Annotated in this window: 71 protein-coding genes and 1 pseudogene (2 of these 72 cut by a window edge); 36 read left to right on the top strand and 36 right to left on the bottom strand. The window is 70.4% G+C overall.

Annotated features, from left to right (window positions below):
• A protein-coding gene (locus tag WME79_RS38320) for an alpha/beta hydrolase family esterase (RefSeq protein WP_437525350.1) crosses the window boundary here: on the bottom strand, nucleotides 1–550 show its 5' portion. 491 nt of this gene lie to the left of the window's left edge; the window shows 550 of its 1,041 coding nt (coding positions 1–550); the start codon lies at nucleotides 548–550; the stop codon falls past the left edge of the window.
• Between the two features lie 146 nt (nucleotides 551–696).
• A complete protein-coding gene (locus WME79_RS38315; RefSeq protein ID WP_437525349.1) occupies nucleotides 697–1,284 on the bottom strand; it encodes a hypothetical protein in 588 nt (195 codons plus the stop codon).
• A gap of 144 nt (nucleotides 1,285–1,428) precedes the next feature.
• Here WME79_RS38315 and WME79_RS38310 point away from each other — a divergent pair, with 144 nt between their 5' ends.
• The 4 genes from WME79_RS38310 (at nucleotide 1,429) to WME79_RS38295 (ending at nucleotide 6,160) form a co-directional block, all read left to right on the top strand.
• A complete protein-coding gene (locus WME79_RS38310) occupies nucleotides 1,429–2,061 on the top strand; it encodes an RNA polymerase sigma factor (RefSeq protein WP_437525347.1) in 633 nt (210 codons plus the stop codon).
• Complete coding sequence (locus WME79_RS38305; RefSeq protein WP_437525345.1) at nucleotides 2,052–3,353, top strand: FecR domain-containing protein; 1,302 nt, start codon at nucleotides 2,052–2,054, stop codon at nucleotides 3,351–3,353. The genes WME79_RS38310 and WME79_RS38305 overlap by 10 nt, the downstream gene beginning before the upstream one ends.
• Nucleotides 3,354–3,451: 98 nt before the next feature.
• Entirely contained in the window at nucleotides 3,452–4,495 is a 1,044-nt protein-coding gene (locus WME79_RS38300; protein WP_437525343.1) for a hypothetical protein, read from the top strand.
• A gap of 111 nt (nucleotides 4,496–4,606) precedes the next feature.
• Nucleotides 4,607–6,160 (top strand): hypothetical protein, encoded by a 1,554-nt coding sequence (locus tag WME79_RS38295; protein WP_437525341.1) that lies wholly within the window; start codon nucleotides 4,607–4,609, stop codon nucleotides 6,158–6,160.
• A gap of 29 nt (nucleotides 6,161–6,189) precedes the next feature.
• Here WME79_RS38295 and WME79_RS38290 read toward each other — a convergent pair whose 3' ends face one another.
• The gene (locus tag WME79_RS38290; protein ID WP_437525339.1) at nucleotides 6,190–7,182 is read right to left on the bottom strand and encodes an amidohydrolase family protein; all 993 of its coding nucleotides are present in this window, start codon (nucleotides 7,180–7,182) and stop codon (nucleotides 6,190–6,192) included.
• Nucleotides 7,183–7,537: 355 nt separating this feature from the next.
• Between WME79_RS38290 and WME79_RS38285 the strand changes: the two genes are divergently transcribed.
• The 4 genes from WME79_RS38285 (at nucleotide 7,538) to WME79_RS38270 (ending at nucleotide 11,399) form a co-directional block, all read left to right on the top strand.
• On the top strand, nucleotides 7,538–8,206 hold the full coding sequence (locus tag WME79_RS38285; RefSeq protein ID WP_437525337.1) for a hypothetical protein: 669 nt from the start codon (nucleotides 7,538–7,540) through the stop codon (nucleotides 8,204–8,206).
• A 65-nt stretch (nucleotides 8,207–8,271) separates the two neighbouring features.
• Nucleotides 8,272–8,583, top strand: a complete 312-nt coding sequence (locus tag WME79_RS38280; RefSeq protein WP_437525335.1) for a hypothetical protein — start codon at nucleotides 8,272–8,274, stop codon at nucleotides 8,581–8,583.
• 22 nt (nucleotides 8,584–8,605) lie between these two features.
• A complete protein-coding gene (locus WME79_RS38275) occupies nucleotides 8,606–9,031 on the top strand; it encodes a VOC family protein (RefSeq protein WP_437525333.1) in 426 nt (141 codons plus the stop codon).
• 385 nt (nucleotides 9,032–9,416) lie between these two features.
• The gene (locus WME79_RS38270; protein WP_437525331.1) at nucleotides 9,417–11,399 is read left to right on the top strand and encodes a carbamoyltransferase family protein; all 1,983 of its coding nucleotides are present in this window, start codon (nucleotides 9,417–9,419) and stop codon (nucleotides 11,397–11,399) included.
• A gap of 55 nt (nucleotides 11,400–11,454) precedes the next feature.
• Here WME79_RS38270 and WME79_RS38265 read toward each other — a convergent pair whose 3' ends face one another.
• From WME79_RS38265 to WME79_RS38230, 8 genes are all read right to left on the bottom strand, one after another.
• Entirely contained in the window at nucleotides 11,455–12,282 is an 828-nt protein-coding gene (locus WME79_RS38265; protein ID WP_437525329.1) for an FkbM family methyltransferase, read from the bottom strand.
• Between the two features lie 64 nt (nucleotides 12,283–12,346).
• The gene (locus WME79_RS38260; RefSeq protein WP_437525327.1) at nucleotides 12,347–20,821 is read right to left on the bottom strand and encodes an amino acid adenylation domain-containing protein; all 8,475 of its coding nucleotides are present in this window, start codon (nucleotides 20,819–20,821) and stop codon (nucleotides 12,347–12,349) included.
• A 38-nt stretch (nucleotides 20,822–20,859) separates the two neighbouring features.
• Nucleotides 20,860–26,271 carry an SDR family NAD(P)-dependent oxidoreductase gene (locus WME79_RS38255; protein WP_437525325.1) on the bottom strand — a complete coding sequence of 1,804 codons (5,412 nt, stop codon included), beginning with the start codon at nucleotides 26,269–26,271 and terminating at the stop codon, nucleotides 20,860–20,862.
• Between the two features lie 3 nt (nucleotides 26,272–26,274).
• The gene (locus tag WME79_RS38250) at nucleotides 26,275–32,637 is read right to left on the bottom strand and encodes an amino acid adenylation domain-containing protein (RefSeq protein WP_437525323.1); all 6,363 of its coding nucleotides are present in this window, start codon (nucleotides 32,635–32,637) and stop codon (nucleotides 26,275–26,277) included.
• 590 nt (nucleotides 32,638–33,227) lie between these two features.
• The gene (locus tag WME79_RS38245) at nucleotides 33,228–33,878 is read right to left on the bottom strand and encodes a LolA family protein (protein ID WP_437525322.1); all 651 of its coding nucleotides are present in this window, start codon (nucleotides 33,876–33,878) and stop codon (nucleotides 33,228–33,230) included.
• A gap of 40 nt (nucleotides 33,879–33,918) precedes the next feature.
• On the bottom strand, nucleotides 33,919–36,444 hold the full coding sequence (locus tag WME79_RS38240) for a cytochrome c peroxidase (RefSeq protein WP_437525320.1): 2,526 nt from the start codon (nucleotides 36,442–36,444) through the stop codon (nucleotides 33,919–33,921).
• Nucleotides 36,445–36,830: 386 nt separating this feature from the next.
• The gene (locus WME79_RS38235; RefSeq protein WP_437525318.1) at nucleotides 36,831–38,291 is read right to left on the bottom strand and encodes a C45 family autoproteolytic acyltransferase/hydolase; all 1,461 of its coding nucleotides are present in this window, start codon (nucleotides 38,289–38,291) and stop codon (nucleotides 36,831–36,833) included.
• Between the two features lies 1 nt (nucleotide 38,292).
• On the bottom strand, nucleotides 38,293–39,117 hold the full coding sequence (locus WME79_RS38230; RefSeq protein WP_437525316.1) for a glycosyltransferase family 2 protein: 825 nt from the start codon (nucleotides 39,115–39,117) through the stop codon (nucleotides 38,293–38,295).
• A gap of 12 nt (nucleotides 39,118–39,129) precedes the next feature.
• Between WME79_RS38230 and WME79_RS38225 the strand changes: the two genes are divergently transcribed.
• The 3 genes from WME79_RS38225 (at nucleotide 39,130) to WME79_RS38215 (ending at nucleotide 42,622) form a co-directional block, all read left to right on the top strand.
• Nucleotides 39,130–40,449, top strand: coding sequence for an MFS transporter (locus WME79_RS38225; RefSeq protein ID WP_437525314.1), 1,320 nt, complete (start codon nucleotides 39,130–39,132; stop codon nucleotides 40,447–40,449).
• A 23-nt stretch (nucleotides 40,450–40,472) separates the two neighbouring features.
• A complete protein-coding gene (locus WME79_RS38220) occupies nucleotides 40,473–41,444 on the top strand; it encodes a phosphotransferase enzyme family protein (protein ID WP_437525312.1) in 972 nt (323 codons plus the stop codon).
• 368 nt (nucleotides 41,445–41,812) lie between these two features.
• Entirely contained in the window at nucleotides 41,813–42,622 is an 810-nt protein-coding gene (locus WME79_RS38215; RefSeq protein WP_437525310.1) for a class I SAM-dependent methyltransferase, read from the top strand.
• Between the two features lie 108 nt (nucleotides 42,623–42,730).
• On the opposite strand, the gene WME79_RS38210 is transcribed toward WME79_RS38215, so the two are convergent.
• Nucleotides 42,731–44,425, bottom strand: a complete 1,695-nt coding sequence (locus tag WME79_RS38210) for an adenylate/guanylate cyclase domain-containing protein (protein WP_437525308.1) — start codon at nucleotides 44,423–44,425, stop codon at nucleotides 42,731–42,733.
• Between the two features lie 396 nt (nucleotides 44,426–44,821).
• Here WME79_RS38210 and WME79_RS38205 point away from each other — a divergent pair, with 396 nt between their 5' ends.
• On the top strand, nucleotides 44,822–45,079 hold the full coding sequence (locus tag WME79_RS38205; RefSeq protein WP_437525306.1) for a hypothetical protein: 258 nt from the start codon (nucleotides 44,822–44,824) through the stop codon (nucleotides 45,077–45,079).
• Nucleotides 45,080–45,397: 318 nt separating this feature from the next.
• Here the strand turns inward: WME79_RS38205 and WME79_RS38200 are convergent, their stop codons facing one another.
• Nucleotides 45,398–47,764, bottom strand: a complete 2,367-nt coding sequence (locus WME79_RS38200; protein WP_437525304.1) for an FG-GAP repeat domain-containing protein — start codon at nucleotides 47,762–47,764, stop codon at nucleotides 45,398–45,400.
• A 452-nt stretch (nucleotides 47,765–48,216) separates the two neighbouring features.
• On the bottom strand, nucleotides 48,217–49,698 hold the full coding sequence (locus tag WME79_RS38195) for a PEGA domain-containing protein (protein ID WP_437525302.1): 1,482 nt from the start codon (nucleotides 49,696–49,698) through the stop codon (nucleotides 48,217–48,219).
• A gap of 260 nt (nucleotides 49,699–49,958) precedes the next feature.
• Here WME79_RS38195 and WME79_RS38190 point away from each other — a divergent pair, with 260 nt between their 5' ends.
• The 5 genes from WME79_RS38190 to WME79_RS38170 all read left to right on the top strand — a co-directional run bounded on the left by WME79_RS38190 (nucleotide 49,959) and on the right by WME79_RS38170 (nucleotide 59,285).
• Nucleotides 49,959–51,950 (top strand): CHAT domain-containing protein, encoded by a 1,992-nt coding sequence (locus WME79_RS38190; protein WP_437525300.1) that lies wholly within the window; start codon nucleotides 49,959–49,961, stop codon nucleotides 51,948–51,950.
• A complete protein-coding gene (locus WME79_RS38185) occupies nucleotides 51,947–55,693 on the top strand; it encodes an nSTAND1 domain-containing NTPase (RefSeq protein WP_437525298.1) in 3,747 nt (1,248 codons plus the stop codon). The genes WME79_RS38190 and WME79_RS38185 overlap by 4 nt, the downstream gene beginning before the upstream one ends.
• Nucleotides 55,690–56,178, top strand: coding sequence for a hypothetical protein (locus WME79_RS38180; RefSeq protein WP_437525296.1), 489 nt, complete (start codon nucleotides 55,690–55,692; stop codon nucleotides 56,176–56,178). Before WME79_RS38185 ends, WME79_RS38180 begins: the two co-directional genes overlap by 4 nt.
• A 249-nt stretch (nucleotides 56,179–56,427) precedes the next feature.
• A complete protein-coding gene (locus WME79_RS38175; RefSeq protein ID WP_437525294.1) occupies nucleotides 56,428–57,675 on the top strand; it encodes a PEGA domain-containing protein in 1,248 nt (415 codons plus the stop codon).
• Nucleotides 57,675–59,285 carry an FG-GAP repeat domain-containing protein gene (locus WME79_RS38170; RefSeq protein ID WP_437525292.1) on the top strand — a complete coding sequence of 537 codons (1,611 nt, stop codon included), beginning with the start codon at nucleotides 57,675–57,677 and terminating at the stop codon, nucleotides 59,283–59,285. The genes WME79_RS38175 and WME79_RS38170 overlap by 1 nt, the downstream gene beginning before the upstream one ends.
• A 583-nt stretch (nucleotides 59,286–59,868) precedes the next feature.
• Here WME79_RS38170 and WME79_RS38165 read toward each other — a convergent pair.
• Nucleotides 59,869–60,681 (bottom strand): hypothetical protein, encoded by an 813-nt coding sequence (locus tag WME79_RS38165; RefSeq protein WP_437525289.1) that lies wholly within the window; start codon nucleotides 60,679–60,681, stop codon nucleotides 59,869–59,871.
• Between the two features lie 347 nt (nucleotides 60,682–61,028).
• On the opposite strand from WME79_RS38165, the gene WME79_RS38160 reads away from it, so the two are divergent.
• The 6 genes and pseudogenes from WME79_RS38160 to WME79_RS38135 form a co-directional block, all read left to right on the top strand.
• On the top strand, nucleotides 61,029–71,615 hold the full coding sequence (locus tag WME79_RS38160) for a SpvB/TcaC N-terminal domain-containing protein (RefSeq protein ID WP_437525287.1): 10,587 nt from the start codon (nucleotides 61,029–61,031) through the stop codon (nucleotides 71,613–71,615).
• Complete coding sequence (locus WME79_RS38155) at nucleotides 71,596–72,072, top strand: hypothetical protein (protein ID WP_437525285.1); 477 nt, start codon at nucleotides 71,596–71,598, stop codon at nucleotides 72,070–72,072. Before WME79_RS38160 ends, WME79_RS38155 begins: the two co-directional genes overlap by 20 nt.
• Before the next feature lie 281 nt (nucleotides 72,073–72,353).
• Nucleotides 72,354–73,628, top strand: coding sequence for a hypothetical protein (locus WME79_RS38150; protein ID WP_437525283.1), 1,275 nt, complete (start codon nucleotides 72,354–72,356; stop codon nucleotides 73,626–73,628).
• Between the two features lie 18 nt (nucleotides 73,629–73,646).
• On the top strand, nucleotides 73,647–73,817 hold the full coding sequence (locus WME79_RS38145; RefSeq protein ID WP_437525281.1) for an RHS repeat-associated core domain-containing protein: 171 nt from the start codon (nucleotides 73,647–73,649) through the stop codon (nucleotides 73,815–73,817).
• A gap of 509 nt (nucleotides 73,818–74,326) precedes the next feature.
• Nucleotides 74,327–74,803: a hypothetical protein gene (locus WME79_RS38140; protein WP_437525279.1), complete on the top strand. Its 477-nt coding sequence runs from the start codon at nucleotides 74,327–74,329 to the stop codon at nucleotides 74,801–74,803.
• Nucleotides 74,800–75,018, top strand: a pseudogene (locus WME79_RS38135) (RHS repeat-associated core domain-containing protein); the annotation flags it as partial. The gene WME79_RS38140 and the pseudogene WME79_RS38135, both read left to right, overlap by 4 nt.
• Before the next feature lie 53 nt (nucleotides 75,019–75,071).
• Here the strand turns inward: WME79_RS38135 and WME79_RS38130 are convergent.
• On the bottom strand, nucleotides 75,072–76,952 hold the full coding sequence (locus tag WME79_RS38130) for a DUF885 domain-containing protein (protein ID WP_437525277.1): 1,881 nt from the start codon (nucleotides 76,950–76,952) through the stop codon (nucleotides 75,072–75,074).
• A 345-nt stretch (nucleotides 76,953–77,297) separates the two neighbouring features.
• On the opposite strand from WME79_RS38130, the gene WME79_RS38125 reads away from it, so the two are divergent.
• A complete protein-coding gene (locus WME79_RS38125; protein ID WP_437525275.1) occupies nucleotides 77,298–78,527 on the top strand; it encodes an alkaline phosphatase family protein in 1,230 nt (409 codons plus the stop codon).
• A 129-nt stretch (nucleotides 78,528–78,656) separates the two neighbouring features.
• Here the strand turns inward: WME79_RS38125 and mscL are convergent, their stop codons facing one another.
• The gene (gene mscL / locus WME79_RS38120; RefSeq protein WP_437525273.1) at nucleotides 78,657–79,106 is read right to left on the bottom strand and encodes a large conductance mechanosensitive channel protein MscL; all 450 of its coding nucleotides are present in this window, start codon (nucleotides 79,104–79,106) and stop codon (nucleotides 78,657–78,659) included.
• A gap of 444 nt (nucleotides 79,107–79,550) precedes the next feature.
• Between mscL and WME79_RS38115 the strand changes: the two genes are divergently transcribed.
• Both WME79_RS38115 and WME79_RS38110 read left to right on the top strand, forming a co-directional pair.
• Nucleotides 79,551–80,156: a 5-formyltetrahydrofolate cyclo-ligase gene (locus WME79_RS38115; RefSeq protein ID WP_437525271.1), complete on the top strand. Its 606-nt coding sequence runs from the start codon at nucleotides 79,551–79,553 to the stop codon at nucleotides 80,154–80,156.
• Nucleotides 80,157–80,172: 16 nt separating this feature from the next.
• Entirely contained in the window at nucleotides 80,173–82,737 is a 2,565-nt protein-coding gene (locus WME79_RS38110; protein ID WP_437525269.1) for a hypothetical protein, read from the top strand.
• Between the two features lie 427 nt (nucleotides 82,738–83,164).
• On the opposite strand, the gene WME79_RS38105 is transcribed toward WME79_RS38110, so the two are convergent.
• Nucleotides 83,165–83,494 (bottom strand): PilZ domain-containing protein, encoded by a 330-nt coding sequence (locus tag WME79_RS38105; protein ID WP_437525268.1) that lies wholly within the window; start codon nucleotides 83,492–83,494, stop codon nucleotides 83,165–83,167.
• 167 nt (nucleotides 83,495–83,661) lie between these two features.
• Between WME79_RS38105 and WME79_RS38100 the strand changes: the two genes are divergently transcribed.
• Together WME79_RS38100 and WME79_RS38095 are read left to right on the top strand one after the other, a co-directional pair.
• The gene (locus tag WME79_RS38100; protein ID WP_157907138.1) at nucleotides 83,662–83,838 is read left to right on the top strand and encodes a hypothetical protein; all 177 of its coding nucleotides are present in this window, start codon (nucleotides 83,662–83,664) and stop codon (nucleotides 83,836–83,838) included.
• A gap of 743 nt (nucleotides 83,839–84,581) precedes the next feature.
• Nucleotides 84,582–86,498 carry a hypothetical protein gene (locus WME79_RS38095; RefSeq protein WP_437525266.1) on the top strand — a complete coding sequence of 639 codons (1,917 nt, stop codon included), beginning with the start codon at nucleotides 84,582–84,584 and terminating at the stop codon, nucleotides 86,496–86,498.
• 348 nt (nucleotides 86,499–86,846) lie between these two features.
• Here WME79_RS38095 and WME79_RS38090 read toward each other — a convergent pair whose 3' ends face one another.
• From WME79_RS38090 to WME79_RS38080, 3 genes are all read right to left on the bottom strand, one after another.
• The gene (locus WME79_RS38090) at nucleotides 86,847–88,901 is read right to left on the bottom strand and encodes a M3 family metallopeptidase (protein ID WP_437525264.1); all 2,055 of its coding nucleotides are present in this window, start codon (nucleotides 88,899–88,901) and stop codon (nucleotides 86,847–86,849) included.
• Between the two features lie 227 nt (nucleotides 88,902–89,128).
• Nucleotides 89,129–90,268 (bottom strand): acyl-CoA dehydrogenase family protein, encoded by a 1,140-nt coding sequence (locus WME79_RS38085; RefSeq protein ID WP_437525262.1) that lies wholly within the window; start codon nucleotides 90,266–90,268, stop codon nucleotides 89,129–89,131.
• A gap of 72 nt (nucleotides 90,269–90,340) precedes the next feature.
• Nucleotides 90,341–90,898 carry a CAP domain-containing protein gene (locus tag WME79_RS38080; RefSeq protein WP_437525260.1) on the bottom strand — a complete coding sequence of 186 codons (558 nt, stop codon included), beginning with the start codon at nucleotides 90,896–90,898 and terminating at the stop codon, nucleotides 90,341–90,343.
• Between the two features lie 413 nt (nucleotides 90,899–91,311).
• On the opposite strand from WME79_RS38080, the gene WME79_RS38075 reads away from it, so the two are divergent.
• A complete protein-coding gene (locus tag WME79_RS38075) occupies nucleotides 91,312–92,502 on the top strand; it encodes a hypothetical protein (protein WP_437525258.1) in 1,191 nt (396 codons plus the stop codon).
• 94 nt (nucleotides 92,503–92,596) lie between these two features.
• Here the strand turns inward: WME79_RS38075 and WME79_RS38070 are convergent, their stop codons facing one another.
• Nucleotides 92,597–93,640: an AraC family transcriptional regulator gene (locus WME79_RS38070; RefSeq protein ID WP_437525256.1), complete on the bottom strand. Its 1,044-nt coding sequence runs from the start codon at nucleotides 93,638–93,640 to the stop codon at nucleotides 92,597–92,599.
• Between the two features lie 77 nt (nucleotides 93,641–93,717).
• Between WME79_RS38070 and WME79_RS38065 the strand changes: the two genes are divergently transcribed.
• The gene (locus WME79_RS38065; RefSeq protein ID WP_437525254.1) at nucleotides 93,718–94,743 is read left to right on the top strand and encodes a Rieske 2Fe-2S domain-containing protein; all 1,026 of its coding nucleotides are present in this window, start codon (nucleotides 93,718–93,720) and stop codon (nucleotides 94,741–94,743) included.
• 304 nt (nucleotides 94,744–95,047) lie between these two features.
• Here the strand turns inward: WME79_RS38065 and WME79_RS38060 are convergent, their stop codons facing one another.
• The 6 genes from WME79_RS38060 to WME79_RS38035 all read right to left on the bottom strand — a co-directional run bounded on the left by WME79_RS38060 (nucleotide 95,048) and on the right by WME79_RS38035 (nucleotide 100,581).
• Nucleotides 95,048–95,518 carry a response regulator gene (locus tag WME79_RS38060; protein WP_437525252.1) on the bottom strand — a complete coding sequence of 157 codons (471 nt, stop codon included), beginning with the start codon at nucleotides 95,516–95,518 and terminating at the stop codon, nucleotides 95,048–95,050.
• Between the two features lie 312 nt (nucleotides 95,519–95,830).
• Nucleotides 95,831–97,213 (bottom strand): sigma-54-dependent transcriptional regulator, encoded by a 1,383-nt coding sequence (locus tag WME79_RS38055; protein ID WP_437525251.1) that lies wholly within the window; start codon nucleotides 97,211–97,213, stop codon nucleotides 95,831–95,833.
• 2 nt (nucleotides 97,214–97,215) lie between these two features.
• Complete coding sequence (locus WME79_RS38050; protein ID WP_437525249.1) at nucleotides 97,216–97,353, bottom strand: hypothetical protein; 138 nt, start codon at nucleotides 97,351–97,353, stop codon at nucleotides 97,216–97,218.
• A complete protein-coding gene (locus WME79_RS38045; RefSeq protein WP_437525247.1) occupies nucleotides 97,350–98,822 on the bottom strand; it encodes a sensor histidine kinase in 1,473 nt (490 codons plus the stop codon). Before WME79_RS38045 ends, WME79_RS38050 begins: the two co-directional genes overlap by 4 nt.
• 137 nt (nucleotides 98,823–98,959) lie before the next feature.
• Complete coding sequence (locus WME79_RS38040; protein ID WP_437525245.1) at nucleotides 98,960–99,961, bottom strand: flavin-nucleotide-binding protein; 1,002 nt, start codon at nucleotides 99,959–99,961, stop codon at nucleotides 98,960–98,962.
• Nucleotides 99,958–100,581 (bottom strand): glutathione S-transferase family protein, encoded by a 624-nt coding sequence (locus WME79_RS38035; protein WP_437525243.1) that lies wholly within the window; start codon nucleotides 100,579–100,581, stop codon nucleotides 99,958–99,960. The genes WME79_RS38040 and WME79_RS38035 overlap by 4 nt, the downstream gene beginning before the upstream one ends.
• A gap of 148 nt (nucleotides 100,582–100,729) precedes the next feature.
• Between WME79_RS38035 and WME79_RS38030 the strand changes: the two genes are divergently transcribed.
• The gene (locus tag WME79_RS38030; RefSeq protein WP_437525241.1) at nucleotides 100,730–101,632 is read left to right on the top strand and encodes a LysR family transcriptional regulator; all 903 of its coding nucleotides are present in this window, start codon (nucleotides 100,730–100,732) and stop codon (nucleotides 101,630–101,632) included.
• Nucleotides 101,633–101,660: 28 nt separating this feature from the next.
• On the opposite strand, the gene ahpF is transcribed toward WME79_RS38030, so the two are convergent.
• Both ahpF and ahpC read right to left on the bottom strand, forming a co-directional pair.
• Nucleotides 101,661–103,238 (bottom strand): alkyl hydroperoxide reductase subunit F, encoded by a 1,578-nt coding sequence (gene ahpF / locus WME79_RS38025; protein ID WP_437525239.1) that lies wholly within the window; start codon nucleotides 103,236–103,238, stop codon nucleotides 101,661–101,663.
• 85 nt (nucleotides 103,239–103,323) lie between these two features.
• Complete coding sequence (ahpC, locus tag WME79_RS38020; RefSeq protein WP_437525237.1) at nucleotides 103,324–103,887, bottom strand: alkyl hydroperoxide reductase subunit C; 564 nt, start codon at nucleotides 103,885–103,887, stop codon at nucleotides 103,324–103,326.
• A 132-nt stretch (nucleotides 103,888–104,019) separates the two neighbouring features.
• Here ahpC and WME79_RS38015 point away from each other — a divergent pair, with 132 nt between their 5' ends.
• Nucleotides 104,020–104,985, top strand: coding sequence for a hydrogen peroxide-inducible genes activator (locus WME79_RS38015; protein ID WP_437525235.1), 966 nt, complete (start codon nucleotides 104,020–104,022; stop codon nucleotides 104,983–104,985).
• A gap of 172 nt (nucleotides 104,986–105,157) precedes the next feature.
• The gene (locus WME79_RS38010; RefSeq protein ID WP_437525233.1) at nucleotides 105,158–105,988 is read left to right on the top strand and encodes an EI24 domain-containing protein; all 831 of its coding nucleotides are present in this window, start codon (nucleotides 105,158–105,160) and stop codon (nucleotides 105,986–105,988) included.
• Nucleotides 105,989–106,039: 51 nt separating this feature from the next.
• Here WME79_RS38010 and WME79_RS38005 read toward each other — a convergent pair whose 3' ends face one another.
• The 3 genes from WME79_RS38005 to WME79_RS37995 form a co-directional block, all read right to left on the bottom strand.
• On the bottom strand, nucleotides 106,040–106,630 hold the full coding sequence (locus WME79_RS38005; protein ID WP_437525231.1) for a Uma2 family endonuclease: 591 nt from the start codon (nucleotides 106,628–106,630) through the stop codon (nucleotides 106,040–106,042).
• A 139-nt stretch (nucleotides 106,631–106,769) separates the two neighbouring features.
• The gene (locus tag WME79_RS38000) at nucleotides 106,770–108,425 is read right to left on the bottom strand and encodes a hypothetical protein (protein WP_437525229.1); all 1,656 of its coding nucleotides are present in this window, start codon (nucleotides 108,423–108,425) and stop codon (nucleotides 106,770–106,772) included.
• A gap of 133 nt (nucleotides 108,426–108,558) precedes the next feature.
• Complete coding sequence (locus tag WME79_RS37995; RefSeq protein WP_437525227.1) at nucleotides 108,559–109,065, bottom strand: hypothetical protein; 507 nt, start codon at nucleotides 109,063–109,065, stop codon at nucleotides 108,559–108,561.
• 139 nt (nucleotides 109,066–109,204) lie between these two features.
• Here WME79_RS37995 and WME79_RS37990 point away from each other — a divergent pair, with 139 nt between their 5' ends.
• A complete protein-coding gene (locus WME79_RS37990) occupies nucleotides 109,205–109,837 on the top strand; it encodes a hypothetical protein (protein ID WP_437525225.1) in 633 nt (210 codons plus the stop codon).
• Nucleotides 109,838–110,166: 329 nt separating this feature from the next.
• Here WME79_RS37990 and WME79_RS37985 read toward each other — a convergent pair whose 3' ends face one another.
• The gene (locus tag WME79_RS37985) at nucleotides 110,167–110,730 is read right to left on the bottom strand and encodes a hypothetical protein (RefSeq protein ID WP_437525223.1); all 564 of its coding nucleotides are present in this window, start codon (nucleotides 110,728–110,730) and stop codon (nucleotides 110,167–110,169) included.
• 863 nt (nucleotides 110,731–111,593) lie between these two features.
• On the opposite strand from WME79_RS37985, the gene WME79_RS37980 reads away from it, so the two are divergent.
• Together WME79_RS37980 and WME79_RS37975 are read left to right on the top strand one after the other, a co-directional pair.
• Nucleotides 111,594–112,661 (top strand): IS630 family transposase, encoded by a 1,068-nt coding sequence (locus tag WME79_RS37980; RefSeq protein ID WP_437523247.1) that lies wholly within the window; start codon nucleotides 111,594–111,596, stop codon nucleotides 112,659–112,661.
• A gap of 16 nt (nucleotides 112,662–112,677) precedes the next feature.
• On the top strand, nucleotides 112,678–112,974 hold the full coding sequence (locus WME79_RS37975; RefSeq protein ID WP_437524905.1) for a hypothetical protein: 297 nt from the start codon (nucleotides 112,678–112,680) through the stop codon (nucleotides 112,972–112,974).
• A 294-nt stretch (nucleotides 112,975–113,268) separates the two neighbouring features.
• Here WME79_RS37975 and WME79_RS37970 read toward each other — a convergent pair whose 3' ends face one another.
• Together WME79_RS37970 and WME79_RS37965 are read right to left on the bottom strand one after the other, a co-directional pair.
• On the bottom strand, nucleotides 113,269–114,411 hold the full coding sequence (locus tag WME79_RS37970) for a prohibitin family protein (protein WP_437525221.1): 1,143 nt from the start codon (nucleotides 114,409–114,411) through the stop codon (nucleotides 113,269–113,271).
• Between the two features lie 66 nt (nucleotides 114,412–114,477).
• On the bottom strand, nucleotides 114,478–115,343 hold the end of the coding sequence (locus WME79_RS37965; protein ID WP_437525219.1) for a PAS domain-containing protein. The gene runs 1,042 nt beyond the window's last position; the window shows 866 of its 1,908 coding nt (coding positions 1,043–1,908); its start codon lies off the right edge, out of view — the gene reads right to left on this strand; its stop codon occupies nucleotides 114,478–114,480.

Genomic DNA, 115,343 nt, shown 5'->3' with positions numbered 1-115,343 from the left:
CGTCGGAGACGCCGGCGCCGCGCACCAGGATCGCGTCGTCGCCGGTCACGTTCTGCATCGGGACGTTATTCGTCGCGCTCGAGCAGCCGTGAAACATGAAGACGACGGGATAGGCGCGCGTCGGCTCGTAGTTCTCGGGCAGCCGCACCCACCAATGCCGCTCGACCGACGCGATGGTCTTCGCGGGCTGCTCGACCCACTCGTTCAACGCCTGGCTCGGCGCGCTTCCGCAGCCCGCGCTCGGCATCGTGCTCGCGCCGCCGCCGCCGCCGCCGCCGCCAGCGCCCCCGCCGCCGCCAGCGCCCCCGCCGCCAGCAGCGCCTGAGCTGGCAGCCGTCACGCCCGACGAGCTGGCGCTGCCAGCGCCGCCGCCGCTCGTCACACCGCTGCTGCCCGAGCCGCTGGCCGAAGCACCCCCGCTGCCGGCGCCGCCGCCTGCTCCAGACACCCCGCTCGGCGAGCTCGGCGAGTCTTCACCCTCACAGGCCACGGCGCTCGCCGCGGCGAACGCCACGGCGAAAAGCGCACTCCACGTGCTTCGGCTGATCATCGAGCTCGGCTCCTTCCCTGTCGCCCCGGACCGGCGGCGAGCGCTCCGAAGATAGCCGACTCAACACGATCGAAACCCGATCCATCCTGCCTCGGCGGGCTTGGTCCCAGCCTGCGACCTCGCCTCACACGCGGCCTCCAGGAGGTTTACTTCATCGCTCTCCCCGCGCTCCGCAATGCGCGGCCCCGCGCCGAGAGTCGGTAGCCGACCTCGAGGCTCTCCGTGAGCCCGAGCTCCTTCAGCTTCCTCACATTCCGCTTGAAGACGAGGAGCTCCTGCCCGAGCAGCGGAGCCAGGTCACCCGCTCGAATCGCGGGCTTCCGCTCGATCAATTCCAGGACCGCCCATGTCCAGGGCCCGCGCGTGCTCGCCGAGTCCAATCGCTCCAGGCGTCGTCGAAGGAGCGCGAGGTCGTCGGGCGCCAGCGCGTCCTGGCCGCGAAGCAGGACGCGTGGATCCTCGCCTGCCAGGCTGAACTCGATGCGATAAAGCCCGGCCTCGCCGTCGCCGCGCAGCGCTTCGAGCAAGCCCTCTCGCGACGGGAACCCGGCTCTCCTGGCGTCGGATTCGCCGATCTGGCCCTCCTCGATGCGCGAGACCTCCCCGATCGACAGCACGCCGATCGGCGTCTTCAGCGTGCCACCGGCCTTCACCGTCGGGCGCCGCCAGCGGCGAAAGGCGAGGGTGACCTGACCCGCGGCGATCTTCGTCAGAAACTCCTGCTTGAAGAGCATGTCACCCTTCCTTCGGGGATGGCGGGCGCCCTCGCCTCGCGCGCCAGCGCTCACGCGTCCGCTCGTCGAGCGGGGGCGCAGGGCGACGCCGCTCGTCCGATCTGAGCCGTTACGGCGGGGGCCGGCCATCTTAGAGGCGACCCGATGTCCGTGCACCTCCGCGTCGTTGGAAAGCCCCGTCCGCCGGACCGCCCTGCCGGCGCGCAGCTCACCTCATCTGACATCCTGCGCGGCCTGCACGCTCGAAACCCCGCCGCGGAGCGCCGCCTGCTCGACGCTTACGCGGGCCTCGTCGAGCGGATGCTGTTTCGCATTCTGGGCGACGTCCGGAGCCTGGAGGATCTGGTCCAGGACGTGTTCGCCCGGGTGTTCTCCCGCATCGACGACGTGCGCGAGCCCGAGGCGCTGAAGCCCTTCATCACCAGCGTCACCGTGTTCGTCGCGCGCGAGGCGCTCCGCAAGAAGCGCAGGCACCGCTGGCTCGCGTTCTTCGCGAGCGACGAGCTGCCGGAGGTCGCGGCCAGCGCCGATCCGGAGGCCCGGCAGGGCGTGCGCGCCTTCTACCGCGCCCTGGAGACGCTCGACGCCGACGATCGGCTGGCCTTCACGCTGCGCATCGTCGAGGGCCAGGAGCTCACCGAGGTGGCCGCTGCGTGCAAGGTGTCGCTCGCCACCGTCAAGCGCCGGATCCAGCGCGCGGAGCTCGCGTTCGTCGAGCGCTGCAAGAAGGACGAAGTTCTCTCTACCTGGCTCGCGGAGGGCGACCGATGGACGTGAGGACCAAAGACGTCGCGGCCGTGGGGCGCCGGGTCGCCGCGCACCAGGATGCCGCGCTCGAGCGGCTGGTGCGGCCGTCGACCACGGATCGACTCCAGGCGATTTACCGCAAGGAGGCCGCGCTCTCGCTGCGCGCCGGGGCGGCTCCCCTCTCGCGGCGGCTCGGCGTCGCGCTCGCTGCGGCGTGCGTCGCCGCTTCGGTCCTCTGGTTCGTGCTGTTCCGGCCGGGCGACCCGTTGACCTACCGGGTCGCAGGGGCGCCGGGCGCCATCGGCCGGTGGGTGGCGGCGGACGCGTCGCAGGTCCAGCTCGACTTCTCGGACGGGTCGCGCGTGGACCTCGCGCCCGGGACGCGCGCCCGCGTGACCGAGGTCGGCCCCCGGGGCGCGAGCGTCCTCCTCGAGCGCGGCTCGCTGCACGTGCGTGTCGTGCATCGCGACGACACCCGGTGGGTGGTGGCCGGGGGGCCTTTCGAGGTCCACGTGATCGGCACCGAGTTCGACATCACGTGGAACACGGAAGCCGAGGAGCTCACGGTCTCGATGATCACCGGCCTCGTGCGCATCCTGGGCCCATGCGTCGACCCATCGGGGCGCGCCGTCGCCGCCCCCGACGCGACGCGGCTCACGTGCGCGGCTCCTCGATCCGTTGCGCCGCAGGTGTCGTCGCCAGCGACGGAGCCGGAGGCAATCCCATCCGCTCAGCCTCCCGCGCTCCTCCCGAGCTCGAGCGCCGCCGCATCCGCGCCCGCGCCCGCGCCCGCGATACCCTCCCTGGGCTCGCCGCAGCCCCGCGCAGGCGCGCCCCTGGCCGACTCCCCCTCCGAGCGCTGGCGCGCGCTCCTCGCCGCGGGAAAGCTCGGCGAGGCGCTCGCGGACGTGGAGCTCCTGGGCATCGACACGGTGCTCGGGCGCGCCGGCGGCGCGGAGCTCGTCGATCTCGGCTCCGCGGCGCGGCTTTCGCGCAAGCCGAGCGTCGCGGCCAGGTTCTACGAGGCGGCGCGCCAGCGGTTTGCCGGGAGCGACGCCGCGGCCGCAGCGGCGTACCACCTCGGTCGCATGGCGTTCGATGGGCGCGGCGCCTGGGCGGAGGCCGAGCGCTGGTTCGCCGTGTACCTCGCGGAGAGGCCGCGCGGCGCGCTCGCGCCGGAGGCGCTCGGCCGCTCGATAGAGTGCGCGAGGAACCTCCAGCTCAGCGCGCGCGCCCGCGAGCTCGCCGCGCGCTACCTCGCGGCGTACCCGAACGGCGCCCACGCCGGGCTTGCGGCGGCGCTCGCGCATGGGGCCGATTGAGGTCTCCGTCCGGCAGCCTGCATGCTGGATTGAGCCTGCGCCCGCCGAGGTCGCGGCCGCCACGCCGGCGCCGCCTGCGCTCGCCGGGAGCGCGCGCCGTGGCGCGCTCGATCGGCTGCGCGCTCGTCGCTTTGCTGGCGTTCGCGGCGTTCGCGGCGCCCTGCTCCGCCGACGAGGCGCCGCCGATCACGGTCGTCGCCGGCGCGCGCGGGGCGCTGGCGTACCGGCTCTCGCAGGAGCTCGAAGCGGCGGGCCTGCAGGTCCAGGTCCAAGCGAGCCCGGCGGCGGCTGGTTCCGGCGGGCTGCTCATCGTCATCCCCGACGGCGAGGAGGGAGCCATCGAGATCTGGTCGGACTCGAGCGGGCGCGCGGACCTGGTCGCGAGCGTGGCGCCCGACGGCCCGCTCGACACCCGGGTGCTCCGCGCGGCGGAGCTGGTGCGGGCGCTCCGGTCGACGGCCGGAGCCCCCGCCGGAGCCGCCGGACCCAAGCCGCCGGCCGTCGCGCCGGCTCCGGTCCAGCCCTCTCCCGTCGCGCCGCCTGCCGCGTCGCCCGGTGAGGTGTGGCGGAGCCCGCCGCTCCGCGCCTGGGCGCCTCCCTCGCCGCCGTTCGCGGTGCCCGCGGCGCCCAGGGCCCCGCTCGTCGAGGTCGGCTTCGCGATCGCCGTGGGATGGCAGGCGCCTGGCGCCTCGATGGCGCTCGATGCCTCGCTCCGGATCTGGCCCTCGGCCCGGATCGGCGCCGGGCTCCTGGCGGACCTGTCGGTCATCGGTCCGGACATCGAGGCGGCGGAAGGCAAGGTTCGCTTTCGCCGCTCGCTCTTCGGCGCCGAGCTCGCCCTCGCGCCCATCGAGCGGAGCCGTCGGCTCGGACTTGTCCTCTCCCCCGGCGTGGGCCTCAGTTACGTGAGCGCGTCGGGCGATGCGAGACCGCCCTATATCGACAGCGACGAGTCCACCTTCACCGCCTTCGTTTATGGGCGAGGCGAGGCGCGTTTCCGGCTCGTCGACTCCGTGGTTCTCACGGCGAGCGCGCTCGGCGGCGCGGCGATCCCGCCTGTCGACATCCGGTTCACAGGACGGGTGATCTCGACGTTCAGCCCGCTCGCGTCGTTCTCGCTCGGGGTCGCCGTCCAGCGGTGAGCCGCCGCCACGACAGGCGGCCATTCATAGGAGCAAGCCACGCGCTCTTCCTCAATCGAGATCGGAGAGACCTCCTTGAAACAGCTCCTCGTACCTGGATGCACCGTGCTCATGACGCTTGTCGCCGCATGCGACAGAATCCCGCTCGATCCCATACGCGATGAAGGCGCCGGAGGTGGCGCGACGGGAGCGGGCGGGGCCGGAGGCGGCGCCGTCGGCAGCGGCAGCGGCGGCGCAGGCGGCAGCGGTGGGGCCGGCGGCAGCGGCGGCGCAGGCGGCAGCGACGCCGCCGTCGGCAGTGGCGGCGCAGGTGCCGGCGGCGCCGTCGGCAGCGGCGATTCTCTGTGGAGCCGGCACTTCGCCGCGGACCGAGGCCAACCCCTCGTCTGGACGGGCAGCCGCATCGCCGTGGACGAAGCCGGCAACCTCGTCGTCGCGACGGCGGTCGCCGATGGCGTCGACTTCGGCGACGGTCCGCTTTCGACCGGGGGCAATCTGGTCTTCTCGCTCGCGAGATTCGACGACGAAGGAGAACACCTCTGGCACAAGGAATTCCCCGGTTCCGCCTACCCGCGTGACGTCGCGGTCAACCAGGCGGGGCTCATTGCCACGGCGGGGACGTATTACGGGGCCGGCGTCGACTTCGGAGGTGGTTTGCTTGTGGGGCAGGAGTCGGATAGCGACGCCTTCGTGGCCGTCTTCACGCCAGACGGAGATCACGTCTGGTCGGCTCGAATCGGCGTCGATGGGGATCAATGGGTGGACAGCCTCGCCATGGATGCAGCCGGGAACGTCGTCGCGGCAGGGACGTTCATGGGCCAGATCAGCGTCTGCGGCGCCTCGCTGACCAGCGTCGGTGAGATCGACTCGTTCATCGCGAAATTCGACCCTGCGGGGAGTTGCCTCTGGAGCAAGCAGCTCGGCTACACGGAGATCCACGACGTCGCTCTCGACGCGTCGGGCAGCGTCGTCCTCGCCGGCAGCTTCGGCGACTATTTCGCCGAGGCGATCGACCTCGGCGGCGGGCCGCTGACCACCGTGGGCAGCGAGGATATCTTCGTGGCGAAGCTCGATGCTGCCGGTGAGCACGTCTGGAGCAAACGGTTCGGCGACGAGGCGCTCCAGCGGGCGTACGGCGTCGCGGTCGACGGCGCTGGAAACGTCGTCATCAGCGGCACGTTCCTCGGGAGCGTGGATTTCGGCGCAGGTCCGCTGGTGAGCGCAGGAGGGTACGGTCCTCTTGAGCCCAGCTCTGTCACGTGGGGCGGCAACGCCTTTGTGACCAAGCTGAACCCGGCAGGTGAGCTCCTCTGGGCCAAGCGCCTCGGGCAGTATGGGCCACAGTCGGCGCTGGACGTCGCGACGACCGTGGACGGCGATATCGCGATCACCGGCTTGATCTACGGCGACGTCGACTTCGGCACGGGCCTGATGGACTGCACCTACGGCGATGCCTTCGTCGCGAAGCTCGATGCCACGGGCACGGTCCGCTGGGTGAAGCACACCGGCGGCAGGGGGCAACAGTACGGCTTTTCCACGGCCATGGCCGCGACCGGCGACGTGTACGCCGCCGGGCCGTTCCTCGGCACCATCGATTTTGGCACGGGGCCGCTGGTGGCTCCGACGTCTACCCGGGCGATCTTCCTCGCGAAGTTCGGCCCCTGAGGCCCCGACGGCCGTCCGCGAGATGGCCCTCAGCGCAGGCAGGCGCCGAGCCATCGCGCGGCGTTCTGCCCGAGGGCGGGGCCCAGGAGCTCGGGGGGCAGGTGAAGGCCCTGATAGGTGCCGATGGTGCGGGCCGACTGATCGGCGGTTTGACGAAAGAAGCGAAACTTGTCCTCTTTCAAGAGACCCATGTTCGACTCCACCTGCAGGTCCCACAGCTCCATGGACATGGGGTCCAGCCCGCTGGTCACCAGGTCGGTCCCGAACAGGAAGCGCTCGGGCCAGCGAGAGAACAGCCTGAGGAGCTGGGCGCGCTCCCGCTCGAGGCTCGCGAACCCCTCTGTCGCCGGGCCGGCAGAGCCATGGCTCGTATCGACGAGGAGGCGTGGAAACGCCTGCATCAGGGACTCCATGCGCGCGAGGTCGGTGCGGCTGCCGCAGAGATGCGCGCACACGAGCTGCAAGTCCGGGAAGGCGCGCAGGACCGCCTCGAGCTCGCTCCTGTAACGGACGGTGTTGGCATGAAGGAGAACCGGAAGCGCCTGATCCGCGAGCGCCTGCCACATCGCCTGGTGCGAGGGGTCGTCGAGGGGACGCTCGTGGAAGAGGTTGTGCCCCTGGTAAAGCTTCACGCCACAGGCGCCTCGGCGGCGCAGATCGGCGAGGTACGTGAGGTCGTCGTGACCCAGATCCAGGGTGACGAAGGGGATGAGCTTTCCATGGTGAGCCGCCGCGGCGTCAAGGACGAGCTCGTTGCCTGCGCGGTAGCCGGAGAGGCCAGAGCCGCCGCGGCCGCTCGTCAGGTCCGGGCTCGCCAGGATGACGGCGCGATCGACGTGATGCTTGGCCATGTGCGCGAGCAATGGTGCCACCGCGTTGGCCTCCGTCAGGTGCACATGGATGTCGATGACCTCCTGACGGGCCGGCGGAGGCGGCGACGAACGGCACCCCAGGGCGGCGGCGAGCGCAGCGCCCCACGCGATGTTCCGGAAGCGAGCACCGCGATCGGCGCGCGCGTTCATCGAATGAGGGCGATGAGGACGCCGGCGGCCACGAGAGCGATGAACGACGATTGAACGATGCGGATCCATCGCCGACAAGGATACGCCGTGGCAGGGATGGCGCCATGAGAAAGGAGGGAGTCATGAAAATATGAAAAATGATGTGAACTGATGGTTCGCTTCTGAGCCTGCTTTGTGCGAACGCTCGATGTTTGCGCCTCGAGAGCGAAGTTTCGCCCTGGAGGTCATTGTCCATCTGTGCCCAGTGGAGTTATTTATGTCGCTCATTCGTAGCTCGGTTCGTCTCATGGGGTTCGCAGCGCTCTACGCATCTTTGCTTGGAACGACGTCTTGCACGCGCTGGCTGGACGATGGCGTGAGCTCAGGCGCCGAAGGAGGCGGCGGCAGCGATGCCAGCGGCAGCGGCGGTACCGGCGTCAGCGGTAGCGCCATCAGCGGTAGCGGTGGTAGCGGCGGCAGCGGTGGCGCCATCAGCGGCAGCGGTGGCAGCGGCATGGGTGGGGCTGGTGGTGGCGGGGCCGCGACCGGGAGCGGCGGAGCGTCTGTTTGCGCAGACGACGCCTACGAGGCGAACGACGCGTCCACCTCTGCGGCTCCGCTCGCCTATGACCATACCGACGACAGCCTTGGTTCCAGCGCGTGGTTTTCGAAGATCGATCTGGTCCTCTGCCAGGGCAACGAGGACTGGTACCTGCTCGACACCACCTCTCTCGGGATCGAGGAGGTGAATTGGAGCCTTCGCGTCCTGGCCTCCGGGGCAGGGCTGTGCGGCGCGGGTTGTGAGCAGTATACTCCGCCCCCCGGTCCAGAGAACACGTTGATCGTGGAGGTCTACAGCGCTGCCACGATGGAGCTCCTCGGGGCCGAGGAGAGCGATCATGGACGGGTATGGCTCGATGGAGGGGGCGCGGATTCGGCGAACGATCTGCTGCTCCGCATCTATGGGCCGCCCGAGGCGAGCTACCCGTACGACATGAGCTTCGTCGCCAAGTCCTATGAAGGGGAGGACGAGTGCGAGTGCTGATGTTCGCCTAGCGCCGCGACCCCCGCGCGCTGGACGACCCCCATCTTGGGCGCGAGTTCTTCAGCGTGCCGGTGGAGGTGGACGAGGCGGTGACGCGCCGGGCCGCGGCCGAGGGCTGCCCCGTGTGCGACGGGCCGCTGCACCGGAGCGGCCACGACCGCAAGCCGCGTGGGGCCCTGGTCGCGCCGGCGGGCGAGGCGTTCGCCCGCCGGTTCAGCTTGTGCTGCGGGCGCGAGGGCTGTCGGAAGCGTGCGACGCCGCCGTCGGTGAGCTTCCTCACCAGGTTCTTCCTTGCCGCCGAGGTTCTGTTCCCGGCGTCTGGCGTGCCCATGGAGCTGCCGGAGCAGGGCGCGACGATTTTTTCGAGCGACCGATGATTTCTCCGCGGACGGGGGGTCCATGAAGGAAAAGGAGGACAACCTCATGTCCCACAAGCTCTTCGTCAGCCTGCCCATCAAGAACGTCGAGCGCACCGTGGCGTTCTTCAAGTCCCTCGGCTTCACGTTCAACCCGAAGGTCACGGGCGAGCAGGCCGCCTGCATGTTCATCGGCGAGCACGCCTACGCGATGCTGCTCGTCGAGCCGTTCTTCAAGACGTTCACCAAGAAGGAGATCTGCGACACCGCGACGCACGTGGAGGGGGCCTTCGGGCTCTCGTGCGAGACCCGCGCCGAGGTGGACGCGATGGTGGCGAAGGCGCTTGCGGGCGGCGGCAAGGAGGCTGGGCCGCCGGAGGACCACGGGTTCATGTACACCCGGAGCTTCGAGGACCTCGACGGGCACCACTGGGAGGTGGTGTGGATGGATCCACAGGCCGCGCAGTAAGCTGCAAGGATCTCCGGCCCCGAGGTCATCTCGAGGCTGCGCACGTGCTTCGCGACCTCCTCGGCCCGCGGCAGCGCGGCCAGCGTGATCCCGTCCGCCTGGCTCGGGATCGACCATCGAACTCAGCTCCTTCTCGTCGCCCCTGACCCGCGGCGAGCAGCCCGAAGAGTGCCGAATCGAAACGACCGAACGTCGAACCATCATGGTTCGGCGACATCGACGCCAGTCCACGACCTCGTCAACCAGATTGCTTCCTACAAAATGAAAGCAGCCCCGTTCGGCGCGTCGAATGTGCCGCTCGAATCTCGCGTGGATCGCCCTGTCAGCGCGTCAATTTGCCGGTGAGCGAGCTTTACTTATCGCATTCGAAAGCTACCCTCCATTCATGCGAATCCTTGGAATCAGCGGAGGCCACGAGCCGGATCATCTGGGTTATCCGAGACCAGCATTCAATGCGACGACGTCGCATGACGGCGCCGCCGTTCTCCTCGAGGACGGAGAGGTCGTCGCGGCGATCGAGCAGGAGCGGCTGAACCGCCTCAAGCACTCGAACAAGGCCCCGTTCCAGGCGGCCCGCTTCTGCCTGGAGAGCCGGGGGCTCCGCGTCGACGAGGTCGACTACCTCTGCTTTTACATCAGCGAAGACTGGTGCAACGCCCAGGTGAAGCGCGGGCTCTTCTCTGCCGACCCCGAGCTGCGCACCGCGAACGACGTGATGAGGCGCCTCGTGCTCGCCGAGTTCGGCGTCGACGTGGGGCCCGCGCGCATCCAGTTCGTCAAGCATCACACGGCCCACGCGATGAGCGCCCTGATCGGCTCGGGGTACGAGAGCAGCCTGGTCCTGACGCTCGACGGCTGCGGCGACGGCGAGTCGGGGTCCGTCTCTGTCGGCTCCGGCGGAGAGCTTCACTCGTTGAGAGACATCCCGGAGCGGGACTCGCTGGGCAATTTCTACGTCCAGGTGATACGGTTCCTCGGGTTCTCGCTGTTTGACGAGTACAAGGTCATGGGGCTCGCCCCCTACGGCGATCCGCGCAGGTACCGGGCGCTGTTCCAGGCGATGGTCACGCTGCTCCCGGAGGGCGCCTGGGCCATCGACTTCGACAAGATCGTCGATCTCCACGGCGCGATCCGGCCGCGCGCGCCGCGGGAGCCGGTCACGCAGGACCACAAGGATATCGCTGCATCGCTCCAGGAGGCGCTCGAGACCATCGTCTTCCATTGCCTGCGGCACTTCCAGCGCGAGACCCGGCAGGTGAGCCTCTGCTTCGCGGGCGGCGTCGCGCACAACTGCACCTTGAACGGGAAGATCCTCCGCTCCGGGCTGTTTGAGCGGGTGTTCGTCCAGCCGGCCGCGCACGACGCCGGCTGTGCGCTTGGCTCCGCCATGGCCGTGCACGCGCGAAAGGCCCCTACGCGGCGGCCGCCCGCGATGAACCACCTGTACTGGGGGAGGCACATCGGCGAGCGGGGCGAGGTCCGGAGAGCGCTCGACGCGTGGCGCGATTTCATCCGCGTGGAGGAGCTCGCCGACGCGCCGAAGGCTGCCGCCGAGCTGCTCGCGGCGGGCAGCGTGATCGGGTGGGCGCAGGGCCGGTCCGAGTTCGGCCCCCGCGCGCTCGGCAACCGCAGCATCCTGGCGGATCCCAGGCCGGCGGCGAACAAGGACATCATCAACGCCATGGTGAAGAAGCGCGAGGAGTTCCGGCCCTTCGCGCCCGCGGTGACGGAGGAGGACGCGCGCGACTATTTCGATCTCAGCGGCGCGGAGACCATGCCCTTCATGATCTTCACCGTGCCCGTCCACGAACAGAAGCGACAGCTGCTCGGCGCCGTCACGCACGTGGACGGGACCGCGCGGGTCCAGACGGTCTCCAGGCGCACGAACCCACGCTTCTGGCAGCTCATCCGGGCGTTCGGCGACATCACCGGCGTGCCGGTGGTGCTCAACACCTCCTTCAACAACAACGCCGAGCCGATCGTCGATTCGGTCGACGACTGCGTGACCTGTTTTCTGACGACGCGGCTCGACAAGCTCGTCGTCGGCGACCACCTCGTCCACAAGAAGCCCGCGCCGCTGTCGGCCTATGCGGAGCTCGTCCCCTCGTTTCCGACCTTCGTGAAGCTGCTGTCGCTGCGAGGGCCCACGCCGGGCGGCTACGAGGTCGAGCGCGCGATCGTCACGACCTACAATGACGCCCGAACCCCTGTCTCCGCCGAGACGTTCGAGGTCCTGTGGCGGGCCGACGGCCGGAAGCGGCTCCGCGAGCTGCTCGACGGCGTGGAGGATCGGGAGGCGGTGATCGCCGAGCTGATCGAGCTCTGGTCGCAGCGCGTGGTGCGCCTGCTGCCTGTCACCGGCCATTGATGGCGGAGGAGAGGGGGAGCCGCCGAGCTCCCCGCGGCCGGCGCTCCCCCGCATTCTACCGGTACCCCGCCATGGTGATGATCACGTCCTCGGGGCAGATCTGGTCGGTCTCCACCTCGAACCCGTGATCGCGCAGCATCCGCCGGACGCGCTCGCCTCTCCCACCGAAGTCGTGCAGCTCGAGGACGACGGCCCGGATCCTCCCCCAGTCGCCGGGACGAATGCCTTCCAGCACGTCGATCTCGGCCTTCTCCGCGTCGATCTTGAGCAGGTCGATCTGCCCGATCTGCTCCCGTTCGATGAGCTCGGACAGCGTCGCGAGCTCGCACTCCACGCGCCTCATGCCGCGCCTCATCCACCAGGCGTGACAGTCGATGAGCAGCGAGTTCACCGCGCGCGGGAGGTGCTTCATGGTTGCCGGCAGATCCGCGTGGTGCTTCTCCCGGATCCGTTCGTCGTAGATGGCCGCGAGCGTGGCTTCTTTGTCGTCGCTCGCCATCATGTCGTACATGCTCGAGATGGCGCCCTGGCGTGGCGCGTAGTGGAACGTCGCTGTGCCTGCGGCCCGACCCAGGCCCGCGCGGTGCAGGCGCACGCGCTCCGATCCGGACGATCTCAGGTTCATCCGGAGGAGCTCGAAGGTCTCGGGGATCGGCTCGAAGCAGTGGATCTTCGCCCGTCCGCCGGTGCGCTTCAGCACCTCGAGCGCGAAGAGGCCGATGTTCGCGCCGACATCGATCACGGTCACGTCTCCGCTGGCCAGGAGGCTCTGCACGCGAGGCCTGAAGTAGCCCTGCACCTGGAGATGAAGTGTCCTCGCCATGTCGGGGACGCGATCGTGAACGATCCTCTGATCCGGCAGCTCGATTGCGAACGTCTTCATATGGCTCATCCAAACGTGGTGTGTCCGTCCCTCGCGCCGCCGCGCGCACGGGCGCGGGCTCCGCTCACCCGCACGCGCGCGCGATCGCCCGAAGATCGTCGATGACGTCACCGGCGACCCTCTGCGCGGTCGCTTTCGCATGCACGTTCGCGCTGTAGCGCCACCGGAACGCCAGGGCCCCTCCGCGGACGAGGACGTGGCACTCGAACAGGTTGAACCGCAGGTTCGTCGCCGCCTCGTCGTACCCCGTGGACTCACTCGCCACGCGGAGGATCGAGCCCTGCGCAGGTGGCTCGACGCGCCCCTGGTAGTTGAACAGGATCCCCGGTCGCTTCCGGAGCCGCCCGAGTTCGGCGCTGAGCCGGGCGTCGCCTCCCAGGTACTTGAGGAGGTTGTAGCCATGGCCCCCGTTCGGGATGCGATCGATCTGCCGGCTCGTATCGAGCAGCGCCGCGAGCGGCTCTTGCTGGCTCGAGCGCCGGAGCACGAGCACCCGCTCGGCGCTCAGCCACCCCACCGTGCGCGACGCGTCGAGCTCCGGGTGATGGGGCATCAGATCACGCCCCGAGTTGAGGACCATGATGTCCTGCCAATCGCGGCCCGTCCAGGCGGTCACGCCGCGGAGGACCGCGGCGATGAGCGCGTGCTCCGTGCTCACCCCGATGCGCGCCGGCAAGTCCCGCAAGATGACCTGAGACTCCTGCTCGGGGAGCGACGCCCAGTGATCGCGGACCGACTCCACCGTAGAGAGATGGCGGGTCGCCGGATGGTCCGCCGGGAGGGGATCGATCTCGTCCCAGGGCAGCGAGAGCCAGTAGGCGCGTTCGTTCGGCAGGATCTCGTCGCTCACCCACCGCTCGAGCGCGCGTGTCCAGCGGCCGGCCGATGCGCCCGTGGGCGGCAGGCGGGGCGTGGCCGTCGTCGCGAGCTGATCGTAAATGGATTGCAGATCGAGCGCGGCGATCATCATCGACATCCAGTCGACGACGAGGTGGTGCGCGTTGAGCCACAACCGGCCTCGCCCCTGCTCGTCCCACCGGAAAAACACGATCCGGAACAGCCGCCCGCGCTCGAGCTCGTATTCGTCCTGCATGCGATCGCAATGCCGCTCGAGCTCGGCCCGGCGCTGATCTTCAGGGATCCTGGACAGATCCACGCACGCGAACGGCGCCTCGGTCCATGGAGCGTCGATCACCTGGCGAAAGCCGCTCGGGGCGCGCTCGAAGCGCGCGCGGAGCGCCTCATGGCGGTTGACGAGGACAAGCGAAGCGCGCGCGAGCCTGTCGAGATCGAGCGGCGCCACGGCCTCCAGCAGCAGGTTCACGTTCCAGCGCGCCGGGCGGGTGCGCCCGCCGGCCTCCTCCAGATACCAGCGCTGGAGGACGGTGAGCGGCCGCTCCCCATTCTCTGGTTCCACGTCCACCGCCGCGCGGTCCGGGGAGGCGCAAGCGGCCGCCAGGCGCGCGATCGTCTGGTGCTGGAAGAGCTGCCTCGGTGTGACGTTGAGCCCCGCCTCGCGCGCCCGCTCCACCAGCGCAATGCCAAGGAGCGAATCCCCTCCGAGCGCGAAGAAATTGTCGTCCACGCCCACCCGATCCAGCGTGAGGATGCCGGCCCAGAGCGCGGCCATGCGGCGCTCTGCCTCCGACGACGGCGCCCGATAGGCCGCGCTGGCCCCCTGGTGGTGCCGGTGAGCGAGCTCGAGGAGCGCCGTCCGATCGACCTTGCCGTTGGCCGTCAGCGGCATGCGCTCCAGCGCGACCCACGCGCTGGGCACCATCGCCCGCGGCAGCCTCGCGGCGACGGCCTCCTCCAGGGCGCGAGGCTCGAGCGCGGCGCCCCGCTCGGCCACGTAGCAGGCGACGAGGCGCCTGGCCCCGCTCGGGGTCGACTCGACGCACACCACCGCTTGCTTGATGTCGGGATGCTGCGCCAGCGCCGCCTCGATCTCCCCGAGCTCGATGCGGTTTCCCTGGATCTTCACCTGGAAGTCTTCTCGCCCGATGAACTCGATGTTCCCGTCCGGAAGGACTCGCCCGAGATCGCCGGTCCAGTAGAGCCGCTCGCCCGTCTCCGGGTGCTCGAGGAAGCGCTCCGCGGTCTGCGCAGGATCCCGGTAGTAGCCGCGGGCGAGGCAGATCCCACCGACGTACATGCGGCCGACGACCCAGTCCGGACAACTCTGCATGCGCTCGTCGAGCACGTGGACACGCTGGTTTCGGAGGGGCTTGCCGTAAGGGATGCTCCTCCAGGTCGAATCCACCTCTCCGATGGAATAGAAGATCGACCAGATCGACGTCTCCGTCGGCCCCCCCGCCCCGATGACCCGCGCCCCCGGGCAAGCGCGGCGGATCTGATCGGGCAGGGGCACGGGGATCCAGTCGCCGCTCAGGATCACCCAGCGCAGCGAGGGGCACGCCAGAGGACCGCCGCCGAGGTGCTCGACGAACATCTGCATCAGCGCGGGCACCGAGTTCCAGACCGTGACCTGGTGGGTCTCGATGAGGTGCCGCCAGTGCGCCGGATCCCGCGCCGCCTCGGGCGAGGGGAGGACCAGGGCGCCTCCCGCGCCGAGCAGGCCGAACACGTCGTACACCGAGAGATCGAAGTGAACGGCCGAGAGCGCGAGGGCGCGATCCGATGGGGAGACCTGGAAGCGCTCGTTGATCTCGAGGATCGTGTTCAGCGGGCCGCGGTGATCGAGCGCGACGCCCTTGGGCTTCCCCGTCGAGCCCGACGTGAACAGCACATAGGCGAGATCGTCCGGCCCCTGGACCGCCGCGACCGGGCTGTCGTCCTCCGACGCTGACGCGCTGTCGTCGTCGACCGCGATCAGGCGCAGGGCCCCGGGCCAGGCCAGCGAGGAGGCCAGGCGCTCCTGCGTGAGGACGATCTCCACCTGCCCCTGGTCCAGGACCGCGCGGATGCGCTCGACGGGCCACTCGGGATCGACAGGCAGGTACGCCGCCCCCGATTTGAGGGCCGCCAGGATCGCCACGATCTGCGCCCACCCCTTCGCCGCGGCCACCGCGACGAGCGCGTTCGGTCGGGCTCCGAGCGCGCGGAGGCGCCGGGCGAGCGCGCTGCTCTTTCGATCGAGCTCCCCGTAGGTGAGCGTCCTGTCGGGGCTGATGATCGCCGGCGCAGCGGGCCGCAGCGCCGCTTGCCTCATGAACCCGCTGTGCAGGAGGTCGCTCGAGACCTCTCGGGTGGTGCTGTTGACGCCGGCGCGGACGGCGCGCTGCCGCTCCGGGAGCTCGATGGTCGCCGCCCTGGTCCAGGGCGCGCCGTCCCGGGAGAGGCGGCTCAGGAGCGCCTCGTACGCCTCCAGGAGATCCGCCGCGAGGCCTTCAGGGAACAGCTCGTCGGCGGAGCCGAAGCGCAGCACGAAGCCCCCCTCGTCCTGCTGGATCTCGTGCTCGATGCAGGGAGCCTGCGCGCCTTGTCGCCCTCCCTCGGGCCGGAAGGGCGCGGAGACGTGCAGCCTGACGGCCGTCGCACCGGGGTGACGCACGGCCTCGTCCGGCGCTCGTGTCCCGGGCGCGGCGAGCGCCATGGCCTCGTCGAAGGCCCGGGCGAGGTCGGCGAACGGCGCCTCGCCACTGCGGCTCACCTCGATCTGCCCGCTCCCCGCGCCGATGGAGACGGACAGCATGCCGTTCGGCGGCTCGCCCGGCGCGCCGACCACGATGGCCAGCGGCGACGTGCTCCACGCGGCGACCGCCTGCGCGAAGGCAGCGGCGACGGCCGCGCCCGGGGTCACGCCGAGGAGCGCAGCGCGCGCCTCGAGCCCGCGGATGAGCCCGGCATCGACGCGCCGGGCGCGGCGGACGAGCCGAGGAGGCTCCCCTGCGAGGTCGCTCCGCACGAACGGGAGCGCGGGCGCCGAGAGTCCCCGGCGCGCAGCCGTTGCCGTCGCGGGCCCGAGCGCCTCGCCGGGGAGGAGCGCCGAGACCCTTGTCTCGGGCTCACGCGCCGCCTCGGCGAGGAGGCGCTGGAGGAGCTCGGCGTGGCGCGCGATCGTCGCCTCGCAGAACAGCGCCGTGTCGTACTCGATATGACCGCTCAGGGTCGCCCCGTCGTGCTGCATCGACAGGGTGATGTCGTACTGAGATGTCCCGGGATCGAGGTCGATCGGCGTCACCCGCGCCCGGCCCAGCGCGACCGGCGCGGGCACCTTGGGCTGGAAGGCGAACATCACCTGGAACAGCGGAGTCCGGCCGAGATCTCGCTCCGGTCGAACGGCGTTGACGAGCCGCTCGAAGGGGATGTCCGCGTGAGCGAACACGCGCACCGCGGTGCCGCGCACCCGCGCGAGGAGCGCGCTGAAGGGCGGGTCGTCCCCGAGATCACCGCGGAAGACAAGAGTGTTGACGAAGCACCCGATGACGCCCTCGAGCTCGCGGTGGTCACGCCCCGCGATCGGCGTCCCGACGAGGAGGTCCGCCTGCCCGCTGAGCCGGTGGAGCAGCGCGAGGAACCCGGCCATCAGGACCATGAACGGCGTCACGCCGCGCTCGCGGCCGAGGTCCTCGACGGCCTCGGTCAGCGCTCGCGAGAAGCGGAAGTGGCGCCGCGCCCCCTGATACCGCTTCTCCGCGGGGCGAGGGTGATCCGTCGGTAGATCCAGCGTTTGACTGGCCCCCGCGAGCTCGGCCTTCCAGAAGGCGATCTCCTCGCTGCGCGCCGCCTCGTCCCAGCGCTGCCGCTCGTGGACCGCGTGGTCGCCGTGCTGGACCGGGAGCGGCTCCCAGCGCGGGCGCTCGCCCGCCGAGATCGCTTCATAGGCGGCGGCGAGCTCGCGCACGAAGATCTCGTGCGACCAGCCGTCCGTCACGATGTGGTGCATCGCGAACGCGAACAGGTACCGCTCGTCGTCGATCTGCGCGAGCTCGGCCCGCACCAGGGGGCCTCGGGCGAGGTCGAACGGGCGCCCCGCCATCCGCCGCAGCCGCGCGAGCGCCGCCGCCTCGCGCGCGTCCCGGGCGAGCGCCCGGTGATCGATCTCCTCGAAGTCGAGCTGCGCTGACGGCTGGACGATCTGGACGGGAGCCCCGTCCACGACGCGGAACACGGTGCGGAGGGCCTCGTGCCGCTCGATGACGGCGTGGATCGCGCGCTCCAGGGAGCGCACGCACAAGGGCCCCGCGATCTCGGCCGCACCGCCGACGTTGTAGGCGCCTGTTCCGGGCGCCAGCCGATCCAGGAACCAGAGCCGCGTCTGCGCGTACGACAGCGGGATCACCCCGCCCGGGTCGCGGCGGCGCAGCGCCGGGCGCGTCGATGGACGTGCGATCTGCTCGATCCGCTGCGCCAGGTCGGCGAGCGCCGGCGTGTCGAACAGCCACCGGAGCGGCACCTCCGCGCCAGCGCGCTCGCGGATGCGGGAGACGGCGCGCATCGCGAGCAGCGAATGGCCCCCGAGCTCGAAGAAATGGTCGGTCCTGCCCGGCGCGCGCCCGAGGAGCTCTTCCCAGACAGCCGCCACGAGCCTCTCCATCTCGGTCGCCGGCTCCTGCCGATCGCGCGCCGGCACGCGCTCCAGCGCGTCCGGGCCCGGGAGCGCCTTGCGGTCGATCTTGCCGTTCGGCGTCTGCGGCAGCCGGGGCAGCTCGACGAAGCGCGCCGGGAGCATGGCTTCGGGCAAGAACGCGCGCGCGTGCGCCCGGAGCGCCTCGGGGCTCACCGGCCCCGCTGCGGGCACGTAAGCGGGCACGTAATAGGCCACGAGCACCGCCTCGCCCACCGCGTCCCGGTGCGCCGCGCAGACGCACTCCCTGACGCCAGGGTGGCGCGCCAGGGTCGCCTCGATCTCGCCGAGCTCGACGCGGAAGCCGCGGATCTTCACCTGATGATCGATCCGGCCGAGGAACTCGATCCCCCCGTCGTGCGTGATGCGCGCCAGGTCGCCGGTGCGGTACATGCGCGCGCCCGGCGCCGGCGAGAACGGGTCTTCCACGAACCGCTCCCGGGTCAGGTCAGGCCGGCCGTGATACCCGCGGGCCAGGCCCGCTCCGCCGATGTACAGCTCCCCGGCCACGCCGATCGGGAGCCGCTCGCGCCGCTCGTCCAGGATGTAGATGCGCGTGTTGGCGATCGGGGATCCCAGGGTGATCCTGTCCGGATCGTCGACGCGCGCCGCGGCGGACCACACGGTGGTCTCCGTCGGGCCATACAGGTTCCAGAGGCAGCCAGCGCGCGCGCTGATCTCCCGGGCGAGGTCCGGCGGCAGCGCCTCCCCGCCGGCCAGCGCGCGGAGGTGCGGGCTGCCCGTCCACCCCGCCGCGAGCAGGAGGCGCCACGTGCTCGGCGTCGCCTGCATGACTGTCGCCCCCGAGCGCTCCAGCGCTCGCAGGAGCGCGGTGCCGTCCCGCGCCTCGGCGGCGGACACGAGGACCGTCCTTCCACCGACGCTCAGCGGCAGAAACAGCTCCAGGACGGAGATATCGAAGGACGCTGTGGTCACCGACAGCAGCACGTCGCCGGCGTCGAGGCCGGGCCTTTCCCGCATCGTCTCAAGGAAGTTCACGACGCTGCGGTGCTCGACCTGCACGCCTTTGGGGTGCCCGGTCGAGCCTGACGTATAGATGATGTAGGCGAGGTTCCGGCTGTACGGCGGAGCCGCCAGCGGCTCCTCGGCCAGGCCGGAATCCGCGGTGAGGTCCTCGAAGAACGCCGTTCTCTGCGGCTCGCCGGCGAGCGGGAGCCGCAGCGCGCGCTGCGTGAGCAGGACGGCGGCCCCGACGTCGCGCAGGATATAGGCGATGCGCTCGCCCGGCAGCGCGGGATCCAGGGGCACGTAGGCGCCGCCCGATCTCAGGATCGCGAGCAGCCCGATGACCAGATCGATCGATCGCTCCATGCAGATCGCCACCGGGACGTCCGGGCCGACGCCCATCGCGCGCAGCCGGCGCGCGAGGCGGGCCGACGCGCGGTCGAGCTCTCCGTACGTGATCTCGCCCTCACCGAACGAGAGCGCGACGCGCTCCGGATGGCGCCGCGCCTGCCGCTCGAAGAGCTCGTGGACACAGAGCTCCTCGGGGAAAGGCCGCTCTGTCCGGTTCCATTGCTCGAGGTGCAGCGCGTCGCCCTCGTGCACGACCGGCAGGTGGAGCACGCGCGTGTCGGGGCGCGCGGCCGCCGCGCGCAGGAGCGCCTCATAGCTCCTGAGCATCCGCTCCGCGGTCTCGCCGCGGAACAGGTCGGTGTCGTACTCCAGATCGAGCCGGAGGCCCTGCGGGCGGTCCCAGGCCTCGACGGTCCAGTCGAACTTCGATGTCGTCACCGGCACCTCGACCGGCTCGAGCGTGAGCCCCGTGAAGGCCGGCAGATCGGCCGCCGCGGTCTGCAGGATGAACAGGGTCTGGAACAGCGCCGCGTGGGACGTGCTCCGCTCGGGCTGCAGCGCCTCCACGAGCAGCTCGAACGGCAGATCGTCGTGCGCGAAGGCGTCGAGCACGCCGCGCTTCGTGCGGCGGAGCAGCTCGACGAAGCTGGGGTTGTCCGAGAGATCGGCGCGGAGCGCGAGGTTGTTGACGAACATCCCGGCGAGCGGCTCGATCTCTCGCCGCGTCCGCCCGGCGACGGGTGACCCGACGACGACGTCGAGCTTCTGCGTGACGCGACAGAGGAGGACCTGGTACGCGGCGAGGAGCGCCATGAAGAGGGTGACGCCCTCCCGCTGGCACAGCGCCTTCACCGCCGCGCTGAGCCGCGGTGACAGCGTGAGCGACGCCTTCGCCCCACGGTGCGCCTGCGAGGCCGGGCGCGGCTGGTCCAGCGGAAGCTCGAGGAGCGCCGGCGCGCCGCGCAGCCGCTCCTTCCAGTACGCGAGCGCCCGCTGAAGGCGCTCCTGGCTCCACTGGCTCCGCTGCCAGACGGCGTGATCGCCGTACCGGACGGGCAGCTCGGCCTGCCGCGGGGCGCGCCCTGCCACCAGCTCATTGTAGAGCGCGCCGAGGTCCCGGAGCAGCACGCCCCAGCTCCAGTGATCGCTGGCGATGTGGTGAGTCGCCATGAGCAGGACATGCTCCTCTGCGGCCAGGCGAAAGAGGGCTGTCCGGAGGAGGTCACCTCGCTCCAGGGCGAAGGGCACATGGGCGATCTCCGCGCCTCGGAGGGCGAGCTCGCGCTCGCGCGCCGCTGGATCCATCGTGGAGAGGTCCGTGACCGCCACGGCGACGCCGGACGGCGGCAGCACCTCCTGGTGGGCCTCCTCGGCGTCCTCGCCGAAGCGCGTCCGCAAGATCTCGTGCCGCTCCACGAGCAGCGAGATGGCCCGCTCGAGCGCCGCCACGTCGAGCGAGCCGCGGAGCCGCGCGGCCCCGTGGAGGTTGTACGCAGGGCTGTCGGGCGCGTACCGGTACAGGAACCAGAGCCGCTGCTGCGCGAACGACAGGGGGAACCTCGACCGCGTCCCGGTCCGCTGCGGCCCCGCCGCCGCGCCGCCTCCGGACGGACGTTGTCCCTTCAGCTTCGCGACGAGCGCCTTGAGCTCCTGGGACGACAGGCCTTTGATCCGCTGCTCTAGCTCGCTCACCTTGACGCTCCTCTCCCAGGTTCCGGCGCGCTCACGGCTCAGGACGGCTCGCCGGGCGCGGCCGCGTCTGTCATCGACTCGAGCATCGCGAGGCGCTCGGCGAGAGCGCTCGTGATCTTCTCGGCGAGCCGGGCGACGGTCGCCCCCTCGAACATGTCCTGCTTCGGCAGATCGACGTCGAACGCGTCCTTGATCCGCGAGAGGATCTGGATCGCCAGGAGCGAGTGGCCGCCGAGGCCGAAGAACTCGTCGTGGATGCCGATCGGCCGCCGGCCGAGCAGCTCCTCCCACTGCGAGCACACCACGCGCTCTATCTCGTCGCGAGGCCGCTCGTCGTCGCCGAGGGGCCGCCGGGGGCTCGCGGAGGGCTCGAGCCGGGCGCGGCGCTGCTGCTCGGCGAGGGCCGGGAAGTCGCGCGGCGAGACCACGATCTGCTCGGGCCCGGTGAGGGCGAGGATCTGCTCAAGGGCCTTCAGCCCGTCCTCCGGGTCGATGCCGCGCGACGCTCTCCGCGACGGCGCGGTGAGGGCGGCGCCGGCGCCGCCGTGGACCCGCTGGAGGACAAAGCGGGTGACGTCGGCGATGACCCGCCCCTGCTCGTCGAGCACGGTCACGTCCGCGGAGAGCACACGGCCAGGCTCGGTCTCCTCCCGGCGCAGGCGAACATGGCTGAACAGCCTCGATGGAGTGGGCGCCAGACAGACCACGCGGCCGTACCCCGCGGGGAGGTAGATCCCTCGAGGGTCGAGCACGGCGGTCACCGAGGTGGCCACGTCGAGCAGCGCTGGGTGCAAACCGTACACCGACAGATCCGCCGCGAACTCCGGGTGAAGGCGGAGCTCGGCGAGCGCCTCGTCCTCCCCGACATGGAGCGATTCGATGCAGTCCCAGCGAGGTCCCCACCGGAGCAAGCCGCTCGCGTTGACGGCCTCGAAGAGCTGCCGCGCGGCCGCCGGTCGGCAGCGCCGCCGGATCGACTCGACAGGCGCGTGCTCGCGCGTCTCGTCGAGAGCGGGCGTCCAGGTGCCTGACGCGAGCCGCTCCCTGGCACCGGCGGGGCCCGGAGCGAAGATCGAGAACTCGGTCCGCGTCCCGTTCCGCTCGCTCTCGAGACAGACGTCCTGTGGCGCCCCGTCCTCCACGCGGCAGGGCGCGTGGAAGCGGACCTCATGCAGCGCCACGGCGCCCATCCCTGCGAGCGTGGCCGCGGCCCGCGCCATCTCGAGCAGGGTCGTGCCCGAGACCAGCCCGGCGTGCTTCGTCCGGTGCTCCGCGACAGGCCAGTCGCGCGCCAGGCTGAACCGCTTGTGGAACACCCGCGGTCCGGGCGCCGCGCCGTCCACCCGGTCGATCAGCGGGTGGTGCCCCTGGAGGCTCGACCTCGGCCCAGGCGGCAATGGCCCTGGCCGGGTGATCCCGGCCCGCGCCGCCATCCCGATCTGCTCCCAGCCATCCCACGCGACCGCGAAGCTCGGGTTGCCGGTCGCGCTCTGGTACGCCCCGGCGAAGGCGTCGAGGTACGAATTCGCGGCGGCGTAGTCCGCCTGTCCAATCGCCCCGAGGTGCGAGAACGCCGATGAGAACAGCACAAGGAACGGCTGCTCTCGCTCCTGCCCGAGCTGGTCGGCGAGGTTCCGTGTCCCGGTGGTCTTCGGCGACAGCACCCGGCAGATCTCCTCGTTCGTCCGCGCCTCGAGCGGGCCGGCGCCCGGGATCCCGGCGCCGTGGAAGATCCCGTCGATGCGCCCGAAGCGGGCCCTCGCCTCGGCGAAGACGCGCGCCACGTCCTGCGGCTCGGCCACGTCCCCGGCGGCGACGACGAGCTCTGCGCCCTGCGCCTCCATCCGCCCGAGCGCCTCGAGGATCTCGGCGGTCGCGGCCAGCGCCCCGTCGCGCTCCCGGTAGCTCGGCCACTCCGATCGCGGCGGGAGCGGCGTCCTCCCCATCAGCACGAGCTTCGCGGACCAGGCGCGCGCGAGGTGCTCGGCAAGGCGCAGCCCGAGCCCGCCGAAGGCGCCCGTGATCAGGTAGACGCCCCCACGCCGCAAGCGCGACGCTTCCGCGGCCGGTGACGGAGGGATCGCCTGGAACGCCGGGACCCAGCGCTGCTGCGCGCGCAGCAGCACGAGGTCGTGCTCCGGCTCGCCCGCGAGCTCTCGGAAGACGGCCCGCGCCCACGACGTGGTGGTCTCCCCGTCCCGCGGCGGGATCACATCGACGGCGCGACAGCGGACGCCGGCGAGCTCGTTGCCCAGGCTGCGGCAGAGGCCGACGAGCGCGGCATGGTCCGGCGAAGGGGTCGTCTCGCCGGCGATCGCGTGGGCTCCCCGGGTCACGATCGCGAGCTCGAGCTCCGCCCCTGGCGGCGCGGCGCCGAGGCTCCGCGAGACGGCGCACACGCTGAGCAAGCCCCTCCGCAAGATCGCTTCAGCGCCCTCGACCGGCCCCCCGAGCGCGCTCCACAGGTGGACGATGCGCCCGGGAAAGAGGCCTTGCTGGTCGAGGGTCGAGAGCAGCGCCCGGAGATCCTCCTCGCTGTCAGGGCGCAGGACGAACGCGAGGTCGCCTGACGCAGCGAACGCCGGCCCGGGGCGGGCGGTGATCACGCGAGCGCCCGAGCCGCGGAGTTGCGCTTCCAGCGCGCCCGCGCCCTCGTCTGCGTCGGTGAGGAGCAGCCACGGCGCCCCATTCTCGAGCCGGGATTCCGAGGCGGCCTCGTGGAGGCGAGACCAGCGGAGCCGGAACAGCCGCGCTCCCCCGGTGTCCTCCGCGCCCTCGGGGGCCGTCGTCTCTGCCGCGCCCGTGGACGGCTCCGGCAGGCCGTCCTCGACCACGTGGCGCCTCCGCTCGAAGGGGTAGGTCGGCAACGGGACGCGGCGCGCCCGGGCGTCCGGGAATACCGCCTGCCAGCGCAGAGCCGCGCCGCGCGCCCACAGCTCGCCGGCCGCCTCGAGCAGCACGCGCCGGCCCTTCCCGGCGTCGCCCGGCCCGGGCAGCAGCGGAACGGCCGCGCTCTCCGCGCTGCCCCCGAGCTGCGCGCGCACGAGCGAGGACAACGTCGAGCCGGGCCCGACCTCCACGAACAGATGCGGTCCCTCGCCCTCGAGCGCCGCCTTGACGCCGTCGCCGAAGCGGACCGCGCGCCGCAGGTGGTCCGCCCAGTACTGGGCGCTCCGCGCCATCGAGCCCGTCATCCACCCGCCGGTGACGTTGGAGAGGAGGGGAGTCCGGGGTTCGCGCAGTGGGATCCCCGCCATGACCCTGCGGAACTCGTCCAGGATCGGCTCGGTCGCGGCGGAGTGGAAGGCGTGGGAGGTCTGGAGCCTGCGGCCCTTGATCCCGCGCGCGCCGAGCTCGGCCTCGTACCTCGCGATGGCCGCCTCGGGGCCGGAGACGACGCACAGCTCGGGCCCGTTCACCGCGGCGAGCGACAGCGCTTGCGGCAAGCTCTCGAGCGCCGCCCCTTCGGACAGCGGCACCGCGAGCATCGCCCCGCGCGGCAGCGACTGCATCAACCTCGCGCGCACCGCGACCGCCCGGAGCCCATCCTCGAGCGAGAACACCCCCGCGACGCAGGCCGCCACGAGCTCGCCGACGCTGTGCCCGAGGAGCGCCTCGGCGCGCACTCCCCACGATTCGAGCAGCCGCGCCGCGGCGTACTCGACGGCGAACAACGCCGGCTGAGCGACCTCCGTCTCCCGGAGCTCCTCGGCCGGGCCGTTGAACAGCAGCGATCTCAGATCGCGGCCAAGGAGCGGCCGGAGCCGCTCCGCGCACTCGTCCAGGGTCTCCCGGACGACGGCGTGCTCCTCGTACAGCGACCGGCCCATTCCGGGGTGCTGGCTTCCCTGGCCGGTGAACAGCATCACCACGCCGGCGGCGCCCGTCCGCGCCCCTCGCCCCGGCCTGGGCGCGCGCAGCCGCGCGACGGCGTCGGGCGACGACGACGCGACGACGAAATCGCGGTGCGAGAACCTCCGCCTCCCCTCGAGCAGCGTGAACGCCGCGTCGCGCAAGGAGGTCTCCGGGTGCCCCTCGAGGTGCTCCGCGAGGCGCGATCGCATCGCTGCCAGCGCCGCCTCGCTCCGGGCCGACAGCGCCAGGATCTCGCTCTCTCCGGCGGGGGTCGGCGGGTACGCGGGCCCTTCCTGGAGGACCGCGTGCACGTTCGCCCCCCCGATCCCGAACGAGCTCACGCCGGCTCGCCGAGGGCCGCTGCCCCTCGGCCAGGCGCGGAGCTCCGTGTTCACATGAAAAGGGGAGCTGTCGAAATCGATCTCCGCGTTGGGCCGCCGGTAGTGGAGCGTGGCCGGGATCTGCGCGTGCCGGAGCGCCAGCACCGTCTTGATGAGCCCGACGATGCCGGCCGCCGTGTTCGAGTGGCCCACGTTCCCTTTCACCGATCCAAGGGCGCACCGGTGGAGCGGGGCGGCGGCGCGCCGGAAGGCCTGCTCCAGGGCGCGGATCTCGATGGGGTCGCCCAGCGACGTGCCGGTCCCGTGCGCCTCGACGTAGTCGATGGTGTCCGGCCGGACGCCGGCCACCTCGTGCGCCATCACGATCACCGACGCTTGCCCGTCGACGCTCGGGGCGGTGTACCCGACCTTGGCGGAGCCGTCGTTGTTCGTCGCGGATCCGAGGACGATCGCGTGGATGAAATCGCCCTGCTCTATCGCGTCCTCGAGCCGCCTCAGCACGACGACCCCGACCGCGTCGCCGAACACGGTCCCCGCAGCGTCGGCGTCGAAAGGACGGCAGTGGCCGTCGGGAGACGTCGGCCCGCCCTTCTCGTGGAAGTACCCGCGCCGCTCCGGGAACATCACGGACGCCGCGCCCGCGATCGCCATATCGCACTCGACCGCGCGCAGGCTCTGGCATGCTTGATGGACCGCCGCGAGCCCGGTGGAGCAGGCCGTCTGGACGCTGATGCTCGGGCCCTTGAGGTTGAGTTTGTACGCGACGCGCGTCGTCAGATAGTCCTTGTCGCTCGCGATCAGGAGCTGCATTGCCTCGGAGGACTCAAACTTCTGGAGCAGCGCGCGGTGGTGCGAGAGGAGATACGAGTTCATCTTGGCGCCGGCGAAGACGCCTATCCAGCCGGGGAACCGCTCGGCGTCGTGGCCTGCGTCCTCGAGCGCCTCGTACGCGCACTCGAGGAACAGCCGCTGCTGCGGATCGATCCACTGCGCCTCCCGCTCGCTGTATCCGAAGAAGTCGGCGTCAAACCACTCCGGCCTGTCCAGGCAAGGTCGCGCCTTGACGTAGCCCGGATCCCTCATCTGGGCGCGAGGGACCCCGGCGGCGAGCAGCTCCTCTTCCGTGAAGCGCGCGATGGACTCCCTGCCATCGCGCAGGTTCCTCCAGAACGCCTCTGGATCGTTCGCCTGCGGGAACCGCCCGCTCAGCCCGACGATCGCGATGGCGTCGCGCAGATCTCCGAGGTCCTGCATCGCTCAATCCTCCGGCTTGCCCTGGCGCGAGGCCTGCTCCGGCGTGAACGGCGCGAACGGCGCGAGCCCGCTCCGCTCCAGGCCGCGCTCGCGCTGCCGCCGGGCGCGCGCGGTGATGGCGTCGAACCGGGCGCCCTCCGCCGCGCCCGGCGCGGCCCCGGGCGCCGCCGCATCCTCGCCTTTCGCCGAGGGGGGCGCGTTCACCCCGAGCGTCCTCAGGTACGCCGCCTGCTGGGACACCGTCGGATGCTCGAACAGGTGCACAAGGGGAACATCGCGGCTGAAGCGCTCGCGGAGGCTGCGCGCCATGCTGACGAGCAGGAGCGAATCGCCCCCGAGGTCGAAGAAGTTGTCGTCATGACCGACGCGCGGGCGTCTCAGCACCTCGGCCCAGATGCGGGCGATGGCGCTCTCCAGCCCGTCGCTCGCCACCGCGGCGGGCCTCGCCCTGGCGCGCTCCGCAGGGGGCGGCGCGCCCTCCGGGACTGACCGCTGCGCGGCGCCCTGCGGCGACGCGGCGCGCGTCGCGGCGTCGACCATGGCCGACAGCGCCGCCGACTCGAGGGCAAGCGCCTCGAGGGTGGTGTCCGCGTCCGAGATGGCCCCCCCGACGAGGCCGTGGAGGTATTCGTAGCGCGGGCCGACCTGGAAGAGGTGGGCGACCTGCGCGAAGTCGAATCCGCCCGTCTGACAGAGGCCGATCCGGTGATCCGGCGCCGTCGACTCGAGCAGATGGGCGATGACGCCGGCCTCCATGAGGCACAGATCCCGCGCCCGACTGCCGTACACCGGCTCGATGGCGCCGAGATCCGCCACGAGGTACACGCTGAACGCCGAGCTGTCGAACGCCTGCCCGTTGGGACCCCCGTGGACCGAGCGTTCGATGTGGGCGCCGGGCTGGATCGCGACCAGCTGCTCGCGCTCAGGGTGGAAGTAGTACGTGCCTCCGGGGACCCGCTCGATCCGATCCGGCTTCACATACAGATACACGTGCACCGGATACAGGTTGCCCGCCGAGGCATAGAGCTGCTTGGCGAGCGGATACCCTGGCAGCCTCACCGGAGACAGCTGCCTCAGGAAGCGCGCCAGGCGTTCGAAGGGGATGGGCTCGCTCCGGAACTGGCGATAGCTGCGCCGCCGCGCGAACGCCGAGAGCTCCTCGTCCGTGCGCGCGCGGGCGATCAGGGGGATGGCGGCCCCGGAGAGATCATCGCGCTGCGCCGGCTTGCTCAGCTTGAACTTCAGCCTCGCGATCGGATCCTGCAGCAAGGGGACCTCCGGGTCCGCCCCCGGATCCGCCGCGGTGTCCCGCGGAGGCGCGCCGATCGGCGCTTCCACGCCGGACTCGCGCGCTGGATCCGGAAGGGCGCTGCGATCGACCTTGCCGTTGCTGGTGAGGGGGAGGCGGGCCGTCTCCACGAAGGCGCTCGGCACCATGTACTCCGGGAGCTTCGAGGCCATGAACGCCCGCAGCGCGGGCGCCTCGAGCGCCCGGCCCGAGGTCGAAACGATATGGGCGATGAGCCGCTTTCCACCGCTCGCCGTGCTCCCCACCGAGACAGCGGCGCTCGCCACGTCGGGGTGCTGGAGCAGCGCGGCCTCGATCTCCTCGAGCTCGATCCTGTGCCCTTGAATCTTCACCTGGAAGTCTTCGCGTCCCAGGAACTCGATGTTCCCGTCCGGCAGACAGCGTCCCAGGTCGCCGGTCCAGTACAGCCGCTCTCCGGTCTCCGGGTGTGTCACGAAGCGCTCGCGCGTCCTCTCCTCGTCCCGCCAGTAGCCGCGCGCGAGGCCCATGCCGCCGATGTAGAGGCGCCCGGGCACCCCGTCGGGACATGGCTCCATCGCCCCGTCGAGCACATAGAATCGCTGGTTCGCGAGCGGCGTGCCGTAAGGGATGCTCTTCCAGCTCGGCTCCACGCGGGTGATCGGATAGGCGATGGACCAGATCGACGCCTCCGTCGCCCCGCCGAGGCTCAGCACCGACGCGCCCGGGAACGCCTCGCGGATGCGATCGGGCAGGGTCACCGGGATCCAGTCCCCGCTGAGGAGCACGGCGCGCAGGGGCGCGGGGGCGCCCGGGCGCTCCGCCCTGTGCTCGACGAGCATCTGCATGAGCGCCGGGACGGTGTTCCACAACGTCACGCCGTGCCGGGACATCAGCTCCTCCCAGTGGCCGGGATCGCGCAGCCGGCCCGGCTCGGGCAGCACCACCGCGCCCCCCGCCGCCCACAGGCCGAAGAGGTCGTAGACCGACAGATCGAAGGCGAGCGACGAGAGCGACAGGACACGATCGGACGCGATCACGCCGATGCGCGTGTTCACGTCCGCGAGGGTGTTCACGGCGCCGCGGTGATCGATCGCCACGCCCTTCGGCCTCCCTGTCGAGCCCGAGGTGAAGATGACGTAGGCCAGATCGTCGGGCCGCTGAACGGCCTCGAGGGGCGACTCGTCCTCGGACAGCCCGCCCGGCGCGTCCAGGGGCACGACGATCGTCCCCGCGGGCCACCGGGCCGGCTCCGCGAACCGCGCCTGGGTAAGGACGATCTGTACCTCGCCCTGCGCCAGGATTCCCCAGAGCCGCTCTCGGGGCCACGCCGGATCGACAGGCAGGTAGGCAGCCCCGGACTTGAGGGCGCCGAGCGCCCCGAGCGCCTGCGTTATGCCCTTCTCGCAGGCGACGGCGACCAGGGTATTGGGGCGCGCGCCGCGGCCCCGCAAGGCGCGGCCGAGGGCGTTGCTCTGCCGGTCGAGCTCCTCGTACGTGATGCTCCCCTCGGGCGCGATCACCGCGGGCGACCCGCCGCGGGCCGCCGCGCTCCGGACGAACGCCGCGTGGAGCAGCTCCTCCGGCGCGGCCTGCTGCGTCCGGTTCATCCTGGCGCGCGCCTCCTGCTGCGCGATCGGGAGCGCGACCCTCGCCCGCTGGAGCGCCTCGTCGCCGCGCGCCAGCCGGGTGAGCAGATCCAGATAGGACTCGAGCATCGCTTCGACCATCCCCTCGGGGAAGAGCGCCTCGACGACATCCCAGGAGAACACGAGCTCCCCCTGGTCCTCGGTCACCTGATGATCGAGCCACACCTGCGGCGTCTGGGTGACCATGAAGACCTCCCTCCCGAGCCAGGAGAACAGCGACTGCGGCTCGGCCCCTCCCTGGCCGAGCAGGCTCGTGAACACCACAGGGACGCTCGGCGCGTGTGCCTGGCGGAGCGCCGGGATCGCCCCCGCGCGCCGGTGCTCGATCGCCCTCCAGATCTGGTCCTGGGTGGCGCGCGCCAGCTCGGAGACCGCTTTGCGCCCGCCCACGTCGAAGCCCACGAGCACCACCGTGGTGAAGTCGCCGACGATCTCCGCGACGTCGTCGTGCAGCCGCGGGCGCTCGAACGACGTCAGCGTGAGCGAGAACTCCGGGCGGGCGCTCCACTTCCCGAGCACCTGGGCGAACGCCGCGAGGACGACGGCCGACGGCGTGAGGCGGCTCGCCTTCGCCCGGCTCTTCAGCGATTCCCACGCGGCCCGATCGAGCCGCCCCCTGTGCCGCACGAACCGGGGCGGCGTGACCTCTCGAGGCTTCCTGGCGAGCGGCAGGTCGGGCGCGGGGGGGAGGCTCGCCACGCGCTCGCGCCAGAACGCAAGCGAGCGCTCATGATCCGGTGTCTGTCGATGGCGCTCCGCATCCACGATGCAGTCCCGGAAGGTCACGCCGAGCGGCGGGAGCTCGAGCTCGGGTTGCTCGTAGAAGCGCTCCAGATCGCGCGAGACGATCCCGCAGCTCCAGGCGTCGAGCGCGAGGAGATCCAGGTTGATGTGCACGCGGCGCCGGCCGTCTGGAAGGAGCGACACGCCGGCGTCGAACAGGGGCCATTCCATGGGCGCGAACACGCGGTGGGACAGCCGATGACGGATGTCATCGAGCGCCCGGCCGGCGTCGGACGGCGTCATCGCGCGGAGGTCCCAGATCTTCGGCTTGAAGCGGGGCACCGTCCGTTGCACCCGCTGGAGCCCATCTCCGGTGAACACGGCCCTGAGCATCCCGTGCCGTGCGATGACCCGATTCCACGCTTGTTCGAAGCGCTCGAGATCCAGCCCATCGCACTCCCGCTCGAGGTAGCCGTGACAGCCGACGCCCCCGAGGTCGAAGGCGCTCTCGCGCCCGACCAGATACGCCCGTTGAACGTCGGTCTGGGGAAAGGGCGCTCCCGGGTCGTCGTCGCCTGGGCTGACGACGGGGGCCTCTCCCTCGCGGCCGCCGGGCGAGAGCGGCCCGGCGAGCAGGCGCGACAGCTCGGTCAACGTCATTCCCTCGATCAAGCTCACCGGCGAGATCTGCCTGCCGCTGAGCCCCGCGATGCGCTCCGCGAGCTGGATCGCCTTGACCGACTCGAGCCCGATCTCGACGAGCGGCACGTCCCAGCGCAGCTGCGCGGCGTCCACCTGAAGGAGGTCTCCCACGAGCGCCCCGAGGCGCGCGGTACAGCTCGATCCATTGGGCTGCGCGCCTCCCATCGCGGAGGCTCCGTCCTGAGCCGCGGCCGCGCCGGGCGCGCCATCGCGCGCCATTGCGCCGTGGAACACGCCGAGGGGCTCCAGCTCGCCGCGCAGAAAGGCCGTTTTGCACGCCCTCCGCTGCACTTTCCCGCTCGTGGTCTTGGGGATGCGGCGCGGGGGGAGGAGCACGACCGCGTGCACCGGAAGCCCGAACTGCTGCGCCACGGCGCGCCGAGCGGCGCGCGCGAGCGCCTCGAGATCGATCCCGCGCTGCCCGCGCTTGATCTCCTGGCAGAGGACGATCGCCTCCGGCTCTTCGGCAGGGAGGCTCAACCCATCCTCGAGGCCCACGGAGAACGCTGCTCCCCCGTCGGGCGCAAAGGCCTCGTGGGCGGAGCACACCGCGAGCTCGATGTCCTGCGGATAGTAATTGCGTCCCCGGACGATGATGACGTCCTTGAGCCGCCCTGTGATGAACAGCTCCCCGTCCTGCAAGAACCCGAGATCGCCGGTCCGCAAGAAGCGAAGGTCGCCTGCCCCGCGCAGCCGCGCGCCGAACGAGGCGCTCGTCGCCTCCGGGTTCTTCCAGTAGCCGCTCACCACCGCGCTGCCTTCGACCCACACCTCGCCCACCTGCAGATCCGGCGCGGGCGCTCCGCTGGCTGGATCGACGATGGCGACGCGCGTGCCCGGCAGGGGCCGGCCGCAGCTCACGAGCTCCTGCGCGTCGGACTCCGCGGCGGAGCAGGCGCGCGCCCGCCCCCGTTGCAGCTCCGTGGAGCTCACCGTGACGGCGCGCGGCGGGCGCCTCGGCGAGACGCTGACCCCCAGCGTCGCCTCGGCAAGGCCGTAGGAGGGCCGCAGCGCCTCGGGCCGGAATCCGCTCGGCGCGAAGGCCTCGAGGAAGCGCGCGAGGGTCCCCGCGCGGACGGGCTCGGCCCCGTTGATCACCGTCTTCCACGCGGACAGATCGAGCCGGGCGCGCTGCTCCGCGGTCGAGCTCGTCACGCAGAGATCGAAGGCGAAGTTCGGCGCCGCGCTGTGGTGGCCGCGGTGGCGCGACAGCGCCTCGAGCCAGCGCATGGGCCGGAAGATGAACGACGCCGGAGGCATGCTGGTGCATCTGCCGCCCACGAAGAGCGGCAGCATGATCCCGTGAATCAGCCCCAGATCGTGGAAGTGGGGCAGCCAGCTGACGAAGGTGTCGCCGCGCTCGATCCCGAACCCCTCGGCGAGCATGCGGCAGTTCTGCAGGACGTTGCGATGGCTGACCATCACGCCCTTGGGGCTGGAGGTCGAGCCGGAGGTGTATTGCAGGTACGCGACGTCGTCTGTCGTGCCGCGCGCAGCGCGCGCGCCGCACGCGCGTCCGGCGTCGGCGCCCGAGGAGCACTCCTCCAGCGTGTGAACGGCGAGCCCGGAGCGCGCGGTCGACGCGCTCCGCTCCCGCGGCGCGGCGCTCGCGGTGAGCGCGCACGCAGGGGCACAGTCGGCCGTGACGGCGTCGAACCGAGACTCCGCCCGATTCGGCCGTGGCAGCGAGATGGGGACAGCCACCATGTCCGCCAGCAGGCAGCCGAAGAACGCCTCGATGAACTCGAGCCCAGGGGCGAACAGGAGGAGGACGCGGCTCTTCGGCGGATAATGCGCGCGGAGGAAGGCGGCGATCGTCCTGGCGCGGGCGTGGAGCGCGGCGAACGAGAGCGCCGCCGTCTCCTCCTCGCCTTCGTGGAGATGAACGTACGCAGGCGCGTCGCCGAGCTCTTCCGCGCGGCGAGCGAGCAGCTCTGGCAGTGACGTCAGGGCGCTTCGAGAGCCAGTCAGGTCATCCTGTGCGGCGCTGGGCGCATGCCCAGAAAAAGTCATGCCAAGTGTCACGAACAGTTCCTTTCGATTCAAGCACGCAAGACCCCCTGCGCGCACCCAGGCGCTTCACCATCGAATCGATGCATGTGGCCCGCGGCGCGTCGAAGGCGTCGCGGGAGATGCAGTGTGCGCCAACGGTCGAGGTGATCCACCGGGCTCGGCGTTCGCGCCGCTGCGAGCCCGAGAGGATCGTGGGTTACGGGGAACGCTCGAGCAACGGGCGCAGGTCATGCCACGAAGGAGAGGGCTTGTCTAGCCCACCCATCGACGGAGCATGACGTCTCCTGATGATGCGGAGGAAGCCTGTGGCGCGGTGATGTGCTAGGCGCGCTCACTGCATGATCGCCTCGGAGGGAAGCAATCGTTAAGTAATGTTAATTTATTGTTTAGAACGATGCCGGCCTACGATCCCGGTTGCATGAAGAGATCTCACTCTCGATCTGTCGCAAACTGGCAAATGGTCCGCGCGCGGCGCACAGCCGCTCTCTGGCCGAGCGACAATGGCCTCTCGAAGCGCTGCTCCTGGTCGGACGGCGCGCCGCTGCCCGCGCGCCCGCTGCTCGCGTGCTCGTCGCCCGCGCGCCGGCTGCCCGCGCGCCCGCTCAGCCCTGCTTCGGCGCCTTCATCCGCGCCGGATCCACGCTCACGTCCCGCGCCACCTTGCCGAACGCGATGACGCTCCGGTCGCCGTTCCGCTCCTCGATGACCACGCGCCGCACCGACCACAGCTCCGGCCCCGAGGTCATCTCGAGGCTGCGCACGTGCTTCGCGACCTCCTCGGCCCGCGGCCGCGCCGCCAGCGTGATCCCGTCCGTGTGGCTCGGGATCGACAGATCGTAGCGCGCCCGCAGCTTCCCGAGGTCACCGCCGAGCAGCACCAAGAGGTCCGAGAGCACCGCCCCGAAGCGCCCCGCCGCGCCCCGCCCCGCGCCCGTTGCGCCCTTCGGCGTCGCGAAGCCGAACCCCTCGGGCGTGATCCAGTAGGTGATCGCGTCCGGCGGCTTCAGTTCCCACCGGAGGCGGTCGGGCAGCACCAGCGTCATCTCGCCGTCGCTCTTCACCGCCGTCGCCAGCAGGCCGATGCTCCGCTCCTGCGTGAACGGCGCGACCAGCGTCTTCACCGACGCGCGCGCCCGCGTGATCTCGGCGAGCGCGTCGCCCACCTCGTCCGCGCGCGCGCGGCGCGCGTGGCTGCCGAGCGACAGCGCCCCGCCGCACGCCGCGAGCCCCATCAAAAAAGATCGTCGCTGCATCCTCGCCTCGTCCTCCTCATGTCAGACGAGCGGGCCGCGCTCAATCCGCAATGGGCTTCGGCGTGTTGGGCCCGCTCTCCGGCAGGTCCGGCTTCGCGATGTACTCCTTCGGGAGGTCGCCCGTCAGGCACTTGAGCCACACCACGATCTGCTCGACCTGGGCATGGGACAGGTCCTTGCCGAGCTGGTGCTTGCCCATGAGCCGCACCGCCTCCTGCAGCGACGAGACGGACCCGTCGTGGAAGTACGGCGCCGTCATGGCCACGTTGCGGAGCGTCGGCACCCGGAAGACCATGAAATCGGCCTGCTTCTTCGTGATCTCGAAGACGCCGCGATCCATCGTGTCGGGCCACGACCGCACGAGGCCGAGCTTCTGGAACATCGTCGCCCCGACGTGCGGGCCGAAGTGGCACGTCACACAGCCGACCTCGACGAACGTGTTGAACCCTTCCTTCTCCGCGTTGGTCAGGGCCTCGGGCTCCCCCTCCAGGAACAGGTCCCACCGCCCGCGCGTGATCAGCTTGCGCTCGAACGCGCCGAGCGCCTTCGCGGTGTTGTTGGCGTTGACGGGCCACGGATCGCTCGGGAACGCCCTGCCGAACGCCTTCACGTAATCCGGGATGGAGCGCAGCGTCGCCTCCAGCCGCACCGGCGTCATCGCCATCTCGCTCGGGTTCATCATCGGCCCGTTGGCCTGGGCCTCGACGTTGTCGAAGCGCCCGTCCCACATGAGCGAGAAGAACCCCGCGGAGTTGTACACGCTCGGCGTGTTGCGGCGGCCGCTCTGGTGCGCGTGCCCGATCGACACCTTGGCGCCGTCCGCGCCGTAGCGGTCGAGCGGGTGGCACGAGTTGCACGAGAGGTCGTGGTTCTTCGAGATCCGCGTCTCGTAGTAGAGCATCCGGCCGAGGTTGATCTTCTCGTCCGTGAGCGGGTTGCTCGAGGACGTGATCACCGCCGGCAGCGGGTTGAAGCTCCCGAGCCGCTCCGGATCGATCTGCACGGCCGGCTCGGCCGGGGCCGCGGCGGCCGCGCCCGGCGCCGCGGTGGCCGTGCCCGGCGCCGCGGCCGCCGCCGGCGCGGGCTGCGTCCCGCCGGTCGCCGGGGCCGACGCGGCCGCCGTCGTCTTCTGCACGAGCCAGGCGCCGACGCCGGCGCCCGTCGCCGCGACCAGCGCCGCCGCCGCCACGAGCGGGGCCGCCTTGCTGCGGGGGCGCACGTGGGCGGTCGGCTGATCGCCCGCCACGATGATCGTCTTCTGGAAGGGCACGGCGGCGCCTGAGACCGTCCTCGATGGCGGCGGGCCGTCCGGGAGCCCGCGGATCAGGAGGCCGTGCGGGGTCGCGTGGTGCCCGCTCTGGGTCGCGTAGTGCCCGCTCTGGGTCGCGTGGTGGCCGCCCTGGGTCGTGTGGTGGTGACCGCTCTGGCCGAGGGGCCCGCTGTGCGTGACGTGCTCGGGCCAGCTGCGGGGCGTCCCCACGGGCGTGGGCGGGCGCCGCGTCGAGAGGTCACCGGGGTCCGGCCAGCTGCGGGAGGTGCTCCCGGGCGTGGGCGTGCGGCTGCGAGGCGTCCCCACGGGCGTCGGCGGGCGCCGCGTCGGAACGTCGAGGTTCGGCGGCCCCTGCGAGGGCGGCGGGATGTCGGCCTGCACCGAGTCGGGCAGGGGCCGCAGCATGCTCTCGTGGATCGAGATGCCGTGCGGCAGGAGCATCCGGCACTCGTCGAGCATCTCCGCCGCGCTCTGGAAGCGCAGGTTCCTGTCGATCTGGAGCGCGCGCGCGACGATCTCGGAGACCTCGTAGGGCACCCAGGGCGCCAGGCTCTGGATGGGCGGCGCCGGGGTCGAGCAGATCGCGACGATGAGCTCGCCGAGCCCCCGCGAGTTCCTGTAGGGGGTGCGCCCGGCGAGCATCTTGAAGAGGACGATGCCGAGCGACCAGACGTCGGTCCTGCCGTCGACGTCCCGCATGTTGCGCGCCTGCTCGGGCGACATGTAGATGGGCGAGCCGATCAGGTTGCTCGTGGCCGTGAGCTCCTTCTGTTGCTCGAAGGTGTCGTCCTGGATCTTGGCGACGCCGAAGTCGAGCAGCTTGACCGCGTACTCGCCCCCGTCGCGCCGCGCCAGGAACAGGTTGGCGGGCTTGATGTCGCGGTGGAGGACGCGCGCGTCGTGCGCCTTGATGAGGCCCATGCACGCCTGGGCCACGATGCAGAGCGCGAGCTCGGGCGGCAGCGGGCCGAGCCGCCGGAGCATCTGGTCGACGTCCTCCCCGGAGAGCAGCTCCATCACGAGGAAGGGCAGGCCGGTCGCGCGGTCCCTGCCGCTATCGAGCACGCTCGCGATGTGCTCGCTGTCGATCGCGCCGGCCGCCCTGGCCTCGCGCTCGAAGCGGGCCATCACCGCCTCGTCCTGCGCGAGCTTGCTCGTGATCACCTTGACGGCGACGCGGCGGCCGGTGCCCAGGTGCCGAGCCTCGTAGACTGCCCCCATCCCGCCTTCCCCGAGCAGCCCGAGGATGACGTACCGTTGATCGAGGGTGGTGTTGATCAGGTTGATGTCCGTCATGGTCTGGTCGACCCGGTCGCCGCTCCGATGCCGCGACCTTGGCGCCCCGAATCGCATTGTCGGACGGAAGGTCGCGCTAGGCAATCTTGCGGTAAGGCCACGCCGGACGAGAGGTGTCCCACCTCCGGTGTATGGGCGTGGGAGAGAGGGCACCCCGAAACCACGTCGAAATAATTGCGATTTTGCGTCGGGTGTGTCGCTGCTGCGCTGCGGGGAGGGTCCTCGTGGGCGCGGCGCTTTCGTGCTCGCTGTAGGATGAGGCGCATCCCGGGCGCGGGGGCTGTCGCGCTCGCTCGCCACGCTGGCCATCTCGGCGTCACGGCATGGAGACGGCGCCGCCGCGCTTGCGCGAGGGACGGAGCGGTTATTTAGTTGCGTCTGTTTATTTAAGGATTGTCGTTGCCGCGCTCACCGCCTTCGTGGGGTGAGCCGGCGCGCTCCCAGGCGGCGTAGTCGCCGCTCGTGAGCAGCGGATCCTCGGGCAGGGCGTCGGGCTCGGCCGTGTCGAGCGCCGGGTCGAACGCCGGGTCGAGCAGCCGGGTGAGGTCGAAGCGGAGGAAGCGGCCGGCGAGGTGGGGGCCTTCGCTGACCCAGAGGACGCGCGCCGTGGCGTCCATGACGACCGCGTGGGTGGCGATGAGCGCGTCGATCGCGCGCCGGTCGCCGAGCGGCAGCGGCGCGCCGCCGCGCCCGCGCCGGTCGCGCAGGACGTCGATCGCCGCCTCGATCGTCGCGCCCTCGGGCAGCGCCGCGAGCCGCTCGTCGAGGCGGTCGCGCCGCGGGCGGGTCGAGGTCTCGGCCTGGACGCGGAGGTTGCGCGGATCGCCGGCGAGCGGCCCCTCGAAGTGGTTGGTGAGCGGGACCTTGCCGCGGCCCCGGCGCGCGTGCAGCGGCGCGCCGGGCGCCCGCTCGGCGATCGCCGTCTCGCCGCCCGCGTCGACAAGCATCACGAGGTGGGAGACCATCGGCGCGCGCGTCTCGAGGATCGCGAGCGCCTCGTCGACCCCCCGCGCGCGGCCGAGCACCTCGCGCATCGTGTGGACGACCGGCTCGCCTGCGGCGCGCGGCTCGCCGGCCCGCCCGCCGTGGACGACGAGCGCGAGGCCCGCGGCGTTCATCCCCGTCACCGCGCCGATCAGGCCGGGCCAGGACACCGAGGCGTACGGGATCTTCCCCTGCTCGTGGACAAGGAACACCGCCTTGCCCTCGTCGAAGACGGGCCCGGCCTCGAAGTCGAAGTTGCGGGCGAGCACCGCGTGCCCGTCCGCCGACGCCGTCCCGGTGAGCGCGAAGCTCGTGCAGCCGATGAGCGGCGAGTACTCGAACGAGAGCGCGATGTCGTAGAGCGACTGGAGGAAGACGAAGCGGTGGTACGTGGGGAGGACGCCGTCGAACGGGTCGGGCGAGAAGGCGCGGGCCTGCGCGGCGATCTCGCGCCGCACGCCGTCGGTCATGCCCTCGTCGACGCCGCGGAACTCGAGGCGGGACAGGTCCATGACGAGCCACCGGAGCGGGGCGACGGGCACGTAGTGGTGGAACTGCTCGTAGAGGGTCCGCTCGTTCTGGACCATCTCCGGGTAGAAGAGCCGCCCGTGCTGGTGCCCGATCTCCTCCGGCGATCCGGAGAGGCGCGCCTCGAGGATCCGCCCGCGGCGGCGCACGTAGGCCGGGCCGAGCACGCGCAGCCCTCCCGGCCCCGCCTCGGGCTCGCCGGCGGCCGCGTGGATCGGGGGCGGCTCGATCCGCGTCGAGGCGGCGATGCCGAGGTGCGCGAGGACCGGCGCGGCGAGGAGCGCGGCGGCCGCGAGGAGCTTGCGGCGGTGGCGTGCGAGGCGCGACGGCCGCAAATCAGGGAGGCGCCGTCGCCGGCTGCCGCGGGTGGGGGTCGAGCTCCGTGGCGAGCGCGCTCGCCGCGGCCGGGCGGAGCGGGTCCGGGGACAGCTCCGGCGCGGCCGGCACGTGGCGGAGCCCGCGCGTGAGCGCGAGCGTCGCCAGCACCCGGCGGATGATCCGCGCCGGATCGCGCACGCTGTCGAAGTGGGTGAGCCGCTCGCCCTCGGGCGGGTAGATGACCCGGATCGGCACCTCGACCAGGCGGACGCCTGCGGCCACCGCGCGCAGGAGGATCTCCGCCTCGAAGGCGTACCCCTCGTCGCGGGCGCCGAGCGACAGCGTCCTCCGGAGCGGGTAGCGGCGCAGGCCGCACTGGGTGTCCGCGAAGGGGCGGCCGGCGAAGAGGGAGAGGAAGAAGTTCGAGATCCGGTTCGAGATCTGGTTCGCGCGCGGCGCGCCTGCGCCCACGAGATCCCGGATGCCGAGCACCAGCGCCTCCGGGTCGGCGTCGGCCTCGATGAGGCGCCGCGCCTCCTCCGGCGGGTGCTGTCCGTCTGCGTCGATCGTGACCGCGACGTCGAAGCCCGCGGCGAGGGTGAACTCCATCCCGGTGCGCAGGGCGGCGCCCTTGCCCTGGTTCTCCGGGTGGCTCAGCACCGTGGCGCCGGCCGCGCGCGCCCGCTCGGCCGTCCTGTCGCTCGACCCATCGTCCACCACGATGACGGTGCCGGCCAGGCCGTGGACCCGGAGCGCCTCTCGTGTGACGTCCCCCACGTTGCGCTCGGCCTGGTAGGCGGGAATGATGGCGCAGATCCGCATGAGACAGAGCGCGATTACCATGGTGTGCCCTGGATGAACAGCGGCAGGCGCCCGGAGTGCCGTCCTGGCCTGTTCCTGCTCCGTTGCCGTCCTGCGTTCCGTCGCGTCTGGATGAGCGAGGTCGTCTCGCTGCTGGGCGACTGGATGAGCTTCGTCGCTGTGAGCCTGCTCGCGCTCGGGGGCGAGGGGGGCGGGGTCGTGGCGCTGGCGCTGGTGATGGTGGGGCATCACCTCCCGATCGCGCTGTTCGCGCCGGTGGCGGGGGTGCTCGCGGACCGGCTGGATCGGCGGTGGTTGCTCGTCGCGACGAGCGTGGTGCAGGGCGCGCTCACGGTCGGGATGCTGGGGGCCGCGGTCGCCGGCAGCGTGGTCGGGGTGCAGGTCCTCGTCTTCGTGCGCGCGTCGGTGGGCGCGCTGCGCTTGCCGGCGCAGAGCGCGGTGCTGCGCCATGTCGTCGAGGAGGACGAGCTGCTCGAGGCGAACGCGATCGCGTCGGCGACGTGGAGCGTCATGTTCGCGGTCGGGATGGCGTTCGGCGGCCTGATCGCGGGGCTCGGCCCAGCGGCGGCGCTCGCCCTGGACGCGGCGTCGTTCGGCCTGGCGGCGCTGTTCCTCCGGGGGCTCCCCCCGATGGTGGCGGAGGGGCGGCCAGCGGAGGGCGGCATGCTGGCGGCGCTCGCGTCGGTGCGCCGCGACATGGTCCACGCGTGGCGGCACGCGTGGGAGCGGCCGCCGCTGCTCGCCGCGGTGCTCGCGAAGACGCCGGTCCACATGGCGAACGGCGGGGCGCTCCTCTTGCTCAACCTGCTCGCGACGCAGCTCCCCTTCGCGGGCACGGGCGCGCTCACGCTGGGCGTCCTCCAGTGCGTGCGCGGCGCGGGCACCGGGGTCGGCCCCCTGGCCGGCGTCGCGCTGGTCCGCCGCGGCCTGCGGGGCGAGCTCGCGGCGACCGGGGCCGTCTGGGTGACGTTCGGGGCGATCGCGGTGTTCGCGGTGACCCGCCACCCGGCGGCGCTGCTGGTTGTCGTGCTCGTGTGGGACCTGGGCAGCGGGGCGAACTGGGTGCTGTCGAGCTCGGAGATCCAGCGGCTCTCGCCGGATCGTTTCGTCGGCCGGCTCTCGGCGATCGACAACCTGGCCCTCACGGTGGGCCTGTGCGGGACGTTGCTCGGCGTGGCGTTCCTGGTGGAGCGCGCCGGTATCCCCGCGGCTTCTGCCTGGCTCGGCCTCGGCGCCGGCGTCGTCACGTGGCTCGGGGCGCAGTGGATGCTGCGCCGGCGGGCCGAGGCGGTCCCGACGATCGCGGCGGTCTCGGCGCCGCCTCCCTTGCCCCCCGGGACCGAGCGCAGCTAGCTTCCCGCCCGATGATCCCGGACGTGTGGTCGCCCCTGAGCGGCCTCTCCGTGCGCCGCTGCGAGGACGAGGGCCTCATCAATGGCACCTGGCTGGCCGGCGACCCTCCGCGGTACGTGGTCCAGCGGGTGAGCCCGATCTTCGCCCCGGAGGTCCACGACGACATCGAGGCGGTGACGGCTCACCTGGCCGCCCGCGGCCTCGCGACGCCGCGGTTGCTGCGCGCCGGCGATGGCGCGCTCTGCGCGCGCGATGCGGAGGGGGCGGTGTGGCGGGTGATGGACTTCGTCCCTGGCCGGACGCACCACCGGGTCGGCTCTCCTGTGCTGGCGCGCGCCGCGGGGGAGCTCGCGGCCCGGTTCCACCGGGCGGTGGACGATCTCGAGCACGTGTACCGCCACGTCCGCGTGGGCGCGCACGACACGGCGCTCCACATGGAGCGGCTGGACGGCGCGGCCACGGGGGGCGAGGGGCGGCGGCTGGCGGACGCCATCCTCGATGCGTTTCGCACGTGGCAGGGGCGGCTCGACCTGCCGGCCAGGCACTGCCACGGCGACCTCAAGATCTCGAACCTGCGCTTCTCCGAGGCGGGGGAGGGGATCTGCCTGCTCGATCTCGACACGCTGGCGCTGCAGTCGATCGACGTGGAGCTCGGCGACGCGTGGCGGTCGTGGTGCAACCCGGTCGGGGAGGACTCGACCGAGACGCGCTTCGATCTCGAGGTCTTCGCCGCCGCCGTCGCTGGCTACCGCGAGGCGAGGCCGTTCGGCGCGGAGGAGCAGGAGGCGCTCGTGGACGCGGCGGAGCGGATCGCCCTGGAGCTAGCGGCGAGGTTCTGCCGGGATGCGTTCGAGGACCGGTACTTCGGCTGGGACCCGTCGCGCTTCCCGACGCGGGTCGCGCACAACCTGTACCGGGCGGCGGGTCAGCTCTCGCTGGCGCGCTCGGCGCGGCGCCAGCGCGGGGAGCTCGCGCGGCTGCTCGCGGGGGCATGAGCGTACCCGTCCGCAGTTGACGACCACGATCACGTTCACGTTCACGACCGCCACCCGCCGAGCAGGCCGCGGGAATGTCGTGTCGTGCCCATGACGCCAAGAAGGGAGTGCTTGAACTTCCGGCCCCCCGGTCCAGGCCAGCTGCACTGCTGAAGCGCTGCTCCGGAGGCAGCAACGTTGCGCCGCGGCGCTGGCGAGCGCGCGGCTTTCGCCGCTGGTACGTCCTGTGCTTTGCGCCATCCGCTGCCGCGCATCCGCGCTGCCGGCGCGCTCGGCTGCTGGCCCTGTGCTCGCAGAGAAGCAGCGTCGGCGGCCCGGGCGTGCCGCGCGCGCGACGCTGGCCTGAGGCCAGGAGAGGTGCCATCGCCATGTCAGAACGCAAACTCTTCTACCCGGAACGCTTCAAGACCGCTTCGCGGTACTACACGACTGGCCGCCCTTCCTATCCGAAGCTCCTCAGCCGCCGGGTGGCCCAGCTGGTCGGGCTCGATCGGGGCGCCAGCGTGCTCGATCTCGGGACGGGCCCGGGGTTCCTCGCGATCGACTTCGCGCCGCTCGCCGGGCCGGTGACCGCGGTGGATCCGTCGCCCGAAATGCTCTCTGCGGCCAAGGAGAACGCCGCCCGAGCGGACGTGTCGATCCGGTTCGTTCACGGCAGCTCGTATGAGCTCGGGCCGCACCTCGGCCGATTCAAGCTCGTCACCATCGGTCGCGCTTTCCACTGGATGGATCGCGTCGAGACCATCAAGTCGCTGGACGCGTTGCTCGACCGAGGCGGCGCAGTGGCGCTGTTCGGAGAGACCTACCCCGAGGTCCCGGCGAACGCGTGGCACAAGGAGTTCCAGGCGCTCATCGACCAGTACTCGACCGATGACCCAGCGCGCCCGCAGATCCGCGAGTCCGCGAAGAACGAAGCCGTTCTCCTCGACTCGGCCTTCAGCCATCTCGAGCGCATCTCCGTCCTCGAGCCGCGGGAGACGCCCGTGGAGCGCTTCGTCGACCGCGCCCTGTCGTTCGCGGCCACATGGCACGGCCGGCCCGGGTCGCGCGAGGAAGACCTGGCCGTCGACGTCCGCAAAGCCATCGCGAAGTACGCGGGCGCGGATGGCAACGTTCGCGAGGTCCTGGAGGGGCACGCGCTGATCGCCCGCCGCCCGCGCGACGTGCTGGCCGGCTGACCCGGCGGAGCCGCTTGTCCCTGGTCCTGGCGGCGGCCCCCGGCATACCGCCGCGAGCAATACACGACGTGCGGCTCGTGCTCGCCCACCTGCGCCCCTGGGCGCTCGTCAGAGATCCGCCACGGCGTAGGTCATCACTGGCTGCACTCGGCCTTTGACCGTGATCTCGCTGATGGGACGTGTGTTGAAGACGTCCTTCACGAGGAGGTGTGTGTCCTCGCTGAGGAGCACGCTCACGCCGAGCTCCTTGGTCGCGCTCTCCAGGCGCGAGGCGAGGTTCACGGCGTCGCCGATGACTGTGTACTCCATCCGCGCTTCACTGCCGATGTTGCCCGCGACGACCTCGCCGGTGTGGATCCCGACTCCGGTCTTCAGCGCCGGGATTCCCCGCCTGGCGAGTCGCTCGTTGAAGCGCTCGAGCGCGGCGCGCATGCGGATGGCCGCGCGCACGGCGCGCACGGCGTCGTTCGGCCTGGGGACGGGCGCGCCGAACACCGCCATGATCGCGTCGCCGATGTACTTGTCGACGACCCCGCCCTCGTCGAGGATGATGGCCACCATCTCGGTGAAATACTCGTTGAGGAGCCCCACGAGCTCATGGGCGTTCATCCTCTCGCTGATGGTCGTGAAGCTCCGGATATCGCAGAAGAGGATCGAGACGGTGAGCGTCTCGCCGCCGAGCTGCACCTTGCCGGCGAGCAGGTGCTCGAGCACGGACTCGGTCATGTACTTGCCGAAGGTGCTGCGGAGCTTGTCGCGCTCCTTGAGGCCGTCAACCATCGAGTTGAAGCCGGTCGCCAGATCCTCCAGCTCGTCGCCGGTCTTCACCGCCTCCACATGGACGTACTGCTGTTGCTCGAGATGCTTGAGGGCGACGTTCACGCGGGAGAGCGCGCGCGACATCGTGCTTGCGAGGCGCGCGCCGAGGATCAGCGAGAAGAGCGCAGCGAGGGTGAGCACGCCGGCCGCGAACATCAGGTTCTGACGCACGATGTTCCGGACATCGCTCACGTCGAGCGCCATGACGATCGAAAAATCGCCGGCCTTGCCCCGGAGCGATCGGGGCGCGAAGCGGGAGAGGGCCCACAGCGAGCTCGCGTGCTCGACGATCGTGGGGTGGGTCTCGTCGCCGATGACGGCGCCCTGGAGCAGCTCGGTCGGGAAGCGCGCCGTGCCCGTGATCCTCTTGCCCGACGGATCGACGAGCGCGATCTCCACGCCGAGCCTCGTCGCCGCTTCGTCGAAGTAGGTGTGATCGATGGGGATGCAGGCGAGCAGCGATCCGGCGTCGCTCCTCGCATGCTGGGCGATCATGTACGCAGGCGGCGAGCTTGGCTGTCCATCGCACCCATGGAGGAGCACGTCGCGCAGGTCGTCCATCTCGGCGAGGCCCGAGAGGCCCTCGGTGAGCCCGGGGACCTCCTCCGTGCTCGGCGGCGGCGCATCGAGCCCCCTCGCCGCGACCCGATCGCCGAGCTCATCAAAGGCGACCATGGAGACGTTGGGGTGAGCGGCGATGACGGCCTCGAGCGCCGTCCCCACGGCCGTCTCGTTCCGCACCCGGAGCCCCTCGACCAGCTCGCGCGTACGAGACGCCTGGCGTGAGCTCGCCGAGATGGCGCGCTGCTGCTGCCTGAGCTCCAGCCGGAAGTTGCGGATCGCCTGCGGGACGCGCTCGCTGATCTGCGCGATGAGCTGCCGGTGCATCACCCAGGACAACACGGGGAGGGCCGCGAGGGTCGCGAGCGAAGAGAGCGCGACGAGGACGGTGAGCTTGGCGCGAACGGTGCTGAGGCGGAACATGAAGACCTTCATCAGAGCAAAGTCCGCTCCCGGTGGACAGCGCTTCGGTCGGGTAACAGCGCTTCGTCCGGGTAGGTGATCATTGGCACGTGGGGAGACCGCCGCACGATCGTTGTCGTCGACGACAAGGCCGACAACCGCGCCGTGTTGTGCCCCCCGGTGCGCGTCAGTACATCTGTGAATGCTCTGAGCGAGCGGAGATCGCCAATGTAGCCGGAGCACGGCAACGCGATGGGCAGCCAGTGCGCGTCGCCTTCGCCGAACGCGCGGAGCGTCGCGCAGAGATCGCGCTCGCGCAGCAGTCGATCGACGTGGAGCTCGGCAACGCGTGGCGGTCGTCGTGCAACCCGGTCGGGGAGGACGCGACCAAGGCATCTGGAGGTATTCGCCGCCGCGGTGGCGGGCTACCGTGAGGCGCGGCCGCTCGGCGCGGAGGAGCGGGAGGCGCTCGTGGATGCGGCGGAGCGGATCGCCCTGGAGCTCGCGGCGAGGTTCTGCCGGGACGCCTTCGAGGACCGGTACTTCGGCTGGGACCCGGCGCGCTTCCCGACGCGGATCGCGCACGACCTGCACCGGGTGGCGGGGCAGCTCTCGCTGGCGCGCTCGGCACGGCGGCAGCGCGGGGAGATCGCGCGGCTGCTCGCGGGCGGGTGATTAGCGTCGCTATTCGGGAGCGGCGCTGTGTCGGGCGGGTATGCCGGGATATGGGCGTGGCTGGGGTCGATCGGTAGATGGCCTGCAGGCCCCGGGTGGGGCTCTGCCGGGGCGCGCTGGTACCGGACCGGCGCAAGCGGGTGGTGGCCTAATTTGAACATGAAGGCGGGAAGGCGGGAAGAAAAGCTCAATGATCTTCCCGCCTTCCCGCCTTCATGTGAATCACTCCGGGGCAAATTAGGCCACCACCCACAAGCGACGCGCGGTAAGCCGGGCGTCGCGTGGGACATGAAATGACCTGCGCGAAGCGTGGCGGCGCTATGGGATGCAGACGATGCGGAGCACACTCACGGCGGCGTCCGGGACGTTCGCGACGGCGAGGTCGGGCTTGCCGTCGCCGTTCAGGTCCGCAGCCGCAACCGAGAAAGGCTCATCGCCCGTGGGATAGTCGAGCTTGGGTGCGAAGGTGCCGTTGCCGTCGTTGAGCAGCACGCTCACGCTGTCGCTGAGCTGGTTCGCGACGGCGAGGTCGGGCTTGCCGTCGCCGTTCACGTCCGCGGCCGCAAGCGAGAGAGGGGAATCACCCGTTGGGTAGTCGCGCTTGGCGTAGAAGCTGCCGTCGCCGTCGTTGAACAGCACGCTCACGCTGGCGCTGGCGTAGTTCGCGACGGCAAGGTCGGGCTTGCCGTCGCCGTTCAGGTCCGCGGCCGCAACCGAGGAAGGGGAATCACCCGTTGGGTAGTCGCGCTTGGGGGCGAAGGCGCCGCCGCCGTTGTTGAGCAGCACGCTCACGCTGGCGCTGCGGTAGTTCGCGACGGCGAGGTCGGGCTTGCCGTCACCGTTCAGGTCCGCGGCCGCAACCGAGTAAGGGTGATCACCCGTTGGGTAGTCGCGCTTGGGGTCGAAGTCGCCGCCGCCGTCGTTGAGCAGCACGCTCACGCTGTCGCTGGCGCGGTTCGCGACGGCGAGGTCGGGCTTGCCGTCGCCGTTCAGGTCCGCGGCCGCAACCGAGTAAGGGGAATCACCCGTTGGGTAGTCGCGCTTGGGGTCGAAGTCGCCGTCGCCGTTGTTGAGCAGCACGCTCACGCTGGCGCTGGCGAAGTTCGCGACGGCGAGGTCGGGCTTGCCGTCGCCGTTCAGGTTCGCGGCCGCAACCGAGACAGGGGACTCACCCGTTGGGTAGTCGCGCTTGGGGGCGAAGGCGCCGCCGCCGTCGTTGAGCAGCACGCTCACGCTGGCGCTGGCGAAGTTCGCGACGGCGAGGTCGGGCTTGCCGTCGCCGTTCAGGTTCGCGGCCGCAACCGAGACAGGGGACTCACCCGTTGGGTAGTCGCGCTTGGGGGCGAAGGCGCCGCCGCCGTCGTTGAGCAGCACGCTCACGCTGGCGCTGCCGTAGTTCGCGACGGCGAGGTCGGGCTTGCCGTCGCCGTTCAGGTCCGCGGCCGCAACCGAGGAAGGGGAACCACCCGTTGGGTAGTCGCGCTTGGGGTCGAAGGTGCCGTCGCCGTTGTTGAGCAGCACGCTCACGCTGTCGCTGGCGCGGTTCGCGACGGCGAGGTCGGGCTTGCCGTCACCGTTCAGGTCCGCAGCCGCAACCGAGAAAGGGGAATCACCCGTTGGGTAGTCGCGCTTGGGGGCGAAGGCGCCGTCGCCGTGGTTGAGCAGCACGCTCACGCTGGCGCCGGTGCGGTTCGCGACGGCGAGGTCGGGCTTGCCGTCGCCGTTCAGGTCCGCGGCCGCAAGCGAGGAAGGGGAATCACCCGTTGGGTAGTCGCGCTTGGGGTCGAAGTCGCCGTCGCCGACGTTGAGCAGCACGCTCACGCTGGCGCTGGCGAAGTTCGCGACGGCGAGGTCGGGCTTGCCGTCGCCGTTCAGGTCCGCGGCCGCAAGCGAGAGAGGGGAATCACCCGTTGGGTAGTCGCGCTTGGGGGCGAAGGCGCCGCCGCCGTCGTTGAGCAGCACGCTCACGCTGGCGCTGCCGTAGTTCGCGACGGCGAGGTCGGGCTTGCCGTCGCCGTTCAGGTCCGCGGCCGCAACCGAGGAAGGGTGATCACCCGTTGGGTAGTCGCGCTTGGGGGCGAAGGTGCCGTCGCCGTTGTTGAGCAGCACGCTCACGCTGGCGCTGGCGAAGTTCGCGACGGCGAGGTCGGGCTTGCCGTCGCCGTTCAGGTCCGCGGCCGCAACCGAGACAGGGTAATCATCCGTTGGGTAGTCGCGCTTGGGGGCGAAGGCGCCGCCGCCGTCGTTGAGCAGCACGCTCACGCTGTCGCCGTCGGCGTTCGCGACGGCGAGGTCGAACTTGCCGTCGCCGTTCAGGTCCGCGGCCGCAATCGAGATGGGATTTTCACCCACAGCAAAGAACGGCGCGTCGGCAAACCCAAGCTTCTCACAGATGCAATTCCCATTACCACAGCGCTCTCCCAACCTACAGACTACGGGGTCGCTGACGTGGCACGCAGCGGTGGTTGGATCACAACCGACACAGGGATCGCAGACAGGACCGTTATGCTTCCAGCTCCCGCTCGCGTCGCAATACTGCGGAATGTTTCCTGAGCACTGCAAGTCCCCCGGCGTACAGGTCTGCACGCAGTCGCCGCCCGAGCAATGGAATCCGGAGTCCGCGTTGCATGTCTTCCCCGCCTCCCATTGCCCTTCGTCGCTGCACGTCTCGGGCGTCAGCCCCATGCACCGCTTCCCCGGCGCGCAATCGCCCACGCACTCGCCGTCCTTGCACGTCTGGTTCACGCAGGCGCCCCCTGGCGCGTCCTGCCAGCTCCCCGACGCGTCGCAGCGCTGTGGCTGCTGGCCATCGCAATGCTTGTCCCCGGGCCCGCAGACTCCCTCACACAGGCCCTCGACGCAGGTCTGGCGGTTCGCCGAGCACCCTTTCTCGCTCGATGTGCAGGTGCACCTCCCGTACTGGCATCCCTCTTCGCACGCCGGCTGCGTCTCCCACATGCCGCTGGCATTGCACCTCAAGGGCGTCTTGCCATCGCACTTCAAGTCATTGGTGGAGCACGCGATCTCGAGATCGTCGATCCCCAGCACACCATCGCAGCTCAGTGCACAAACACTCCAGATGACGAGCACCACCAGCGCCGCCAAAACCTCCGCGATCCTGCTCTTCACCGCGCCCATCAGAAGCTCCCCCCCACTGAAAGTCCGAGAGGTCCGAGGCCCACCTTCCACGCCGTCGCTGCCGTTCGCACCCGCCGCTCCTCTCCTTTGGGGCGGACCGCGACCAGCACGACCGTCCCCGTGACGACGCCGGCTCCTCCTACGATCAGCCCGGCGAGCGCGGTGACCCCGAGCGCATGCGCTCGCTCCTTCTGCCCGTCCCTCTCGGGCGGACAGAGGTTGTCCGGGCACGCCTCTTTCAGGTCGGCGCTCGTGTTCAACGCCAGCACGCCGCTCACCGCGAACACCCCGAGCCCCAGCATGCCCGCCCCGTACGCGGCCGTCGCCCCCACACCTCTCGCCGTCCCGAACGCCGTCCAGAACCCCGGATCCTGCGGCACCCTGTCCAGCGCCACCGTCAACTCCCGCTGCTTGCGCCGCTCGAGCGTCACGTCTTGCCTTGCCCTGATATACCCCTTCGCCCGGACCTCGAGCGTGTGCCCTCCCAGCGGGAGGCGCCCCTCCCACGGCGTCTGCCCCACCTCTTTGCCGTCGATCCGCAGCCGCGCTCCCCTGGGCGCTGACTCGACCTTCAACGACGCGTCCTGGTCTTCCGCTCCGAGCACCACCTCGGCCAAGTCGTACAGCCGCACGTTCACGGTCTCCACCCCCGACTCCATCCTCGCGCCTTGTCGCGCCGCCTCCCGCTTCTCTCCAGGCTTTGCTCCGGGGACATCGCACGAGAGCAGCGCCTCGACTTCCAGGAACCCGCGCAGCCTCACCGTGTGCTCTCCGGGATCCAGGAGCCCCTCCCACGGCGTCACGGTGCCCGTCGCCTTCCCGTCGATCTCGATCTCCAGTGGCCAGTTGTGCCTCTCGCTCACCCGGAGCCGCCCCTTCCGCGAGTTCGCCACGAGCTCGGCCACGTTCTCTCTTCCCCCCTGGACCTCCACCGTCATCGCGATCGGCGCGAACCCCTCCTTCTCCACACGGACCGCCCGGCGGCCCACGCTCACCCGGAGCGGCTTGTCCAGAGGCAGCTTGCCCCGGAACCGATCGTCGATGAGCAGCGACGCCCCGGCTGGCGCGTCTCCGGTCAACACCAGCGTCCCCACCAGGCCCGCGAGCTCCGCCATGTCCGCAGCCACCGTCGCTTCCGTCCTCGGGGGAAGTTTCGGGTATTCGCGGCGCATCGCTTCGTATTGCTCCAGCGCGTCGTCGTACTGGCCGAGCTGCTTGAGGCACGAGGCTGCGTAGCCCATTGCATTGCGGGTCCTCTTGTGCCCGAGCGACCTGCGGAAGTCGTCGAGCGCCTCGCGGTACTCCTGCCGGTCGAAGTGCGCCACGCCCCTGTCGAAGTGGGCGCGGGCGGCGGCCTCGTCGCCGGACACGTCGACCTGAGCCGTATCCTTCGGGGGCTCCGCCCTCGCCGTCTCGCCGAGGAGCCCCAGCGCGAGGACCCAGCCAGCGAGGGCGGTTGAAGGAAAGCGACGAATGATCATTGCATTCTCCCGGAATTGGCCCAGTAGACGAGGCGGATCGAGGCCCGTCAAGCAAGCCGCGAATTCGCAGAAGCTCCGGTGCGGTTGGTTCTTCTGACACGCAACGCAACCCTCTGGCCGGCGTCGCCGCTCGGGTACACGCAGCGCCGTGGCCTCGCGCGCTCGCGCTCGCGCCGCGCGGCGACGATCTTGACACCACCACGGCCGCCCCGGGTACGATGCCGCTCGATTGTCCTGCACACCTGCATTTGAGTAAACCCATGTGGCTCGAGATCGAGGTCGACGCGGGCGGGCAGGGCGTGCGCATGACCGCCCGCGGGAGCCGCGGAGAGCGCCCCCCGGCGCACACGCTTTCACCCGAGCTGGGCATCGATGCGCTGCAAAACTTCGCCGGCAAGGTCGGGCGGGCGGTCCGCAACGGCCGGGCGCTCGATCCCGCCGTCGTGCAGGACGCCCAGGCGCTCCACGACGAATTGCTCAAGGGCGATCTCCGCGACGTGCTGGTGAGGCTCCGCGAGGCATCGAAAGACAGCCCGCTCCTCCTGCGGCTCTTCCTGCGCGACCGCGCGCTCCTGGGGATCCCCTGGGAGGCCCTTTGCCGGCCGGGCACGATGGAAGGGTTCCTCGGGACGGATCCGAAGATCCTCCTGGCGCGCGGCGTGACATCGCCGGACCCATGGGAGCCGCGCGAGGTCCTGGGCGCCGTCCGCGTGCTGGCGATCGCGCCGGGCAGGGACGAGCGGAGCCTCGTGGTGCTGAAAGAGGCCCTCTCGCAATCCATCGAGGCGGGTGAGGTGGAGTGGCTGGATCCGATCGCCGGCCCGACCATCAGCGCTCAGGCCCTCTTCGACCGGCTGCGGCGCGGAAAGACCCCTCACGTGCTGCACTGGCTCGGTCATGGCGGGGTCGATCTCTCGGGCAAGCCCGTCCTGCGCGTGGCCGACGACGAGGACGGCGAGGAGGTGTGGATCACCGCGGAGGCCCTGGGGCGCGAGCTCTCCGCGAGCTTCTGCGAGGAGCTGCGCCTCGTGATCCTCGAAGCGTGCGAGGGCGCGAAGGCCGGCGCGCTCGGCAGTGCCGCCGAGATCCTGGCCAGCGCAGGCGCCGACGCGGTGGTCGCCCACCTCTGGCCGGTGAAGGCGGACGTGGCGCGCCTCTGCTCGTCCGAGATCTACCGCTCCCTCACCGGCGCGGAGCGAGGCCTCGGCGATATCGGCGCGAGCGTCGCGGCGGCGCGCAGGACGCTGCTCGCGCAGAGCGCCGAGGCGTTCTCTCCCATCCTCTTCTTGCGAGGCACGGGCTCGGCCATCTTCGACTTCGGCGAACGGCGCGTCTCCCGGCAGCGAGCGCAGCGGAGCCCGAGGGGCCTCTCGCCCGCGCTGCAAAGCCTGCTCGAGAGGCCGTTCACGATGGTGCTCGGCGATTTCGAGGAGGACCGCGCCGCGCTGAAGGCCGAGCTCCTCTCCTTCATGACGGAGGGCGGCGACACGGCGACTGCAGCCCTCCCGCTGAGCGCGCTCACGCAGCGGTGCGCGCTCAGGTTCGGACAGGAGAGCTTGCACATGCTCTTCCAGCAAGCGCTCATGGGCTCCCTCGAGGAGCCGGTCCCGCCGCTCGCCGGGGCGCTCGCGCGCCTCGTTGCTCCCGGCGTCCACATCACGCTCCTCTGGCGTCCGCACATGGAGCGCGCCATCGCCGAGGCGCACCCGCAGAGGAACGTGTTCGCCATCCAGCCTTCGCTGCTGGGCGCGAGCGGCAAGCCGCTCGTCGTGAAGCGCGCCGCCGGGGCCGCCGCGTGGAAGATGGAGCCCGTTCTTCCCAGGCGGTTCGAGCTGGATGGCGATATCGTGATCCTGCGCCTCTACGGGGGATATTCGGCTGGGCCCCGCCCCATCTTCTCCCACCCCGTGCTCACCGAGGACGATCACATCCACGGTCTCCTCGGGGCAATCGGGCTCGATCCGCCGGTGTGGATGGAGGAGCTGCTCTCGCGGCCGCGCGTTCAGCCAGGCCTGTTCGTCGGGCTCTCGGCGCTGGACTTCCGCCACCGCATGTTGATGCGCTGGCTCTACGATCAACGGCAGGCGCCGAGCGACAGCCTGGCGATCTTGACGCCGGACGCCGACCCCAGCGAGCCCGAGATCTGGGAAGGCGGCTGCGGGCTCCCGGGCGGTGGGCGCATCGCCTCGGTCATCGAGGATTCAGCGCTCGTACCGCAGCTCGAGGCGTTCACCCCCGACGAGGGGCCATGAGCGGGAGCACGCCGCCGGAAGGCGAGGCGGCGGACGGAGCGTCCAGCAGCCGATCCCCGCCCTCCGCCGGCGCGCAGTCGGCCATGGAGACAACGGAGCGCACGGGCGTTTTCCCCTCGCCCAACCCGTTCCCCGGCCCGCAGCCGTACCGCGCCGCCGATCGGGGTCGGTTCCACGGTCGCGAAGATCTCTCGTACCGCCTCGAGGCGAGCGTCCTCGCCAACCGCTGTGTGACCGTCTACGGGCCGTCCGGAGCGGGCAAGTCGTCGCTCATGCAGGCGTCGGTGATCCCTGCGCTCGTCGACGCGCAGCGGCTCCGCGTCGTGCGCATCGACGCCTGGCCCGAGGACAAGGAGCCCACGCGATGGCTCGCGGATGCGGTCTACTCTGCTCTTTCGTTCGGCGCGCGGCCGGCCGAACTGTCGGCCGAGGAGGCCCTGCTATCGGCCGCGCAGCGCGCAGCGCGCAAGTCGCCCCGGATCGTGCTCCTGTACCTCGACCAGATCGAGCAGCTCCTTTACCCGAGCCGGAGCACGGCCGAGGTGGAGGCGTTCTTCGCCGCATTGAATCGCCTCGTGGACATGCCGCTCCGCGGCCTGCGCGTGGTGCTCTTGCTCCGCGAGGATTATCTGGGTCGCTTCCGCGACCGGCTGCGCGAGCACCGCCGGCTGTTGAGCCACGGTTTCCGGGTCGGCCCGCTCACCGTGGCCGAGCTCTCCGAGGCGGTCTGCGAGGCTGCGGCCGGCGGACGGCCGCCGCAGACCTGGGAGCTCGCGCCGATGCGTGCGCTCATGCTCCAGGTGCGCATGCCCGGCCAGGCCGAGTCGGACGACGCCGAGGCGCAGGCTGCCTATGCGCAGATCGTCTGCCGGGCGCTCTTTCAGCAGCGGGCGCAGGGCGGCGGCGCGGCGGAGCGGGAGGCCGTCGAGGCCGAGCCGATCCTGCGCCGCTACCTGGAGGCGACGCTCGACGACCTCGGCGCGCTCAGCGCGTCGGCGCGGCGCCTCCTGGAAGATCACCTCGTCACAGCGGACGGCAGTCGCACGCTGCGCACCGAGAAGGAGCTGCTCCGGCTCTTGCCGGCCGCGGAGCTCGGTCCGATCCTCAAGGTGCTCGAGGGCGCCGCCATCCTGCACGCCGAGGAGCACCAGGGCAGCCGCTATTTCGAGATAGGCCACGACTGGCTGGCGCGCAGGGTCTCCGAGGCGCGGCAGCAGCGCGAGCTCGAGGAAGCGCAGCGCCGCCGCGAGGAAGAGCAGGAGCGGGAGCTCGCGCGCGAGCGCAGCGAGGCGGCCAGGCGGCTCGCGAAGGCGCGGAGGCAGCGGCGCTTCTTCGCGGCGCTGGCCCTCGCGGCGGTCGTGGTGGCGGCGGGCGCCGTGCTGCTGGGCCTCTATGCCTTTCGCCAGCGGGCGGCCGCCCAGACCGCGGCGAAGGATGCCAGGGCGGCCGAGGCGAACGCCAAGGACAAGGAGATCGAAGCCTCCGACGCGCGCCTGCTCGCGGGCTTCCGCGAGCTCAAGAACAGCGGCCAGATCGCGTGGGGCATCAAGCTCTTGCCGGAGGTGCAGCGGCCCGAGACCGCGCGCGGCTGGCTCGCGCTGGCCAGCGACGCGCTCGGCGAGAATGCGCTCTTCGTCACGCTCCGCGGCCACGGAGAGCCGCTCCGCGCGGCCGTATGGAGCCATGATGGCCAGCGGGTCCTGTCCGCCTCCGACGACAGGACGGCGAGGCTCTGGAGCGCCGGCGGAACGGGCGATCCCGTCGTTTTCTCGGGGCACGAGGGGCGGATCAATGCGATTGCCTTCAGCCCCGATGACAAGCTCGTGCTCACCGCCTCGGAGGACGGGACAGCGCGCCTGTGGGGCGAAAGCGGCGGCCAGATCACCGTGCTCGACGCCGGGGACAAGCCTGCGCAACGCGCCGCGTGGAGCCACGATGGAGCCCGTATCGTGACCGCCTCGGCCGACAACATTGCTCGGGTCTACACGGTCGCCGGCCCCGCCGGCAGGTACGACAACGCTCGCATCTACGCGGTCGCCGGCGGCTACGGCACGGTCGAGCTGAGAGGCCACACGGGGGCGCTGACCGCCGCTTCGTTCTTCGATGACGGAGCGCGCGTGCTCACCGCGTCCGAGGACGGGACAGCGCGTGTCTGGGCGGCCGACGGCACCGGGAAGCCGGTGATCTTGAAAGGGCCGGACGCCAAGATCCTCTTTGCCGCGCCGAGCCCAGATGGAACGCGCGTCCTGACCGCGTGGAGCGACGGCATTGCGCGGATCTTCGATGCTTCTGGCAAGGGCAGACCGGTCGAGCTCGAGGGCCATCAAGGCAGCGTCCTCTTCGCTGCGTGGAGCGCTGACGGCGCGCGCGTCGCCACCGCGTCGGCCGACAAGACAGCCCGGATCTGGAGAGCCGATGGCACCGGACAGCCGGTCGTCCTCGCGGGGCACAGCCGCGCCGTCACCTTCGTGGCCTTCCGGCCGGACGGCAGGTACGTCGCCACAGCCTCTCTCGATCAGACTGCGCGCCTCTGGCCGTCGGAGGGAGGCAAGGACCTCGTTCTGGCCGGGCACGACGCCCCGGTGTTGTCGGCCGCGTGGAGCCCGGATGGAACACGTGTGCTCACCGCCGCGGCGCCGCAGGTTGGGGTGCCTTCGCGGGACAGCACGGTCCGGATCTGGCACCCCGCGCTGCTAGAATCCTTGCCGCGCGAGCGTCGCGCGTTCTACCACGCCGCGTCCATCGGCCCCGGCGCCGAGCTCGTCGCCTCCGCTCACGACGACCGCACTGTGCGTGTGTGGCGCGCGGACGGCGCCGGCGTGAACGTCGTGCTCGCGCTGCAGCATGCTTGGATCGCGGGTGCGGCCTTGAGCCCCGACGGTGCGCGCGTCGCCGCGGCATGCTTCGACGGGGCGACACGCATCGTCCGTGTGGACGGCAAGGGAGATGCCGTGTCGATCCAGGGCCACGCGGCCGCCGTGCGCGCCGCCGCGTGGAGCCCGGATGGCACGCGCCTCGTTACCGTATCGGACGATCGGACGGCGCGCGTCGTCTCCGCGGACGGCACGGGGGAGGTTCGGGTGCTGTCCGGGCACACCGACGGCCTCACCTCGGCCGCGTGGAGCCCGGACGCACAGCGCATCGTCACCACGTCCATGGATCACACGGCGCGCGTCTGGCTGGCCTCGGGGGCCCAGGAGCCGGTGGTGTTCAGAGGCCACGGAGGCGCCGTGTACGGCGCGGCGTGGAGCCCTGACGGGGCGCACATCGTCACCGGCTCCGAGGATGGCACCGTCCGGGTCTGGGACGCGACGAGCGGCGCGGTCGTCGCGTCCTTCGATCGTGGCGTCGCTGTCCTGAAGGCCATCTGGAGCTCCGATGGTGGCTGGGTCGCCTTCTCATTGCGGCAGGGCGGCGTCCTCCTGTGGAGCCGCGACGGGTGGGACCGCCCCGGGACGAGCGAGCCTGTCGTGCTCGACACGCAGGTGGCGATCCTCTCCATGGCCTTCATTGACGGCGGAAAGCGGCTCTTCACCGTCGCGGCCGACAACTCCACCCGCACATTCACCATCGACATCGCCGAGCTCCGGCGAGGCCTCCTTTCGAGCAATGCGGATTGCCTTCCCGCGAGCTTGCGGATGCTCCATCTCGGCGAGGCACCGGACAGAGCGTCGGAGCGTCATGCGGCGTGCGAGCGGGAGCATTCGAGGACGCCGTTCTTCGGGGAGGGGCAGGGACCATGAGCATTGGGACCAGGAGGCGAGCTGATTGCGGCGGGGCGTTCGTCGTGGGGACGTTCGTGATGGCCGCAGCGATGTGCGTTGTCGCTTGTGAACGGTTGCCCTCCGGGGCTGGCGGCGGCGCGCCGGCGGCGTCGAGCGCGGCGAAGGGGGCGGCGCCCAGGGCAGCGGCTCGCCCTGGGATGGCCGTCCTCGGGCCGGACGAGCGCCGGGTGCCACTCCTCGTGGTGCCGGGCGACGCCTTGGTGGAAGTGGACGGCCAGCCGGCGTATCGCCGGGACGGGGCGATCGATCTCACCGGCAAGGTCGGCGACGTGCGCCGCGTGCGCGTGTGGAAGGGGGTGAAGGCGGCGCCGGAGAAGGAGGTGACGATCCAGGAGACCCGGCCCTCCCCGCCGCTCGTGGATCTGAACGAGGCTCCGCCGGCGAGACCTGCAGCGAAGGCGCCGAAGAAACCGGCGCGCTTCGGCGGCTTCGACGACGGATGATGTCACGGGTGTCATGACGGCAGGATGATCGGGAGGAGGGCGGAGCTCGTGCGTCCAATTCATTCGAGAACGCTGGTTGGCTGGGTCCTCGCGCTGGGGCTGCTCGACTTCGGTGCGCGGGCGGCGCCGCCTGCGCAGCCGGGCAAAGATTCGCAGGCGGAGGTCTATGAGGATGAGGCCGAGGCTCGGGCCCAATTCCAGGCGGGCGTCGCCCACTTCGACAAGCGGGAGTATCGCGAGGCGCTGGAGGTGTTTCGCAGGTCGCTCTGGCTCAAGAAGAACCGGAACACCATGGGTTATATCGCCTCGTGCCTCAAGCAGCTCGGCCAGTACGACGACGCGCTGGACCAGTACGAGGAGATGCGCCGCGAGTTCCCCCGGCTGCCTGCCAAGATAGAGGCGACGGTGGCAGCCGAGATGGCGGAGCTCTCGGGCCTGATGGGGACGCTGGCGGTGACGGGAGACGCGCCAGCCGGGGCGTTGCTGTTCGTCGACGATCGCCTGCGCGGCAAGCTCCCTGTGGAGAAGCCGCTGCGGGTGAGCGTGGGGAGCCGGGCGGTCCGCGTGGAGAAAGAAGGGTTTGCGCCGCTCTCGATGACCGTGGAGGTCAAGGCCGGAAAGGAGAGCGTGGCGGAGCTGGTGGCGACGTCGAGGAAGGGGCGGCTCGTGGTGAGCGAGAAGCACAACTGGGTGCTTCACGTGGAACTGGACGGCAAGGAGGTCGGGGTGACGCCCTGGCAAGGGCTGGTGGACGTCGGCGAGCACAAGGTACGGTTGCACGGATTCATGGGGGTGGAGGCGCTGGCCGCGTGCGAGGCGCCTGGGGCGGTGGCGGAGGAGGGGGCGAAGGTGGCCTCCACCGTCGAGGCGGCGCCGGTGAGGCTGTATGAGGAAACCCGAGTGGTGCTGGGGGCGGAGGAGAGAGACGCGTCGCTGCGGGTCGAGTCGACGCCGGTCGGGGCGACGGTGAGCATCGATGCGCGGGTGGTCGGCAAAGCGCCATGGGAAGGGCGGCTCCCGCTGGGGGAGCATGTGATCGAGGTGAGCGCAGGCGGGTACTTCTCCGCGAAGCAAACGGTGCGGCTCGAGCGGCGTAAACAGCGGGAGCTATCGGTGTCGCTGGAGCGGCAGCCGGACCTCGTGGCCGAGGCGCCTGCGGCGACGAATTGGAAAATCCCGGTGGGGTTGGCCTACGGCGTGGGGGTGGTGGGGCTCGGGGTGTTCGTCGTAACCGGAGGGCTGGCGCTCGACAAGGTCAATGAGCTCCATGTCCGTTGTCCGAACAAGCTGTGCCCGTCCACTGAGGCAGGGAACCAGCGCGCCGCCGCGGCTCTAGGAACGGCGGCCACCGTTGGCCTAGTGGTGGTGGGGCTAGGGACGGCGACGGGGACAGCCCTAGTGCTGCTCATGGGGCCGGAAAGCGGTGAAAGACGCGCCGGCCTGAGCGTTAGCGCGGGCGTGGGGCTCGGGGGCTTCGAGGTGAGAGGAAGGTTCTGATGGGCCAGCCGAAAAGAGGTAGGATCTCGAGCGGCGTCCGGATAGTAGGGGCGGTCCTCGTCAGCCTTGTCCTGTGGGCCTGTAACGATGTGCTGGGGATTGGCGATTTCAAACCTGCCGTGTGTGACTCCGAAGCCGCGCGGTGCAACGGTAATTGGATCCAGAGCTGCCTCTTGGGACAATGGCAGGACGTGAAGCCGTGTGTTGATCGGAAGTGCGTCGCCGGCGAGTGCACGGGGGATTGTACTCCAGGGAGTAAGCGGTGCAAGGGATTCACACCCCAGGACTGTGGCGAGGACGGGGAATGGCAAAGCACGCGTGAACCGTGTGATTCGAATGCCGGGTTTCATTGCTCGGGCGGCGACTGCGTGCAGACCTGTACGCCGGGGGACTTGCAGTGCTCGGGGAACAGCCCGCAGATCTGCAATGAGAAAGGTATCTGGAAGAAAAACGGCCCCATATGCGATCCCTGTGTCGGTTGCGATCCAACCACCGCTGCATGCAAGATCAGCAACCCCCTGGTCTGTGGAGTAGGAGAATATTGCAATAATGGTGCATGCATCTGTAGGAAGCCCGGGTTTGCTGGCGTGCAGTTCTCCCTTGATGGTCGCCCTCCCAGCTCAGTGGTGTCCGCGGACCTGAACGGCGACGGCAGGACCGACCTCGCCGTCGCGAACTCCGACAGCGCCAGCGTGAGCGTGCTGCTCAACAACGGAGACGGTACGTTCGCCTCCAAGCTCGACTATCCGGTGGATGGCGGACCGAACTCGGTTGCGGTCGCGGACCTGGACGGCGACGGCAAGCCCGACCTCGCCGTCGCGAACTCCGACAGCGACAGCGTGAGCGTGCTGCGCAACAAAGGCAACGGCACGTTCGCCCCCAAGCTCGACTACCCCATGGGCACCAGGCCCTACTCGGTGGCGGCCGCGGACCTGAACGGCGACGGCAAGCCCGACCTCGCCGTCGCAAGCTACCTGAGCGACAGCGTGAGGGCGCGTCGTAACAGCGGCGACGGCACGTTCCCCAACGACCAGCTCGACTACCCCACGGGCGCTGGGCCCTACTCGGTGGCGGCCGCGGACCTGAACGGCGACGGCCAGCCCGACCTCGCTGTCGCGAACTCCGACAGCGCCAGCGTGAGCGTGGTGCTCTACAACAACGACGGCACGTTCGCCCCCAAGCTCGACTACCCCACGGGCGCTAGGCCCTACTCGGTGGCAGCCGCGGACCTGAACGGCGACGGCAAGCCCGACCTCGCCGTCGCGAACTCCGACAGCGCCAGCGTGAGCGTGCTGCTCAACAACGGCGGCGGCACGTTCGCCTCCAGGCTCGACTACCCCACGGGCGCTAGGCCCTACTCGGTGGCAGTCGCGGACCTGAGCGGCGACGGCAAGCCCGACCTCGCCGTCGCGAACTCCGACAGCGCTAGCGTGAGCGTGCTGCTCAACAACGGCGACGGCACGTTCGCCTTCAACCTCCAGTATCCAACGGGCGATGCACCCAGGTCGGTTGCGGCCGCGGATCTGAACGGCGACGGCCAGCCCGACCTCGCCGTCGCGAACCGTGTCAGCAACAGCGTGAGCGTGTTACTCAATATCTGCATCCCATAGCGCCGCAACGCCTCGGGCACGCCGCTGGCTCCGCGCGACGCCAGGCTCGCGCCGCGCGTTGATTGTCCCGGCCCGGCACCAGCGCCGCCCGCACAGCTCCACGCAGTTCCTGCACGGCCGGCGGCCGCTCTATCCCAACCTGAGGTGCAGGAAAGCCAACGGTTTGGGAACGTTCAGCGCGGACAGAGCTCGACGTCATCCATACGCCGGTTGCCGCCGTCGCCACCTCGGACACGGCCTCAATCCGGTCGTGAGATACTGGATTCCTGCTGATCTTGCTCCCTGCCGACAGCCGGTGGTGGGCATGTCGGACATGGGCCGGTGCCTTCGTCGAGCAAGCGGCGGGGATATCGGGAGATGGGCGGGCGTCTGCTGGGCGACACCCCCGGGCATGTCGCACATCAGCGGGCGCCTGCTGGGTGGTGCCCCCCGGCCTATCGGACATCGGCGAGCGCCTGCTGGGCGACGCCCCCTGGCATGTCGGACATAGGCGGGTGCCTACCCGAGCAGGCGCCGGGCATATCGCGACATCCCCGGCGCCCTGCAGCTCAGGCCCCCGTCATGTCGCCGCCCGCCTCGCCGGCTACAGCTCCGGCTCGGCGCTCACCACCGGCGCTGCCGGCGCCACCTCACCGGGCATCGTCGGCGGGCTGCTCGGCGTGGGCGGCGCCTGCTCGGGCGCCGCGCGCCCGCGCCCGACCCGCTCGCGATCGCCGTTGAGCTTGTCGACATACGCAAACAGCCGCGCCTCGTGGTCGGCGGGCAGCTTGCTGCCCTCTTCCTGGATCTCGTCCCGCAGCGCCTCCCTGAACCGCCCCAGCAGCCCGACCGCGGCGCCGCGGAGCGGCCCGGTGGCCGCTGCGTTCTCGCCCGTCGCGAGGAGCGTCGCGCGCCTGCGCAGGAGCTTGTCGATCTCGTCCCCGGCGGCGACGAACGCCTTGACCCACTCGTGCAGGCTGCCCCCACCGGGCGCGGCGACGGACTTCAGCTCGGCCTTGAGCCGGGTCAGCTCGGGCCGGTTGTCGAGCGCCGCTGAGGCCTCATCAGCATAAGGGGCGCGCAGCACGTCGAGCTTCGGGACGAACGCCTGCTGCCCGGCGGCGGCTGCCGCCTTGAGCTCCGGCGGCAGCGAGGGGTGCGCCTCGATGGCCTTGGAGAGGAAGAAGATGGCCGCCCCGAGGCCGTCGTGCCGGACGTCGGCCTCGGAGAGCTCCCGGGCGAGCGGCGTCTGGGTGCCAGCGGCCTCGGGGATCGCCTCGATCTCCTTCTGCTTCGCCCGGAGCCGCGGCTCGTACAGCCTGCCCGTGGCCGAGAGCCGAAGCTCTTCGGCCCTCTCGTCGAGCAGGTCGCGCAGCGCGAGCTTCAGGTCCCCTATCGTGAGATTGCGCAAGGTCACCTCCGTGAATGGCGTGATCGGCCGTCCCCACGCCGCACGGGCGGTCGAGAGGGCGAGCCAAGGATTGTTGCTTGAGCGTTACAGGATAACGAACTTCTCGACATCCGGTAGTCCGAATTCGATGGCTCGGCTGCGGAGCGCCCGCGGATGCGCTGAATTCGTGCTGAGAATCGGCCGGAACTGGCGCTTTTCGCGGCGAGACCGCCCCGTCTGTCATCGCTTGTAATTGCTATTTACGATGTCGTTTGCTCCCTTCGCGGTCGCGGAGGAAACCGATGACGTCCGGTTGGATGAGACGGGTATGGCGGCGGTGCGCGGGTTGCGTTCTCTTGCTCATGGTGGTGAGCGTGCCCCTCGGCGCATGGGCTCAAGCGTTGACGTTGCGCCGGATAGGCGATCCCCTTCGCACCCGGCTCACCGGAGCTCGCGGCGGCGCCGAGCTCGCGGCAGCGCTCGCCGGGGACGCCGCCGTGCTCGCGACCGCGGGAGACCCCGCCGGCGGCCACGACGGCCTCGCCGTGGTCCCGATGGTCGCCTTGCCAGCGGACGTTCGTGCCGATGACGCCGGCCCGGGGGCGGACCCGTGGGTGCTGTTCGACGGCCGCGGCGATACGGGGCTTCGCAGCGAGACCGGGGAGAAGGTGCGGGTCCGGGTCTCGTTTTCGCAGCCCACCGCGCTCGAGGCGCTCTCGCTGTATGGGCGCAGCGAGGGCGCGCTCACGGTCCGTGCGGAGGACGGCGCCGAGCTTCAGGCCGTCTCCGGCCTCGTCGACGTGCCGCTCCACGACACAGGCGAGCGCTGGACGCGTCTTCCCATGGCGGTCACGGCCCAGCATGTCGTCATCGAATGGCTTCCTTCGGGCGAGCGCGGGCCGCAGGAGATCCTGTTCTGGACCGCCGGCGCGCCCACGCGCGGCCTCTCGGAGGTGGAGCTCGCCGATCGCGTGCTCGCGGGGCGGCTCGCCGGGGCTTACCAGTTCGCTGCGACGTCCGAGCGGGCGACCGTGACGCGCACGGGCGGAGAGCAATCGTTGTCGCTCCACATCGACACCGATCCACGGGCGCTCGCGCGCGCGTTCCTCGTCTACCAGCTGGAGGGCCGCGGGCACTGGTCGAGCGTGAGCCGGCAGATCAACGGCACAGCGCCGCGCGGTGGCTCCCTGGCGGCAGCGCCCGCGACCGGAGGTCTGCAAGTCGAGGAGATCGCGCCCGCGTGGCTGAAGCGCGGCGATAACGTGGTGAGGTTCTGGCCTTCCACGGAGCAGGAGCACGGATTCACCGTGAGCGCGCTTCGAGTCGTCGGGATTCCGCACGCCGGTGTGGTCGAGGCGCGTGCCGGCGCCCAGCCGGCCGGCGGCGAGCGCGCGCCTCGTACGGAGGCGCTGACCCTCGATTTCGGCGCGCGCGTGGCGCCGCACGCGCTCCTCTTCCAGCTGACCAGCGCGGGTGCCGGGGAGCTCCAGATCGCGCCCACCGAAGGAGCCGAGGCGCTCCGCTTCGACCTGAAGGACCTGCCGCCGGGCTGGCACCGGTTCGATCTCCCGTCCTCAGCGACATGGCCGGGCGCGGCCTCCGTGCAGATCGCGCGCGCGAAGGGGAGCCGCGCCGAGGTGTCGGACGTCGCCGTGGTGGCAAGCCCCGTCCCGTCTCGCGCGCGGCGGATCGCGCTGAGCACGCCGCTGCACGGCGAGTGCGCCGAGGGAAGAGCCTATGTGCGCGGGTTCCTCGATCTGGCCGGCGAGGACGCATCGCGAGCACGGCTGTTCGCCGGCGCGGAGCCTGTGGCGCTGGGCGACGACGGCAGCTTCGAGCTCACGCTCCCGGAGCCCGAGGGCTCGAGTCACCGGACGTGGACAGCGCGCCTCGAGGCGCGGCTCGAGGACGGCACGCGCCTCGGTCGCGAGCTCCAGCTCGGTCCGTGCGCCGCGGGCGCCGCGCCGGGCGGGCTTATCGTGGATCACGGCGCGCCCTATGGCGCGGTGGTGAGCCCGGACAAGGGCGCGGTGCTCTCGTTCGCGGGCGCCACCCTCGATATCCCGCCTGGCGCGCTGGAAGAGACGACGCACATCACGATCCGCCCGCTGATGCCCGTCCAGGTGCAGCCGATGGGGCGCGCGATGCGCAATGTGACGCCCGAGGGGCGCGCGTTCCGCTTCGGGCCGCACGGGCTCAAGTTCAAGAAGCCGGTGAAGCTGACGTTGCCGGTCGACGCCGCGGCGATCCCGAGCGGCGCCAGGGCCAGGGAGATCTTCGGTTTCTACTTCGACGAGGCGGTCCAGCGATGGACGAAGCTCGGGCGCGTCGAGGAGGGCGGGGCCCGGGAGCTCACGAGCTTGACGGATCACTTCACCGATTTCGTCAACGCGGCGATCTCCATGCCGGATCAGCCGGGGGCGCAGTCGTTCGATCCCAACGCGATGAAGGGGATCCAGCTCGCGAGCCCGTCAGCAGGCGTGTCGTTCATCGAGCCGCCGGAGGCGAACGGCCAGGGCACGGCGCAGCTGTCGTTTCCGATCGAGGTGCCGCCGGGCCGGCACGGCATCGCGCCGGATCTGGCGGTCACGTACGAGAGCGAGCTGGGCAATGGCTGGCTCGGCGTGGGGTGGGATCTCCGCTTCTCGGCGATCGAGATCGACACGCGGTTCGGCGTGCCGCGGTACACGGGCGACGAGCTCTACACGCTCGACGGCCAGATGCTGCGGGCCATCCCCGGTCAGCCGGGCAGGTACGAGCGGCGCGTCGAGGGCGCCTTCGATCGCATCGAGCGCCTCGGGGCCGATCCCGGAAGCTTTCATTGGGTGGTCACCGACAAGGACGGCACCCGGTATACCTACGGGGAGAGCGCGGACGCGCGCCTGGAGGACCGGTCCGGCGAGGCCGGGATCTTCCGCTGGAACCTGGAGCGGGTAGAAGACACGTTCGGCAACGGGATGCGGATCTCGTACTTCAAGGACGCGCCCGAGGGCGAGGACTGGGTGCAGCTCTATCCGCAGCGGATCGATTACACGGAGCACGAGAGCGGCTTCCCTGGAGCGCACTATCACGTGGTCTTCTCCGTGGACGACGGAGCGCAGCGGAGAGACGTCGTGAGCTCGGCGCGCGCTGGCTTCGAGGTGCGGACGACGCGGAGGCTGGAGCGCGTCGATGTGACCATGGGCCAGGCGCCCGATGCCGAGGAGATCATCCGGAGCTATCTCTTCGCGTACGACACGCCGGACCCGCGGCACCATCACAAGTCGTTGCTGAAGAGCATCGCTGTCCACGGAAACGGCGGTGAGGAGATGCTCTACGAGCACAGCTTCGAGTACTTCAGCCTCCAGCAAGAGGACGGCGAGCTCCAGGTGTTCTCGGCGCCGACCGAGTGGAGCCGCCCTGCGGAAGGGCGCGATGGCCTCGGGGCCACGAGCTCGGTCGAAGGGGGGCTCAGCGCGTTCGTCGGCGTGGGGCCGACGGTGTGTGATCCGCACGTCGGGCTGGGGGTCTCCGTCTCGTTCGGGGCGGACGACGAGGACGTCGCGTTCACGGACATCAACGGCGACGGGCTCCCGGATTTCGTGGGCAGCAACGGGGTCTGGCTGAACTCGCTCCCGGATCGGTCGAGCGGAAACGCGTTCTCGCCGGAGAGCGTGGGTAGCACGCACCAGATCACGGCCGGCCTGCAGGGGGCGATGCACTTTTTCCAGGAGCTCGGAGGTGTTGGCATCAACCGCGCCTGGAGCACCGCGACCGCGCAGAGCCTGCTGCTCGACATCAACGGGGATGGCTTCCCGGAGCTGCTCGATGGGAGCGGGGCGACGCTGAACCCGAACAACGCGCGGCTGGGGCCGGGCGCCCGCGGTGCCGGGTTCACGATCGACGAGGATTTCAGCGATGGCGAGCAGGTCGAGGCGCTCCGCAACGCGTTCTACCGGACCAGCCCGCTGGTGAAATGGACGCCGCCGATCGATGGTGTCGTCGTCATCGATGGCGGCGTTTCGCTGGCCGGGGGCGGCGCGGGAGACGGGGTGACGGCGTCGATCACGAAGACGACGTTGGCGCCGCCGGGGAATGACAAATTCCACCGCGACCACCAGCTGCTCTGGCAGAGGGACATCGGGCCGAGCGATCCTGCGTGTGTCCCCGAGGGCCAGGCGGGGTGCGGGAGCGGCGTCCGCGTCCGCGTCCGTCCGACGGACGCGCTCTTTTTCCGCGTGGACCCGAAGGAGGACATCGAGGGCGACATCACGCGCTGGAACCCGCGTATCCGCTATACGGAGCTCTGCCTGTCGGACTCCTGCGTGCCGATGCTTCCGCGCGAAATGAGGCGTCCCGACGCGCTCGGGCGTCCGATGTATACCTATACCTTCGCAGACGACTTCTCCGTGCTCGACCGGAGCGTGCCGGGCTGGGCCGCGGGGGCGGACGGGCAGGTCACCGTGCAGGCGAGCTTCGTCCGGAGCGACGCGTTCGATGCGTTCGAGGTGCGGCTCGTGCGCCAGGACGTCGACTCGGGGCAGAGCGTCGAGCTCCATCGGACCAGGGTGTCGGGCGCGCAGCGCAGCACCGAGATCGCGTGGCCGGTGGCTGTGCTCCAGGGCGACCTCCTGTTCCTGTACGCCGAGCTCGGCGAGAACGTGGTCCACCCGTCGCGCGTGCAGTACCAGGGGTTTGCCCGGTACACCGAGGTGTGCGGCCACGACGCGGATCCGGGGAGCTGCCGCGCGGTAGGCGAGTGCGTGCCGAGGTCCGGTGCTCCGTCCGGTAAGAGGGTTTGCGGGCTCGAAGCGTTGCCCGGCGACGGCGGGCCGATCTCGGTGCCCGAGGAGTCGATCGTGGCGCCCGTGCAGCTGAGCGACAGCTCGACCAGCGGGACGGCGCTTTCGCTGTCGCGGCTGGCCATGCCCGAGAGCGGGACGGTCACCCTGCTCGGCTCCGCCTCCAAGCAAGCGACGCAAGGGCCGGTGACCCTGCGGGTGGATCGCGGGAGCGAGCGGCTGTTCCGGGAGCTGCTCGGAGCGGAGGCGATCTCCCCGGCCAGGAGCGTGCCTGGCCCGAGCGATCCGGTGGTGTTCCCGGTGACGGAGGGCGACGAGCTCGCCTTCACGAGGTTCTTCGAGAGCGCAGCGGACATGGACACATCGCTGTCGGAGCCCGGAGCGTCGGTGTCGTGGCTACCGCAGCTCGTGTTCAACGAGACGGGGACGGTGCTGGACGTGCCCGCCGTGAACGCTCGGGCGATCCCGGATGGGAAGCTGGAAGCCCGCATGGTGGGCGGGTTCCGCGGCTTCAGCTATGGCGAGTGGACGACGGAGTATCCGTTCGACGAGAACCAGCTCCGCCGGAGGCCGGAGGCGAACAGGCCGCCTTACTTCACGCGCGTCGAGCCGCACTGGGAGGGATACCACGCGAGCTGGTCGCCGGGGAACGCCGGGTTTCCTCTCGTTGGCAGCGTCAGCGGCCCGGTGTTCCGGGGCTCGGGCGCGGACATGTACATCCGGGCCGGGGAGCTCAAGCCGTCGCGCGTCGGCGGCATCCGGCCGGAGGACGTGGCCAACGTCCCCGGGCTGAGGAAGAGCCACAACGGCTCGTCCTCGGCGGACCTCGCGCTCATCGGGTCGTTCCAGGTGACGACCGGGACCACCGAGTCGAAGCTCGAGCTCGTCGACCTCAACGGCGATGGGCGGCCCGATGCCGTCACGCAGGGCGGCGTGCGCATCCAGACGTGCAGCGGCGGCGGCCGGTGCGACGGGCAGCAGCCTGGGCAGTATGGCGCCCTGACCGTCGATGGGCCGGGGGACATCCGGGTCATCGAGAACATGAGCGCGCGGTTCGGGTTCGGCTTCGGATCCGCGGCGTCGGCGATCGCGGAGAAGATCGAGGCGAGCGCCGAGACCAAGGAGGTGCTCAGCGTGCTGCCGTCTCTCGGCAAGAGCTGGGGCACGTCGCAGACGACGCACGACCTGCTCGACGTGAACGGCGACGGGCTTCCGGACAAGGTGAGGAGCGCAGGTGGCGTGCTCCATGTGCAGCTGAACCTCGGCTACCGCTTCGGGGACGAGCGCCCCTGGGCGGCGCTCGATCCGAGCGGCGATCCATTCGAGCCGCTGCCGGAGGTCGAAGGGGACCCGCTGACCGCGCTGAGCCGGGTCTGGTATCCGGAGCAGCTCTCGTCGGTGCGGGTGCAGGACAACACGACGAACAGCCTGCAGGTGGGTTATGCGGGGATCGGCGGCGGCATCGCGCACACGGTGAGCCGGACGCTCGTCGACTTCGTGGACCTGAACGGCGACAGGCTGCCCGACCGGGTGATCAAGCAGCCTGGACAGGGCTACTACCGGGTCCGGCTCAACCTCGGTGACCGCTTCGGGCCCGAGGAGAGGTGGAGCGCGCCGGCGGTGAGCGGCGGGCTGCCGTGGGGTGTCGTGCTGGAGAAGGAGTTCACGAAGGAGATCAACGGCAGCAACGACGCGCTGTCGTTCTCGGAGACGACGGCGTTCAACGCGGGGTATGGCGTGCCGATCAAGATCACGACGCCGTACGTGTGCATCGTGCTCGAGATCGCGGCGCAGCTCGGCTTGAGCGACGGGCGGAGCGAGCTCGGATGGGAGGACCTGGACGGCGATGGGACGGCGGATCACGTGCTGAAGCTGAGCGAGGGGATGCTGCGCGAGAGCGACACGGCGCTGCGGGCGCGGCTGAACCTGACGGGCAAGACCAACCGGCTGTCGCGGGTGGTCCGTCCGCTTGGCGGCAGCATCCGGCTGGACTATGCCCGTGAGGGCAACAAGGTGGCGTATGCGAGCAGCCCGGACGAGCTGAGCGTGGACATGCCCGGCAGCAAGTGGGTGCTGTCGCGGGTCGAGGTGAACGACGGCATGGGCACGCCCGCCTACGTGCACACGTTCGATTACCACCAGAGCGGGTTCTACGACCGGGCGGAGCGCGAGGACTACGGCTTCGCGCAGGTGACGGCGACGCGAGAGGACGGCTCGCAGATCGTGACCCGTTACCACAACCAGGACTATTACCGGCGCGGGCTTGTGGTCGAGGTGATCGAGCAGGACGCCGAGGGGCGGCTGTTCAGCCGGCAGCAGGTGGCAACCCTTGCGCCCGGGGCGCAGCCGGCGCTGACGGGCTCGTTCTTCCCCAGGGAAGAGCTGAGGACGATGTCGTGGTACGAGGGCAAGACGACGGACCCGAGTGCGCCTGGCAAACAGACGAGCGAGGAGCGGGACTGGGACGACCGCGGCAACCTCATCGGGGTGATCGAGCACGGCGAGCCAGGCACGCTGGAGGACGACGTCACGACCACGATTCATCACGTGACGTACGACGGGCCGCACATCGTGCGGGCGGACAGCGTCGAGGTGCGCGACAGCGCGGGGACGCTGCTGCGCGAGCGCACCGCCGGGTACAACGAGGTGACCGGGGCGGTGGAGTGGATCACGAGCACGGTGATCGGGGGCAAGGATCCGGCGACGGGCGCGCCGTACACGGGAGATGCATCGACGAATCCAACATGGGAGTTCTCGCACGACGCGTACGGCAACCTGGAGCAGGCGATCGAGCCGCGGGGCTTCACGCTGACGTACGAGTACGACGATGTGGCGGAGACGTACCTCTCCCGGGTGGACGACTCGTTCGGTTACTTCTCGGAGACATCGTCGGACTACCGCTATGGCGCGGTCAGCGCGGTGCGGGACGTCAACGGCCATGAGGTCCACTACGACTTCGACGCGTTCGGGCGGCTGCGGGCCGTGTTCGGTCCGGACGACCCGCTGACGGCGGCGGAGGCGACGATCGCGTTCGAGTATGCCCTCCAGCCAGGGGAGAGCGTCGCCATGCCGGCGTGGGCGCGGACGCGGCACAAGGACGTGCAGCACCCGGGGGATCCGATCGACACGGTGACGTTCATCGACGGGCTGGATCGGGTGATCCAGACGAAGAAGGACCTGGGGAAGGATCCAGGGACGGGGGCCGCCACGACTGTGGGCATGAGCGTGAGCGGTCGGATGGTGCTCGACGAGCGGGGGCGCGTCTGGCAGCAGGGGCAGCCGATGTTCGCGACGGGCGAGGCCACGGCGTTCGTGGACGTGCCGCTGAAGCACCCGACAACGTTCGAGTACGACGTGCTCTCGCGCGTCGTCGAGCAAAGGGAGCCTGACGAGGAGGCCGAAACCGGCGAGGCGGTGACCACGACGAGCTACGGTATCGAGGCGCTCGATGGCGTGGCGATGTTCGTGGCGACGGAGGTCGACCCGAAGGGGAAGGTGCGCAAGGCGTACCAGGACGTGGACAACGCGATCGTGGCGGTCGAGGAGCGCAATCGGCTGCGCGGTTTGGAGGCGTGGACGACGCTGATGACGCGGTACGGGTACAGCGCGGTCGACGAGCTCGTGCGGGTGACGGACACGCGCGGGAACGTGACGACCGCTGCGTACGACACGCTGGGGCGGATGGTGACGCTGACGAGCCCGGACATGGGGCGTACGGAGTGGCGTTACGACCGGTCAGGCAACGTCGGGGCGCGGCAGACGGCGAAGCTTTTGGCGGAAGGCGCGAGCAAGCTGATCCGGTACGAGTACGACTTCAACCGGCTAAGGCGGGTGAACTACCCGGACTCGACGGACGTGACGTATGTGTACGGCGCGCCGGGCGAGGCGGGCGACGCGCACGGCAACCGGGCGGGGCGGCTGGTGGAGGAGCAGAGCGAGGCGGGGAAGAGGACGTTCTCCTATGACCGGCTGGGGAACGTGGCGAAGCTGACGACGGAGTTCCCCCGGCTGCGGGAGCCGCACCGGGGGCCGTACCAGGCGACGATGGAGTACGACTTCGACGGGTTCGGGCGGCTGCTGTCGATGAAGTTCCCTGGCTCCGGTGCGGAGGTGGTGACGTACGGCTACGACCGAGGGGGCCTTGTGCGGTCGGCGGTGGGAACGAACACGCAGATCAACCCGCAGCACCCGGACGAGCCTGCGGTGACGCAGTACCTGCTGCACATCGGGTACGACGAGTTCGAGCAGCGGGTGAGGGTGGTGCACGGCAACGGGATCGCGACCTCGTACCGGTATTACGAGAAGTCGCGGCGACTTCAGCAGATCAACGCGGACCACCACGATCGATACCTCGTGGAACGCGGGCAGCCGGCGAGGGCGTTCCAGCGGATGCGGTACGAGTACGACGTGGCGGGCAACCTGGAGCGCGTGAAGAACGAGGTGCCGTACGACCAGTCGATGCCGGGGTCGGTGCTGGTGGGGCCGACGACGCAGGACTACGGGTACGATGATCTGTACCAGCTGATCTCGGCGAGCGGGACGTACCAGGACCGGAGAGACTGGCAGTTCCGGTACCGGCTGTCGTTGGCGTACGACGAGATTGGCAACATCCTGACCAAGGACCAGGCGAGCTACCGGTACGTGCCGCAGGCGTGTCCCACGCCGGTTCCGGCTGGGTGCGACGGATGGCGCGAAGACCACGCGATCCGGGAGCAGACGTACCGGTTGGAGTACCGGTACCCGGGCCCGCAGCCGCACGCGCCGAGGCAGGTGGACGAGCACCTGGTGGCGGAGTCGCGCCCGTGGCTGCGGGAGCTCCGGTATGACGCGAGCGGCAACCAGACGGGCTGGACGTACCCGGGCACGGGCACGCGGACGACGGACTGGAACGAGGAGAACCGGGTCACGCGGGTGACGCAGAACGGTCAGGTGCTGTCGCGGATGCTCTATGACGGCGACGGGGAGCGGCGGGTGCACCTGCACCACGTGAGCGGCGAGGAGGAGACGGCATACCACGACCAGCACCTGACGCTGCGGGACGGGCGGTTCGTGACGAAGCACATCTACGCGGGGCAGACGCGGATCGCGAGCAAGATGGATCCGGACTGGTTCCGTGACCCGCCGACGCTGTACTACCACCCGGACCACCTGGGCAGCACGAGCTTCGCGTCGAACAACGAGCAGACGCTGACGCAGCGGGACGAATACTTCCCGAGTGGGGAGCTGTGGATCGACGCGTCAGACTCGCGGTACGAGCTCAGGCGAGCATACGTGTTCACAGGGAAGGAGCTCGACCAGGCGACGGGGCTCTACTACTTCGGGGCGCGGTACTACGACCCGCGGATCAATGTGTGGCTGAGCCCGGATCCGATCCTGGACGAGTACATGGGGGGAGGGACGAGCGGAGGGGTGTTCAACCCGGGGAACCTGGGGCTGTACAGCTACACGCTGAACAACCCGGTGAACCTGGTCGACCCGGATGGGCGGCAGACGCAAGGGGCGAGCCGGAACTTCCCTCCCGGGGCCAATGGTTGCCGGCACCCGAGCTGCTTCAACGGGCCGGAGGGCGGCAAGTTCCACCAGGAGCAGATGCTGCAGCGGATGAACGCTGGCGCTGCGGCGGCGGGTCGCACGTCTCGCGGTATCGGGGACGGCATGCGCCGGCTGCTGTTCAGGCTCGTCATGCAGCAGCAGCAGACTGCTCGGCCGCCGGCCCAACCAGCAGCCGCGCCGGCGCAACCGCCGCCGGCCGCGCAGCCGGCGAAAGGCCCGCAGCCAGCGCCGGCGGCGAAGCCGCCGCAGGGCGCGGAGGCGGCGAAGGCGCCTGCGACGCAGCCAGCGACAGGAGCAGCAAGAGGGGGAGCGGTCAAGCCCCTGCCAGAGCTGAAGGTCGATCGCGCTCAATTCGGAAAGAAAGTTGGCAAACATGCCGAGGACTTCGGACTCAGCGCGGCCAAAGCAGAAGATCGCCAGTGGATTCGAGATCGGATCGATGCGATAGTGAATAAATTCGACGAGGTTCGAGAGGGAGCGTGGAATCCTCAGGGCGGCGGAGGAAACGATTTTCTATTCTTCAGGCAAGGTGCCGACGTGGTGGTTACCAAATCGACCGGCGATTTTGTGACAGTTCTTGCAGGAGGCCAGTCCAATGGATGGTTCAATGGTGCTTCCCCCCGCTAAGCTGAAGCTGCTGCCCGGTAGACGCCTTCGTGCCGTGGCGCGGATATTGTTTGAGCATGGCGGGAAGTTTGAGTCGGGCGACGGGCCGCTCGAACTCTACTTGGACGATGGCACCGTGGTTCTTTTCGACGGATCAGCGGATGGCGAGAGTCTTCGGGTTCAAGATTCGCCCTGGGTCGATCCGTTCGAACCACCGATTTCCGATGAAAACCGACTCTATATTGAGCAGAGCGGGAAGTGGAGTAGAGTCGAACAGTCGATGGTCCCGATGTTTGCGAGCCTCCTTGGTGAGGTTATATGTTCGGTGACAGTCCTGAAGAACGAATTTGGTCGAGATGCCGGGATTCAGATTTCTATTGGTGAAACGAACCTCTGGTTCGTGGTCGTCGGCGACGAGTGCTACGTCCACTGGGGAGCTCCGGTTGGGTTCGTTCAAGGTGCTACTTACGAGCAGTAGGGGTAAGTGTATTGGGGAGTAAATGATGGAATTGGTTCGCTGAGGTGATTGGATCTGGATCGTTAAATGGTTTTTAATCGTTTGGGTCACGTGTGTCTGACGGTGATTCCGGTGTGCCGCATCTTAGGTTGCCGTCTCATCCTGGAACCAGTTCATGTGAAATGTCAAAGTCCGCTCGGCTTCATGATCCTATCGGTAGCTACGATGGGCCGGTGTGGTGCGTGATTTTGATTTGAGGGGTGTTCTTGAGGGTATTGAGATGATTGCATAGGCTAGGGAACGTGGCGAAGCTGACGACGGAGTTCCCCCGGCTGCGGGAGCCGCACCGGGGGCCGTACCAGGCGACGATGGAGTACGACTTCGACGGGTTCGGGCGGCTGCTGTCGATGAAGTTCCCTGGCTCCGGTGCGGAGGTGGTGACGTACGGCTACGATCGAGGGGGCCTTGTGCGGTCGGCGGTGGGAACGAACACGCAGATCAACCCGCAGCACCCGGACGAGCCTGCGGTGACGCAGTACCTGCTGCACATCGGGTACGACGAGTTCGAGCAGCGGGTGAGGGTGGTGCACGGCAACGGGATCGCGACCGCGTACAGGTATTATGAGAAGTCGCGCCGGCTTCAGCAGATCAACGCGGACCACCGCGACCGGTACCTCGTGGAGCGCGGGCAGCCGGCGAGGGCGTTCCAGCGGATGCGGTACGAGTACGACGTGGCGGGCAACCTGGAGCGCGTGAAGAACGAGGTGCCGTACGACCAGTCGATGCCGGGGTCGGTGCTGGTGGGGCCGACGACGCAGGACTACGGGTACGATGATCTGTACCAGCTGATCTCGGCGAGCGGGACGTACCAGGACCGGAGAGACTGGCAGTTCCGGTACCGGCTGTCGTTCGCGTACGACGAGATTGGCAACATCCTGACCAAGGACCAGGCGAGCTACCGGTACGTGCCGCAGACGTGTCCCACGCCGGTTCCGGCTGGGTGCGACGGATGGCGCGAAGACCACGCGATCCGGGAGCAGACGTACCGGTCGGAGTACCGGTACCCGGGCCCGCAGCCGCACGCGCCGAGGCAGGTGGACGAGCACCTGGTGGCGGAGTCGCGCCCGTGGCTGCGGGAGCTCCGGTATGACGCGAGCGGCAACCAGACGGGCTGGACGTACCCGGGCACGGGCACGCGGACGACGGACTGGAACGAGGAGAACCGGGTCACGCGGGTGACGCAGAACGGTCAGGTGCTGTCGCGGATGCTCTATGACGGCGACGGGGAGCGGCGGGTGCACCTGCACCACGTGAGCGGCGAGGAGGAGACGGCATACCACGACCAGCACCTGACGCTGCGGGACGGGCGGTTCGTGACGAAGCACATCTATGCGGGGCAGACGCGGATCGCGAGCAAGATGGATCCGGACTGGTTCCGTGACCCGCCGACGCTGTACTACCACCCGGACCACCTGGGCAGCACGAGCTTCGCGTCGAACAACGAGCAGACGCTGACGCAGCGGGACGAGTACTTACCGAGCGGGGAGCTGTGGATCGACGCGTCGGACTCGTGGTAGGAGCTCTTGTGAGCGTACGTGTTCACCGAGAAGGAGCTCGATCGGGCGACGGGCCTCTACTACTTCGGGGCGGCGTACTATGACTCGCGGATCAGTGTGTGGTTGAGCCAGGATCCGATCCTCGACGAGCATATGGAGGGAGGGGGCAATACGATCAGGTTGCGGCTTGTGTGCGCTCATGACGCATGAATAGATCGATATACGTTGCGCTGTTAGAGGTTAGGCCGATCGACGGTTGTGCGCTGGATCCCAAGGAGGCCGCTGGAGCTTTCGTTCGCTGCTACGTGAGTGCGATCAGTGAGGATGAAGCTCTGCAGATGATTTACAAGGTTCTACGCGACGATCTGTTTTCTATCGAGAGTGTGGAATGGTGCGTCGATTCAGGGCGGACCGAGTGGGAGAGTCCGGATGACCCGGAGGTAGTAGAGTGTATGCGGAGGGCGCGTGCTTCCGGCGAAGTAATCTATGGTCGCTTCGATAGCTGGGGGCACGACGGTGATGCTGATTGATTGGCACGTGCGCTGACGTCTATGGTGTAGATGAAGTTGCTTCCGTTGCGAGATTGTGCACCGTTTCCTTGCGTCAATGACACATGAAACAGGTTGGCTGTAGAAAGTTGTATGGCAGTAGGAGCGACGATGGATGAGGTCGGCGCGCGGCGACGGGGTGAACGTGGGTGTGCGTCGTGGATGCCAGGAATGAAAGTATTGGACTGCTACGTCTTTAGGGATGAGCCAAGAGGATTCGTGTATGGACAGCTGATGGATTTTTGTTGTCTGATCGCTACGACGATGCTTCTCGTCGTACGGGATCCGCATGTAGATCCGGGGGATTCGATCAAGAGCCAGCTGGACCTCCTGAGCTCATTTCTCTTGGGTTCTTCCCGGGAAAAAGAATGGCCTGGAACAGTACTGTATGCCGACGAGGCTACTGTCTATCGGTACTCCTCTGGCGAGGGACTTCAGGAACGGCTGAAGCAACAAGGGGCCAGCTTGTTCAGCTGGATTCATCCCGCCGCACCGGAGGACCCCTGCTTTCTCCGCCGCAACGGCGACGTGTTGCTCGTCACGATTTCGCATGAACACGAGGCATATATGTTGCTACCTGAGGGCGAGGTCCAGATTGTTCGGCGCGGGTTTCCAGAGCTCGCATCCATTCTTCAAAAGGAGGGATGAGATGGAGGCGGCGAGCGGCGGGTGCACCTGCACCACGTGAGCGGCGAGGTAGAGACGGCGTACCACGACCAGCATCTGATGCTGCGGGACGGGCGGCTCGTCACGAAGCACATCTATGCGGGGAAAAGGAGCTCGACCAGGCGACGGGGCTCTACCACTTCGGAGTGCGGTACTACGACCCGCGCATCAATGTGTGGCTGCTCCCGGATCCGATCCTGGACGACGGCCTGCGGGAGCTCGTCCAGAGCGCGCGCGAGCCCTCCGCCGCTCAGGGCGCCGGCTGTGCTGGCACGAAGCGCTCGATGACCGCCTTGCGAAGCAGCTTCGGCGGCAGGATGCCCTGGGCGAGCACGAAGTCGTGGAATCGCTGCGCGTCGAAGCGCGGGCCCATCGTGGACTCGATCTCTCGCCGCAGCTCCATCAGCCGGGTGAACCCGTAAAAGTACGAGGTCGCCTGCCCCGGTGCGCGGAAGGTGTAACGCTCCACCTCGGATTGCGCGAGGGGCGGCGAGAGGACCACCTCTTTCTCCAGGAAGGTGCGCGCGGCGGCCGGCGTGATCTTGCCCGTCTGGAGCTCCGGGTCCAGGAAGCCGCGGGCGGCCCGGACCAGGCGGTGTTGCAGGGAGACGAGCTGGCCCTCGGGCGGCATGAACGGGAGCAGGATGGCCTCCGAGTAAAGTGCCCACCCCTCCATGTTGGCGCTGTTCTCCGCGAAGACGGCCCGCGCGAGCGAGACGCCCCGCTCGACGAGCGAGGCGAACTGGAGCTCATGCCCGGGGCGCGCCTCGTGGGCGGTGAGCGTCCATGACGCCGCCGCATAGGTGAAATCGTCGATCCTCCGCAGCTCGTCGGAGGGCCCAGGTAGGCTGAGCGGAAGCACGAACTCCCCCGCTTCTCCCTGGTTGTCGAGCAGCCGCGGCGGTCGCATGCGCGGCGCCGGCATCTCGGCGCTCTCGGCGGCGGTGCCGAGCCGGATGCGCGCCGGCCGCTCCGGCAGCGTGACGAGGCGCTCCTTCCGGAGGATCTCTTCGATCTGGGCGAGGCGCTCCTTGTAATGCGGCAAGATCGCCTCGCCCACGAGCTGTTCCTTCTTCAGGGCGCGGATCACGTCCCGGTAGTCCGCGCTCGGCAAGTTGCGTGCTTTCGCGATGGGCAGCGAGAGCTTCTGCATCTGCGCCTTCAGATCGTCGAAGGCGGCATGGGCCAGCCGAGCGAGCTCGGCGGTCGGGATGTCGACGCCATGCAGCTCGAGCAGGTACGCGTAGAGCGGCGGCGGCAGCGCGAAGTCGGTCCGCGCCTTCGGGAGGACGTCCTTGAGCAGCGCCGCGTCGTACGCCTCGAGCTGACGGTTCAGCGCTGACAGCGGCTCTTCGTGGCCGCTGATGGCGTATTTCCGGAAGAGCTCACCGATGCCCTCCCGCACGCGGGCGTTGGTGGCGAGGTGCCGCTCGATCTCCATCCTGGAGGGCGCCTGCAAGCCGGGCTTCCCGAGCTCCTGCTCGAGCCTCTTCCTCGCCTGCTCGGCGATGGGCGCGTGGCCCGCTTCCAGCCCGGCGTACCGCCGGAGCCGCGCCAGGGCCGTGGCTCGGCGCGGCGGCGGGATGCGGTCGTCGAGCAGGGTCGAGATGCCCTGGAACACGAGCCCCGTGGCGTGCACGTAGGTGACCCGGGTCCTCTCCTCGAGCTCGGACCCGCGGACGGCCCGGTCCGCAGCGTCCAGCAAGATCTGAAGATCCTCGGCGACCGCCGGGTCCTTCTCGGCTGCTCGGCGCTTCTCCAGCTCCGCGATGGCCTCGCGGTACGCCGCGCGCAGGCGCGCCTCGACGCCGGGCGACAGATCGGAGACCTCCTGGTCGGCGCGCTCGACCCCCAGCGCGCTGGCGCGCTCTGGTGAGAACCTGGCGAGCACGTCGAGGAGGATCTTCGCATGCTCGTTGCTGCGCCCGACCCACGCCGGCAGTCGCCGCGCCTCGGCGGCCGCGCTCTGCCCCGGCACGGCGGCCGCGCTCTGGCCCGGCGCCGCGGCCGCGCTCTGCCCCGGCGCGGCGGAGGGCGAGGGAAGGGGAGCCGGCGCGGCGGGCGGCGGCGCCCTGACGGTGCACGCGGCAACGAGCAGCGGCGCGAGGGCGCGGAGCGGGCGCAAGGTCATGAGGCACCTCTCGCACAGGTGCCCTGGAGCGCCAACCGGAAGCAGAGAAGCAACGTACCCGCGCACCGAAGATGCCTCCCGCAGCCTGTGGCGTGAACGCGGCCCCTTCGGCGCATGGACAAGTTCTTGAACTGGCACCGCTTTTCAGGGGATGTCGGAGCGCATAGAAAATGTTCAGTCACGCCGGGCAGGCCCCCACAGCTGAGGCTTGACGTCTCCGGAAACTTTGGATCCTCTTCTCCGCTGGCAGATTTCGGTAGATGAATCCAAGATGGTGAAACTGGCCCTGCGCGGCCGTATCGGCCGACGGAGCCCTGATGCGCATGGGAAAGCGAGCGATGGAACATGGCAGACATTCGTCATCTGGTCATCGTGATGCTCGAGAACCGCTCCTTCGACCACATGCTGGGTTACCTGCGCGGCACGGGCATGGACGTCGATGGGGTGATCGGCGCGACGAACTCGGACGATAGCGGCACGCCGTTCACTGGATATCATCTCGAGAGCACGAGAGCCCGGATCCGCCCGCATCATCACCGAAACGACGTCGTGAGGCAGATCAACGGCGGCGCGATGGACGGCTTCGTGAAAGGCTACAGCACGAACAGCCACGTCGCCGAGATCATGAGCTGGTACGATCAGCGCGATCTGCTGACGTACGATAGCCTCGCGCGACAGTACGTCGTTTGCGACCGGTGGTTCGCTTCGTTCGCGGGCCCGACGTGGCCGAACCGGTTCTTCGCGCTATGCGGCACCAGCGGCGGGCGCACGGGGAACCTGCAATGGATCGACCGCGCGACGTTCTTCGACTTGTTGCCGGCCGACTCGTGGCGCTACTACTCGCATGACATCGCGTTCTTGCGCAGCGTCGAGAAATACAAGGGCCACCGCGGGCCGCCGATCGCGAAGATATCCTCGTTCTACAGGGCCTGCCGTGAAGGCACGCTGCCCAGCGTCTCGTGGATCGACCCGAACTTCACGCTGGTCGACGTGGACGCGCTGCTGAACTGGGCGAATGACGACCATCCCCCGGCCGACGTGGCGCGCGGTCAGAACCTGATCGCGCGCATCTACAACCACCTGATCGCGAGCCCGGCCTGGCCGCACGTGGTGCTGGTCGTGACCTACGACGAGCATGGCGGGTTCTATGACCACGTGCGCCCGCCGCCGTCGCCCGCGAGCGAGGCGGCGCCGTTCGATACGCTCGGCCTTCGCGTGCCGGCCCTGGTCGTCTCGCCGTGGGCTCCGCGCGGCGTGCCGTTCCACGGCACCCTCGATCATACGTGCATCGCGCGCACCGCGCTCGAGCTGTTCGCGCCCGATCGTGTGAACGCCCTGAGCCCTCGGGTCACCGCGTCTCCGAGCCTGCTCCCCGTGCTCAGCGAGACCAGGCCCCGCACCGACCAGCGCCGGCTCGATGGTATCCCGATCCTGGAGACCGCGGTCGCCCCCATCCACATGGGCCCGACCGCTCCAGCCGGCTTTCACTCGATGGAGCTCACCGACTCCCAACAGGAAATTCTGACGCTGAAGAAGGCCGTGCTCGAGGCCGGCGTGCCCGTCGAGAACCATTGAGCCAGAGCGCGGTTATCCGCGGCCGCGCTCCCCTCCGAGCGATGCCGGCGTCGACGCGCGCTGCCTCGACGGGGAGCTCGCTCGCCGGCGCGCTGCGCCAGCTGCGCCGCCCACGCGGTGACGTCTCCGTCACGCGGCCTTCAGCGCCGCCGTGCAGTGCCCGCAGCGCACCGCCTTGATGGGGATGCTCATGGCGCACTCGGGGCACTCCTTCGTCGTCGCCTCCTCCGCGTGCTGTCTGTGAAGCTTCCCCATGAGCCGCACCAAGAGGAAGACGCTGAGCGCGACGATGAAGAAGCTGACCAGGTTGTTGATGACGACCCCATACTGGAGGAGCACCGCGCCGGCCTTCACCATCTCGTCGGGGGTCGCGTACGGACCGGGCCCGCTCGGGGGCTTCAGGACGATGTAGTGCCGGCTGAAATCGATGCCGCCCGTCAGGAGGCCTATCGGCGGCATGATCAGGTGATCCACCAGCGCCTTGACGATGTTGCCAAACGCCGCGCCGATGACGACGCCCACGGCCATGTCGACGACATTGCCACGAATCGCGAACTTCTTGAAATCCTCCCAGAACATCGCTTCCTCCGGCGTCGGGACTCCTGTTCTCGCCGTGGCCCCGCTCCGCTGTCGCCTGTCCGCGATCAGGACGCTGCCAGCTGCCTGTGCGGACCGCGGTAGCGGCGGTCGCTGCGATCCACGCAGTCGCCGCGAGCAGCACGAACGGTGCCACCGGGCTCGTCTTTGAGCTCACCCCGGCTAGCCGCTCGCAACTGCCCCCTTCGCGTGGTCCCTCCCGCGCTCCGGCGCGGTACCCTCGCTCCTTCCGCGCTCCCTCCCGCTCTCTGCCGCGCGCCGCGCCCCGCCCGTCCCGTTGCCCGCGCTCGCCGCGCGGCCGCTGCCCCGCCCGTGCAAGAGCGCCACACCTGGGGCCAACTGCGCCACCTCACACCGATTTCGCACATGGCGGTTCCCCGGCCCGGGGCGGCTCTCTAGGATGCGCGCCGGAGGAACCACCGAGCCATGGACCCCGATGCCGAGGCCGCCCTGCGCTACCGCGCCAAAGCCGAGCTGCGGAAGCGCGCTCGGGCCCTCCGCAGCTCCATCCCCCCTGACGCCATCCTCGAGCGATCGCGCCGGATCCAGCGCGCGCTCGCGGAGCTGCCCGCCCTCGCCGCGGCCCGGCGGGTCGCGCTCTTTTACCCGATCGAGGGGCGCAACGAGGTCGACCTCCGGGAGCTCGATCCGCTTCTGCGCGCCCGCGGGGCCCGGGTGGCGTATCCCTCCATCGACCCCGAGTCGCGCGCCATGACCTTCCGCTTCGTCGAGGACCCCGAGGCCATGGAGGAGCGCGGCCTCGGCTTCCGCGAGCCCGGCTCGACCGACGAGGAGGCCGCCGCGCTCGACGTCATCGTCGTGCCCGCCCTGCAGATCGACGCGCGAGGGCACCGGATCGGCTATGGAGCCGGCTACTACGACAGCACCCTGCCGCGCTTCTGTCCGCCAGCGCATGCTGTGGGTGTCGTGTTCGACTTCCAGCTCGTCGCCGAGGTGCCGGCGACCCCTGGCGACGTCCCGCTCGGGACCATCGTCACCGACGCCCGCGTGCTCGCCGCCGAACCCGCCTAGGATGCCCAGGGCACAGGTGGGAGAGGACATCGCGAGCGACAGGCACGTCCTCCTCGCGGCCATCGCCTCGGGCGCGATGATCGCCCAGCAGGTCGCTGGCCGGGCGACACGGGACGCCCTCTTCCTCGCCAGCTTCGGCGCGGCCGACGTCCCCAAGGTCATGGCCGCCGGCGCGGTCCTGTCGTTCGGCGCCGTCGTGCTGCTCTCGCGAGCGCTCCTCCAGTTCTCCCCCGCGCGCGTCGTCCCGGCCACGTTCGGTGCGAGCTCCGTGCTCCTCGCCCTGGAGTGGGCCCTCGCCCGGCGCGCGCCGGGCGCCGCCGCCCTCGTCTTCTACCTGCACATCGCCGTCTTCGGCGCGACCCTCATCTCCGCCTTCTGGTCGCTCGTCAACGAGCGCTTCGACCCCCACACCGCCCGCCACTCCATGGGGCGCATCGGGGGCGGTGGGACCGTCGGCGGCGTGATCGGCGGCCTGTTCGCCTGGCGCGCCAGCCGCCTCATCGACGCCCCGACGATGCTCCTCGCCCTCTCCGCGGTGAGCGCGCTCACCGCCTGGGCCACCCACCACCTGGGCGCTGGCCTCGCGCGCGCGGCCGGCGCCGGCGGGGCGGGGCGCACCGAGGTTGAGGCGGGGCGCACCGAGGTTGAGGCGGGGCGCACCGAGGTTGGGGCAGGGCGCACCGAGGTTGGGGCCGCACGCACCGGGGTTGAGGCAGGGCGCACCGAGGTTGGGGCCGCACGCACCGAGGTTGAGGCAGGGCGCACCGAGGTTGAGGTGGCGCGCACCGAGGTTGGCGCCGGCGGGTCGGGGCTCGCCGCGCTGCGCGACAACAGCCACCTGCGCGACCTCGCCCTGCTCGTCGGGCTGGGCGCCGTGAGCGGCGCGCTGTTCGACGTGGCGCTCAGCGCCGAGGCGGCCGCCGCGATGACCGACCGCAACGCGCTGCTCTCGTTCTTCGCGCTCTTCCACCTCTCGGTGAGCGTGCTCTCCTTCCTCGTGCAGTCGCTCGCCGCCACCTTCTCGCTCGACCGGCTCGGGCTCGCCGCCACGATCGGCATCCTCCCGGCCGCGGTCGTCGCGAGCACCCTCTCCCTCGTGGTCGCGCCGCGGCTCTGGGCCGCCTCCATCGTCCGCGCGACCGAGGCGGTGCTCCGGAACTCGCTGTTTCGGTCGGGCTACGAGCTGCTCTACACGCCCCTGCCCCCGGACCAGAAGCGGTCGATCAAGACGCTCATCGACGTCGGCTTCGACCGCATCGGCACCGCGGCGGGCAGCGGCCTCGCGATGGGCCTGCTCGTGCTCGCCCCGGGCGGGTCGCTCCCGCTGCTGCTCGGCCTCGGCGCGGCGGCCGCGGGCGTCACGCTGCTCTTCACGCCGCGGCTGCACCGGGGCTACGTCGCCGCGCTCGAGGGCAGCCTGCGCTCCGGCGCCGTCTCGCTCGACCCGACGAACATCGTCGACGCCACCACCCGCCGCACCCTGAGCGGCACCGCCGACGCGCTCAGCCGCGACAAGGTCCTCGCCGAGCTCGCCGCGCTCCGGAACGCGGCGGCGGCGCGCCCCGATGCCGGGCGCGCCCCTGCCGACGGCGAGCGCGCGTCGCACCCCGGCCCGCCGCTCTCCGGCCGCGCGCCGCTCTCCGGCCCCGCACCCGGGGACTCGCCGCGGCCTCCAGCGGGTGATCGCAGGGGCGTCGACGGGCCGCTGTCCGCGCGTGCCGCGTCCGCCGCGCTGGCGTCCGATCCGGTGCTCGCCGCCACGGCCGACCTGCGCTCCGGCGATTCCGAGCGAATCCGCCGGGCGCTCGTCCGGGAGCCGGATCCCGCGCTCGTGCCGCACCTCCTCCCGCTCCTCGAGCGCGAGGGGCTCACCTCCGAGGCGATCCGGGCGCTCCGAGCCGTCGCCCCCCGCGCGACCGGCCAGCTCCTCGACGCGCTCCTCGATCCGTCCGTGAGCGTCGCCCTCCGCCGCCGCATCCCGCGGGTGCTCCAGGCCTGTCCCACCCAGCGCGCCGCCGACGGCCTGATCCTGGGCCTCGCCGACGAGCGCTTCGAGGTGCGTTATCAGTGCGGCGTCGCGCTGGCGCGGCTCCTCCAGCAGCGCGCTCCGATCCACCTGCGGCGCGACGACGTATTCGAGGCGGCGATGCGGGAGATCGCGATAGGTCGCCGGGTGTGGGACGCCCAGCCCCCCAACGTCGCGCCCCCGGTCGAGGCGCCGCTGGCCGAGCGATTGCTCGTCGAGCGGACGAGCCGCAGCCTGGAGCACGTGTTCCGCGTCCTCTCGCTCAGCCTCGAGCGTGAGCCGCTCGAGATCGCCTACAGGGCGCTCCACGCCGACGACGCCCATCTCCGCGGGACCGCGCTCGAGTACCTGGAGAACGTCCTGCCGGCGCCCATCCGCGAGAGTCTCTGGCCGTACCTGGGCGCCCGCGCGCCCGCCCCTCCCGAGCCAAACGCCACCGAGCCGCGCGCGCCCCGCCTGCCCGAGCACGCGCTCGACGAGCTTCGCCGCTCCGCCGCCAGCATTCCGCGCGCGTCGATCTCCGCTGCGCGCCGGCGACGAGAGCCACGCACGTAGCGCGTGGCTCTCGTCGCTCCAGCGACCGACAAAAAGAAAAAAGCGTCGCCGGGGCCCGGGGGGGGAGAGGCCGCACCAGCAACGCTCGTCCGTTGAATTAGCAGCTCACATGCCACCGCGAGAAGATGGAAATAGAGTTAAAATTCGCATAGATGTCCCGGGCACATCCTCCCGGCGTTGCACTCCTGCGATTTCATCCTTGCAGGCGAGCATCGTGTCGGGGACGTGCCGCCGCCGGTCCGGCTCCAGGCGTTCCCCCCGGGCGTCTGCCCCATCCACAGCGGCTCTGCACCACGCAGACCAGAGCGGCGGTCTCCCGCACAGGAGACGGGCCCAGATCGGCGTTTTCGGCGCGCAGGCGTACTCACGTACGCCGAGCACCGAAAACGTCGAGGTGGGCCCGTATCCGAAGCGGGTGACCGCCGCTCTAATGGAGAGGGTCGCGGCGGTGGGCTCGCTGATCGAGGTGCTCGGCGATGGTGAGCCGGTCGGCGTCGCTCATGACCACGAAGCGGACGGCGAGCAGGTTGTCGCGGTCCCAGACCGGGCGGGCGCGCAGCCGGATGGGGCGCCCGACCCCGAGGTCGAGCTCGAACGGGGTCACGGCGGGCAGCGCCCGGCCTGCCAGCGCGGGCGCGCGCTCGACGACCATACCCGTGGGGGAGAGATCGATCGCGCGACACCGGTGCCGGTGGCCATCGACGAGCGCCGAGACGGGGAAGTCGACCTGAGCGCGCGCGCCCTGCCTCCGATCCATGGGAGCCTCCTTGGTGTCCTCGTGACGCGGCAAGCCTAGGTCGCGGGGCTCGTCCGGGCCAAACATCGGGCGGGCGAGCCGCGCGGTCCGTTCGCGGCGCGGGGGCGCGATCTCGGCGCGCGCGGGATCGGTGCGATATGCTGGCCCGGCGAAAGGAAGGTGTGGCGATGCCCACGTGCCGCGAATGCGATAACGAGGTCGACGAGCTCAAGACGATCAAGGTCGGAAGCAAGAAGAAGAAGGTCTGTGAGGACTGCGCCGACCGCGCGGCGCAGGAGGGCGCGATCGCCGAGGAGAGCGAGGCGGTGGTGCAGCAAATGATGGGCTTCAAGGGCAGGCGCTGACCGCTCGCCCGCCCGCAAATTCCCGCCTCTCTCCCGCGCTCGGCGAGCAGCGCGCTGCCGCGCGGACGCCCACGATTTCCTCGTCGAACTCCGGCCCGCCGTCCCTCTCCACGATCTCCCGCGAGCCCGCGTCGCGCGCGTAGACCGCGGCAGGCCAGCCGCGACCCGGAGTGCTGACCCTCCGCCAAGCGATCGAGCAGGGCTGCGAGCTGTTTTCTTGCTTGCAATGCAGCGGTGTCGCCGAGGAAGCGCGCGACCTCGTTCGGGTCACAGGCGCCGCGGCCGAGATAGCGAATGCGGGGGTGAGGTAGGTAAAGGTCGCTGGTTGCCATGGAGAATCCAGTCGCATTGGGGGTTTCCCAACATTTTCTGGGGATTTCGTCTGCATTCAAGCGAGCGGACGACCACTTCTCTATACCTCCCTTACATCAGCGGACGGACTGCGCATTGCAGTTCTGCATCGAAAATTTGCAACCGTGATGTGAAAAGCGGCCGAGGTGTGCGACCTAATTGGGTGTTCGTTTCGTTTTCGAAAGCATTTCGTCTTGACCCGTCGTGTTAATCCGGGAATAAGTTGTTTCACGAGAGCGCCGGTATTCGACCCTCTGGTGCTGAATGGTCTGCACCGATGGTTCGCGGCGCGAAGGCACGCAGCGGGAGGCTCCTCTTCTGCCCCCTGATGCTTTCGCCCGTTACGGTCCTGTTCACCACAGGGGTTCGACGACGCCGGGGGAGAAAAAGCCATGCATTCGATTTCTCAAGGCTTTGGGTCGCGGTCGTTTGCCGCCGGTAAGTTCATCGCCTCGCTCGTGGCGATGTCGATCGTCGGTTTCGGCTGCGCGCCGCTCGACGAGGACGTGACCGCAGAGGAGCTGGACGCGGAGGAGCAGGCCGCCGGCACGACGTATCAAGTCGGTCCCACGCGCACCTACAAGACCATCGGTGAGGTAGCCAGCAGACTGCAGGCGGGCGACGTGGTGGAGGTCGACGGCAACGCCACGTATTCGGGCGACATCAGGCTCACGAAATGGGGCACGCCCACCTCGAAGATCACGATCCGCGGCGTGCGCGTCGGCGGGAAGCGCCCCGTCCTGAGGGGTGGCACCAACACGATCGAGATCAACGCGAACCACATCGTGTTCGAGGGGTTCGATGTGACGGGCGGCACCTCGAGGTGCATCTTCCAGCACGGGCACGATGTCACGATCCGTGACTCCGTGATCCACGATTGCCCAGCGCACGGGATCCTGGGCGCCGACAGCGATTCGGGTTCGCTGACGGTGGAATACACGGAGGTCTATAACTGCGGTAACGGTACGCAGAAGCACCCGATCTACATCGCAACGGATGAGTCCGCCTACCCGGGCTCCGTGTTCCGGATGCAGCACAGCTATGTCCACGATGCAATCGGCGGCAACGCGGTGAAGACCCGCGCGGAGCGGAACGAGATCTATTACAACTGGATCGAGGGCGGGCTCTACAAGGACCTCGAGCTCATCGGCCCCGACGGGCAGGATCCGGATCTCGCGCGGGAGGACTCCGATGTGGTCGGCAACGTCTTCCGCAAGACGCACACGCAGTATGTGATCCGCGTCGGCGGCGACGGCACCGGCGACACCAATGGGCGGTATCGGTTCGTCAACAACACGTTCCTGCTGATGGCGGGGTCGAGCGCGGCGATCCACCTGTTCGATGGCATCGAGAGCATCGAGCTGCACAACAACATCTTCTATCGCGTCGGGGGCGGGAGCGTTCAGGTCTTCCGTGACGACGCGAGCTGGACGACCGGCAGCCCGCTCATCAAGGGCGTCAACAACGCCGTGCCCACGGGCACGACGGTGCCGTCCGGCTTCACGGGGACGCTGATCGTGAGCGATCCCGGCTTCACGAGCATCGGCAACCGCGACGTGACGCTGCTCTCGACGAGCCCGCTGCGGAACGCGGGCGTCAGCTCGACGACGGGGATCTCGGGGCGCACGTTCCCGTCGCCGCTCGCGATGCCGCTGTACCACCCGCCGAAGGCGGCGCTCGCGGCCATCGGCACCGCGCAGCGGCGGACGGCCGTGGGCGCGGTCGATATCGGCGCGTTCGAGTATGGGACGGCGACCTCGACGCCGACGCCCACGCCGACGACACCCACGCCCACGCCGACGACGCCGACGCCCACGCCGACGACGCCCACGCCGACTCCGCCGGCGCCGGTGTGCTCGGTCGTCAACGCGGGCCAATGGTTCAATTCGTCGCTGCCGTCGACCCAGCGGAGCACCTTCACGGCGTCCTGGGACGTGACGCCGAGCGCGTCGAAGATCGACGCCGTGGTCGGCCTCTCGAGCGGCTCCGCGAGCCAGTGGACCCAGCTCGCAGCGATCGTCATCTTCGACGAGGAAGGCAATGTCCGCGTCCGGAACGGCGCGAGGTACCAGGCGCTCCGGGTGTTCCCGTACACCGGTGGGACGACCTACACCGTCCGGATGGTGGTCGACGTGGCGGCGAAGCGGTACTCGGTGTACATCCGGCCGAAGAACGGCACCGAGGTGCAGCTCGCGAACAACTACGCGTTCAGGTCCGAGCAGGCCAGCGTCGCTTCGCTCGCGAACTGGGCGATGACGCAGACGATCGGAACGGCCACGCTGTCGGCCTGCAACTTCAAGATACAGTGATCCCACGGGGGCCGGCGCGATGAGCGCCGGCGCTTCCTTGGGGCGGTCGTCCTAGGTGGCCCGGCGCGAGGAGATGGTGTTCTTCGCGCGGCGCGGGGCCCCGCCGGACTCGCCTGAGACAAAGCTCCTCCGGCTTCGCCGGAGGAGCTTTGTCATTTGGGCTCAGACATCGGCCCTCCCCGCGCCGCGCGAAGAACACCGTCTCCTCGCGCCTACGGAGGTCGATGGGGGGCGTAAGCGCTAACCAAGCTTCACGCCGCGTTCTCCCACATCCGAACGTCCACGTTCACGTTGGTGGCTGATGGTGGGGTGGAGAGGGGCGGGCGGCCCGCGGGCCGCCCCGGAGGCTCAGGCGAGGCCGCTGCGCTGGAGCAGGGCGTCGAGGGTGGGCTCGCGGCCGCGGAAGCTCTTGTAGAGATCCATCGGGTCCTGCGTGTCGCCGAGCGCGAGGATCTGGCTCCGGAACGCGTCGCCCACCTTCCGGCTGAACAGGCCCTCTTCCTGGAAGCGGGAGAAGGCGTCGGCGTCCAGCACCTCGGCCCATTTGTACGAGTAATAGCCCGCGGCGTAGCCCACCGGGTTCGAGAAGAGGTGCGAGAAGCCGGCGATCATGGCGTAGCCCTCGGGCAGCGGGACGGGCGAGTAGCGCCCGAGGACCTCGCGCGCGAACTCGACGACATCGCCCTGTTCTCCGGTCCAGTCCATGTGGAGCGCGAGGTCGATCTCGGCGAAGCCGAGCTGCCGCATCGTCGCGGCGCCCGCGCGGAACGTGCGGGCCGCGCGCATGCGCTGGAGCAGGTCATCCGGGACGGGCGCGCCCGTCTCGTGGTGGCGCGCGAAGAGGTCGAGCGCGTCCCGCTCCCAGCACCAGTTCTCCATGATCTGCGAGGGGAGCTCGACGAAGTCCCAGGCGACGTTGGTGCCGGCGAGGCTCCGGATCGGCACCCGGCTCGAGGCGTGGTGCATCATGTGGCCGAACTCGTGGAACAGCGTCTCGACCTCGCGGTGGTTGAGCAGCGCGGGGCGGGCGCCGACCGGCGGGGTGAAGCTGCCCGCGAGGACCTCGAGGTGGCGCGCGTCCTCGCCGGCCGCGCGCCCGTCCTCGCTCGGCGCGCCCGTGACGAGCCCGTGCATCCAGGCGCCGTCGCGCTTCTGCTCGCGCGGCACGAAGTCGAGGTAGAAAGCGGCGCTCTGGGCGCCGCCCGGCTCGACGAGCTGGTAGGCGCGGACGCTCGGGTGCCACGCGGGGGCGGCCTGCCACGGCGCAATGCGCACGCCGTAAAGGCGGTGGGCGATCTCGAACAGGCCGGAGACGACGCGATCCAGCGGGAAATACGGGCGGAGCGCCTCGTCGTCGAAATCGTAGCGGGCGCGGCGGAGCTTCTCGGCGTAGTAGGCGACGTCCCACGGCGCGAGCGGCGGCGCGTCCGGGCCCTCGATCTCGCGGCGGAAGGCGGCGAGCTCTTCCTTCTCGCGAGCGAAGACCGGCTCGGTGCGCGCCCGCAGCGTGTCGACGAAGCGGCGCGCCGCGGCGCCCGTCTTCGCCATCCGGTCCTCGAGCACGAGATCGGCGAAGGTCGCGTAGCCGAGCAGCTTCGCCTTCTCCCCGCGGAGCTCGAGGATGCGGCGGATGAGCGGCCGGTTGTTATGGTCGCCCTCGGTCGCCCGCGTGTTGAAGGCGCGGTAGAAGCGCTCGCGGATCGCGGCGTCGTCGAGGTGCGTGAGCACGGGGATGTAGCTCGGCGCCTGCAGCGTGAAGCGGTACCCCTCGATGCCCCTGTCCTTCGCGCCCTGACGGGCCGCCTCGACCGCGCTCGGCGGCAGGCCGGCGAGGCGGGCGGCGTCCTCGACCACGAACTCGAAGGCGTTCGTCGCGTCGAGCACGTTCTGCGAGAAGCGCAGGGTGAGCGTGGCGAGCTCGACGTCGATCTCGGAGAGGCGCTTCTTGCCAGTCGGGTCGAGCTCGGCGCCGCTCCTCCGGAAATCGTCGAGGGTCTTCTTCAAGAAGCGGCGCCGCGGGCCGGTCAGCGCCGCGGCCTCGGGCGTGGCCGCATACGCCTTGAGCGCGCCATAGACGCCCTCGTTGAGGGCGATGCCGCTCAGGAACTCGCTGACCTCTGGCTGGACGGCGTTGTACGCGGCGCGCAGCGCGGGCGTGGTGGACGTCGATTCGAGGTGGGAGACGACGTTCATGGCGCGGTCGAGCCGGTCGGTGACGGCCTCGAGCGCGGCGAGGGTATTGTCGTAGGTGCGGGGGCCGGGCGCCGCGACGAGCGCGTCGAGCCGGGCGCGGGCGTCCTGGAGCAGCGCGCGCACCGCGGGCTCGACGTGCTCGCTCCGGATGCGATCGAACGGGATCTCGAAGCCGAGAGTGAGCAGGGGATTGTCGGTCGCTTCGGTCATATCGTTCCTGGTTGGGCTTGAAGGGCCGGCGGACGGGCGCGGGCCGGCGAAGCTCGGCCGGTCCGCGCAGCCCTACCTTGGTAAAGGCGCCGGCGAGGGTTGGCCAGTAGTTCGTCGTCCAAGTTTTTCCATGTTGCGTGGGAGGGGGTGCCGAGCACCCTCCCCGGGGGCCTGACGTCACGACGAGGGAGGCGCTTGGTGAGGCGAGGTGAAACGCGGGCGAGCGGCTAGACGCCCAGCCACCGCGCGACGATCGTGGCGAGCACGTCGGATGTCCCCGAATGGATGCTGCCGCCCAGGGCGTCATCGATGGCGGACGGGAGGCCGCTCTCCTCGAGGTAGCCAGCGCCGCCGCGGAGCCGGAGGTCGTCGAGCGCGGACGCCACGGCCGAGTCCGCCGCGTGCCACTTCGCGAGCGCGGCCTCGGCCTGGCCGCGCTCGCCCTGGTCCAGCGCCCACGCGGCGCGGTAGATGAGCAGCCGCGAGGTCTCCAGGCGCAGCTTCATCTGCGCGAGGCGGTGCGAGACGGCCTGGTGGCGGGCGATCGCCTGGCCGCCGAGCTCGCGCTCGCGGGCGAAGCGGACGGCCTCGCCGAGGGCGCGCTCCATGGCGCCGAGGCGGAAGGCGAGGATGAGCGCGCGCTCGAAGGTCATGGCGATCTGAAAGACGGCGAGGCCGGCGCCGGCGCGGCCGAGGAGCGCGTCGTGGCCGACCTCGCAGCCGGCGAACGAGACCGGCGCGAGCCGCGCGCCCCGGAGGCCCGCGGTCGCGAGCGGCGCGCCGGGGAGGATGCGCGCGGCGCCCTCGCCCGCGGCGCGCGGGACGAGCAGCGCGGTGAGGCCGCGCGCCGGGGCCCCGCCGGCGCGGCCGCCGCCGTCGCGCGCGATCGCGAGGTACACGTCGGCCCGGTCGGCCCAGGTCACGTACCGCTTGTCGCCGGTGAGCTGGTAGCCGGCGTCCGTGCGGTCGGCCCTTGCCTGCACCGACGCGACGTCCGAGCCAGCGCCGGCCTCGGTCGCGGCGACCGTCGCCATGCACGCGCCGCTCGCCATCCGCGGCAGCCACGCGCGCTGCTGCGCGGGCGTGCCCACCCGCGCGAGCAGGAGCGCCACGCCGAAGAGGTGCGCCCCCGCGGCGAGCAGGACGCCGCCGTCGCGCAGCGTCGCGCCCAGGCCCTCGTAGGCGAGCGCCGTCGTGACGAGGTCGAGGCCCTCGCCGCCGAGATCGCGGGCGATCGGCAGGCCGAGGGCGCCGCCCTGGGCGAGGACGCGCATGCGATCGTCCGGGGCCGCGGCGTCGGCCTCGGCGCCGAGGGCGCGCATGCGGTCGTGGACGGCGCGCTGGGGAGGGGTCCACCCGAAGTCCATCACCGCTGCGATACCAGAGCCGGCGAGGGGCGGGGAGGAGACGAGGACGGCGCGCGCCGCTGGCGCGCGGGCTCAGTAGGGGCGCTCTCCGGCGAAATTGCCGGGAGGATCGTAGTTGCACACCCAGATCTGCCAGCTTCCACTGCCGAACGGCGAGCCGGTCGTGCAATCGGCGACCCCGCAGCCGAGCCGCAGGGAGTCGGCCCATACCACCTGAGTGTAATGGCCGCAGGTGGAGCTGCAGGCGTTGCTCGCAAGGTCGTAGTTGGCCGCCTCGTCGACCCACGAGGCGACAACGTCCTCCGGTGTGGGTGACGAGCCGGTCGACGCGAAGATATTCTCTCCGTAATCGCTCGCGCTATGGCCGAACATGCACTGGGCGGCATAGGCCTGAGCCGCCGCGGCGATCTCGGGCGACCACACGAGAGGGGGCACCGGCTGATCGGCGGGCGGGTCGACCGCGGTGCGCGCGGCATTGTGGGCCGCCGTCATCCCGGTCATCCTGGGCGGCTCGCCGGCGGCCTGGCCGCTCGTCGGGCCCTCGTCGTCGGACGAGGCGCCGCAACCGGCCGTCAGGGCGAGCATGAGAGAGAGCTGCACGAACCGGGGGAGCCGTGGGCCGAGCGTCATCACGGGGCCATTGTCCTACGGCTCGGCCGAGCTCTGCAACGGCGATTCGATGAAGGCTGGTTGAACCCACGACGTGCCGTGTCATGGCGCGCCCGCAGCCCTCCCCTCATCCCTCCCTGGACGGCCGCGTCCGGGCGTTCTTCCCACCTCTGCCGTCGACATGAACATCAACAGATCTCGTCGTCGTTGGCTCCGTGCTGACGGGCTTCGCCCTAGGGGTGACGTCGAGACGAGCAACAATTCCGCAGCATGGGCCTTGTCATGCGGGTCGATCTATGAGCTATTGTCGCGCTGCTTCGGAGGCGGCTGCAGGCCGAGCTCGGAGGCGAGCGTGCTCCCTCATGGGGTTTCACCGCTCTCCGTGGCAGTCTGGCACCAGCGGCACGCCCGACAAAGAACCAAGGAGTTTCCCGATGAATATGCGTGTGACGTGGCGAATCGCGGCATTCCCGCTGGCGCTGGCAGGGCTCTCCGTCATCCCGGCGATGGGGTGTGACAAGGTCTCGGAGCTGCAGAATGACGTCTGCTGTCGCGACTTCACGCCGGGCGCCGATCTCGCCGCGGTGGAATGGGGTCTCGAGGGCGAGGCAGAGCTCAATTATGGTGCCTTCATGCAGTCCGTGTCGGACTTCACGGGCGCCGCGGGCGCCATCGTGACGGACGTGACGAGCGCCTGTCAGGCGATCGCGCTGGACCTCGACGCCGACGTGACGAAGATCACGGCGACGAGGCCGAGCGAACGGGCGGAGCAATGGTGTAAGCTCGCCGTCGACGCGCTCGGGGACGCGACGGCCGATCTGTCGATCACCTTCCAGCCGCCGAGCTGCACGGTCGACGCGAGCGTACAGGCGAACTGCGAGGCGAGGTGCAGCGCCAACGTCGAGTGCCAGCTGACCCCGGCGGAGATCGTCGCGCGCTGCGATCCTGGCCAGCTCTCGGGGCGCTGCGAGGGGAAGTGCACCGGCTCGTGCGAGGGCTCGGCCAACCTGGCGGTCCATTGCGAGGGCACATGCCAGGGGACGTGCGAGGGCACGTGCGACGGCGATTGCTCCGCGACGACCGCCGGCGGCGACTGCCGCGGCGAGTGCCAGGGCACCTGCACGGGCGAGTGCCGCGGCTCGTGCGCGTTCGCGGCCGAGGCAGAGGTGCAGTGCAACGCCGATTGCTCCGGCTCGTGCGACGTCCAGTTCAAGGCGCCGAAGTGCAGGGCCGAGCTCAAGCCCCCGAGCGCCGAGTGCCAGGGGTCTGCGGAGTGCAGCGGCTCCTGCGAGGCGAGCGCGAGCGCGAAGGCCAGCTGCAAGGAGCCCGCGGTCAACATCGAGGGTGGGGCCGACGTCGAGGCGGCGATCGCGACGCTCAAGGCGAACCTGCCGCGGCTCCTCGTCGTCGCTCACGCGCGCGGCGAGCTGCTCCTCGCCAGCGCCGAGGCGGTGGTCCAGGCGGGCGGCAACCTCGAGGGCGCGGCCACCGGCAGCGTGAAGGCGGGGGCGTGCCTCATCCCGGCCACCAATGCGATCACGCAGGCGGTCGAGAACATCCAGGCGGGCCTCACGGGCAGCGCCAGCGTGATGGCGAAGCTCGAGATCGCCCCCCCGGGCCCGTGAGCGCAGGGTCCTTGAGCGCAGGCCCGGCAGCGGCGCAGGCCGCGGTCGGGCGCGCTTGAAGGAACCCGTCAGGCCAGCCGCCGGCGCAGGCCGCTCACTGCGGCTCTGCGCCCCGGGTCCGGGCGCGGAACGCCTCCGGCGTCACGCCGGTCCAGCGCCGGAACGCCCGGTGGAACGCGCTCGGCTCGGAATAGCCGAGCAGATACGCCACCTCGCCGATCGCCATGTCCGCGTCGAGGAGCGCCGCAGCGCGGCCGCGCCGGACCTCGTCGAGCAGGGCATGCACTGACGTCCCCTCGTCGCCGAGGCGGCGCTGGAGCGTACGCGGGCTCATCCGCAGGCGCGCCGCGAGCGCGCCCAGGTCGGCCCCCTCGCGCAGCCGCTCGCCGAGGAGCGCGCGCACGCGGTCGGACAGCGCGGGCGGCGCCGCGCCCGGCAGGCGCGCCGCGGCGACGCTCATATGGCGCTCGAGAAACGCGGCGAGCGCCTCGTTCGCGTGCGGCAGTGGCCGAGCGAGCTCTTCCACCGGCAGGACCAGCTCGGTCGCCGGCGCACCGAACAGCACAGGCGAGCCGAGCCGCCGCGCCTTCTCCTCCGGATCACCCGCTGGCGCGTGGCGAAAGCGCACCGCGAGCGCCTGGATCGGCGCGCCGCACATGCGCCCGGCGTTCACGAGCGCGTCGAACGCGAACATCTCCGCGAGCTGGCCGTGGGCCGGCCGCTCGGGCCCAAAGGGCACGAACCCGAGGTGCGCGCGGCGCCCGCGGATCTCCAGCGTGTAGCGCTCGCCCTCGTTCCATATCTGCTGGTAGCGGAGCATCCGGCGGAACGACTCGCCGAGGGTCGGGCTGCTCATGGCCAGGAAGCCGAGCGCGTCGAAGTGCTCCGGCTCGAAGCGCGCCGCGAAGTCGAGGCCGAGGTGCGGATCGGCGGTCGCCGCCACGGCCGCCTCGATGAGCGCATAGAACGCCGCGAGCGGCACGCGGGTGTCCGGATCGGCGAGCGCCGCGTCCGCGAGCCCCGCGGCATCGAGCAGCGCCCGTCGATCCGCCCCGCGCTCCGCAGCGTGGTCCGCGAGCTGCGCGGCGGTGCGGGCCCAGATCGTCGGGGCGGGCGCCCGCGGGGCCTGGCGCCGCATGTCAGCCCTTGTGGCGCGCGCTGTCACTGCTCGCCGGCCGGGCCAGCCCCAGGCTTCCGGGCGATCGGAGGAGCATCATGCGAAAGCACGGCATCGAGGAAGGGCGCGGCGCGTTCGTCGAGGGCGCCTGGTACATCATCGCGGACGCGGCTTGCGTGGGCAAGCGGCCGGTCGCCGTCGAGCGCTTCGGGACGCGGCTCGTGCTGTTCAGGGACGATCGCGGCGCCCTGGTCGCGGCGCGGGCGCGCTGCCCGCACCGGGGCGCGGACCTCGGACTGGGGCGGGTCGTGGGCGGGGCGATCGAGTGCCCGTACCACGGCTTTCGGTTCGCCTCGGACGGGCGCTGCGTCGCGATCCCGTGCGAGGGGCGCGGCGCGAGCGCGCGCGGCGTGGGGGATGCGCTCGCGCTGACCCGGTACGAGGCGCGGGAGCACCGGGGTTTCGTGTGGCTCTTCTGGGGCGAGCGGCCGGCCGAGCTGCCGCCGGTACCGTGGTTCGATGGCCTGCCGCCGGACGAGCGGCACGCCCACACGGCGTCGATGGACTGGGACGTGCCGTTCGCGCGCGCGATGGAGGGCATGCTCGACGTTCACCACCTGCCGTTCGCGCACCGCCCCTGGTTCCCCGGTGTCGGTGCGATGCTCGACCCTTGCGAGGTCCGCGTGGAGGGTGACGTCATTCACGCCGAGGCGGTGCTGCGCCACGACGACGGGGAGCCCTGGGACGGCCGTCGGGGGTGGAGGTTCGAGCTGGAGGTGCGCTTCCCGGGCGTGCTGCGCCTCTCGTTCGGGAAGCGCGTGGTGGGCATGGCGGGGTGCGCGCCGATCGACGCGGAGCGGACGGCGATCGTGGGGCGGTACTACGTGCCGATCCCGGTGATCGGGCGGCTGCTCGCGTGGATCGGGTTGCGGGCGGAGTTCTGTCTGATCCAGCCGGGCGACGAGCGAATGCTCGCGTCCTCGGAGCCGCGCGACGCGGATCTCGATGCGTGCCGCTTCGTGCGCGCGGACGCGGGGATCCTCGCGTGGCACAAGATGCGGCGGGCGCGGCTGAAGGCGCAGCGCGCGGGGGAGCCGCGCCGGCTGCCGGTCGAGGCCGGGTGAGGCGGCGCCGGGCGACTCACGATCTCACGGATGTGCTCTACGACGATGTTGAGAGCCTATCAAACGGTCAACTGGCGCGCTCCTGACACGGGTTGTGTGTAGCCCAGCTGCTCCTCGACATGCTCCCACCCACACACCATCTCGTGATGGCTGTGACAGCGAGGAGGCTCCCCAGGAGCGTGCCCGACCCGATGAGCGCTTTGAGGATCGACGTCGTGGCAGGCACTCTTTTGCTCAGGCGACGACGCTGGTATCGGCGGTTATCGCGCGCGGCGCGCGGCGGCGCGGTGGCTGCGTGGCGCCGTCAGCCGCGCATCGAGACGAGGGTCTGGACCACGAGCCGCAGATCGTCCACGTCGAGCGGCTTGTCGAGCACCGCGTCGGCGCCCAGGCGGTAGGCTTCCGCGTGGGTCTCCGGGTCGCCGAACGCGGTGATGAGGACCACCGGCGTGGTCCAGTCGTCGCGGCGCAGCCCGGCCAGCAGATCGAGGCCGCTCGCGCCTGGCATCCGGATGTCGCTCACCACGACATCGACCGGGGCGCCGTTCCCGGAGACGAGCGCTTCGCCCATCAACTCGAGGAGGTGCTTGGCGTCGTGCGCCTCCAGGACCTCGTAGCCGTCGCGGCGGAGGGCGGTGGCAAGGAGCAGCCGCAACTCCCGGTCATCCTCGGCGAGCAGCACGCGGATGGGGGGTGCGCCGGGGTGGACGCGCGGCACCGGCTCAGGGGGCGTATTCAGGATCGAGGCAAGACCGCGCATCGAGTCGGGGGGCATCGGGCTCTCTCCTTGGTGAGGGGCCTGTATTGCAGGCCGCGTGCCGCCCACCGGCGGCCGTCCTGAACCGACCCGGGTTGGGGTGGCCGGAACCGACCGAGGTTGAGGCCGCAGGCGCCGACCCAGGTTGCGGCGGACGCCGACCCAGGTTGCGGCGGACGGCGGCGGCGGACGGGCGGGTTGCAGCGGGACTGGCGGCGACCCCCCGCGTGGGCCATCCGGGGTGGGGCGTCGTTCCCCGCCCGGGGTATTCCTCCGCGCCTCAGCGTGGGCTTCGAGCTTCAGATCGCCCGACCCACCCCGCCCACCCTCTCAGCTCCCCTTCGCCCCCCCGGCGCCCGGCTCCCACCGCTCCAGCTTCCGGTGCAGCGTCTTCCGGTCCAGCCCCAGGATCCTCGCCGCCAGCGTCTTGTTCCCGCCCGCCGCCTCGAGCACCCGCAGGATGTACCGCCGCTCCACCTCCTCGAGCGGCACCAGCTCCGATGGGTCGTCCCCCGCCACGAGCACGTGCGACGGCCGGTGCTCCCGGATCTTCGCCGGCAGGTCCTCCACCGTGATCTCCGGGTACCCCGTGAGCGCCACCGCCCGCTCCATGCCGTTCTGGATCTCCCGCACGTTGCCCGGCCACGTGTACGCGAGCAGCCGCTCGGCGGCCGCCGGCGACAGGCCGACCACCTCCTTGCTCCAGCGCGTGGCGAAATCCTCGATGAAGCGCTGCGCGAGCAGCAGCACGTCGCTGCCCCGCGCCCGCACGGGCGGCAGCTCCACGTGGAGCACGTTGATCCGGTAGTACAGGTCCTCCCGGAAGCGGCGCGCCTCGACGGCCTCGTCCAGGTCGCGGTTCGTCGCGGCCACGATGCGCGCGTCAAACGGCACCTCCGCGCTCCCGCCCACCGGGCGCACCCGGCGCTCCTGGAGGGCGCGGAGCAGCTTCGGCTGCACCGCGAGCGGCAGCTCCCCGATCTCGTCGAGCAGCAGCGTCCCGCCGTTCGCCTCGACGAACAGCCCGGAGCGCGCCGCGCGCGCGTCGGTGAACGCCCCCCGCACGTGCCCGAAGAGCTCGCTCTCGATCAGCGACTCCGGCACCGCCGCGCAGTTGATCGCCACGAACGGCCCCTCCTTGCGGCGGCTCCGCGCGTGCAGCGCCTTCGCGACGACCTCCTTGCCCGTCCCGCTCTCGCCGGTGATGAGCACCGTCGCGTCCGCGTCGGCGATGCGCTCGATCAGGTCCTGCACGCCCCGCATCGCGGCGCTCCGGCCGATGAGGTCCGGGAACCCGCCGGGCCCGGCCACCGCGCGGCGCAGCCGCCGCACCTCGGCCTTGAGCGCGTGGTGCGCGATCGCCCGCTCCAGGGCCAGCGCCAGCGCCTCGATGTCGACCGGCTTGGTCACGTAGTCGTACGCGCCCGCGCGGATCGCCTGCACCGCGGTCTCGATGCTGCCGAACGCGGTGATCACCACGACCGGCACGTCCGGCCGGATCTCGGCCGCCCGGCCGCAGACCGCGATCCCGTCCATCCCGCGCATGTTCAGATCGGTCAGGATGACGTCGAAGCCCTCGTCCGCCTCGAGCAGCGCGAGCGCCTCCGCCGGTGAGGTCCGGGTCGTCGCCTCGACGCCGCGCGACCGCAGGTCCGCCGAGAGCCACGCGCACATCGCCTCGTCGTCGTCGATGATCAGCGCTCGCCTGCCCATCGTCACCTCGATGGCTCGCTCGCCATCTCTCCTCGATCGCTCGCGTAGTACAGCGCCTCGCCCGCGGCCAGCCGCGGCGCGGCGGCCGCCCCGCCGAGCGCGCCCTCGCCCTCAGCCCGCGGCCGCCGGCCTCGGATCATCGGTCATCCTGCCCGCTCGGCGCGAGGTACACCGTGAACGTCGAGCCCTTGCCGAGCTCGCTCTCCACGCCGATCCAGCCCCCGTGCTCGCGCACGATCCCGTAGGACACGCTCAGCCCGAGGCCCGTGCCCTCGCCGACGTCCTTCGTGGTGAAGAACGGCTCGAAGATGCGGGGGATGTTCTCGGGCGCGACCCCCTCCCCGCCGTCGGTCACCCGGACGGCGACGTGCTCACCCTCGGCGCCGCCGTGGTCGGCCGGCGGGCGCGCGCGGGCGCGCTCCACCCGCACCGTGAGCTCGCCGCCCCGCTTCATCGACTGCATGCCGTTCATGATGAGGTTCGTGAGCACCTGCTGCATCTGCCCCGAGTCCACCTCGGCGTGCGTCGCCCCGCCGCTCGCCTCGTCGAGGCGGAGCGTCACGCTCCGCTTCCGGGCGAGGGGCTCCAGCAGCGCCAGCGTCTGGCGCGCGATGTGCGCGAGATCGGCCGGCGCCTTCTGCGCCACCCGGCGGCGCGCGAAGTCCAGCAGCTGCCGGATGATCTTCGTCATCCGGTCCGCCTGCTCGGCGATGATGCGCGCGCTCTCCGCCGCCTCCTCCTGCGGCAGGCCGCGCGCGATCATCTTGGCGCGGCCGCCCACCACGTTGAGCGGCGTGCCGAGCTCGTGCGCGATCCCCGACGCCAGCTTGCCCACGGTGGTGAGCCGATCCGCGTGCCGGAGCTGCTCCAGCATGGCGATGCGCGCGGTCGTCTCGCGGGCCGCGCGCTCGCGCGCCTCGGCCAGGTGCTCGCACATCGCGTTGATCTCGTGGGCGATCCGCCCGAGCTCGTCGCGCTGCGGCAGGAGCAGCGGCCCGCCGAGGTCGCCCTCCCCGATCCGCCGCGCCTTGTCGACGAGCCGCCGCGTCGGGCGCCCGACGAGGACCTGCCCGAAGGTCATCGCCAGGAGCCCGCTCAGCGCCGCGAGGGCGACGATGGTGACCACCGTGCTGAGCACGCTCTCCTGGACGTACGCCTCTTCCTCCTCGAGCGACTCGGAGATCTCGATGGCGCCGACGCGCGCGGGCTCCACCCCGACGGGCGCGTACGTGTAGAAGCGCCCGCTCTTGTCGCCCTCGCGCTCGATCCGGAACACCTCGGTGCCCCGTGAGAGCTCCGCGATCTCGGCGGCAGGCAGCGCGGGCGCGAAGCGATCCCCGGCCGGCGCGTCGAGCCACACCCAGCGAAAGCGCACGCCATCCTCGCGTTCGCTCATCTCGTCGAGCAGCTGGAGCGCCTCGCCCATCCCGTCCCGGCGCCACGTCTCGACCACCGCCGCGCGGAGCGCGATGCCGATGAGGTGCTCGTCGCGCCGCATGTCCGCCTCGAAGAGCGCCCGCTCGCGCCGGACGGAGAGGTAGCCGTAGAGGCCCAACGCCGCGCACATGACGAGGACGAGGGCCAGGGTGAGCTTGCTGGCGAGCCGCATGAGGTCGCCGGTAGGATGCAGGACGCGTACACATTCTCAAGGTGCGCGTCCGCACGCCGATCGGCCCGGGCCCGCCCCGGATCGCCCCGGTGGGGCAAAACTCCCCCGGACGGGCCCCCGCGGGCCGCGGCGCGGCGTCACCTGCGCTCCACGTCCTCCCACGAGCCGGTCGCCGCGAGCTGCGGCGCGGGCACCGGCGCCGACCAGCGCAGCGGCAGCGCGCCCTCCCGCCAGACGCCCTCGGCCACGTGGAACCGCAGGAGCCGCTGGGCGCCGGCGAAGGCCGAGAGCTCCGGCCCGTCCCAGAGCACCTCGGCCTCGCCGGTCAGCGACAGCACCCCGCCGGAGGCGAAGTCGACGAAGAGCACCCCGGCGCGCGGGCAGAGCTCCAGGTTGCCGAGCGTGTTGAACGCGAAATTGCCGGTGAAATCCGGCGAGGTCAGGACGGCGTGGCCGTCCTCCTCGGTCACGCGCACGAAGCCCGGCTTGCCGCCTCGATGGGACACGTCGGCGCCCTCGATCGCGTCGCCTCCCCGCGCGGCCGGCGCCGTGGTCGCGATGAAGAACGTGTCCGCGCGGCGGATCAGCGCCGCCGCGCCGGCGGACAGCGCCGGCCCTTCCGCCTGCGCCGGGGGCGCGGCAGCCGCCTCCGGCGCCCTCACGAACTCCGGCGCTCGCGCCTGGATGTACTGCGCGCAGTTGCCGAAGCTCTGCCCGACCTCGACCACGAAGCCTCGCTCGCCGGCCGCGGTGATCGTCCCGTTCATCCGGTTTCGGCGGCGGGTCTCCAGCTGGATGCCGAGGAGGCCGACGGGCGCGCCGGCCACGAGGTGCGGGACGAGCGGATCGCCGGCTCCAGGGCGAGCGTTCACCGCGAGCGTCCGCGGATCCGGGGACGAGATGAACCCCGGCGGCCCCACGACGATCGAAGCCCACGGCCGGCGCTCTGCGTCGAGGGCCCCGACGAGCAGGAACGGCAGCTGCGCGAACATCTCCCGGTGCTGGTCGGGCATGAAGTCCCGGATGATCCGGCGCCCGGCCTTCTCGGCGCGCTCGCGCGCCCCGGCCCGCGCCTGCACGGCCATCTCGCCCGGGTGATAGGGCGAGCCCTCCCTGGTCCACCCGGGCAGGGAGGTCACGAGAACGCCCGCTTCATCGGCACGAAGCCGGGCAGCCCCTCCACGCGGGTGAGCCACGCGCGCAGGTTCCCGTACGGATCGAGCGACACGCCGCCCTCCGGCGCGTGCGCCGTGTAGGTGTAGATCGCGATGTCCGCGAGGGTCGGCTCGTCGCCGGCCAGGAACCGCTGGTTCGCGAGGTGCTGGTCGATCACCGCGAAGAGCTGGGCGGCGATCCCCTTGGCCTGCTCGACATCCAGCTTGCGGCCGAACACGCTCGCGGCGCGCGCCGCCCCGGGCCCCGCCACGAGCTGCCCGGCGGCCACGGAGAGCCACCGCTGCACGTGCGCCGCCGCCACCGGATCGCGCGGGAGCCAGCGCCCCGACGCGTCGTACCGCGCGGCCAGGTACACGAGGATCGCGTTGCTGTCGGCCAGCGTCACGTCGCCGTCCTCGATCACGGGCACCTGACCGAACGCGTTCTTGCTCAGGAACTCGGGCGTCTTCTGAGCGCCGCCCTTCAGGTCGACGTCGACCTTCTCGAACGGCAGCCTCAGCAGCGACAGGAACAGCTCCACGCGGTGCGCGTGTCCCGAGAGCGGATAGCGGTAGAGGCGGATGGGGCTGGCAGGGAGGGTCATCGAGGTGTCCTTTCGGCTGTGGATGTCAGCGGGGAGCGGCACAGTCCGCGTGGGGCTCCCGCGCTCGCCGAGCCAGGATGCCCATTCCCGCGGCCAAGGGTAATGCTCGTCCTTGACAAGGGACCATTCCGGAAACTGGAATAATCCGATGGATCGCCTCGGCTCCATGCGCGTGTTCGTGGCCGTCGCCGAGGAGGAGGGCTTCGCGCCGGCCGCGCGGCGGCTGTCCATGTCGCCGCCGGCGGTGACCCGGGCCATCTCTGCGCTCGAGGAGCGCATCGGCACGCGGCTCCTCCACCGCACCACGCGCGTCGTCCGCCTGACCGAGGCGGGCGCCCGGTACCTCGCCGACTGCAAGCGGATCCTCGGCGAGATCGAGGAGGCCGAGGCGTCCGCGGCCGGGTCCCATGCCGCGTTGCGAGGGCAGATCGGCGTGACGGCGCCCGTCCTGTTCGGGCGCATGTTCGTCGCGCCGGCCCTCTTCGACTTCCTGGCTCTCCATCCGCGCGTGTCGGCGCGGACGCTGCTCGTCGACCGCATCGTCGACATGCTCGATGAGGGGCTCGACGTTGCCGTCCGGATAGCCCATCTCCCGGACTCGTCGCTCAGCGCGATCCGCGTCGGCTCGGTGCGGCGGGTGGTCTGCGCGTCGCCGGATTACCTGGCCGCGCGGGGCGAGCCCACGACGCCGGCCGATCTGGCGCGGCTCGACACGATCGACTTCTCGCTGACGGGCTCACCTGTCGAGTGGTCGTTCGGGTCGGGCTCAGGGGTCGAGAAGGTCTCTCCGCCATCGCAGCTCCTCGTCAACACCGCAGATGTCGCCATTGCGGCGGCCGTGGCCGGGCGGGGGTTTGCGCGGGTGCTCTCGTATCAGATCGGCCCGGAGCTGCGCGCCGGGCGCCTCTCGATCGTGCTCGCTGCGCATGAGCCCCCGCCGGTCCCCATCCATGTCGTCCATCTGGAGGGCCGGCGGGCGGCGGTCAGGGTGCGCGCGTTCGTCGATTTCCTTGTCGAGCGGCTCCGGTCCGAGGCGTGGCTGAGCTGCTGAGCTCGTGATCGCGGACCATCGAGCGAGCTCACCCGAAGGGCGCGGAGGCCGCCGGCGCGGTGGCGCGGATGAGGTGCTCGAAGGCCCCGAGGGCGGCTTTCGCGCCGTCGCCGAGGGCGACGACGATCTGCTTGAACGGCGTGGTCGTCATGTCGCCGGCGGCGAAGAGGCCGGGCACCGACGTCTGCCCGCGGTCGTTGACGACGACCTCGCCGAGGCCGTTGAGCTCCACCGTCCCCTTGATGAACCCGGTGTTGGGGAGGAGGCCGATCTGCACGAACACGCCCTGGATCTCGAGCTGGCGCTGCTCCTTCGTCTCGCTGTGCTCCCAGCGGAGCCCGACGACCTTCTGCCCGTCGCCCACCACCTCGGTCGTGCGCGCGCGCGTGACGATCTCGACGTTGGGCATGCTCTTGAGCTTGCGAACCAGGACCGCGTCGGCGCGGAGGGCGGGGGCGAGCTCGAGCAGGGTGACGTGGCCGACCACGCCTGCGAGATCGATCGCCGCCTCGACGCCAGAGTTGCCGCCGCCGATGACGGCCACGCGCTTGCCCTTGAACAGCGGTCCGTCGCAGTGCGGGCAGTACGTCACGCCCTTGGTCCGGTACTCGGCCTCGCCGGGGACGTTCATGTCGCGCCACCGGGCGCCCGTCGCCAGGACGACGCTCTTCGCGCGGAGCGTGGCGCCGCTCGCCAGGCGCAGCTCGAACGGCGAGCCGGGCGTGATCGACTCGACGCGCTCGTGCTTGATGAGCTCGACAGGGTACGCGCGCACGTGTTGCTCGAGCGCCGCCGCGAGCTTGGGCCCGTCGGTCTCCACGACCGAGATGAGGTTCTCGATGGCGAGGGTGTCCATCACCTGCCCGCCGAAGCGCTCGGCGACGATGCCGGTGTCGAGACCCTTGCGCGCCGCGTAGATGGCCGCCGAAGCGCCGGCGGGCCCGCCGCCGACGATGAGCATGTCGAACGGCTTGCGCTGATCGAGCGCCTCGACGCGCTTCTTCACGGCGGAGCCGTCGTCGAGCTTGGCGAGGATCTGCGCGATCTCCATCCGACCCTGGCCGAAGGGCTCGCCGTTCAGAAAGACGGTCGGTACGGCCATGATCTTCCGCTGCTCGACCTCGCCCTGGAAGAGGGCGCCATCGACGGCGACGTGGCGAACCCTCGGGTTCTTGGCCGCCATCAGGTTCAGCGCCTGCACGACGTCGGGGCAGTTCTGGCACGATTGAGAGAAGTAGGTCTCGAACAGGAGCTCGCCGTCGAGCCGCGCGATCTGCTCGAGCGCCTCTGCGCTCACCCTCGGCGGATAGCCGCCGACGTGCAGGAGCGCGAGGATCAGCGAGGTCAGCTCGTGACCGAGCGGGAGCCCCGCGAAGATCACGCGCGGCTCCTCGCCAGGGGAGTGGATGCCGAACGACGGCATGCGCCCTTCGCCCTCGCGCCGCTCGTGGAGCTCGACGAGGGACGAGGCGCTCGCGACGTCGCGCAGGAGCGCGCGCATCTCCTCCGACCCCTGCGAGTCGTCGACGAAGGCGGTGACCGCGACAGGACGGGTCAGCCGTCCGAGGACGTCGCGGAGCTGGGTCTTGATGGAGTCTTCGAGCATGGCTGCGTTCCTTCCGGCGAATACGAGCGAGTCACGAGCGGTGTCGGGCGTCGCCGCGCCACGCGCGCGGCGACGCCCGAACGCCTCAGATCTTGCCGACGAGATCGAGCGACGGCTTGAGGGTCTTCGCGCCCTCGTCCCACTTGGCCGGGCAGACCTCGCCCGGGTGCGAGGCGACGTACTGGGCCGCCTTGACCTTGCGGAGCATCTCCGCCGCGCTGCGGCCGATGCCGAGGTCGTGGATCTCGTAGACCTTGATGACGCCGTCGGGGTTCACGAGGAACGAGCCGCGGAGCGCGAGGCCCTCCTCCTCGATGAGCACGCCGAAGTTGCGCGAGAGGGTGGCGGTCGGATCGCCGACGAGCGGGTAGTTGACCTTCTTGATCGCCGCGGACGTGTCGTGCCACGCCTTGTGCGCGAAGTGCGTGTCGGTGGAGACGCCGTAGATCTCGACGCCCAGCTTCTTGAACTCGCCGTGGAGGTCCGCGAGGTCCTCGAGCTCGGTCGGGCACACGAAGGTGAAGTCCGCGGGGTAGAACACGAAGAGCGACCACTTGCCGAGGACCGACTCGTGCGAGACGTCCACGAACTTCCCCTGGTGGAACGCGGTGGCCTTGAACGGTTTGATGCGGGTGTTGATGAGCGACATTCTCTTTTCCTCGTTTCGGGGCGGGGCGTCTCGTGCCTCCGCGCCGTCGAGAGGCAACGTGGTCGTTCTGCGCCGGCGGTGCCAATCGAACGATTTTATGAAACGTTCATTTTTTGTGATACTCCCCGGGCCATGGACCTCGAGCAGGTGACGCTCACGCAGCTCCGCTACGCCGTGGCGGTGGAGCAGACCCGCAACTTCCGCACCGCGGCCGAGCGCTGCCACGTCTCGCAGTCCGGGCTCAGCATGCAGGTCCAGAAGCTCGAGGAGCTCCTGGGCATCGTGCTGTTCGACCGCAGCAAGAAGCCCGTCCTGGTGACCGAGGAGGGGGCGCGCGCCATCGCTCAGATGCGCGAGATCCTCCGGGAGACGGAGCGGCTCGGTCAGATCGTCGCCGGCGACGACGCCCCGGCGGGGCGCTACCGGCTGGGGATCATCCCGACCCTCGCTCCCACCGTGCTGCCCCTGTTCCTCGATCCCTTCGTGAAGGCACACCCCCGCATCGAGCTGTTCATCGAAGAGCTGAAGACCGAGGAGATCATCGAGCGGCTCGCCGCCGACACCCTCGATGCGGGGCTCGCTGCGACGCCGCTCCACGCTCCGGGGCTGAGCGAGACGCCCCTCGGACACGAGGCGATGGTCGCCTATCTCCCCGAGGGCGATCCGCTGCTCGACCGCAAGACGGTCACGCAGGCCAACCTCAGCGATCGCGAGCTGTGGGTGCTCCCGGAGGGGCACTGCTTCCGGAGCCAGGTGCTCTCGTATTGCAGGAGCGGCCAGGCGAGGCCCCCGCGCGGCGTTCAGCTCGAGAGCGGCAGCTTCGAGACGTTGATCGGCCTGGTCGACACCGGGCTCGGAGCGACCGTGCTCCCCGCGTTGGTGGCGCAGGGGCTGCCCCCGGACAAGCGCCGCGACCGCGTGCGGCCCCTCGCCCGGCCGATCCCGCTCCGGGAGATCGGGCTCGTCACGTCGCGAACTCAGCTGCGCAGGCGCGTCACCGAGGCGCTTGCGGCCGCGATCCGCGAACACCTCGGCCACGCGCTCGGGCCCTCGCCCTCGGGCGGGAGCGTGCTCGATCCGCTGCCCCCCGCGGGCTGACGACGCAGGTTCGGAGGTTATCCACGCATCGAACGGGCCGCGTTCACGGCAACGCCGGCGGGAGCTGAGGGGCCGCGTTCACGGCAACGCCGGCGGAAGCTCGTCCAGAGGCGGATGCCAGCGCGCGGAAGGTGTTGACCGGATGCACGACCGCTGGAACGTTCGTGGCCGGATGATCACCCCCGATGCTCCCCGCGGCTCTCCCACGGCGCCCGCGCAGCGCCCGCCCGCGGAGCTCGTGCCGCTCGAACGCCCCGGCTTCGGCGCGGGCCTCAAGGCCATGCTGGGCGGCTACGGTTACCTCTTTCGCACGCCGGACCTCTGGCCGCTCGCGCTCGTCCCCACGGGCATCGCGCTGGTGCTCATGGTCGTGCTCTCCATCGTCGGGGTGAAGCTCGCGCCTTCGCTCGTCGAGCTGATCGTGAAGGAGCCGGGGACGGGGGGGCTCTGGACGGTGCTCATGGTCGTGCTGCGGATCCTCTCGCTCGCGGTGGTGCTCGTGGCCGCCCTCGTCATCTCGTTCGGGCTCGCGAAGCCGCTCTCGGGGACCGCGCTGGAGCGGATGGTGCGCAGGGCCGAGGCCGATCTCGGGGCGCCCCCGTGGCCGGAGGTCGGCTTCTTCGCGGACATGTGGCGCGCGCTGCAGTCGTCGCTCGTTGCGCTCGCCTTCACGCTCCCGATCCTCATCGTCCTCGGCGTCGTGGGTCTCCTCTTCGCGCCGGCGAACGTGGTTGTCGTCCCGCTCCAGCTCGCGGTGACGGCGCTCGGGGGGGCCTGGGACCTCTGCGACTGCCCGCTGTCGATCCGCGGCGTGCCTGTGGCAGAGCGGATCGAGTTCGTGCGCCGGAACCTCGCCGCGGTGATGGGCTTCGGCTTCGGCCTCGCGCTGCTCTCGTTCTTGCCTTGCGCCCTGCTCATCGTGCTCCCGGCCGGCGTCCTCGGGGCGGCTCGACTCGTCGTCACGCTGGAGCAGTGGGAGGCCACGCAGCGAGCGCCGCGCTGAGCTCGGGCTGCCCGGGCCGCGGCGCCGGGAACTGAACGGCACGGCGGTCTGCTACGTCGCCCAGAGCACCGAAAGATCGAGCTCGACGGCCTCGAAGGGCTCGACTCGCACGCGCGCAGCGTCGCGGTGGACGGCGGCGGGCCCCCAGCCCCGGCCCGAGACGAGCGAGAGGACCTCCAACGTCCGTGCGATCGGGTCGACCAGCCATGCGTGACGCACGCCCTCGCGCGCGTAGATCGGCATCTTCTCCTCACGGTCGACAGACGCCGTCGACGGGCTCAGCACCTCGCAGATCCAGTCCGGAGCGAGCGCGAAGTGGGCCGTCTGGGGCAGCTCGGGCATGCGCTCGCGGCGCCAGCCGGCGAGGTCGGGCACGAGCGCGTCGATCTCGCCCGGCGCGTCCGGGTCGGGGAAGTGCAACTCCGGCTCGTCCAGGATCCACCAGCCGCCTGGCCCACCATCGCCGAGGCCGAAGGGGCCGCCGATCTTGATCCCCAGGACCGAGCTCGCGTTGGCGTGGCGCGGCGCCGGGCGGGGCAGGACGTGGAGCACGCCCCGGATGAGCTCCGCCACCTTGTTCGGCGGGGCGGCTTCGAGATCGGCGTACGTGGCTCGGCGCTGCTTCTCGGCGGGCTGCCCCATGCCCGAAGCCTGCCCGGGGGTGGGCGGCGGGGCAAGGCAGCGAGGAGCAGGGCCAAGTCGGCGCGCCGGTCCGGGCGCTCATCGACGCGGCGCCACGACGGCGACCGCCGCTTGGAGCCTGACTCGGTGCGGATGAGCGCTACATCCAGAGGCGCGCCACGATTCCGTACGTCCCTGGACCTGGCACACCCCCCTGGTTCGCGCCGCAGATCACGACCTTCTGGCCCGGGTAGACCGCGGCCCGGTGGATGCCGCCGGAGTCGCCGATATACAAGGAGAGCACCCCGCCGACCCCGAAGTTGGGATCGAGCCTGCCGTCGCGCAGGTAGCGCGCGAGCACCGGCCCAGGCGTGGCGCCGCCGCTCGCATTGCCCACGACCAGGATCCGGCCGTCGGGGAGCACGATGGCGTCCTGCGCCACGTCGTCGCCGTCGGTGATCGGGAGCGCGACGACGCCCGACGCGCCGAAGCTCGGGTCGGCGGCCCCGCTCGCGAGGAAGCGGCGGACCTCGAAGTCGGCGCTCCCGTCCTTGCCCGCGCTGCCGCCCACGAGGATGCGGCCATCGTCGAGGACGGCGATCGCCGCCGTACGCTCGCTGATCCCGGACGCACCGAAGACCTGCTGGCCGCCGGTCCCGAAGGTGGTGTCGGGCTGCCCGTTGGCCAGGAAGCGGGCGAGGATGCCGTCGGACTCACCCCCCACGTCCACCTCGCCCACGACCAGGATCCGGCCCTCTCGGTCGACGACCACCGACCTCGCGGTGGAGCTGCGGTCGAGCGCCCAGAAGCCGTTCGGCGCGGCAAAGGTGGTGTCGAGCGCCCCATTCGAGGAGATGCGCGCCAGCATCATGCGCGCGTCGCGAGCGCCAGCGACGAGGATCTTGTCGTTGGCCAGGACGAGCCCGTCCACGACCGTCTCTTCGCCGCCCGTGTCGACCAGCGCCTTGCCGTTGTTGCCGAAATTCGGGTCTGCGGTCGCGCCATTCGCGCCGACGCGCCAGAGGAGAATGTCACGCGGCTCCGGGATCTCGTGCCAGCCGATGGCGATGATCTTGCCGTCCACCTGGTGCCCCACCGCGTACGACTGGGCATCGGAGCCCGAGCTGCTCCCGATCCTCGTCGACAGCATCGCGCCGTCGGCGAAGCTGGGATCCAGCGCGCCGGCGCTGGTCAGGCGCGCGATCTTCATCGACGAGCCGCCGAGGCCGCCGACGCCCCAGCCGGTCGCGACGATCCGCTCGCCGACCACCTCGATATCGGTGAAATAGCCGCCGTCGTCGTTCCCGAAGCGCACCGGCGCGATGCCCGTCGCCACGCCGAACGTGGCGTCCAGGGAGCCGGGGCGGCCGGTCACGACCGCGTTCGTCACGGCGGCGGTGCTCTCCAGGGCGCCGGAGGTCGCCGCCAGGGTGAAGGAGATCGTGTTGCCCAGGGCGAGCGGCGCTTCGGCGCCTACCACGATCTCGGCCTTCGTCTCCTTGGCGGCGATCGTGATGGGATCGACGACGAGGCCCGCAGGAGGGCTCACCGCGGCCACCGTCACCGCCCCATCGAAGCCGCCAGTGCGGCGTATCTCGATCTCGACAAGGTTCTTCCCCCCGAGAGGCACCGTGACGTTGGGCGTCAGGACGATGAGCGCGAGATCCATGACGTCAGGGCCGTGACCGCCGCCGCCGGCATCGCCGCCGCCAGCGTCGCCGCCACCGACCTCGCCGCCGCCTGCCCCGGAGGGCGCGCCCCCGCTCCCTTGAGACGTTTGGCCGTCGGGCCTGCCGGTGTCCCGATCGTCGCTCACGTCATGAATGCCCAGAATCTGCTGGCAGCCCGCGAGAGCGAGCGGGAGCGAGGGCACGCACAGAAGCGGGAGCAGTGCGGCGAGTCGACGGCGAGGACGCATTGCGGCCATCGTCGCATCCCCCCTCGCGACGTCAACCCGGACCAGGAGCGTTTCCTGCCCCGCCACACCGCTCTCCAGCCCGCTCCGAGGCCTTCCGCGCGGGCCCGCGGATCGTCTCTATCGCCTCGGCCGCAGCGCCGGAGAGCTCCAGGTTGGAGAGCACCGCGGAGACGACCCGGAATCCTGGCTGCGCGTCGCGGCGATCGTCGCCCTGGTCGCCGGCGCCGTCTTCTCCCCGGTGGCGAACTCGTCCCGCCTGTGCTCGATCGCCAGGAGCTCCCTGCCCGCCTCGATCCATCGCTGCGTCCTGTGGAGCAGCGTCGTCTTGCCCGACGCCGGGATCCCCTCCTGGAACGCGCCGATCGATGGCTCCGCGGCGAGGAGCCGCGCGGCGCGCGCCGCGTTGCCCTGCCTCCGCGGTCGGCGAGGCCTTGACGATGGTGAGCCCGCTCGGGAACAGCCTTGCCAGCGCCTGCTCGCCGAGCGCCGCGCGGGCCGCCTCCGGAGGGGCCTCTCCGATGCAATGCTCGCGGTGCACGTCGATGCCCCAGCAAACCGCCCTCGCGAGGTGATTGACGCCCGATCGATGTCCTGGTAAGCCATGGCACAAATTTCTGGCGATTGCTTATTTCCCGCTGCGAGCTTTCGCCGATGTCAGGAGACTGTTGATGTCGCGAGTGAGCACGTTGGCTGTGGGTTTGGTGGGTGTGGGCGCGGGCATCGCCGCAGCGGTTCTGGTAGGCCAGCTCAGGTCCCCTGGTCCGCGGGACGCCGCGCGCGTCGCCAAGGCGCCCCCGGATCGTCCTGCATCCGTGGAAGCGTCAGGCGCAGAGATCGTGAAGCTGAACAATCGACTGGCTCTCGTCGAGCGAGCGCTGGCGAACGCCGAGGATGCAGGGCAACCAGCGGATGAGCCGGAATCCCAGGTCACGGGTGAACCCAAAGATAGGCCGGCCGTGGTGGACGACGTCGCGGAAGAGAAAACACTGCAGCGATTTGTATCGATAGTGGACGAGTTCTCTGTCATGCCGCCAGACTCCGCATGGGGCTCGCAAGCCGTGCGAGGGCTGCAGTCCGATCTGGCGACGATGGCTAAGAAGTTCGGCTTCGATGTTCAATCCGTGCAGTGCAAGGATCACCTCTGCATGGCCGAGATCGCGTCGTCCAGCCAGCAGGCCGCTACGCAACACGTCACACAGGTCGCGCAGGCACGCTACTCCGTCCGATGCGATGTGGAGGCCATGATGAAGGTGCCTTCGGGGCAGACGGAGGGGATCTCGTCGACTGTTATTTTTACCGACTGCAGATGATATTGAGCTCGGCTGTCTGAGCCACTAACATCATCCGGGGCGGTCACGGCCCACCGGCACCTGTTTCGGGTGCTACCGCACGCACCCGATTCGCGGGTCATCGACGCTCGCTCACGCGGGCTCGGCGTCGACCACGAGAAATCGACTCGCTCGTTTGGCTAGAGAACGTGGGCCTCCCCATCGCGCCATGGAAGACGTCGCCTCGCTGCCACTCCGATTGAAGCGCCAGCAGGGCTTTGGTGCGCTACCCTATCTCTGTCAGTGTAGGGGAGCAGGCGTGCCTCATCGAGGAAAGATTCGAGGCGAACGGGCCCTACGGACAGTCGGGGCTAGCTGTCCGAAACCTTGTATCCAACAAACGTGGCGCCCTCTATCCATGGCGGAGTGCCCTCACCGTAGTCCCCACCAGAGTAAACAATGACATAAGAGAACGCACTCGGATAATTGTGCCACGTGTCCAGATCGTGGTAGGTTGTATTGCGCAGAAGCAATTCCTGTCCACCTGTGGCAGTTCCACTCCACTGGACGACATAATCGCATGCGACGTTGTAGTATGACGTTCCGCCTGAAGTGTACGCCCAGCTCACGCAGGCCTTCGCACCGCCATTGTCACCCCCCTGAGCCGTAGGAATATAGAACTGAAGGCGTACGGTCTCAACGTCAGTTAAAGGAAAGCTCACTGAGCTCGTGTGAGGGCAGTATGCGCTGTAGCCGTCGCTGTTGTAAGGATCGAATATGCCGGCAGCTTCAGAAACGCCGGATTTGTGACCGAGCATATTCATGCCGTAGCAGTTGAATGCAGAATAGCGAAACCCCTCCGCCATGCCGTCTGAGACGGTGGCAAGCATGAAGGCAACGGCGAATCCGGCGGCAAAATTTTTGGCTTTCGTCACGGCACCCCTCTGGAGAACGCAGTGCGCGTGTACCACGCGCAATATCGCTTGTAGTCGTGGATACTGATGCTCAGGTGTGGATATCGTATGTCAGCAAAGGATTGATCGGATTCGCGCCCGATCCGGCCCGGGTAGTGTTTCCATGCCCGAAGAGCGCAACTCTGCACCGACCTCCCATTTGGATGGGGACTCACGAAATCGTGGAACTTGCAGAGTATAGTAACATGGATAACATTTACGTGTGAGCGGGTAAAGAGAAATTTTCACGGCTCGTCGCGGATGCGGATCGCGCCGAAGGCGGCGCGTTACGCTGCCGCCGCTTCGTCGCATCGCACAAGGCGTGGAGCGCCACCTGGCGCCCAGACACGGTGAGATCGAGCGCAGGCTTCGTCGTGACCTTGCCGGTCTGACCGGGGGTCGCGGTAGGGGCGGCTCTTCGTCGCCATGCTGGGTCGATTAGGGCTGCTGCCTGCACGGGTCCCAGCGCGCGCTCCTAGCGCACTGGGCTCTTATCTCGAGTACGGACGTCGAAGCGCTCCTGTGGCCAGGAAGGCGGGTCATCGGCGTGACGCAAGGCGATCACCTCGCCCTGCGCATGCCGACATCTTCACTGCTGGACCCAGAGGTCGAAGGCGTAGTGCACCTAGTACAGCGTTCCCGAAGTTCGTACCTGGATCTGCGGTACACCAGGCCAGGCCCTCGCGATGGCTCGCAGCCCGAGCGTGGCGAGCCTACACGCGACGCATTCCGGTCTACGGGGCGGGTTTGCCGGTTCATCCACGATCGCCTGCGCTTTTGAATCCATCAGCACGGGGCAGGTCCCACGCGCGTAAGTGCCCCGAGCTCGCGCAAAAGCCGTTCTGTTGCCCGCGTCGCTGCGCCAGAAGCTGCAGCACGCGGCGCGCTCGCCCAAGACCCCGCAGCGCGATGCGCAGCGTGCCCGGATCGCGCTCTTGGCCGACGAGGGCTGGAGCAACGAGCGGATCCAGCTTGATGTAGGCTGCGACATCAAGACGGTGCGCAAGTGGCGCAACCGGATCGCGGCGTTTGCTGACGAGGCGGTGCTGCAGGACAGGATGCGCAGGGGCCGACCGCCGCGCGTGGCCACCACAGTGCACTACGACCTTATCAAGTTGGCCTGCAGTCGCCCCGATGAGCACAAGGTCCCGTTCGAACAGGTCTGGACTCTGGAGCGGCTGGCGAAGGCCCTGAAGCTCGAGACCAAGGTAGAACTGAGCCGCACCGAGATCTGGCGCGTGCTGCGGGGAGCAAGCCTCCGACCGCATCGCGTCCGGCTGTGGCTACACAGCCCGGACCCGCATTTCCGCCCCAAGGTCGAGGCGATCTGCAAGCTGTATTTGGAGCCTCCCGCAGGCGCCACCGTGCTCTGCGTCGACGAGAAGACGGGCATGCAGGCGCTGAAGCATCGGTTCCCCATGCAGCCGTGCCGTAGCCGAAGAGCCGCGCGCAAGGAGTTCGAGTACCAGCGCCACGGCACGCGCACACTGATCGGGGCCTTCAATATCAAGACGGGCGAGGTGGTGTCGCGCTGCGGACCGACACGCACCGCCGCCGATCTGCTCGCGTTCATGGACGAGGTGGCGGAGCGCTACCCCACGGGCGACGTCTATATCATCTGGGACAATCTCAACATTCACCACGGCGCCAGGTGGAATCAGTTCAACGCGCGGCACGGCGGACGCTTTCACTTCGTCTACACGCCCATCCATGCGTCGTGGGTCAATCAGATCGAGCTGTGGTTCAGCATCCTGAGCCGTCGGGTGCTCAAGCACGCCTCCTTCGCGTCCGCCGAGGAGTTGAGCCGTTGCGTGCTCGCCTTCGTGCGCCACTGGAACAAGCACGAAGCCCGGCCCTTTCGCTGGAAGTTCCGCGGCCAGTGGAGGGCGACCTTGCCGTCCTACGCCGCCTGAGCTTCCGTGCGGTCCGATGTCGAAGCCGTCCGCCTCCCCGGAGCACGCCGCCTCCGTCCGCGCCTACCTCGCAGCCGAGGGAATGTCCCATCTGCGGGCCCGCAAGTACGGGCAGCTCGTGATCATCGAGTCGGGTCCTGAAGCGGGCCCGATAGCCCACGCCAGGCTCCGCCGTGACACTGTCCACCTCTGGACGCTCGAGATCGCAACCCACACCGGTAGGTGGGAGAAGACCGGCTTCCGCGGCCCGTGGCAGGACTTGCTCAAGCTGTTGATGACCGACTTCCCCTGGACGCTCGCGCCGATCGAGTAACTCGCTCCGCGGCGTTGTCCCGCGACGAGCTCGCTCCGTTTCAACGCCCGGCCAGCCCGGCTCGCGGCCGGGTGGCACAGCGCCGATCCAGGGACGAACTTGGGGAACGCTGTACTAGATGTTCGCCAGCAGGGGCGATACCGCGCCCCTTACGCGATGGGAGACTCGTGGTGGTCAAGGGCATCCCACCGGACGAGTCCGACGGCTCTCCTCCAGCCCGGAGAGGTCGAGACCCCCGCAGCGCCGCCCCGGCCGTTCCGAACGGCCGCTGTCGCCCCGGCCGCCCGTCGCTGCTCAGGGCGCGCTGGCCGGCGCTTGCCCAGCCGGCTTTTCCGCGGGCTTCGCGCCCTTGTCGCCTTCGTCGCCGCCCGCGTTCGTCGCCGCCCCGCCAGCCGGCGCCCCACCGCTCGTCGCCGCATCACCCCCTGGCGCCGTCTCCTCGAGCAGCTCGGCCAGCTTTTGCTCGGCGTCCTTGTCGAGCGCGCTCTTCATGTCGAACGTCAGCATCGGCAGAGGGCCCTGATTCATCGCCGGCAGGCGCCCGTTCCACCGCTCGAGCGCGCGGTACTGCAGCACCGCCGGCGTCGTCGACAGCCGGATGATCGTGTTCGCCTTGGCCTCGGAGCGCGCGCGGATGAGCAGCGCGTCCGCCTCGCCGCGGGCCCGCTCCCGCGCCGACTCGGCCGCGCCGCGCGCCGTCGCGATCGCCTGGTCGGCCTCCGCCCTCACCTGACGCACCCGGTTCTCGGCCTGGATCGCCTTCTGCGTCGCCTCCATCGCCTGGTTGATCGCCGCGGCCACGTTCTCGGGGAGCCTCAGCGCGCCGTTGATCGTGAGCTGATCGATCTGGATGCCGTCCTTGTCGAGCACCAGCACGAGCTCCTTCTGCACGTCGTGGATGAGCCTCGTCTTGCCCGACCCGTAGATCTCCTGGACGGGCATCTTCGACGCGACCGAGTTGAACGCCTCGCGCACCGCGTTGCGCACGTAGCGGTCGGCGAGCCGCATCAGGTCGTTCTCGCGGAAGCGCAGGTACAGGTGGGGCGCCTTGTCCGGCTCGATGTGGAACGACATCCCGATGTCCGCGCCGACGTTGACGCCCTCGGACGACGAGAACGTGATCGACTCGTCGACCGTCCGGCCCTCGTGCGCCGACGCCGTCCAGACCACGTTCTGCACGCTCGTCGGAAACTGCACGATCTGCTCGGTGAGCGGGTTGTAGAACACCCAGCCGGTCACGACCGGGATGTCGCTCACGCCGCGGTTCGAGCCGGCGAGCTTGACGCGGATGCCCACGTGCGCGGCGTCGATCCGCGTCACCGTGGTGCACGCGACGAACAGCGTCGCCACGAGGAGCACGAGGCCGAGCGCGACGCTGCGCGCCACGCCGACGGCGCCGCCCGCGCGGCCGAACTTGATGGGGGGGATCTTCGCCATCCGAGGGTTCTACCTCAACCGCCGCGCCTTACGAGGAGGTGAGGGCGCTCGCAACGCCGGCGCCGATCACGCGTCGCGCGAATCGCGCGTCCCCGTCGCATCGTCCCCGCGCTCGCGGCCCGCCCTCCGCTTGCGCCGCCGCTTGACCGACACCCCGCTCGACTGCATCGCGAAGAGGAGCGCCTCGCGGAGGTTCGAGAGCGTCTTGATGTTCGACAGATCGAGCCCCAGCGACACCACCGTCTGCGCCACCTCGGGCCGGATGCCGACGACGATGCCCTGCGCCCCGAGCAGCGCCACGGCGTCGATGAGCCTCAGCACATGATCGGCCGTGGCCGCGTCCACGGCGCTCACCCCGGTCAGATCGATGATCGCGTGACGGCAGCGGGTCCGCGCCACGGCCTCGAGCAGCACCTCCATCATCTGCTGCGCGCGCTCCTCGTCGAGGACGCCGAGGACCGGCATCGTCAGCACCCCCCTCCAGACCTCGATGATCGGCGTCGACAGCGCCCGGATCGCCTCCTGCTGCTGCTCGATGATCGCCAGCCGCTCGTTCAGCACGGCCTGCTGGCGCTTCTTCTCGGTGATGTCCGTCGCGCCGCCCGCCATCTGGAACGGCACGCCCTTGTCGTCCCACTCGGCCATGCCGCGGGCGAACACGTCGCGGTACTCGCCGTCCTCGCGCCGCAGCCGGTACTCCACCTCGAACGGCCGCCGCTCCTCGAGGTGAGCCCTCAGCGCGGCCTGCATCGCCCCCTGGTCGTCGGGGTGCACGCGCTCGAAGAAGCTCGCGAACGTCCCGCCCCACGCCTCGCGGCGGACGCCGATCATCTGGAGCATGCGATCGCTCCACTCCACCGTGTCCTCGCGGATGTTCCAGAACCAGACGCCCTCGTTCGACGCCTCCGCGAAGAGCCGGTAGCGCGCCGCGC

Source organism: Sorangium sp. So ce726 (assembly GCF_051521405.1).
Taxonomy (GTDB): domain Bacteria; phylum Myxococcota_A; class Polyangia; order Polyangiales; family Polyangiaceae; genus Sorangium.
The sequence above is the reverse complement of the archived record's forward strand: the minus strand, read 5'-3'. Positions and strand labels throughout refer to the sequence as shown.

Coding starts and splice junctions, on each gene's coding strand:
- WME79_RS38315 (WP_437525349.1), bottom strand. CDS start 1,284: ATGCTCTTCAAGCAGGAGTTTCTGACGAAGATCGCCGCGGGTCAGGTC.
- WME79_RS38310 (WP_437525347.1), top strand. CDS start 1,429: ATGTCCGTGCACCTCCGCGTCGTTGGAAAGCCCCGTCCGCCGGACCGC.
- WME79_RS38305 (WP_437525345.1), top strand. CDS start 2,052: ATGGACGTGAGGACCAAAGACGTCGCGGCCGTGGGGCGCCGGGTCGCC.
- WME79_RS38295 (WP_437525341.1), top strand. CDS start 4,607: ATGACGCTTGTCGCCGCATGCGACAGAATCCCGCTCGATCCCATACGC.
- WME79_RS38290 (WP_437525339.1), bottom strand. CDS start 7,182: ATGAACGCGCGCGCCGATCGCGGTGCTCGCTTCCGGAACATCGCGTGG.
- WME79_RS38275 (WP_437525333.1), top strand. CDS start 8,606: ATGAAGGAAAAGGAGGACAACCTCATGTCCCACAAGCTCTTCGTCAGC.
- WME79_RS38270 (WP_437525331.1), top strand. CDS start 9,417: ATGCGAATCCTTGGAATCAGCGGAGGCCACGAGCCGGATCATCTGGGT.
- WME79_RS38265 (WP_437525329.1), bottom strand. CDS start 12,282: ATGAAGACGTTCGCAATCGAGCTGCCGGATCAGAGGATCGTTCACGAT.
- WME79_RS38255 (WP_437525325.1), bottom strand. CDS start 26,271: ATGCAGGACCTCGGAGATCTGCGCGACGCCATCGCGATCGTCGGGCTG.
- WME79_RS38245 (WP_437525322.1), bottom strand. CDS start 33,878: ATGCAGCGACGATCTTTTTTGATGGGGCTCGCGGCGTGCGGCGGGGCG.
- WME79_RS38240 (WP_437525320.1), bottom strand. CDS start 36,444: ATGACGGACATCAACCTGATCAACACCACCCTCGATCAACGGTACGTC.
- WME79_RS38230 (WP_437525316.1), bottom strand. CDS start 39,117: ATGGTAATCGCGCTCTGTCTCATGCGGATCTGCGCCATCATTCCCGCC.
- WME79_RS38225 (WP_437525314.1), top strand. CDS start 39,130: ATGAACAGCGGCAGGCGCCCGGAGTGCCGTCCTGGCCTGTTCCTGCTC.
- WME79_RS38215 (WP_437525310.1), top strand. CDS start 41,813: ATGTCAGAACGCAAACTCTTCTACCCGGAACGCTTCAAGACCGCTTCG.
- WME79_RS38210 (WP_437525308.1), bottom strand. CDS start 44,425: ATGTTCCGCCTCAGCACCGTTCGCGCCAAGCTCACCGTCCTCGTCGCG.
- WME79_RS38200 (WP_437525304.1), bottom strand. CDS start 47,764: ATGGGGCTGACGCCCGAGACGTGCAGCGACGAAGGGCAATGGGAGGCG.
- WME79_RS38195 (WP_437525302.1), bottom strand. CDS start 49,698: ATGATCATTCGTCGCTTTCCTTCAACCGCCCTCGCTGGCTGGGTCCTC.
- WME79_RS38190 (WP_437525300.1), top strand. CDS start 49,959: ATGTGGCTCGAGATCGAGGTCGACGCGGGCGGGCAGGGCGTGCGCATG.
- WME79_RS38185 (WP_437525298.1), top strand. CDS start 51,947: ATGAGCGGGAGCACGCCGCCGGAAGGCGAGGCGGCGGACGGAGCGTCC.
- WME79_RS38180 (WP_437525296.1), top strand. CDS start 55,690: ATGAGCATTGGGACCAGGAGGCGAGCTGATTGCGGCGGGGCGTTCGTC.
- WME79_RS38170 (WP_437525292.1), top strand. CDS start 57,675: ATGGGCCAGCCGAAAAGAGGTAGGATCTCGAGCGGCGTCCGGATAGTA.
- WME79_RS38155 (WP_437525285.1), top strand. CDS start 71,596: ATGGTGCTTCCCCCCGCTAAGCTGAAGCTGCTGCCCGGTAGACGCCTT.
- WME79_RS38140 (WP_437525279.1), top strand. CDS start 74,327: ATGAAAGTATTGGACTGCTACGTCTTTAGGGATGAGCCAAGAGGATTC.
- WME79_RS38130 (WP_437525277.1), bottom strand. CDS start 76,952: ATGACCTTGCGCCCGCTCCGCGCCCTCGCGCCGCTGCTCGTTGCCGCG.
- WME79_RS38125 (WP_437525275.1), top strand. CDS start 77,298: ATGGCAGACATTCGTCATCTGGTCATCGTGATGCTCGAGAACCGCTCC.
- mscL (WP_437525273.1), bottom strand. CDS start 79,106: ATGTTCTGGGAGGATTTCAAGAAGTTCGCGATTCGTGGCAATGTCGTC.
- WME79_RS38115 (WP_437525271.1), top strand. CDS start 79,551: ATGGACCCCGATGCCGAGGCCGCCCTGCGCTACCGCGCCAAAGCCGAG.
- WME79_RS38105 (WP_437525268.1), bottom strand. CDS start 83,494: ATGGATCGGAGGCAGGGCGCGCGCGCTCAGGTCGACTTCCCCGTCTCG.
- WME79_RS38100 (WP_157907138.1), top strand. CDS start 83,662: ATGCCCACGTGCCGCGAATGCGATAACGAGGTCGACGAGCTCAAGACG.
- WME79_RS38095 (WP_437525266.1), top strand. CDS start 84,582: ATGCATTCGATTTCTCAAGGCTTTGGGTCGCGGTCGTTTGCCGCCGGT.
- WME79_RS38090 (WP_437525264.1), bottom strand. CDS start 88,901: ATGACCGAAGCGACCGACAATCCCCTGCTCACTCTCGGCTTCGAGATC.
- WME79_RS38085 (WP_437525262.1), bottom strand. CDS start 90,268: ATGGACTTCGGGTGGACCCCTCCCCAGCGCGCCGTCCACGACCGCATG.
- WME79_RS38080 (WP_437525260.1), bottom strand. CDS start 90,898: ATGACGCTCGGCCCACGGCTCCCCCGGTTCGTGCAGCTCTCTCTCATG.
- WME79_RS38075 (WP_437525258.1), top strand. CDS start 91,312: ATGAATATGCGTGTGACGTGGCGAATCGCGGCATTCCCGCTGGCGCTG.
- WME79_RS38070 (WP_437525256.1), bottom strand. CDS start 93,640: ATGCGGCGCCAGGCCCCGCGGGCGCCCGCCCCGACGATCTGGGCCCGC.
- WME79_RS38065 (WP_437525254.1), top strand. CDS start 93,718: ATGCGAAAGCACGGCATCGAGGAAGGGCGCGGCGCGTTCGTCGAGGGC.
- WME79_RS38060 (WP_437525252.1), bottom strand. CDS start 95,518: ATGCCCCCCGACTCGATGCGCGGTCTTGCCTCGATCCTGAATACGCCC.
- WME79_RS38055 (WP_437525251.1), bottom strand. CDS start 97,213: ATGGGCAGGCGAGCGCTGATCATCGACGACGACGAGGCGATGTGCGCG.
- WME79_RS38050 (WP_437525249.1), bottom strand. CDS start 97,353: ATGATCCGAGGCCGGCGGCCGCGGGCTGAGGGCGAGGGCGCGCTCGGC.
- WME79_RS38045 (WP_437525247.1), bottom strand. CDS start 98,822: ATGCGGCTCGCCAGCAAGCTCACCCTGGCCCTCGTCCTCGTCATGTGC.
- WME79_RS38035 (WP_437525243.1), bottom strand. CDS start 100,581: ATGACCCTCCCTGCCAGCCCCATCCGCCTCTACCGCTATCCGCTCTCG.
- WME79_RS38030 (WP_437525241.1), top strand. CDS start 100,730: ATGGATCGCCTCGGCTCCATGCGCGTGTTCGTGGCCGTCGCCGAGGAG.
- ahpF (WP_437525239.1), bottom strand. CDS start 103,238: ATGCTCGAAGACTCCATCAAGACCCAGCTCCGCGACGTCCTCGGACGG.
- ahpC (WP_437525237.1), bottom strand. CDS start 103,887: ATGTCGCTCATCAACACCCGCATCAAACCGTTCAAGGCCACCGCGTTC.
- WME79_RS38015 (WP_437525235.1), top strand. CDS start 104,020: ATGGACCTCGAGCAGGTGACGCTCACGCAGCTCCGCTACGCCGTGGCG.
- WME79_RS38010 (WP_437525233.1), top strand. CDS start 105,158: ATGATCACCCCCGATGCTCCCCGCGGCTCTCCCACGGCGCCCGCGCAG.
- WME79_RS38005 (WP_437525231.1), bottom strand. CDS start 106,630: ATGGGGCAGCCCGCCGAGAAGCAGCGCCGAGCCACGTACGCCGATCTC.
- WME79_RS37975 (WP_437524905.1), top strand. CDS start 112,678: ATGTCGAAGCCGTCCGCCTCCCCGGAGCACGCCGCCTCCGTCCGCGCC.
- WME79_RS37970 (WP_437525221.1), bottom strand. CDS start 114,411: ATGGCGAAGATCCCCCCCATCAAGTTCGGCCGCGCGGGCGGCGCCGTC.